Below are 112,620 nucleotides of genomic sequence, written 5' to 3' on the forward strand. Positions count from 1 at the left end.
ACCGCGGTCGAACGGGCCCTGGCCGGTGGTGGGCCCGCGGCGACGGTGGAGGGGCCCGGCGCGGGCGGTGCGCCGACGGCGGGCGGACCCGGGGGAACGCGAAGGCCCGCCGCCTCCCGGATGACAGGGAGGGGCGGGCCGGAGCGCTGGTGAGAGCGGCTACGCCTGGATCAGCGGGCGTAGTACTCGACGACGAGCTGCTCGTCGCAGATCACCGGGATCTCCTTGCGGTTCGGGTCCCGGTCCAGGCGGAAGGCCAGGGCCTTCAGGTTCACCTGGAGGTAGCGCGGGGTCTCACCGTCGGTGTCGTAACCACCCTCGCGGGCCACCTGGAAGGGGACCTTGGAGCGGCTGCGCTCGCGGACCTGGACGATGTCGTCGGGGCGCACGCGGAAGGACGGCTTGTCGACCTTGCCGCCGTTGACCTCGATGTGGCCGTGGACGACCATCTGACGGGCCTGGTAGATGGTGCGGGCGATGCCCGAACGCAGGACCAGGGCGTCGAGACGGCGCTCGAGCTCGACGACCAGCGCCTCGCCCGTCTTGCCCTCGGCCTTCTTGGCACGGTCGTAGGCGCGCGCCATCTGGCGCTCGCTGATGTCGTACTGCGCGCGCAGGCGCTGCTTCTCCAGCAGACGGACCTTGTAGTCCGAGTTCTGCTTGCGGCCACGGCCGTGCTCGCCCGGCGGGTACGGACGAGCTTCGAAGTACTTGACAGCCTTGGGCGTCAGGGCGATGCCGAGGGCACGCGACTTCTTGACCTTGGGACGCGACTGGTTAGGCACGTTCTCCAGACCTCCGTTGTAGGTTAGGTTAGGCTTACCTTACTCAAGGAGATCGCATGTCTCGCCCTGGGAACACCACTCACGTCACGGACAGCACAGACAGCGGCAGCACCTCAGAGGAGGATGCTGCTACGACGGAAGGCCGATCAGATCGTGGTCAGCCGCGTCCCAGCGGGCTAGATAACACTCGGATGCCGTCAGCAGCCGAGCGCACACGAACTCTCGTACAGAGTACCTGCTCCGCACTGCTGGTCGTACCGGGGCTCGATCTGGCCCGCGCCGAACCCCTGACCCCGGACAGCAGGAGCGTGGGACCCGAGGGCGATGTGTTCCTCGAATTCGCCGCGGATTCCCCGGCCGTCCGGGCCGCGACGCACGCGCAGGGCGACGAGCTGACCGCCGTGCTGGAGATCACGGACGTCGCTCCGGTCTCCGTACCGCACCGGATCCGCGGCCGGGCCTGGATCTCCGGCTGGCTCACCTCCGTGCCCGGCATCGCCGAGCCCGGACGGATGATGCTGCGCCTGGAGTTCGGCGAGGCCTACGTGGACGACCTCTGGGGCGCCGAGGACATCGAGCCGGAGGACTTCCGCGACGCGGCTCCCGACCCGCTGGCCTTCCACGAGGCGGAGCTGCTCCAGCACCTGGCCTCCGCCCACGACGAGCAGATGCGCACCCTGTGCGGTCTGCTGGGCGAGCGGACCGCCCGCACCTGCGCCTCCCACCAGCCCAGGGCCGTGCCGGTCGCCCTGGACCGCTTCGGGCTGCGGGTCCGCTTCGTCGAGGACCGGGGTTCCTGCTTCGACGCCCGCTTCGAGTTCCCCGAGCCGGTGCGGGATGTCACCGAGCTGCGCCGCGCCATGCACACCCTCTTCGAGGCGGCCGCGTCCTGACCCGGGGGCGTTACGCCTGCTCGCCGCCCTCGCCGCCCTCGCCGGCGCGGCCGAGGCGCTCGCGGACGCGCTCGACGACGTCCGCGTACCGCGCCTCGGCGCCGTAGCGGGTGGGTGTGTAGTACTGCCGGTCCCGGACGGCGTCCGGGGCGTACTGCTGGGCGGCGATGCCGCCCTGCACGTCGTGCGGGTAGACATATCCCTGGGCGTGGCCGAGCTTGGCCGCGCCCTTGTAGTGACCGTCGCGCAGATGGGCCGGGACGGGTCCGGCGAGCCCTCTGCGCACGTCGTCCTGCGCGGCGGAGATCGCCAGGGTCGCCGCGTTGGACTTGGGGGCGAGCGCCAGCGCGATGGTGGCGTGGCTGAGGGTGAGCGCCGCCTCCGGGAACCCGATCATGGCCACCGCCTGGGCGGCGGCCACGGCCGTCGGCAGCGCGGTGGGGTCGGCCAGGCCGATGTCCTCGCTGGCCGAGATCATCAGCCGGCGGGCGATGAACCGCGGGTCCTCCCCCGCCTCGATCATCCGGGCCAGGTAGTGCAGGGCGGCGTCCACGTCGGAGCCGCGGATCGACTTGATGAGCGCGCTGGCCACGTCGTAGTGCTGGTCGCCGTCCCTGTCGTACTTCACGGCGGCGCGGTCGACGGTCGCCTCCAGCGTCTCCAGGGTGATCTCCGCCGCCCCCGTGGCGATGGCCGCGCCCGCCGCGGCCTCCAGCGCCGTCAGCGCCCGGCGGGCGTCGCCGCCCGCGATGCGCAGCAGATGAGCCTCGGCGTCCTCGGGCAGGGCGACCGCTCCGCCGAGCCCCCGCCCGTCGGTCAGCGTCCGGCGCAGCAGAGCACGCAGGTCGTCGTCGGTCAGCGATTCCAGGGTGAGCAGCAGGGACCGCGACAGCAGCGGGGAGATGATCGAGAAGTACGGGTTCTCCGTGGTGGCGGCGATCAGGGTCACCCAGCGGTTCTCCACGGCGGGGAGCAGGGAGTCCTGCTGGGCCTTGGAGAAGCGGTGGATCTCGTCCAGGAAGAGGACGGTCTCCTTGCCGAAGCCGCCGGTGGCGCGGCGCGCGCTCTCGATGACGGCCCGGACCTCCTTGACGCCCGCGGTGATCGCGGAGAGCTCGACGAAGCGCTTGTTGGTGGCCTTGCTGACCACGTACGCCAGGGTCGTCTTGCCGGTGCCGGGCGGACCCCAGAGGATCACGGAGGACGCCCCGGCCGGACCTCCGCCGCCCTCCCCGACGAGACGGCGCAGCGGCGAGCCGGGCTTCAGCAGATGCTGCTGGCCGACGACCTCGTCGAGGACGCGGGGACGCATCCGGACAGCGAGGGGGCTGCTGGACGGGTCCTTCTCCTGGCGGTCTTCGGCGGCTGCGGTAAAGAGGTCGGGCTCCACGCCATGAAGCCTAAGCGACCCCACTGACAGCGCCGCCGTCAGCACCGGTGGGCGTCCCGGGCCGCCCACCGGGGTGGCGGGCGGTGCTCAGCTGGTCCAGAAGTCCCACCAGCGGGTCAGGATCAGCATGCCGATGATCCCGATCCACATCACCGGCAGCACCCAGGGGAACTCGGTCAGCCCGTTCCGCAGCCAGGCCGGGGCCGGGAGGATGCGGTGCTTGACGTTGTGGGTGGTCACGTAGCAGAACATGACGATGGTGGCGACCCAGGCCAGGCAGCACCACAGGCAGAGCGAGTTGATGTTGTACAGCGACTGGTACTGGAGCCAGGTGCAGAAGCCTACGCCGAACAGCGTCCCGGCGTTCAGCCCGAGCCAGAACCAGCCGCGGAAGCGCGCACCGGCGAGGAGCCCCATCCCGATCGCGATGACCATGCCGTACGTGACGAGGCCCAGCATCGGGTTGGGGAACCCGAAGACGGAGGCCTGCTCGCTCTTCATGATGTTGCCGCACGCGACGACGGGGTTGAGGCTGCACCCGGGGGTGAAGGAGGGGTCCTCCAGCAGCTTGAACTTGTCGATCGTGATGACCCAGGCGGCCAGGAGTCCGGCCGCGCCGGTGATCACCAGGAGCAGAGCGAGACCGCGTCCGGCCCCGTAGGTGCGCTTGCGGCCGCCCTCGTCCTGGTCGGAGGAGAGATCGTGGTCTACCGCTGCAGTCGTCATATCGCCGTTCCATCACCGAGTGGTCAGCCGGGCATGGTCATTGTGCCGTACCCCCGTACGGATCAACCGTTCGATGGACATAAAGGTGTGCGTCCGCGAGCGCTCCGCCCGGCCTGCTTTCCGGGGCCGCGGGGCCGGGACGACGGAAGACGGTCGTGTCCCGCGCGCCGGTCCCGTCCCGCCGGCCGCGCGGGCGGCTCCCATTCGGGGTCACCGGCCGGGATGAATCCCCTGCCGCCGGGTTGACGGCGGACGCGAGCGGACGAGAAAGGCGCGGGCGGCGGACCCGAGGTCCCGCCGCCCGCGCCCCGCTCACGACCCGGTCAGCCGAGGCGCTTCGTCAGCTCCGCCGCGACCTCCGCCAGGGCCACCGGTCCCTGCTCGCCGGACTCCATGTCCTTGAGCTGGACGACGCCCTCGGCGAGATCGCGCTCGCCCGCGACCAGGGTGTAGCGCGCGCCCGAGCGGTTGGCACTCTTCATCGCGCCCTTCAGGCCGCGGCCGCCGAACGCGAAGTCGGCGGCGACGCCAGCGCGCCGCAGTTCGGTGACGACGCCGAACAGCACCCGGCGGGCCTCCTCGCCGAGCGGGACCGCGTACACGCTGGTGGTGGAGGGCAGGTCGAGCTCGATGCCCTCGGCCTCCAGCGCGAGGACCGTGCGGTCCACGCCGAGCGCCCAGCCGACGGACGGCAGCTCGGGGCCGCCGATCATCTCGGAGAGCCCGTCGTAGCGGCCGCCGCCGCCCACCGCGGACTGGGCGCCGAGACCGTCGTGGACGAACTCGAAGGTCGTGCGGGTGTAGTAGTCGAGGCCGCGCACCAGCTTCTCGTCGTCCTCGAAGGCCACCCCGGCGGTCGTGAGGAGCGCCCGGACCTCCTCGTGGTACGCCTTGCACGCGTCGCAGAGGTAGTCGCGGAGCTTCGGGGCGTCCGTCAGCTGCTTCCGCACGTCGGCCCGCTTGTCGTCCAGCACGCGCAGCGGGTTGATCTCGATGCGGCGGCGGGTCTCCTCGTCGAGGTCCAGGTCGCGCAGGAAGGTCTGGAGCGCCTCGCGGTAGACCGGGCGGCACTCCTTGTCGCCCAGCGAGTTCAGCAGGATGCGGAACCGCCGCAGGCCGAGCGAGCGGTAGGCCTGGTCGGCGAGGATGATCAGCTCGGCGTCCAGGACCGGGTCCTCGGTGCCGATGGCCTCGGCGCCGACCTGCGAGAAGTGGCGGTAGCGGCCGGCCTGCGGGCGCTCGTAGCGGTAGTACGAGCCGGAGTACCAGAGCTTGACGGGCAGGTTGCCCGCCTTGTGGAGGTTGGCCTCCAGGGCGGCGCGGAGCACGGACGCGGTGCCCTCGGGGCGCAGAGCCAGCTGGGAGCCGCCCTTGGTGGTGAGGGTGTACATCTCCTTGGTGACGATGTCGGTGGACTCACCGACGCCGCGCGCGAACAGCTCGACGTTCTCGAAGCCGGGCGTCTCGATGTAGCCGTAGCCGGAGTCGCGCAGGGGCGCGGCGATGGCCTCGCGCACCGCCAGGAACGTCGCGGAACGGGGCGGGGTCAGGTCGTACGTGCCCTTGGGGGCCTGGAAGGTGCTCACGTGGATACGTCTCTCGTCTACAGTCCTCGGCGCGGTGCCGCGTCCAGACCGTTCAGGAACGGGTTGGAGGCGCGCTCGCGGCCGATGGTCGTCTGGGGGCCGTGGCCGGACAGCACCACGGTCGAGTCGTCGAGCGGCAGGCACACACGGGCCAGCGACTCGAGCAGCTCGGCGTGGTCGCCGCCGGGCAGGTCGGTGCGTCCGACGGAGCCGGCGAAGATCAGGTCGCCCGAGAAGAGGACCGGCGGAATGTCCGCGGCCTCGGGCATCCCGAACGTCACCGACCCCTTGGTATGGCCGGGCGCGTGCGAGACGCCGAACTCCAGACCGGCCAGGGTCAGCTTCGAGCCGTCGGCCAGCTCCTTGACGTCGTCCGGCTCCCCCACGGTCAGCTCGCCCATGAGCGGCATCCCGATCGAGCGGCCGAGCGCCTTCTCCGGGTCGCTCATCATGTAGCGGTCCTCGGGGTGGATCCACGCGGGGACGTCATGGGCGCCGCAGACGGGGACGACCGAGGCGACGTGGTCGATATGGCCGTGGGTGAGGACGACGGCCACGGGCTTGAGCCGATGTTTCTTCAGCGTTTCCTCGACGCCCTGGGCGGCCTGGTGGCCCGGGTCGATGATCACGCACTCCTCACCGGCGGCGGGGGCGACCAGATAGCAATTGGTCCCCCAGGCCCCGGCGGGGAACCCGGCAATGAGCACGATCGTCCTTAATGTTCGTCCGGAGGATGCGGCAACGGCGGAGGCTGCGGCGGATCAGAGCCTACCGGCGCTCCTCATGACACAGGTAACCCATATACGGTACGGGCAACTCAGGCCCGCATCTCACGACGTAACAAGGAGCGCAACCGGTGTCCAGCAGCGAACAGCGGCGACGGCAGCTCGCCCGGGAAAAGTTCGAGCGCCAGCAGAAGCGCCGGGAGGAGGCCCGCCGCAGGACGCGGCGCATCACCGCGATCGTCGCGGCCTCGGTGGCCGTGGTCGCCGTCGTGGGCGTGAGCGCGTTCGTCGTGGCGGGCAAGGACGACGACAAGGACAAGAAGGGCGAGGCCGCGGCGAGCCAGAGCCCCGCTCCGGAGCCCTCGGAGAGCGAGAGCAAGGCCCCCGCGCCGCCGATGAAGATCGACAAGAAGGCGACGTACACGATGTCGCTCAAGACGACCCAGGGCGACATAGCGTTCTCGATGGACGCGGCGAAGACCCCGGAGACGGTGAACTCCTTCAAGGCGCTCGCCGACAAGGGCTACTTCGACGACACCAAGTGCCACCGGCTGACCACCCAGGGCATCTTCGTGCTCCAGTGCGGCGACCCCAAGGGCGACGGCACGGGCGGTCCGGGCTACAACATCCCGGACGAGAACCTGGACGCGCTCGGCAAGGCGGGCGGGGACGGCACCGTCGTCTACCCGCCGGGCACGGTGGCCATGGCCAACACCGGCCAGCCGAACTCCGGTGGCAGCCAGTACTTCCTGGTCTACAAGGAGACGAAGCTCCCGCCCACCTACACCCCGTTCGGCACGATGGACGACGCCTCGCTGAAGGCCGTCCAGAAGGTCGGCGAGGCCGGTGTCGAGGGCGGTGCGGGCGACGGCGCCCCGAAGAAGGCCGTGACGGTCGAGAAGGCCACGGTCGAGAAGGGCTGAACCGGCGGGACGGAACCGACGGTACGGCGACCGGCCGGACGGCCACCGGCGGGGCGGAGCGCCGCCCGTGGCCGGAGCGAAGAATTTCGGCCGTGCTGAGTGCGGACAGCCGGGTGGCCGGTCGCCTAGATTGACGTTGTGCAGGGCGGGCGATGCCCGCCCCAGGAAACTGTGGACGATGCCCGGGGGGCGAACCCCCTCGCAGGCATCAGGTGGAGGAGGCGCTGTGAGCAGCGACCCGTGGGGCCGCGTCGACGAGACGGGCACCGTGTACGTGCGTACGGCCGAGGGCGAGCAGGTCGTCGGATCGTGGCAGGCCGGTTCGCCCGAAGAGGCTCTGGCCTATTTCGAGCGCAAGTACGACGGCATTGTGGTCGAGATCGGCCTCCTCGAACGGCGGGTGAAGACCACCGACCTGTCGGCGAAGGACGCGACGACGGCCATCGACCACCTGCGGCAGCAGGTCGACGAGCACCACGCGGTGGGCGACCTCGACGCGCTGCGCAAGCGGCTCGACGCGCTCGTGGCGACGGTCGAGGCGCGGCGCGAGGAGCGCAAGGTCCTCAAGGCCAAGCAGACCGACGAGGCCAAGCAGGCCAAGGTGGCGCTGGTCGCCGAGGCGGAGGAGCTGGCACAGAGCGAGCAGTGGCGTTCGGCCGGTGAGCGGCTGCGGGCGCTGGTGGACACCTGGAAGGGTCTCCCCCGCCTCGACCGCAAGTCGGACGACGAGCTGTGGCACCGCTTCTCGCACGCCCGCTCGGCGTTCTCCAAGCGGCGCAAGGCGCACTTCGCCGCGCTGGACGCCCAGCGCGAGGACGCCCGCAAGGCCAAGGAGAAGCTGGTCACCGAGGCCGAGGCGCTGTCCGGTTCCACGGACTGGGTGACCACCGCCGCGCGCTACCGCGACCTGATGACCGAGTGGAAGGCGGCGGGCCGCGCCCAGCGCGAGTCCGAGGACGACTTGTGGAACCGTTTCCGCGGCGCCCAGGACATCTTCTTCGCCGCCCGCAGCGAGGTCTTCGCGGAGCGGGACGCCGAGCAGGGCGAGAACCTCAAGCTCAAGGAGGAGCTCGCCGCCGAGGCCGAGAAGCTGGTGCCGGTGAAGGACCTGAAGGCGGCCCGGGCCGCCTTCCGGGGGATCAACGAGCGCTGGGAGGCCATCGGGCACGTACCGCGTGACGCCCGCCCGAAGGTCGAGGGCCGGATGCAGGCGGTGGAGCGGGCGCTCCAGGAGTCCGAGGAGTCGGAGTGGCGCCGGACCAACCCGGAGGCGCGGGCCCGCGCCGCGGGGCTGACCGGTCAGCTCCAGGCCGCCGTGGACAAGCTGCGCGGTCAGATCGACACCGCGCGCGCCCAGGGCAACAACGCCCGCGCGGACAAGCTGTCCAAGGAGCTGGAGGGCCGCCAGGCGCTGCTGGACCAGGCGCTCAAGGGCCTGGAGGAGTTCGGCGGCTGACGCCGTCCGCACGCGGGAGGGGCCCCGGTACGCATCGCGTACCGGGGCCCCTCCCGTAGGTGCCGCTACGGCCTGCGGGCCGAGGTGACCCGGTAGACGTCGTAGACGCCCTCCACGCCGCGTACGGCCTTCAGGACGTGGCCCAGGTGCTTGGGGTCGCCCATCTCGAAGGTGAAGCGCGAGGTGGCCACCCGGTCGCGGGACGTCTGGACGGCCGCCGACAGGATGTTGACGTGCTGGTCGGAGAGGATCCGGGTGACGTCGGAGAGCAGCCGGGAGCGGTCCAGCGCCTCGACCTGGATGGCGACCAGGAAGACGGAGGACTGGGTGGGGGCCCACTCGACCTCCAGGATCCGCTCGGGCTGCTGCGAGAGCGATTCCACGTTGACGCAGTCCGCGCGGTGCACGGAGACGCCGCTGCCCCGGGTGACGAAGCCGATGATCGGGTCGCCGGGGACGGGCGTGCAGCAGCGGGCGAGCTTGACCCAGACGTCCTCGACGCCCTTGACGACGACGCCGGGGTCCGCGTTGGCGCGGCGCTTGCTGCGGCCGCCGTGCGAGGGCGGGGTGGACTCGGCGATGTCCTCGTTGGCCTCGTCGTGGCCGCCGAGCGCCTGCACCAGCTTCTGGACGACGCCCGCCGCCGCGACATGGCCCTCGCCGATCGCCGCGTACAGCGAGGAGATGTCGGGGTAGCGCATCTCGTGGGCGAGGGTGACCAGGGAGTCGCCGGTCAGGATGCGCTGGATCGGCAGGTTCTGCTTGCGCATGGCGCGCGCGATGGCGTCCTTGCCCTGCTCGATGGCCTCGTCGCGGCGCTCCTTGGAGAACCAGGCGCGGATCTTGTTGCGGGCGCGCGGCGACTTGACGAAGCCGAGCCAGTCCCGGGAGGGTCCGGCGCCGGCCGCCTTGGAGGTGAAGACCTCGACCAGGTCGCCGTTGTCGAGCGTCGATTCGAGCGGGACGAGCCGCCCGTTGACGCGTGCTCCTATGGTCCGGTGGCCGACCTCGGTGTGGACGGCGTACGCGAAGTCGACGGGGGTCGCGCCGGCCGGCAGCGCTATGACGTCGCCCTTCGGCGTGAAGACGAAGACCTCGTTGCGCGAGAGGTCGAAGCGCAGGGACTCCAGGAACTCGCCGGGGTCCTCGGTCTCCTTCTGCCAGTCCAGGAGCTGGCGCAGCCATGCCATGTCGTTGACGGTGTCCTGGCCGCGCCCGGTGTTCTTGGGGACGTCGGTACGGACCTTGGAGGCGCCCGCGACGGCTTCCTGCTTGTACTTCCAGTGGGCGGCGATGCCGTACTCGGCGCGGCGGTGCATGTCGAAGGTGCGGATCTGGAGCTCGACGGGCTTGCCGCTGGGACCGATCACCGTGGTGTGCAGTGATTGGTACATGTTGAACTTGGGCATCGCGATGTAGTCCTTGAACCGCCCGGGCACCGGGTTCCACCGGGCGTGGACGGTGCCGAGCGCCGCGTAGCAGTCGCGGACCGTGTCGACGAGGACGCGGATGCCCACCAGGTCGTAGATCTCGGCGAAGTCGCGGCCTCGCACGATCATCTTCTGGTAGACGCTGTAGTAGTGCTTGGGGCGGCCGGTGACGGTGGCCTTGATGCGGGCGGCGCGGAGGTCCGCCTGGACCTCGTCGGTCACTATGGCGAGGTACTCGTCGCGCTTGGGGGCCCGCTCGGCGACGAGGCGGACGATCTCGTCGTACATCTTGGGGTAGAGGATCGCGAAGGCGAGGTCCTCCAGCTCCCACTTGATGGTGTTCATGCCCAGCCGGTGCGCCAGCGGGGCGTAGATCTCCAGGGTCTCGCGGGCCTTCTTCTCCTGCTTCTCCCGCTTGAGGTAGCGCATGGTGCGCATGTTGTGCAGGCGGTCGGCGAGCTTGATGACCAGGACCCTGGGGTCCTTGGCCATGGCGACGACCATCTTGCGCACGGTCTCGGCCTGGGCGGCCTCGCCGAACTTGACCTTGTCGAGCTTGGTGACGCCGTCGACGAGCAGGGCGACCTGGTCGCCGAAGTCCCGCTTGAGGGTGTCCAGGCCGTACTCGGTGTCCTCGACGGTGTCGTGCAGCAGGCCCGCCATCAGCGTCGCCGGGTCCATGCCGAGCTCGGCGAGGATCGTGGTGACGGCCAGCGGGTGGGTGATGTAGGGGTCGCCGCTCTTGCGCTTCTGGCCCCGGTGCCAGCGCTCGGCGACCTGGTAGGCCTTCTCGATCTGGCGGAGCGTGGCCGTCTCGATCTTGGGGTCGTTGCTCCGGACCGTACGCAGGAGGGGTTCCAGCACCGGGTTGTACGGGCTGGAGCGCTGTACGCCCAGGCGGGCGAGGCGGGCCCGCACGCGGTTGGAGGAGCCGCCGGTGCGGGAGGCGGATCCGGCGGTGGCCCCGGTCCTCGCGGGGGGCCCGGGGGGCGGGGGCTTCGGCGCGCCGGCGGCGGGCTTCCTGGCCGGCGGCTGTGCCGGGCCCGTCGTCCCGGCCGGTTCCGGGGGGACCTCGGGGGCCGCGGGCTTCGCGGGAGGGGCGGCCGGCCCGGCGGGCGTCGCGGTGGCCGGGGGGCGCGCGGCGTCGGCGGCGGGCGCGGGCTCCGGCGCGTTCGAGGACGCGGCCTTTTCCGGCGTGGCGGGGGCCGCCACGGGCTTGTCGGGCTGCGGGGCGGCGGCTGACTGGGCCTCGTCTGGCAAGAGCGCTCCTCGTGCGGATCCGGGGTACCCGGAGAGCCCATGGTATCGATCCCCCGCCGGGACCTCGCCCGGGGACGGTGGGAGCCCGAACAACGAGGGAGGGGCACCCGGTGTTCCCGGGTGCCCCTCCCTCGTGCTCGGTCGCCGTCGCGGAGCGGCGGCCGACGGCTCAGACCGTGATCAGGGACTCCAGCGGCGCCCCCGCGAGGCCCGGCTCCAGGCGGGCCCGGCCCGCGAGGAAGCCGAGCTCCATGAGGACCGCGACGCCCGCGACCTGGGCGCCGGCCCGCCGGATGAGCTCCAGCGAGGCCTCGGCGGTGCCGCCGGTGGCGAGGACGTCGTCGATGACCATGACCCGGTCCCCGGCGTCGAGGTCCTCCGCGTGGATCTCGATCTCCGCGCTGCCGTACTCCAGCTCGTAGGACTGGCTCAGCGTGGCGCCGGGGAGCTTTCCGGCCTTGCGGACCGGGACGAACCCGATGCCCGCCCGGACCGCCACGGGCGCGGCCAGGATGAAGCCGCGCGCCTCCAGGCCGACGATCTTCGTGGCGCCGTGCCGTACGCACAGCTCCGCGAGGGCGTCGGTGAGCGCCGTGAAGGCCGCCGGGTCCGCGAGCAGCGGGGTGATGTCCTTGAACACCACGCCCGGCTTCGGGTAGTCCGCGACATCGCGGATCCGGCTGAGCAGCAGCTCCCTGGTGGATTCGGTGGTGCTCGTCATCGTTCAGCGCTTCCCGGGGGTGCGGCCGTGCGACCGGGGACGGCCGATCACGGTGCCCGCCGTCTCGGTGTCGTCGTGGAGGTCCTCGGTGCCGTCCTCGTCGGGGGACTCGCCCTTGGCCGCGGCGGCGGCCCGCTTGGCCAGGACCCGCTTCTTCAGCGCCTTCATCTGCGGGTCGCGTTCCTTGAGGTCGGCGACGAGCGGCGTGGCGATGAAGATCGAGGAGTAGGCGCCGGCGGCGAGGCCGACGAACAGCGACAGCGAGATGTCGTTCAGCATGCCCGCGCCGAAGACGCCGCCACCGATGAACAGCAGACCGGCCACCGGCAGCAGTGCCACCACGGTGGTGTTGATGGAGCGGACCAGCGTGCTGTTGATCGACCGGTTGGCGATCTCGCTGTAGGTGAAGCGGGTCTGCTTGGTGATGTCCTTCTGGCCTTCCTTGAGGCTGTCGAAGACCACCACCGTGTCGTACAGGGAGTAACCGAGAATGGTCAGCAGACCGATCACCGTACCCGGCGTGACCTCGAAGCCGACCAGGGCGTAGACACCGACCGTGATGGTGATGTCGTGGATCAGCGCGATCAGGGCGGCGACGGCCATCCGCCACTCGAAGGCGATGGCCAGATAGATCACCACCAGGACCATGAAGACCCCGAGACCGGTCCAGGCCTTGTTCGCGATCTGCTCACCCCAGCTGGGGCCGACCAGGTCCGCGTTGATGTCGTTGGCCGGGATGCCGAGCTCGTCGGAGAGGGTCTCCTTGATCTCGTTGGCCTTGGCGGTGTCGACCTCGGTGATCTGGATGCGCAGACCGCCGTTGCCCAGCTCCTGCACGATCGCCATGTGGCCGGATGCCTCGGTCGCCACGTCCGTGGCCTGGGCGGTCGAGATCTGGGCCTTGGTGTCGGTCGTGAAGACCGCGCCGCCCTTGAACTCGATGCCCATGCGCAGTCCGCCGACCGCCACGCCGATGATGGCCGTGATGGTGATCAGGATCGAGATGCCGTACCAGATCTTGCGGTTGCGGATGAAGTCGTAGCCGACCTCGCCACGGTAGAGCCGGGCGCCGAGATTGCCGAGTCGCGACATCTCACGCCTCCTTCGGTTCGGTGGGGGCGTTGACACGGCGCGAGCGGCGCAGCGGCGGCTGGGCGCCGAGCCGCTTCGGGTCCAGCCCGGACCACGGGCCGCCCCGGGAGAAGAACTTCGTCCGTCCCATGAGCGTCATGAGCGGCTTCGTGAAGAAGAAGACCACGACGACGTCGAGGAGCGTGGTGAGGCCGAGCGTGAAGGCGAAGCCCTGCACCTTGCCGACGGTGACGATGAACAGCACCGCGGCGGCCAGGAACGACACGAAGTCGGAGACCAGGATGGTGCGCCGGGCGCGCGGCCAGGCGCGCTCGATGGCGGGACGGAGCGTGCGTCCTTCGCGGATCTCGTCTCTGACGCGTTCGAAGTAGACGATGAACGAGTCCGCTGTGATGCCGATGGCGACGATGGCTCCGCAGACCGCCGGCAGGTTCAGCGCGAAGCCGATGGCCGGGCCGAGCAGGGACATGATCGTGTAGGTCAGTACGCCGGAGACCAGGAGGCTCAGGAGCGCGATGAACGCGAGGCCCCGGTAGTAGACGACCAGGTAGACGACGACCAGTGCCAGACCGATGGCGCCGGCGATGAGACCGCCCTTGAGCTGCTCGCTGCCGAGCGCGGCGGTCACCGTGGTGACGCTGACTTCCTTGAAGGTCAGCGGCAGGGCGCCGTAGGACAGGATGTTGCCGAGGTCCTCGGCCGACTGCTGGGTGAAGCTGCCGGAGATCTGGGCGTTCTTGCTGAGCGCGGTGCGCACCGAGGGAGCGGAGACGACCTCACCGTCGAGGACGATCGCGAACTGGTTCATCGGCGGCTGCTGCTGCGCGAGCCGGCCGGTGATCGTCTGGAACTTCTTGGCGCCGGCGGAGGTGAACTCCATCGACACGATCCACTCGCCGGTCTGCTGCTCGATGGCGCCCTTGGCGTCGTCGACGTCGCTGCCGGAGACCTCTGCGGGGCCGAGGATGTACTTCTCGTAGCTGCCCGGAACGTTGGAGCCGCAGGCGACGATGGAGTCGGTGGCCTTGGCGTTCTTGCCCGCGTCGGTCCGCTGCTTGGGGTCCGTGCAGTCGAGCTTGGCGAACTCCTCCTGGAGCTTGGCCGTCGCCGGGTCTACCGGGGGCGTGGCCTCGGGGGAGTCGGACGGCGCGGGCTTGTCGGAGGCGCCCGGGGTCGGGTCGTCCTTGGTCAGGGCGCCGGTGACCGCGCGGCCCTGGGTCGTGGCGCTCGCCGAGGGGGTGGCCTCCGAACCGGTGGCCTCCTCGCCCTTGGGCTTGTCCCCGCTCTCGGCGGACTCGCCCGGCTTCGGGGTGGCGCTGCCCGAGGGAGTCGCGGAACCGGAGGGCGTGGGCTCGGGGCCGCTCGCCTGCACCGTCAGAACGGGCCGGAAGTAGAGCTGGGCGGTCGTGCCGACCTGCTCCTGGGCCTGCTTGGAGTTCGTCCCCTTGGGGATGTTGACGATGATGTTCTTCGAGCCCTGGGTCTGAACCTCAGCCTCGGAAACGCCCAGCCCGTTGACGCGCCGCTCGATGATCCCGACCGCTGTGTCCATATTGGTCTGGTTGATCGCGTTCGGCTTGCCGGGCTGGTTCTGCGCTTCCAGCGTGATCGACGTCCCGCCGGCCAGGTCGATGCCCAGCCGGGGCGTGGTGTGCCCCGAGAGGAACATCCCGCCTGCGAGAGCGACCATGGCGATGAGGATCAGAGCCAGGGCCCGCCCCGGCCTGCCATGACCGCCGGACGGCCCTCGGCCCTTCTTGGGTGCTGCCACCTTCTCGTTTCTCCCTGTCCAACCGCACCGCGCCGGGTACGTGCCCGAGCGGCCACGAAGTGTAGTGGGGACCCTGCCCCCGCAGACGACCGCACGGTCCCGGGGACGCCGCGCGCCGGTGGGCGCGCGACGTCCCCGGGATCGTGAGAACTACTTGGAGTCGGCGTCGCCGTCGGTCTTGCTCTCGTCCTTGGCCTTCTTGGCGTCCTTGGCAGCGGCGTCCTCGGGCTCGGCGTCGTCGGCCGCGTCGTCCTTGGCCAGGTCGATCCTGGCGACGTCGGCGGAGTCGGAGTCACCGGTCAGCGACGAGGCGTCGTCGGGAACGACGGTGCCTTCCGCGTCCAGCTCCGGGTCGTCACCGTGCACGATGCGGTTGTACTCCGCGTCGTCCAGAACGGCGCCGATGGAGTTCTTCGCGTAGATGGCGTGGACGCCGGGGGCGACTTCGAGGAGCACGGTGTCGTCGTGGACTTCCTTCACGGTCGCGTACATGCCCCCGATCGTGCGGACGCCGGTACCGGGCTGCATTTCGTTGCGCATCTGCGCGGCCGCCGCCTGCTTCTTCTTGGCGGAGCGGGTCATCAGGAACATGGCCCCGATGAGCACGATGAAGGGGAGGAGAGTGATGAGATCCACGGGACGGGAATTCCTTCGCACGACCGCGACTGGAATGCGGCCTCTATATACGGGGGTGGGTACACCGACCGGTTAGGGCGGCATCGGCGGAGTCTAGATGAGTCCGCATCGATGGAACAACGCCCAGCATGGCACCCAGGTTCCTGTCCGCGCGAACCTGTGACCTATCACGCCCCGAACAGGCCCTGTTGTCCCTTTGCTCCGTGCTGCGGCGGGACCAGTCCCAGATGTGCCCAGGCCGCAGGGGTGGCGACACGGCCGCGCGGGGTCCTGGCCAGCAGTCCTTCCCTGACGAGGAAGGGCTCGGCGACCTCCTCGACGGTCTCCCGCTCCTCCCCCACCGCTACCGCGAGCGTGGACAGCCCGACCGGGCCGCCGCCGAAAAGCTTCAGCAGGGCGCCGAGGACGGCGCGGTCCAGGCGATCGAGTCCGCGGGCGTCGACCTCGTACACCTTGAGGGCGGCCATCGCGATCGACCGGTCGATCGTGCCCTCCGCCTTGACCTGGGCGTAGTCGCGGACGCGGCGCAGCAGGCGGTTGGCGATACGGGGGGTGCCGCGGGAGCGTCCGGCGATCTCGGCGGCGCCCTCCCCGTCGATGCCGACGTCGAGGAGGCGGGCGGAGCGGTGGAGGACACGCTCCAGCTCGGCGGGGGCGTAGAACTCCATGTGCCCGGTGAAGCCGAAGCGGTCGCGCAGCGGGGGCGGCAGCAGACCGGCCCGGGTGGTGGCCCCGACCAGGGTGAAGGGGGGCAGTTCGAGCGGGATGGCGGTGGCGCCGGGGCCCTTGCCGACGATGACGTCGACCCGGAAGTCCTCCATCGCCATGTAGAGCATCTCCTCGGCGGGCCGGGACATGCGGTGGATCTCGTCGAGGAAGAGGACCTCGCCCTCCTGGAGGGAGGAGAGGATCGCGGCGAGGTCGCCGGCGTGCTGGATGGCGGGGCCCGAGGTGATCCTGATCGGGGCGTTCATCTCCGCCGCGATGATCATCGAAAGGGTGGTCTTGCCGAGGCCGGGGGCGCCGGAGAGCAGGACGTGGTCGGCGGTGGCGCCGCGGGCGCGGGCGGCCTTGAGGACCAGGTCGAGCTGTTCGCGGACCTTCTCCTGGCCGACGAACTCCTCCAGGTCCTTGGGGCGCAGCGCCGCCTCGACCGCGGTGTCCTCGCCGTCCGCGTCGGCGTCGACCAGCCGGTCGTCGAGGACCGGGCCGGTCGGCTCGTCGGTCTCGGGTCCGGTCTCGTCCCAGTTCATTCAAGGGCCTCTTCGGTGGTTCGGTGCCGGTCAGCGTGCGCGGTTGAGAGTCTGCAGGGCGGCCCGCAGCAGTTGGGGCACGGGGGGTGCGGTGCCCTCGGCGACGGCGGCCTCGGCCTGCGGGGCGACGGCGTTGACGGCCTCGTCGGCCTCGCGGCTCGCGTAGCCGAGGCCGATCAGGGCGGCCTGGAGCTGGTCGCGCCAGCCGGAGGTGACGGGGGTGCCGATGCCCTGCTGGCCGATGTGCGCGCCGACCGGTTCGCCGAGCCGGTCCTTGAGCTCCAGCAGCAGCTTCTGGGCGCCCTTCTTCCCGATGCCGGAGACGGCGGTCAGCGCCTTCTCGTCGCCGGTGGAGACCGCGAGGCGCAGGGCGTCGGGGCTGTGGGTGGCGAGCATGGCCTGGGCGAGGCGCGGTCCGACGCCGCTGGCGGTCTGGAGCAGCTCGAACACCTGCCGCTCGTCGTCGTTCGCGAAGCCGTACAGGGTGAGGGAGTCCTCGCGGACGACCAGCGAGGTGGCGAGCCGGGCCTCCCTGCCGACGCGCAGGTCGGCGAGGGTGTGCGGGGTGCACTGGACCGCCATGCCGATGCCGCCGACCTCGATGACGGCGGTGGTCGGGGCGAGGGCGGCCACCGGGCCGGAGACGAAAGCGATCATGCGGTGCGGCCTTTCAGCGTGCGGGAGGTGCCGGGAGCCCCGGGTGTGCGGGAGGGGCCGGGGGTGCCGGCTGCCCCGGGTGTGCGGGACGCGCCGGAGGTGCGGTGCGCGGCGACGGCCTGCTGGAGCCGGTTCTGCGCGGGGGCGCGCCAGATGTGGCAGATGGCGAGGGCCAGGGCGTCGGCGGCGTCGGCGGGCTTGGGCGGTGCGTCGAGCCGCAGCAGCCGGGTGACCATCGCGCCGACCTGGGCCTTGTCGGCGCGGCCGGATCCGGTGACCGCGGCCTTGACCTCGCTGGGAGTGTGGAGGGCGACGGGGATGCCGCGGCGGGCGGCGCAGAGCATGGCGACCGCGCTGGCCTGGGCGGTGCCCATCACGGTGCGGACGTTGTGCTGGGCGAAGACGCGCTCGACCGCGACGTAGCCCGGGGAGTGTTCGTCGAGCCACTGCTCGATGCCGCGCTCGACGGCCACGAGCCGGTCGCCGAGTTCGGCGTCGGAGGAGGTGCGCACGACGCCGACGCCGATCATGGTCAGGGGTCTTCCCGCGACTCCTTCGACCACACCGACGCCGCACCGGGTCAGCCCCGGGTCGATGCCCAGAACGCGCATGGAGCCCCCTGTCCTCAGCCCGTCGCCGGCGCGCGCCGCGCCCGCTCGATCATCTGTTCCCGCAGGCTATCGGCTCGCACTGACAATCCGTCGCAACCACAGGACGACGGGCCGACGGGGAGTGCCCCGTCGGCCCGTCGTGTGGGACCTGCCGGCCGTGCCGTCAGGCGTCGACCTTCTCCATGACCTCGTCGGACACGTCGAAGTTGGCGAAGACGTTCTGCACGTCGTCGCTGTCCTCCAGCGCGTCGATGAGCTTGAAGATCTTGCGGGCGCCCTCTTCGTCCAGCTCGACCTGCATGGTCGGGAGGAAGTTGGCCTCGGCGGAGTCGTAGTCGATGCCCGCCTCCTGGAGCGCGGTGCGCACCGCGACCATGTCGGTGGCCTCGCTGACCACCTCGAAGGTCTCGCCGAGGTCGTTGACCTCCTCGGCGCCCGCGTCGAGGACCGCGCCGAGGACGTCGTCCTCGGTCAGCTCGCCCTTGGGCAGGATCACGACGCCCTTGCGGTTGAACAGGTACGAGACGGAACCCGGGTCGGCCATGGAGCCGCCGTTGCGGGTCATCGCGACACGTACGTCGGAGGCGGCACGGTTGCGGTTGTCGGTGAGGCACTCGATGAGCACCGCGACACCGTTCGGGCCGTAGCCTTCGTACATGATCGTCTCGTAGTCGGCGCCGCCCGCTTCGAGACCGCCACCGCGCTTGACGGCGGACTCGATGTTCTTGTTCGGGACGGAACTCTTCTTCGCCTTCTGGATGGCGTCGACGAGCGTGGGGTTGCCGTCGGGGTCGACGCCGCCGGAGCGCGCCGCGACCTCGATGTTCTTGATCAGCTTCGCGAAGAGCTTGCCGCGCTTGGCGTCAATCACGGCCTTCTTGTGCTTCGTCGTAGCCCATTTAGAGTGGCCGGACATCTGCCTTCTCCTTCGCGTCACCAAAATCGAGTCGAACCCGAGAGATCCTACCGGGGTCCGCTCAGTTCACCGCGCGCACCATGTCCACGAACAGAGCGTGCACGCGATGGTCGCCGGTCAGTTCGGGATGGAACGACGTGGCGAGGGCGTTTTCCTGCCGGACGGCCACGATATGCCCGCCGTGTTCGGCGATGACCTCGGTCCGGGCCCCGACGGACTCGACCCACGGAGCGCGGATGAACACGCCGTCGACCGGACCGCCCTCCACCCCGCCGACCTCGACGGCTGCCTCGAACGACTCGTTCTGCCGGCCGAAGGCGTTGCGCCGCACGATCATGTCGATGCCGCCGACGGTCTCCTGACCCGAACGGGGGTCGAGGATCTTCTCGGCCAGCAGGATCATTCCGGCGCAGGTGCCGTAGACCGGCATCCCGGCCCGGACCCGCTCACGCAGCGGCTCCATCATGCCGAACAGCACGGCCAGCTTGGACATGGTGGTGGACTCGCCGCCCGGTATGACCAGGCCGTCGACCTCGGCGAGTTCCTCGGGGCGCCGGACCGGCCTGGCCAGGGCGTCCGCCGAGGCCAGGGCGATCAGGTGCTCCCGTACGTCGCCCTGGAGAGCCAGCACGCCGATCACAGGGGTGTCGCTCATCAGTGGTTACCAGCCGCGGTTGGCGTAGCGCTCGGACTCGGGCAGGGTGTCGCAGTTGATGCCGACCATGGCCTCGCCCAGGTTGCGGGAGGCGTCCGCGATGACCTTCGGGTCGTCGTAGAAGGTGGTGGCCTTCACGATGGCGGCGGCGCGCTTGGCCGGGTCGCCGGACTTGAAGATGCCGGAGCCGACGAAGACGCCCTCGGCGCCGAGCTGGCGCATCAGCGCGGCGTCGGCCGGGGTGGCGACGCCACCGGCGGAGAACAGCACGACGGGCAGCTTGCCGAGCTCCGCGACCTCCTTGACCAGCTCGTAGGGGGCGCGGAGGTCCTTGGCGGCGGCGTACAGCTCGTTGTTGTCGAAGCCGCGCAGCCGGGCGATCTCGTTCTTGATCTGGCGCAGGTGGCGGACGGCCTCGACGACGTTGCCGGTGCCGGCCTCGCCCTTCGAGCGGATCATGGCCGCGCCCTCGGCGATGCGGCGCAGGGCCTCGCCCAGGTTGGTGGCGCCGCAGACGAAGGGGGTGGTGAAGGCGAACTTGTCGCTGTGGTTGACCTCGTCGGCCGGGGTGAGGACCTCGGACTCGTCGATGTAGTCGACGCCGAGGGACTGGAGCACCTGGGCCTCGACGAAGTGGCCGATGCGGGACTTGGCCATGACCGGGATGGAGACGGCCCCGATGATCTCCTCGATCATGTTGGGGTCGGACATCCGGGCCACTCCGCCGTCCTTGCGGATGTCGGCCGGGACCCGCTCCAGGGCCATGACGGCGACGGCGCCCGCGTCCTCGGCGATCTTCGCCTGCTCGGCGTCGACGACGTCCATGATCACGCCGCCCTTGAGCTGCTCGGCCATGCCGCGCTTGACGCGGGCGGTGCCGGTGGCCGGGGACTCGGCGGACTGCGGGGTGCTGGGAAGCGTGGACACGGGACCTCACTCGGTGAAAAGACGCTGGATGCGGCAACGCCGAGCAAACGCCCCGGGACCAGTCCACAGCAAGGGCCAATGGGCAGGCCGTGGATCGTTTTGGCCCCGGGGCCTCTTCCGGATCGCTTCCCGGATCCCTCCGGGCCGCTTCCCGGATCGTTCGCCGGGCCGCTTCCCGGATCGTTCGCCGGGCCGGTGCCCGGATCAGGTGCCGGGCCGGTCCGCGAGGGCGACCGGCGGAGCGTCGTCCATCTCGAAGGCGAGCGGGAACGGAGCGTGCCCGGCCAGCCGGAAAAGCCGGACGGTGCGGTGCCGGCGCAGCGCGCGGGCGGCGCGTACGGCGTCGTTGTGGAAGCGCCGGGCCATGGGTACGCGGCGTACGGCGGCGGCCAGTTCGGTGGCGGCCTCCTCGCCGCCGGGGATCTCCTTCACCGCGTCGACCTGCGCCGGTTCGCCGAAGACGGCGCGCAGGGCGGTGCTCAGTTCGCTCTCGGCGACCTCGCGCTGGTCCTCCTCGGCCTGCCGGGCGGCGTGCGCGGCCTCGTACAGGACGATCGAGGCGGCCGGGTCCAGGACGCCGGAGGTGGCCAGCTCCTGGGTGACCGAGGCGCGGCGCAGCAGTTGGGCGTCGAGGGCGGCGCGGGCGGCGTCGATCCGGGAGTGCAGGCGGTCGAGCCGGCCGGCGGTCCAGCTGAGGTACACGCCGACCGCGATGAGGGCGACGACGATCCAGACGATGAGGGTTACGGTCACGGGCCCACACGCTACCGTCGCCGGGGGCCCCCGCCTCGACACCGGGGGCCCCGCTGCCGCAGGAGCCCCCGGGGCTCAGTCCCGGGCCAGCCCGAACCGGGCCCGCAGCCCGGAGCGTTCGTCCGCCGCGACCGAGGCGGCCCCGTCGGTCACCGTCTCGTACACCGCGAGGATGTCGGCCCCCACCGTCGCCCAGTCGAAGCGCCGTACGTGCGCCTCGCCGCGCTCGCGCAGGCCGGCCCGGCGCTCGGGGTCGCCCAGCAGCCGGATCGCGGCGGCGGCCAGCGCCTCGGCGTCCTCGTTGGCGAACAGGTCGCCGGCCGCGCCCCGGTCGAGCACCTGCGCGAAGGCGTCCAGGTCGCTCGCCAGCACCGGCGCCCCGGCCGACAGCGCCTCGACCAGGATGATGCCGAAGCTCTCGCCGCCGGTGTTCGGGGCCACGTACACATCGACGCTGCGCAGCAGCCGGGCCTTGTCCTCGTCGCTGACCATGCCGAGGAACTCGACGCGCTCGCGCAGTTCCTTCGGCAGGGTCTCGACCGCCTCCTCCTCGTCGCCGCGACCGGCGACCAGCAGCCGGGCCCCGGGATGGGCGGCGAGAATCGCGGGCAGCGCCTTCATCAGGACGGGCAGGCCCTTGCGGGGTTCGTCGATGCGGCCGATGAAGCCGAGGGTCTGCCCCTGCCACTCGGCCTTCGGCTCGGCCCGGGCGAAGAAGCCGACGTCGACGCCGTTGGGGATGACGACGGCGTCGCCGCCGAGGTGCTCGACCAGGGTGCGCCGGGCGTACTCGCTGACCGCGATCCGGGCGCTGATCTTCTCCAGCGCGGGCTGGAGGATCGGGTACGCGGCGATCATCGCCCGGGAGCGCGGGTTGGAGGTGTGGAAGGTGGCCACGATCGGCCCCTGCGCCGCCCAGCAGGCCAGCAGGCCCAGCGACGGGGAGGTCGGCTCGTGGATGTGGATGACGTCGAACGTGCCGTCGTGGAGCCAGCGCCGCACCCTGGCCGCCGAGAGGAAGCCGAAGTTCAGCCGGGCGACGGACCCGTTGTACGGGACGGGCACGGCCCGGCCCGCCGAGACGACGTAAGGGGGCAGCGGGGTCTCGTCGTCGGCAGGCGCCAGGACGGAGACCTCGTGGCCGAGCCGGATCAGGTGTTCGGCGAGGTCCCGGATGTGGAACTGCACACCGCCCGGTACGTCCCAGGAGTACGGGCAGACGATGCCGATCTTCACGTGGGTTCCCCCCGGGGGTCCAGGTCGTCCAGCCAGAGCCGCTGGAGCATGTGCCAGTCCTCCGGGTGTTCGGCGATGCCGCCCGCGAAGGCGTCGGCCAGCGCCTGGGTCATGACGGCGGTCCGCTCGGCCCGGGTGCCCTCCCGCGGCGCCTCGACCGCCGGGTGGACGCGCGCCTTCATCACCGGGGTGCCGTCGTACCAGAGGGTGACGGGCAGCAGCAGCGCGCCCGTCTGCTGGGCGAGCAGCGCCGGGCCCGCGGGCATCCGGGCGGTGGCGCCGAAGAACGACACCTCGACGCCGGACGCGGACAGGTCCCGGTCCGCGACCAGGCAGACCAGGCCGCCGGCGCGCAGCCGCCGGGCCAGGGTGCCGAAGGCGGCCCCGCCGCTGTGCGGCAGGACCTCCATGCCCAGTCCCTCGCGGTAGGCGACGAACCGGTCGTAGAGCGTCGCGGGCTCCAGGCGTTCGGCGACGGTGGTGAAGGGGACCTTCAGGTCGGTGGTGACCCAGGCTCCCGCGAGATCCCAGTTGCCCAGGTGCGGCAGGGCGATGATCACGCCGTTCCCGGCGTCCAGGCCCTCGGTCAGGTGGTGGGCGCCCGTGACGTCGATGCTGTCCTTGATGCGCTCCGGGCTCCAGGTCGGCAGCCGGAACGACTCCATCCAGTAGCGCATGTAGGAGCGCATTCCGGCCCGCGACAGCTCCGCCAGCCGCGCCGGGCCGGCGTCGGGGACGACCCGGGCCAGGTTCGACTCCAGGCGGAGCACGCTCTTGCCGCGCCGCTTCCACACCTGGTCGGCGATGGTGCGGAAGAGTCGGGCGGCGGCGGGCTCGGGCAGCGTCTTGACGGCGCCCCAGCCCAGTCCGTACAGCCCGTCGGTGAGCCGCCCCTTCAGGTCGGACGCGCCGGCGCTCACCGGTCGCCCTCGCTCCCCTGACCGGCCCGACCGGCGGCGGACGGGTCCGCGGCGGCCGGCCCCGCGACGGCCTCGGCGGCGTCGGCCTCGGCGGATTCACGGCGCACGGTCACCACCCGCTGGATCAGCGTCACCAGGCTGCCCGCGGCGACGATCCACAGCGCGATCGGCAGCAGGACGTCGATACCGGGGACGCCGAACTTGTGCAGCCCGGCGAGGCCGGCGGCGACCAGCGAGATCACCAGGCGCTCGGCACGCTCCACGAGGCCGTTGACCGCGACCGGCAGGCCGATCGACTCGCCGCGCGCCTTGGTGTAGGAGACCACCTGGCCGCTGGCCAGGCAGAAGATCGCGACGGCGCACAGGATGTCGTCGTCACCGCCGCCCGCGTACCAGAGGGCGAATCCGGCGAAGATCGCCCCGTCGGCGACCCGGTCCAGCGTCGAGTCGAGGAACGCCCCCCACCGGCTGGAGATCCCGGCCTGCCGCGCCATGTTGCCGTCGACGAGGTCGGAGAAGACGAAGATCGTGATGACGATCGTGCCCCAGAAGAACTCCCCCATCGGGAAAAAGACCAGCGCACCTGCCATCACTCCGGCCGTACCGATGAGAGTGACCGCGTCGGGACTGACCCCGAGGCGGAGCAGCAGAGCGGCGAACGGTGTGAGGACACGCGTGAAGAATGCACGCGCGTACTTGTTCAGCATGGCCTTCCCGAGGGTTCGGTTCGCCGAGCGGCCCCTTCGGCCACCGGCTGGCCCATCGTAGTCACGGCCGGTGCCTTCCACCGGACGGGCACCCGCCGCCGGGTGTCTCGCGCCCCACCCTCCTCCGGCCCGGCCCCGCGGGGGGCCGCGCGCGACGTATGGACGGGGCCGGGCCGCGGTGCCAAGCTCGAAGGACCGCGGGCGTCGCCGAAGCCGCCGCGGCGGCCTCCCCGTGCCCGTGACCACCGCTGCTCCGCGCGCGGTCGCCCTCCCCCGCGCCGCGCCATCGACCGGGAGGCACGCACCATGGGCGACAAGGCACACGCACACCCCGGGGCCGCCGGAGGAGTACCGGCGGCCGGCCACCCCTCCGCCGTACGCAACGTGGTGCTGGTCGGCCCCAGCGGATCGGGCAAGACCACCCTGGTCGAGGCCCTGGCCCTGACGGCGGGGGCCCTGAACCGGGCCGGGCGCGTCGAGGACGGGGCGACCGTCTCCGACCACGACGAGATCGAGCGGCGGCGGCACCGTTCCGTACAGCTCTCGCTGGTCCCGGTGGCCTGGGACGGGTGCAAGGTCAATCTGCTGGACACCCCCGGTTACGCGGATTTCGTCGGGGAGCTGCGGGCCGGGCTGCGCGCGGCGGACGCGGCCCTCTTCGTCGTCTCGGCGGCCCAGGACGCGAGCTCCGTGGCCGCGACCACCCGGGCCGCCTGGGAGGAGTGCGCGCTCGTCGGCATGCCGCGCGCGATCGTCGTCACGCACCTGGACACCGCCCGCACCTCCTTCGACGACATGACCCGGATCTGTGCCGAGGCCTTCGGCGGCGAGGACCCCGACGCCGTGCTGCCCCTGTACCTGCCGGTGCTCGGTCCCGAGGGAGCCGACGGGCACGCCCCGCTGACGGGGCTCACCGGGCTGCTGACCCGGCGGATCCTCGACCACTCCTCGGGGGAGCGCGTCGAGCGGCCCCCGGCGCCCGATCAGGAGGAGCCCCTGCGGGCGGCCCGGGACCGGCTGATCGAGGGGATCATCGCGGAGAGCGAGGACGAGTCCCTGATGGACCGCTACCTCGACGGCGAGGACATCGACGTCGCGACGCTGATCGCCGACCTCGAACGGGCCGTCGCCCGGGGCTCCTTCCATCCCGTCCTCACGGCGGCCCCGGCGGCCGAGGGCGCCCGCCGGGGCATCGGCACCGTCGAACTCCTGGAGCTGATCACCCGGGGCTTCCCCACCCCGCTGGAGCGCACGCCGCCCGTCGTCACCACCCCGTCGGGCAAGCCCCGGCCCGCGCCGGTCTGCGACCCGGACGGTCCGCTGGTCGCCGAGGTCGTCAAGACGTCCTCCGACCCGTACGTGGGCCGCGTCTCGCTGGTCCGCGTCTTCTCCGGCACCCTGCGCGCGGACGACTCCGTGCACCTCTGCGGTCACGGCCTGGACGCCACGGGGCACGCACCCCGGCCCTGTCACGAGGCGGAGATCCGCGTCGGGGCGCTCACCTCGCCGTTCGGCAGCCGGCAGCACGCCGTGGACCGGTGCGTCGCGGGCGATCTGGCGTGCGTGGCCCGGCTCGGCGGGGCGGAGACCGGCGACACGCTCTCCCCGGCCGGCGACCCGGTCCTGATCGAGCCCTGGTCGACGCCCGACCCGCTGCTCCCGCTGGCCGTGCGGGCGCACGGCAAGGCGGACGAGGACAAGCTGTCGCAGGGCCTGGCCCGGCTGGTCGCCGAGGACCCCACACTGCGCCTCGAACAGAATCCGGACACCGGTCAGGTCGTCCTGTGGTGCCTGGGCGAGGCCCACCAGGAGGTGGCCCTGGAGCGGCTGCGCAGCCGCTACGGCGTCCAGGTCGACGCGGAACCGCACCGGGTGCCGTTGCGCGAGACGTTCGCCGGGCGGGCGGCCGGACGCGGACGGCACGTCAAACAGTCGGGCGGACACGGCCAGTTCGCCGTCTGCGAGATCGAGGTGGAGCCACTGCCACCGGGCTCGGGCATCGAGTTCGTCGACAAGGTCGTCGGCGGTTCGGTGCCGCGTCAGTTCATTCCTTCGGTGGAGAAGGGCGTGCGGGCCCAGGCCGCCCGGGGGCTGGCCGCCGGGCACCCCCTGGTCGACGTGCGCGTCACGCTGCTGGACGGCAAGGCGCACTCGGTGGACTCCTCGGACGCCGCGTTCCAGACCGCCGGGGCGCTCGCGCTGCGCGAGGCCGCGTCCGACACCCGCATCCAACTCCTGGAACCGGTGTGCGAGGTGAGCGTCCTGGTCCCCGACGACTACGTGGGCCCGGTGATGAGCGACCTCTCGGGGCGGCGGGGCCGGGTCGTGGGCACCGAGCAGAGTCCGGGCGGGCGCACCGTCGTACGGGCGGAGGTGCCGGAGATCGAGGTCGGCCGGTACGCGGTGGACCTGCGCTCCCTGTCGCACGGCACCGGCCGCTTCGACCGCGCGTACGCCCGGCACGAGGCGATGCCGCCGCAGGTGGCCGACCGGGTGCGCGCGGAGCGGGCGGACGGGTCGCCCGGCGCGTGACCGGCGCACTGTCGCACACGGCGTTCGATGCACGCGGGCGTCCGGCGGTGGTGTGATCCGGACGATACGCTGTGGTCGCAGCTCAGAAGGTATGCCGCGTACGGTAGTTGGGCACACCGCAGGAGCAGACGTGCGGCGAGTGGGGGCGACAGGTGGCCAACGACGGATTCGACTTCTCACCCGGGGCCCAGATCCCGATCCAGGGCTCGGGCGGCCAGACCGTGGCGACCCATGCCCTGGCCTCGGCGGCGTACCGGGACAGTCCGGTGGAGACGATCCTCGACGCCAACAGCGAGTGGCACAAATCGGCGGTGAAGACGGGCTCCTCGAAACTCTTCAAGTCCGACTACTTCAAACCGAATCTCGGCGAGGCGTTCGCCCGTGCCGTCCAGGACCGGATGCTCGGTGGCGCGCGCGGTGCGCTCATCCAGTCCTTCGGCATGGACCCGCAGACCGTGGTGGAGCACTGTCTGTCGGCGAACAACCTGCGCAAGGCCCGGGACACCCGGCTCACCCTGGTGACCGTGGTGTTCGGCGTCCTGTTCCTGCCCGGCATGCTGGCCTGGGTGATCGCCTTCCGGGTCCGGGACGCGCTCAACAAGTCCAAGGACACGGCGTTCCGCGCGGTCGGCACGATCCTCCTGGCGGCCTTCGGGATCGGCGCGCTGGTCCTGATGGTCAAGCTCCCCCTGGACGGGGTGCTCGCGCTCTACGTCCGGGGCGCGCTCATCGCCCCGGTGATCGGCTGGCTGATCGCCAAGCGGATCGCGGAGACCTCGGCCAGGGACCTGCGGGCGCGCTGGAGCGGCCTGCTCTCCGGCACGGGGGTGATCGCGAAGATCCCCGAGGCAGTGCCGAAGAATCCCAACGAGACCGCCCGCGAGGCGCTGCGCCAGGCGCTGGAGAAGCTGTCGGCCGAGCAGCAGTCGAACTCCGTCTTCTACGCCGGCCCCAAGGGCGTCCTCGGGATGGGCACCCGCTGGGGCAGCTGGCAGCTGGCCGAGGAGCTGGTCCCCAAGGACCCGACGAAGGAGATCCACCAGTTCCGCAGCTGGGACCTGGTCCGGATCATCCACGACCAGCTGAAGATGCTGGAGCGCGGGCCGCTGAACACGGGCGGCTTCCCCAAGCCGGACGTGAAGCACTGGATCGTCTCGCCCATCGGGGAGGGCGCCGATTCCGTCACGCGCCCCGACGGGGAGGACGTCGCCACCTTCCAGGTGAAGCCCCACGAGATACAGCGGATCTGCAACCACCAGCAGTTCGGCAGCGGTGACCGGCACTACCTGGGCGTCCAGTTCACCCTGTGGGACGGCCAGCTGGTGATCACCATGATGATCACCGTCACGGTGCTCCACGAGACGCTGCGGATCGAGGTCACGGGCCACGCGCTGGGGCCGGTGCACGGCCTGTTCCTCTCCAAGCCGGCGGCGAAGACGAAGACGGTCAACAAGACCGTCCGCTTCTGGGAGACCCGGGACATCCAGCTGGCGCTGGTGGACGCCAAGGAAGTCGTCCGGCTCGCCCTGCGGGCCCCTCTCACCTGGTATCCGCCGCTGCTGGACTACCTGGGCGGCAAGATCGTGCTGCCCGAGCCGTTCGGACTGCGGCACGCGTGGGCGGCCAAGCCGTGGAACCACCGCTTCATGGCGGACGACGCGATGCGTGCCGCCACCCCGGTGCTGCGGGCCGTCCACACGGCGGCGATGCGCGTCCTCGCGGAGAACGGCGTCGACACGGAGCGCTTCGACAACCGGTCGAGCATACTGAGCGGCCTCGTCCAGGACCCGGCCCCGCGCAAGGCCGACGTCTACGACGCGTAGGAACGCGACGGCGGGGAGGCCCGGCCGGGCCTCCCCGCATCCGTCCCGTGCTCAGCGGGCCGGCAGCTCGCCCGTCGGCCAGGCGCCCGCCAGCATCGCCCGGGTGTCGCCGAGCAGCTGGGGCAGCACCTTGGTGTGACCGATGACCGGCATGAAGTTGGTGTCCCCGCCCCAGCGCGGCACCAGGTGCTGGTGCAGGTGCGCGGCGATCCCGGCTCCGGCCACGGAACCCTGGTTCATGCCGATGTTGAAACCGTGCGCCCCGGAGGCCGCCCGCAGCGCGACCATCGCCCGCTTGGTGAAGTCCGCCAGCTCCGCCGTCTCCGGGCCGTTCAGCTCGGTGTAGTCGGCCACGTGCCGGTAGGGCACGACCATGAGGTGGCCACCGTTGTACGGGTACAGGTTCAGCACCGCGTAGACGTGCTCGCCGCGTGCCACGAGGAGCCCGTCCTCGTCGGATTTGGCGGGGATCGAACAGAACGGACAACCGTCCTCGGCGCCCGGGCCGCTGGGCTTGTTCTCGCCCTGGATGTACGCCATCCGGTGGGGAGTCCACAGGCGCTGGAAGGCGTCGGGCGTCCCCACGCCGATCTGCTGCTCCGGCTCACTCGTCATGCCGATCAGCATATTGCGTCACCCCGGCTGAGCGTGTCGCCGGGGCCGCGCCGCCCTGCCGCCCGCGATGCTGAGGCGATGAGCGCCCGACCCGCCCCCGCGCCACCCGCCCGGCTGACCCGCTGGGAGCAGCGCACGGAGGTTCCGCTCTTCGCCGCGGGGCTGATCTTCCTGACCGGGTACGCGGTCCGGGTCCTGACCCCGCACGAGGCCGAGCCCTGGAACGACATCGCCCTGATCCTCGTCTGGTCGACCTGGCTGCTGTTCCTCGTGGACTACGGGGCCCGGCTGCGGCTCAGCGGACTGGGCCCGCGCTTCGTGCGCGTGCACTGGCTGGACACCCTGGTCCTGCTGCTGCCCCTGCTGCGCCCGCTGCGGATGGTCCAGGTGTACCTGGCGGTGCAGCGGCGCCGCGACCGGCCGCGGCTGAGCCTGTACGCGCGGGTGATCGCGTACGCCGGGCTGACCGCCGGGCTGCTCGGCTTCGCCGCCTCGCTCGCGGTCTACCACCTGGAGCACACGGCCCCCGACGCCTCCATCCGTACCTTCGGTGACGCGGTGTGGTGGGCGTGCGCGACGCTCACGACGGTCGGTTACGGGGACGTCGCCCCGGTCACGTTCTGGGGCCGTGCGGTCGCGGTGGGGCTGATGGCCGGCGGCCTCGCGCTGCTGGGCGCGGTCACCGGGTCGTTCTCGTCCTGGCTGATCCAGGTGTTCACCCGGGAGGACGAGAAACGGCCCCCGGAGCGCGGGTAGCGCTCCGGGGGCCGTCCCCGCGTGAGGGATCAGACCTGTACGCGGTCCTCGACGGCCTTCGCGATCTTGGCGATGGCCTCGTCGACCGGGATGCCGTTCTCCTGCGAACCGTCGCGGTAGCGGAAGGAGACGGCACCGTTGGCCATGTCCTCGTCACCAGCGATGATCATGAACGGAACCTTGTTCTTCTGCTGGTTGCGGATCTTCTTCTGCATCCGGTCCGAGGACGCGTCCACGTCCACCCGCAGCCCCTGCTTGCGCGCCTTGGCGGCGAACTCCTGGAGGTAGGGGATGTGGGCGTCGCCGATCGGGATGCCGACGGCCTGGACCGGGGCGAGCCAGACCGGGAACGCGCCCGCGTAGTGCTCCAGGAGCACGGCGAAGAAGCGCTCGATGGAGCCGAACAGAGCACGGTGGATCATGACCGGGCGCTGCTTCGAGCCGTCGGGCCCCGTGTACTCCAGGTCGAACCGCTCCGGCAGGTTGAAGTCGAGCTGCACGGTCGACATCTGCCAGGTGCGGCCGATGGCGTCCTTGCACTGCACGGAGATCTTCGGGCCGTAGAACGCGGCGCCGCCCGGGTCCGGGACCAGGGGCAGCCCCTGCTTCTCGGCGACCTGGCGCAGCGTCTCGGTGGCCTCTTCCCAGGTCTCGTCGGAGCCGACGTACTTCTCCGGGTCCTTGGTGGAGAGCTCCAGGTAGAAGTCGGTGAGCCCGTAGTCGCGGAGCAGGTTCAGCACGAAGGTGAGCGTGCGGTCCAGCTCCTCGGCCATCTGCTCCTTGGTGCAGTAGATGTGCGCGTCGTCCTGCGTGAAGCCGCGGGAGCGGGTCAGACCGTGCACGACGCCCGACTTCTCGTACCGGTACACCGTGCCGAACTCGAAGAGGCGCAGCGGCAGTTCGCGGTAGGAGCGGCCACGCGCGTCGAAGATCAGGTTGTGCATCGGGCAGTTCATCGGCTTGAGGTAGTAGTCCACCCCGTCGTCGAGCTGCATGGGCGGGTACATGCCGTCGGCGTACCAGTCCAGGTGGCCGGACTTCTCGAACAGCTTGCCCTTGGTGGCGTGCGGGCTGTAGACGAACTCGTAGCCCTCCTCCTCGTGGCGGCGGCGCGAGTAGTCCTCCATGGCCCGGCGGATGACGCCGCCCTTGGGGTGGAAGACCGCGAGGCCGGGGCCGATCTCGTCGGGGAAGGAGAAGAGGTCCAGCTCGTTGCCGAGCTTGCGGTGGTCGCGCTTGGCGGCCTCCTCCAGGAACTCCAGGTGCGCCTTCAGCTCGTCCTTGGTCGGCCACGCGGTGCCGTAGATGCGCTGGAGCATCGGGTTCTTCTCGCTGCCGCGCCAGTACGCGGCGGCGTTGCGCATCAGCTTGAACGCCGGGATGAACCGGGTGGTGGGCAGGTGCGGACCCCGGCAGAGGTCCTTCCAGCACAGGTCGCCGGTCTTGGGGTCGAGGTTGTCGTAGATGGTCAGCTCGCCGCCGCCCACCTCGACGTCCGCGCCGTCGTCCGACGAGGCGGAGCCCTTGATGCCGATGAGCTCCAGCTTGTACGGCTCGTCGGCCAGCTCCTCGCGCGCCGCCTCGTCGGAGACCACGCGGCGGGAGAACTTCTGGCCCCGCTTCTGGATCTCCTGCATCTTCTTCTCGATGGCCTTGAGGTCCTCGGGCGTGAACGGCTTCTCGACGTCGAAGTCGTAGTAGAAGCCGTCCTTGACCGGCGGGCCGATGCCGAGCTTGGCCTCGGGGAACAGCTCCTGCACGGCCTGGGCCATGACGTGCGCGGTGGAGTGGCGCAGGATGTTCAGGCCGTCCTCGGAGGAGATCTCCACCGGCTCGACGCTCTCGCCGTCCCGGAGCTCGTAGGAGAGGTCCTTCAGCTCGCCGCCGATGCGCGCGGCGACGACGGTGCGCTGACCGGGAAAGAGCTCGCCGGCCGTCGTGCCCGTCGTCACCACGTGCTCTTCCCGCTCGGAATCGCGTTGGATGATCACACGGACGTCTGACACCGGTCTCTCCTGACTGAGGGGGATGCCTGCCTTCGTACGGCCAAGCTCTGCGAATCGTACCGAGCCGTACGCCCCCGACGCGAACGCCTTCCTGCTCGCTACGACGGCTCCTCCCCCGCGCACGCCTCCTCGAAGAAGTCCACGTTCTCCTGGAGCGACTTCATCAGCCGGTCCCGCTCCGCCTCGTCGACCTGCACGGGCGCCACCTGCGACGCCCCGGTCAGCAGCCGGAACCCGCCCCGCCGCTCCAGCCGCCCCTCCACCCGGAGCGGCAGTCCGACCAGGTGGGCGTGGCCCGCGATGCGGTACGCCTCCTCGTCCAGCTCCACCCGGACATGCGCGACCTCGGCCCCGGCCAGCACCCGCAGCCGTACGATCCCGGCGCCGCGCGGCCCCGACCGGCGCAGCCGGACCACCGCGCCGGTCAGCCGCACCCGCACGGCTGGTTCGTCCCGGAGGTAGCGCGCTCCGGCGGCGCGCAGGGCGGGGAGGTCGCCCGGGGAGAACTCGACGGGCGCCGGCCGGGCCGGGCAGCCGTCCGGGACGCCGGCGGCGGGCGCCCACCTGAGGTCGATCCCGGCCCCCTCCGAGCCGCGCACCAGGGCGATCAGCGCCTCGGTCAGCTCCCGGCCGGCGCCCGCCGCGACCGCGCTGTCAAAGGCCTCCATGCCGCCGGTGGCGCGCTGGTAGTCCACCGCCTCACGGGTGGCGTGCAGGGCGTGGCAGAGGCGTACGGCGACGGCGCGGCCGGAGGCGACGGGGAGGTGTGCGGTGAGGCTCCGGCCGTCGGCTCCGGGCCCGATCAGGGCGTCGTCCAGGGCGGCGCGTGCCTTCCGGCGGTGCCGGGCCCCGTGGTAGCCGGCCCGGCCGCGTGCCGCGAGGGCGCCGGCCATGAGGACCTGCCGGGCGGCCGAGCGCAGCTCATCCGCCTCGGTCCAGCCGGCGGCGCCCGCGGCTCCGGCCGCCGATTCGGGGACCTCGCGCCACCAGCGGATCTCGTCGCTGGGCAGGGTGAGGGAGACCAGGATGTCGCGTGCGGAGGGGGCGGAGCTGCGGCCGAGGGCGTCGAGGGCCTCCTCGATCAGCTCCCCGCTGTCGGGGAAGGCCGCGCTCTCGGGCACCAGCAGGCTCGTCGTCCCGGCGGCGGATCCGGGCGGGGTCCAGCGGCCGTATCGTCCCGGCGCTCCTCCGCGCCGCTGCCAGCCGTGCCGGCGCAGGAGGGCCCCGAGAACGGCGGGGTCGAGCGGTTCCCCGCCGGCCCCGGCGAGGGGCGGGGGCCCGGGGCGGGCGGTGGGATGCGAGCGGGCTCCGGGAAGTCCGGCTCCGCCCGTGGGCTCGTCCATCGACCGGTGCATCAGGGTCTCCCTCCGGCCCCGACCCGGGCCATGATGTCGCAGAGTGCGCGGTCGTCGAAGATCCGCGAGGTCGGGATGCGCACAGTGGTCCGGTACCGGCCCGTCACCGCGTGGCCGGCCAGGTTGGTCCAGTAGCAGCAGTGGCGCAGGTCGAGGCCTCCGGGCCCGGCGCGCAGCCAGTCGTCCTGGCTGCGCGGGACGATCATCACGACCAGGATCCTGTGCACCGACACCGGGGAGCGGGCGAGCTTGACGAGGTGGGCGTTGTCGAGCGTGAAGGAGAACGCCCCGCCCGCCGGGTGCGGCGGTATCTGGTAGGTGCACTTGAGCTGCACCTTGATGGTCACCTCGTCGTCGACGGTGTGCGCCGGGGCGCCGTGGCTGACGTGCCAGTCGATGCCGTTGTCGGGGAAGGGCTGGGACAGCGAGCATCCGGCCGCCGCCGCGACGGCGTGCAGATAGCCCACCTGAAGGGTCTCCATGCAGGCGGTGGTGGCGAGGGAACCGCGCAGGGGCGCGCCCGGCTGCGGCGGCCGGGGCCCGAAGGCTTCGGCGCGGGCGGTGCCCCCGGGGTCGGGCTGCGCGAGCGCCATGGCTCCGTGTGCCTTCCGGGCGTGCCGATCGACGGCAGGCGGTCTGCCGACGGGTTTCGCGGGCTGGACGGATCGACGGACGCCGGGTGCAACTTCCGCGCGTCCCACCTGTGTTGTCACCGCATCGGACCGCCCGCAAACGGCTTATCAGGCAAACAGCCCGGGTATCACCGATATCGGGCAGGGGAATCATTCCATCTGCCGTGCGGGTGCGAGGAGTTCGGGGATGATGCACTGGTTCGAGGGGCCACTGGCCGCTTTTGACACGGAGACAACAGGCGTGGACGTCGAGCAGGACCGGATCGTTTCGGCCGCTCTCGTCGCGCAGGACACCGCCGGCGGTCGCGTCCGCGTCACGCGCTGGCTGGTCAATCCGGGGGTTCCGGTCCCGCCGGGGGCGACGGAGGTCCACGGTCTGACCGACGATCACCTTCAGCGCAACGGCCGTTGGCCCGCCCCGGTGATGGACGAGATAGCCCGGGCCCTGGCGGAGAGCTGCGCGACCGGCCGGCCGCTGGTCGTGATGAACGCCCCCTTCGACCTGACGCTGCTGGACCGGGAGCTGAAACGGCACCGGGCGTCGTCGCTGGCCCGCTATCTGGACGGGGTGCCGATGCGCGTGGTGGATCCGCGGGTGCTGGACAAGCACCTGGACCGCTACCGCAAGGGCCGTCGTACGCTCACCGATCTGTGCGCGAGTTACGAGGTGGTGCTCGACGGGGCCCATGACGCGGCGGCCGACGCCACGGCTTCGCTGGAGCTGGTGCGGGCGGTGTGCCGGCGCTTCTCCACCCGGCTGGAGCGGCTGTCGCCGGCGGAGCTGCACGCCCTCCAGGCGACCTGGCACGCGGCCCAGGCGCGTGGTCTGGAGGCGTGGTTCGCCAAGAGCGGGACGCCGGAGACGGTGGACCCGGCGTGGCCGCTGCGCCCGGAACTGCCCGCGGCGGCGTGAGGGTCCGAGGCTCGGGACATGCGAAAGCCGGTCCGCGTGATGCTGGCGGACCGGCCTTCCCCGGTGGGCGATACTGGGTTCGAACCAGTGACCTCTTCGGTGTGAACGAAGCGCTCTCCCACTGAGCTAATCGCCCGGGAACGGGTTGAACCATACAGGGCTCCGAGGGCTTCGTTCAAACTCCTTCCGGTCGGGCTCTACTCAGGGAGCCGCGGCCGGGAAGTGAGTATCCGAGCGCATGTACGGGCCCGGGGGCCGGGGCCACACTCCCGTACATGGAACACGTGCCCCCGCCCGCCGAGGAACTGGCCCGCCTCGACCGAGAACTGGCCGAGCTGGACGCCCGCCGGGCCCAGCTGCTGACCCGGCGCGCCTGGCTGCTCGCCGCGCTGCGGCCGACCGTGCCGACGGCCGCCCCGGGCTGGAACCCGTCCGGCTGGGGAGCGCCTCCCGGCACCCCGGCGCAGCCGTGGGGCCAGGTGCCGAAGCGGCCCTCCGCCCCGCGCGGCGCGCAGAACGTCCTGCTGACGCTGGGCGGCCTGCTGCTGACGGTCGCGGCCATCGCGTTCACCCTGGTCAGCTGGGGTTCGATGGGGATCGGCGGCCGGTCGGCGGTGCTGGCCGCGGTGACCCTGGGGGCGCTGGCCGCTCCGGCGGTGCTGCTGCGCCGGGGGCTGGCGGCCACCGCGGAGGCGCTGGCGGCGCTGGCCCTGGTGCTGACGCTGCTGGACGTGTACGCGGTCCACGCGGTGGCCGCGCCGGACACCGACGGACTCGGCTTCACGGCCCTCGCGTCGGCGGTGCTCGCGGCGCTGTGGACGGCGTACGGGCTGGCGCTGGGCAAGCTGCGCCTGCCGTTGCCGGCCGCCGTGGTGCTGGCCCAGTGGCCGCTGCTGTTCTGGGCCTGGGCCGTGGGCGCACCGGCGCCGGTGGTCGGGTGGGCGCTGCTGGCCACCGCGGTGCTGGACGGGGCGATCGCCCTGTGGGGCAAGGGCGCCGGGGTGCGGGTCACGGCGTGCGTCGGTGGAGCGGTGATGGGCTTCTCGGCCCTGATGGTGGGCCTGGCGCTGTCCCTGACGGCCCCGGGGCCGCTCGGGGCGGTGGCTCCGGGCGTGCTGCTGCTGACGGCCTCGGCGGCGGCCGTGGCCGGGGCGTGGCGCGCGCCGAAGGGTTTCGCGCGGACGGGTGGTGCGGTGGCGGGGCTCGCGGCGGTGGCGGCCGTCGGCGGCGTACCGGCGGCGGCGCTCCCGGCGGGCTGGCGGGTGCTCGCGTACCTGCTGTGCGGTCTCGCGTTGACGGCGGTCGTCCGTTCCCGGCTGCCGGGCCACGCCGCGCGCGGGGTACTGGCGGCGTCGGGGGCGGTGGTGGCCGGCGCGCTGGTGTGGGCGCTGCCGCCGCTCGCGGCGGTGCTGCTGGGGCCGGTGACGGTGCTGTCGGACGTGTGGGCGGGGACGCCGGACGGCTTCCGGTCCGCGCTGGGGTCGACGCTGCCCTGGTCGGAGCTGGCCGCGGCCCCGGTGGTGCTCGCGCTGGTGGCCGGGCTGCTGGGGGCGGCGTACCGGTGGTGGCCGTCGGTCGTCCGGCTCGCGGCGCCGTTGGCCGGGCCGACGACGGCGGACGCCGGCCCCCCGGCAGCACCGGCAGCGGGAGCCCCGGGCACGGATGCGCCGGGCGCGGCCGGGGGCGCTGCGCCGTGGCCCGGCTGGTCCGGCTGGTCCGGCCGGCCCGGTGCGGGGGCCGGTGGTCGCGGGCGGCCTTCCGCGGCGACGCTGCGCGGGGTCGTCGGCGCGGGCGCGGTGGCGCTCGGCTGGGGGGCCCTCCTGCTGGCCGGCGCGCTGCTGGACGTGCCCCACGCGCTCGCGCTGGCCGGGGAGACGGCTCTGGTGGGCGTCCTGCTCGCCCTGGCGGTCCGGGGTGGCGGCGCCGAGCGGGGCGCGACGGCGATGCCGGTGACCGCTCTGGTGGCTTCGGTGGCCGGGGCGGTGAGCGCCGGGCTGCTGTCGCTGGCGTCCGAGGGGGCCTCGTACGCGGTGTTCGGCGCGCTGGCGGCGCTGTTCGCCGGGGCCGCTCTGCGGGCGGGCGCCGGGGTGCCGCGTGCGGTGTTCGCGGTCGCCGCGGTGGTCTGGGGCACCGTGATCACGGGGTTGGCGGGCCGGTCCCTGGGGCTCGCCCCGCACGAGGCCGCCCCGCTGATGCTGCTGGTGCCGGCGCTGACGGTGCTGCTCGGGGCACGACTGCGGCGGAACCCGGTGGCCTTGCCCGTGGAGCTGACGGGAGCGCTGGGCGCGCTCGTCGCCGTGGGGCTCGCGGTGTCCGACGCGCCGTTCCTGGCCCTGGTGCTGGCGCTGTGCGGGGTGCTGGCGGCGGGGACGGCGGTGCGGCCGGAGCGGCGGCCGGTGGCGGGCTACCTGGCGGCGACGCTGTTCGTGCTGGCCACGTGGGTGCGGCTGGCGGCCTCGGAGGTGTCGTTCCCGGAGGCGTACACGCTGCCGGTGACGGTGCCCGCGCTGCTGGTCGGTGCGGCGCGGCGGCGCCGGGACCCGGAGGCCTCGTCGTGGACGGCGTACGGGCCGGGGCTCGCGGCGACGCTGCTGCCCAGCCTGGCGGTCGCCTGGACCGACCCGGACTGGCTCAGGCCGTTGCTGCTGGGGACGGCGGCGCTGGTGATCACCCTGCTCGGCGCGCGCCACCGGCTCCAGGCGCTGCTGCTGCTCGGCGGGACGGTGCTGGCACTGGTCGGCCTGCACGAGCTGGCGCCGTACGTGGTGCAGGTCGCGGGTGCGCTCCCCCGCTGGCTCCCGCCCGCCCTGGCCGGGCTGTTGTTGCTGGTGGTCGGAGCGACGTACGAGCAGCGGCTGCGGGACGCCCGCCGTCTGAAGGACGCGCTGGGGCGGATGCGGTGAGCCGTGCCCGGTCCGGGGGCGCGCAGGTCACGGCGTCCCCGGGCCGGGCGCCAGTGGCGTGGGCAACGCAGAGGGCCCGGGAGACGGAATCCGTCTCCCGGGCCCTCTGTCCGGGTGGGCGATACTGGGTTCGAACCAGTGACCTCTTCGGTGTGAACGAAGCGCTCTCCCACTGAGCTAATCGCCCGGGCGCACCGCAAACATTACCCCATGTCAGCGGTGCTCCCGGACCGTCCCCGGGCTACTCGCTGATCTTCCACGGCATGGTGAGCCCGAACTTCCAGACGTAGATCCCGGCCAGCACCGCCATGATCACGAGCCCGAGCGTGGTGAGGATGATGTTGCGCCGCCGGACCTTGGGATCGAGGGCCCGCTGCGCCGCCTCGGTGACCTTGCGCTTGGTCCAGCGCAGCACCAGCTGGGCCCAGACGAACTCGGTCGCCCAGATCGCCATGCCGCCGAAGATCACCAGCCAGCCGGGGCCCGGCAGCACCAGCATGAGCACACCCGCGATCACCACGCCGAGACCGACGATGAAGACACCGACCTGCCAGCTCAGGTGGAGCGCCTTGGACGCCTTGATGAAACCCGGCGCCCGCGAGCCCAGCGCGCGTTCCTCCCGGTCCGATTCCCCCGTGGCGGATACCGGGGACGCCTGCTCGGCGACCTTGCTCCGCTCGTCACTCTCCGCGTTCATGAAGCTCAACTTACCCGACCTGTCTCCGTCACTGGAATGGGCGCATAACTCAAAGTTACACGCCGCTGAGCGGGGGACCCGAAGCGTCACAAATGGGTCAGAGGGGTTTACAACGCCACCGTAGGTGGCATGTCGATTTCGCCGACGTGCGAATCCCCGAGCGCACACTGAGCGAAAGGCCCTGGCGCTTATGAACACCACGGTCAGCTGCGAGCTGCACCTGCGCCTCGTTGTGTCGAGCGAGTCCTCACTGCCTGTACCCGCGGGCCTGCGGTATGACACGGCCGATCCCTATGCCGTGCACGCCACCTTCCACACCGGAGCGGAGGAGACGGTCGAATGGGTATTCGCCCGCGACCTCCTTGCCGAGGGGCTGCACCGGCCCACCGGCACCGGAGACGTCCGCGTCTGGCCATCTCGTAGTCACGGTCAAGGCGTCGTATGCATCGCCCTGAGCTCCCCAGAGGGAGAAGCCCTGCTCGAAGCCCCGGCGCGGGCCCTGGAGTCGTTCCTGAAGAGGACCGACGCCGCGGTTCCGCCCGGCACCGAGCATCGTCACTTCGATCTCGACACGGAGCTCTCCCACATCCTGGCCGAGAGCTGAGCCAGGCAGAGAGCCGCTCTACGCCGTCCGACTCGGGGCGACGGCGTCGTGCTGACAACCGCATAGGGCAGACACCGGCGCCGTCGTCGCGGAATCCACCGCGACGACGGCGCCGGCGCGTTCCCCGCCGCGCCGCCGGAGGGGTCCGTTCCGCTCTCCGCCGGGCCCGCACCGGGCCCGGCACCGGCCGGCCGAGCCAGTAGAGTCAGCCGCCATCGGCAGGCGCCCGCCCGCCGGAAGGCCAGGGAGCGAAGCGTGCTGATCCCTCACGACACCCGGATCGCCCTCGACGCGGTGGTCGATCTGGTGAACACCGCACCGGAGAGCGAGCCGCCGGGGGACGACCCCGGCGACAGACACGCGGGCGGGCCCGAGGACGGTCTCCCCGACATCGCCGCGCTGTACGCCTTCGCGGAGCGCCATCTCATCAGCGGGGTCGGCACCCTCGGCGAGAAGGACCTCGGCGCCGTGCGCGACGTCCGGGCCCGCTTCGCCGAGGTCTTCGCGGCGCCCGACGCCCGCGTCGCCGCCGACCTGGTCAACCGGCTCGTCGCGGCGGCCGGGACCACCCCGCAGCTCACGGACCACGACGGCTACGACTGGCACGTGCACTACTTCGCCCCGGACGCCTCGATCGCCGACCATCTCGCGGCCGACTGCGGCATGGCGCTGGCCTTCATCATCGTGGCGGGCGAGCAGGAGCGGCTGCGGCGCTGCGAGGCCCCGGACTGCGGGCACGCGTTCGTCGACCTGTCGCGCAACCGCTCCCGCCGCTACTGCTCCAGCCGTACGTGCGGGAACCGGCTCCACGTCGCGGCGTACCGGGCCCGGCGCAAGGAAGCCGCGGGCTGACGCCCGGCACGGTGGCGCGAGGCGTCACAGCACGAAGAGATCGTGCAGCGCGGCCATCAGCAGCAGGCCCCCGATCACCGTCAGGAAGATCATCAGGGGCGGCTGGGAGAGCGCGAAAAGACAGCCGCGGGCCTCTTCGGCGGGGGGTGCGGGGGCATCGCCCCGGGAAGTGTCCACCATCTCGGGGTGATCATGACGCACCGGCGGCGGTGTTGGCGATCAACCGGCTTCATTCTCCCGGGAGTTCACCGTCCCGTGGCCATCGATATTCGCTCCGGCGTACGGGGAGCCGTCAGACATTCGGACCGCCGCCCGGAACGCACGCCGGCGGGGCCGGCCGACGCCTCGGACGCCGCGCTTCTCAGATGCCGTGCTTCTTGAGGATCGCCTCGATGTCGCTGAAGTCGTCGCCGGGGGCGGCGGCCTCCTGCTTCTTCCCGGAACGCGCCTTCGGCTTCGCGGCCGCCGCGGGTCCCGCCGCACCGCCCGCCCCCAGCGAGGGGGCGGATGCCGCGGGGGCCACCGCCTCGTTCCGTCCGGCGGCCCGCGCGGCCTTGCGCTCCGCGCGGGTGGTGCCGCTGCGGCGCTCGATGGCGCGGGTGGTCATGAACAGCAGCCAGGAGAGGCCGAGCACCCCGAAGCCGAGCCAGACGCTCGGCTTGAAGGCGATCCCGGCGACCCACTCGACGACCCCGGTCAGCACGAGCCCGACCGGGACCAGGGAATAGGCGGCGATCCTCGTCGCGGTGAGGAACCGCTTGCGGTAGGCGGTCACCGCGGCGATGCCGAGGCCGGCCGCCGACACCGCGGAACAGATGGTCTCGGCAAGCATCAGGGCCTCCAGGCGCAGGGGTACACGTCCCTTCCATCCTGCACCGGCGACCGCCGTCGGGGCCACGGCGGTCGTCCACCTCAGGGACATTTCAGGGCCGGGCTCCTCCCCAGGGGGTGGCCGGGTGCCGGTTGGGACGCGCCCGCCCGGCCTGGAAGACTGGGCACATGAGCGATTCCTCCCCCGCGGCGCCGGTCGTCCTCGACCTCTGGTGCGATCTCGAATGCCCCGACTGCCACCGAGCCCTCGACGACGTGCGTGCCCTGCGCGCCCGCTACGGGGACGGCGTCGAGATCCGGCTGCGGCACTTCCCGCTGGACAAGCACAAGCACGCCTACGCCGCGGCCCAGGCGGCGGAGGAGGCGACGGACCAGGGCAAGGGCTGGCCGTACATCGAGGCCCTGCTGTCCCGCACCGCCGATCTCGGGCGCACGGGTGAGCCGGTGCTCCTCGCCGTGGCACGCGAACTGGGCCTGGACGCCGAGGAGTTCGACACCGCGCTGATCGACGGGCGGCACCTGCTGATCGTCGACGCCGACCACGCGGAGGGCAAGGCGATCGGTGTCACCGGTACGCCCACCTATGTGATCGGCGACGAGCGGCTGGACGGCGGCAAGAGCCAGGACGGGCTGCGCGAGCGGATCGAGGAGATCGTCGACGGCGTCCTGGCCGCACGGGACAGGTAGCGGTCGGCAGCGGCTAGAGCGCCTTGGCCAGGTTGTAGCGCGTCGTCGTGTAGCCGAGGGACTCGTACAGCCGCAGGGCGGGGGTGTTGGTGGCGAAGACGTGCAGGCCGAGCCGGTCCGCGCCCCAGCCGCGGGTGATGCCCTCGGCGAGCAGCATCAGGGTCCGGCCGTGGCCACGGCCCCGGTGCTCCTCGCGCACCTCGACGTCGAAGACGAACCCGGCGTCGCCACCGGGCGGCAGCTCCCGGCGTGCCACCCACACGTGGCCGACGACCCGGCTCGCCCGCACCAGCACCTCGAAGTGGGTGCCCTCGGTCGCCAGTCCGTCCGGCAGGAGGCCGGCGTGGTCGGCCTCGGACTTGAGCCGGGCCTGCTCGGGCGGCACCCCTCGGTCGATCCAGTTCCGCGCGTAGGCGCGCACCGCCTCCCGCCGCCACGCGGCGAACTCCTCGTCGCCCATCGCGCGCGAGGTGAGGCCCTCGGGGAGCGCGGCGGTGTCCGCGCCGAGCTCCTTGACCATGTTGCGGCTGCGCTCGGTGTAGCCGAGGGAGGCCGCGAGACGGCGGGCGGGGTCGTTGTCGGCGGGGACCTCCACCCGCACCCGGGTGCAGCCCCACCCCCGCAGCACCTCCTCGGCGGCGAGCGCGGCGATGGTGCCCCGGCCGCGTCTGCGCCGGGGCTCCTCGACGCTGAGCGAGCGCAGCACCCCGGCGGTCGCGCCGAACGCGTCGTCGGTGCTGATCGCGACGGCGCCGACGGGCCGCCCGTTGTCGCACACGTCGTAGTGGCGGGCCCGCGCGCCGTCGGCGCCCTGCTGAAGCGGCCCGGACGGCCGGAGTGTCGTGGTCATCAAGGGGTTGTATCCCCTGGGCGACGCCCCGTCACGCGCTTTTCTGGCCGCCGGGGCCCGGTTACGGGTCGAGGTCGTCGCCGGCCCGCTCGGCGAAGATCCGCATGGCCTTCGCCGTCACCGGCCCGATCTCCGGGGTCAGCTCGCGGCCGTCCACCCGGTGGACGGCCTGGATGTCCCGGAGCGTCGAGGTCAGGAACACCTCGTCGGCCTCGGCGAGGACGTCCATCGGCAGGTCGGTCTCCTCGGCCCCGGTCCACTCCACGGCCAGCGCGCGGGTGATCCCGGCGAGGCAGCCGGAGGTCACCGGCGGGGTGTGGACGCGACCGTCGAGGACGACGAACACGTTGGATCCGGTGCCTTCGCAGAGGCGGTCCGCGGTGTTGGGGAACAGCGCCTCGGAGGCGCCCCTCTCCCGTGCCCGGGCCAGCGCGACGACGTTCTCGGCGTACGAGGTGGTCTTCAGGCCGACGAGCGCGCCGCGTTCGTTGCGCGTCCAGGGAACGGTGATCACCGCCGTGCTGTCCGGGCGCCGGTTCACCCCGTCGAGGGCGACGACGAGGCTCGGCCCGTCGGTCCCCCGGTCCGAGCCGAGCGGGGACAGCCCGCCGGTGCAGGTGATCCGCAGGCGCCCCAGGGCGACGGGGTTGGCCTCGACGACCGCGGCGACGGCGCGGCGCACCTCGTCGTGGTCCGGATCGGGCAGTCCCAGACCCCGGGCGGACCGGGTGAGGCGGGCGAGGTGCCGGGTCAGCGCGAAGGGGCGTCCCTCGCTGGTCCGCACCGTCTCGAAGATGCCGTCGCCCACGGTCAGCCCGTGGTCGAGCACCGACAGCCGGGCGTCGTCGGCGTCCCGCAGTCCGCCGTTGACCCAGATCCTCATCACGCGGTCCCTTCCGTCTCCAGATGCGCCCCCGACGCTACAGCGAGCAGCCGGGAGGCCTTGAGCTCGGTCTCGTCCCATTCGCGTTCCGGGTCGGATCCCCAGGTGATCCCGGCCCCGGTCCCGAACCGCAGCAGGGGCGCGGGCCCGGTCCGGTCGATCCAGAAGGTCCGTATCCCGACGGCGAGCGAGGCCGTGCCCCGGTCGGCGTCGACCCAGCCGATGGCCCCGCAGTACGGTCCGCGCGGGGCCCGCTCCAGCTCGGCGATGATCCGCAGTGCGCTGGACTTCGGCGCCCCGGTGACCGAGCCGGGCGGGAAGGCCGCCGAGAACAGCTCGGGCCAGCCCGCCCCGTCGGCCAGCCGGCCCCGGACGGTGGAGACCAGGTGGACGAGGCCCGGGTGTTTCTCGACGACGCAGAGGTCGGGGACGCTCACGCTTCCGGTGGCGCAGACCCGGCCGAGGTCGTTGCGGACCAGGTCCACGATCATCACGTTCTCCGCGTGGTCCTTGGCCAGCAGGTCGTTCTCGGTGCGGCCGGTGCCCTTGATCGGCCCGGACTCCACGGTCCGTCCGTCGCGCCGGAGGAAGAGTTCCGGGGAGGCGGTGGCGACCTCGACGCCGTGGCCCGGCAGCCGGATCGTTCCCGCGTACGGGGCGGGGTTGCCGCGCGCGAGCAGCGAGGTCAGGGCGTCGACATCCGCCCCGGCCCCGCCGCCGGGGAGCGGTGCGGACAGCACCCGGCAGAGGTTGGCCTGGTAGACGTCGCCCGCCGCGATGTGTTCACGGATCCGCCGGACGCCCGCCGTGTAGGCGTCACGGTCCAGCGAGGAGGTCCAGTCGCCGGTGGCGGGCCCGCGCCACGCTCCGGGCACGGGAGGGGGCACCGCCTCCTGGCGCACATCGGAGAAGCGGGCGCAGACGGGACGCCCTTCGAAATCGGCACATACCGCCCAGAAACCGGATGAGTCGAGAGCCGCGGGATCGTGGGTCACATCCTGCAGACCGGAGGCGATGAGGCCGTCGAAACGGGCCAAGGGGGCGAGGTCGGACACGCGAATGAGTCTAGGACGGTGCGCGGTGACCTGCGTCGGGGCGAGGTCACCGCAGCACGCTGCACAAACGCGTTTTTGTACTGGCCCAGGAATCCGCTAGAGTTCAACACGTCGCCGGGACGCGCAAGCGAACCGGGAAAGACAAGCGGACGTAGCTCAGTTGGTAGAGCGCAACCTTGCCAAGGTTGAGGTCGCCAGTTCGAACCTGGTCGTCCGCTCGCAGAAGGTGGGGGATTCTTCCCGAGCCCCCATCCCTGGTGGAGTGGCCGAGAGGCGAGGCAACGGCCTGCAAAGCCGTCTACACGGGTTCAAATCCCGTCTCCACCTCCAAGGACGATTAGCTCAGCGGGAGAGCGCTTCCCTGACACGGAAGAGGTCACTGGTTCAATCCCAGTATCGTCCACTGATCCGCAAGGATCACCGGTCCGCAAGGATCCCCGCGCGATTAGCTCAGCGGGAGAGCGCTTCCCTGACACGGAAGAGGTCACTGGTTCAATCCCAGTATCGCGCACGCAGTACACGCAGGTCCGCCCCGCGCGATTAGCTCAGCGGGAGAGCGCTTCCCTGACACGGAAGAGGTCACTGGTTCAATCCCAGTATCGCGCACCACACGAGAACCCCCGGTCGTCTCCACGACCGGGGGTTCTTTCGTCGCACGGCCCGTCACCTCGGTGTCCCGGCGGCACAGTGGCCGCCGGGACACCGAGCGAACGAACACCGGAAACGATCAGGACGAGAACAGCATCCGGCCGAAGCCCTTCTGGCGGTGGTGGCCGTAGTGCCCACCGTGACCGCCGTGCTGCGGCGCGCCCCAGGCGGGGGCGTGGGCGGCGGGAGGAGCGGCCGGGTAGGCCTGCGGGGCGGGGGGCGCGGGCGGGGCCTGCTGGGACCACTGGGACTCCAGGCGGGTGAGCGACTCCAGCTCGCCGTAGTCGAGGAATATCCCCCGGCAGCCGCTGCACTGCTCGATCTGGACGCCGTTGCGGTTGTACGTGTTCATCGGTGCGTGACACTTCGGACACTGCATCATCGGCTCGGCTCCTCGCCCTCGTTGTGCCGTCGCCGGAATGTCTGCCCGGCCACGGTCCGTTCACCCTACGACGCGGGATCGGTGGCCAACTGGGGCGGCAACGTAGCGATTCGGGCACAGGATTCGATCATCAGCTGTTCGAGCTCGTCCGGATCCCGTTGCTCCGCGGCGCACTTGGCGAGGGCGAGCGCCGCCGTCTGCACCGTCAGCGCGCGGGCCGGAACGTCCAGTGCGGGCCAGGGGTCCCCGTCGGCGGGCACCGCGGGTCCCCCGGCGGACCGGTAGGCGTCCAGGAAGGCGGACCAGTCCTCGGCGGCCAGGAGTCCGGCGGCGTACCAGGCGGCGGGCCGGCCGAGGTCCCAGGCCGGATCGCCCACCCCCGCGTCGTCCACGTCGATGAGCAGCCAGGGCCCGTCGGGGGCGGGGTGGCGGACGAGCTGGCCGAGATGCAGGTCCCCGTGGCACAGGAAACCGTCCCTCCGGGCGGGCGCCGGGGTCTCGCCCCGGGCCCAGGGCGGCAGGGCCCGCCAGCCGGCCAGCACGGGCAGGACGGCCGGGTCGCCGGGAAGGGCGGCGGACATCCGGGCGACGGCCCGCGCGGCCTTGGCCGGGCCACGCGTCGGCGGAAGCCGCGGCGGCGGCTCCGTCCGGTGCAGACGGGCGAGCAGCACCGCGGCCTCGGCCCAGGGAGCCGCCCCGGGGTCGTCGGGATCGACGGGCGTGCCGAGCGGCCAGAGGGTGACCGGACGGGCACCGGGACCGGCGGGCGGCGGGAGGGTGAGCGGCGGGAGCAGGATGCCGGTGAGCCGCGGGTCGGCGGCCAGGGCGAGCCGGGCGGCCAGCGCCTCGCGGTCGGTGTCGGCCGCGTGCGCCTTCGCGACGATCGCGCCGCTGCGGACCACCGTGCCGTCGGGCCGGTCGGCGAGGATCTGCGGCGGCTCGCACCCGCAGCGCGCCGCGGCGGGATGGGAGAGGCGGTGCGCGAGGGCGCCCAGGTCACGGACGACTGAGCTCTGGGTGGTGGTCAACGGTTCCCCCGGGGGCGGTCGGCCCGGCGTGGCACCGGTCCCGCCGTGAGCGTAACGCGCCGGGCCGTCCGCGCCGGCAGCCGCCGACCGGGCCGGATCGTCGAAGAAGCGCCTCCGGGGCCGCTTCCTTCGGAGGCCGGAGCACCCGACGGAACAGCGAAGGGGCCCGGACAGCGCGATGCCCGGTCAGCTCCCCAGCTGACCGGACAAACGCTGCCGTCCGCCGCACCCCCGTCCCCACGGGGCTGTTGGCCGGATGTGCGGGTCCGGACCGCTCTTCCGGACCTCGGGCGCCGCTCAGCGCCCCAGCATCACCGCCACGGACGACGCCTGTGTGACCACCGCTTCCCAGCCGCCGAAGACGACCGCCAGCAGGGCCGCCAGGGGAAGGACCATCGCCGTCGCCACCAAGGGGTGGCGGGTGCCGGACGAACGCGTGCCGAACGCGGCGTACGCCCTGCGTCCCCGCGTGCGGACCATGGTCCGCGCTGCCGTGTCCGACATGGTTCCTCTCCTGACCTGATGGGGAGCGGCGGGCGTGTGACCTCGGGGGACGAGTGCTGCGCCCGCCGCTTGACCTCAACATTAGGTAACCGGCGAGCACGGGGCGTCATGCCCGCGTACCTAATCCCGGGCCTCCCGGAGGATGAGCCGTCGTCGGTCCGCGTACTCCCCTGGGTGGAGACGGACCACCGGAGGTTGGGGTCATCCCGGAGGGGACGCCCGGGACCGTTCGTCACGGTTCGTGGCGTCGGCCGGTCCCCGGGGCGCGTGTGCCGGGTGACTTCACTCACGCCGACCGCCCGGCGGACCGTCGCCCGGCGCCCGGGGGCCCTCCGGGACACCACCCGGCCATGGGCCCGGGCGGTGGTCGCGGGCTCCGTGACGGTCGCGTCCCGCGGCTGCGGCGGTGATCCAATCGCCCCTGCTCGACGGCCCCTTGGGCGGGCCGGGCGGCCCGGGGGCCCCGATCCGCCGTGCCCTGACCCCTCTTCACCTCTCCCGCCCGGCACGGACAATCGAATCCCCCGCGAGGGCGCGGCCTCTGAGCGCGCCGGGCGCGGGGTACGTAAGCTGTGCCTCGTCAGGCGGACCAGGCAGCGGGGATGGGCAGACGATGGCGATGATGCGGCTCCGGCGCGAGGACCCGCGTCTCGTCGGCTCGTTCCGGCTGCACCGGCGGCTCGGCGCGGGCGGCATGGGCGTCGTCTACCTCGGCTCCGACCGGCGCGGCCAGCGGGTGGCGCTCAAGGTGATCCGGCCCGACCTGGCGGAGGATCAGGAGTTCCGCTCGCGGTTCGCGCGCGAGGTGTCGGCGGCCCGGCGGATCCGCGGCGGCTGCACGGCCCGGCTGGTCGCCGCCGATCTGGAGGCGGACCGCCCCTGGTTCGCGACGCAGTACGTGCCCGGCCCCTCCCTGCACGACAAGGTCGCCGAGGAGGGCCCGCTGGCCGCCGCCGAGGTCGCCTCGATCGGGGCGGCGCTCTCCGAGGGTCTCGTGGCGGTGCACGAGGCGGGGGTGGTCCACCGCGACCTGAAGCCCTCGAACATCCTCCTCTCCCCCAAGGGCCCGCGCATCATCGACTTCGGCATCGCCTGGGCGACCGGGGCGAGCACGCTCACCCATGTCGGTACGGCGGTGGGGTCGCCGGGGTTCCTCGCGCCCGAGCAGGTCCGGGGCGCGGCCGTGACGCCCGCGACGGACGTCTTCTCGCTCGGCGCGACCCTGGCGTACGCGGCGATGGCCGACTCCCCCTTCGGGCACGGCAGTTCCGAGGTGATGCTGTACCGCGTGGTGCACGAGGAGGCGCAGCTGCGCGGGGTGCACGACGCGTTGGCCCCGCTGATCAGCGCCTGTCTGGCGAAGGATCCGGAGGAGCGGCCGAGCACGCTGCAACTGTCCATGCGGCTCAAGGAGATCGCGGCGCGCGAAGCGCAGGGGCTGCACGAGAGCCGGCCGCCCGTCCAGCGCTCCGCCCAGGACGCCGACCGGCCGACCGGCCGGATGGCCGACCCGTACGCCGATCAGCACACCCGCCGCTCGGAAGGCCCGTCCGGCTCCCGGCCCCAGCCGGGCAGGCGCGGCGCGTCCGGGCGTTCGGGGCCGCCGCGCACCGGTGGCTCGCGCCCGCAGCAGGCTTCGCGTGACACGACGCGGTCCGGGAGGCGGCAGGGGCCCCCGCCCGGGACGAACGGCCGGCCGGGAACCCGCTCCGGGGGGCGTACGACCTCCGCGGGGCGGCGTCCGGCCAATCCGCGGCTGCTGCGCCAGCGGCTGGTGGTGTTCGTCGTGGTGACGCTGCTGGTGGCGCTGGGCATCGCGACGGCACAGGGCTGCCAGGGGCCGGCGCGCGGGCTGGGCGGCGGGGCCGGGGTGGAGCAGCAGCATCGGGCGCCGCAGGCGCAGGCCGCGCAGGAGCCGCCGCGGCCGTCCTGACGCCGGGACCCGGCCGGGCCCGGCCGTGCTCAGCTCTCCGGGCGTCCCGTGGCCACCGCGTAGAAGGCGACCGCCGCCGCGGCGCCCACGTTCAGTGAGTCGACACCGTGCGCCATCGGGATGCGGACCCAGGCGTCGGCGGCCATCAGGGCCTGCGTGGACAGTCCGTCGCCCTCCGCGCCGAGCATCAGCGCCACCCGCTCCAGCCGGTGCGGGGCCGCCTCGTCGATGCTGGTGGCCTTGGCGTCCGGGGTGAGGGCGAGGAGCCGGAAGCCGGCCTCCCGTACCCCTTCCAGTGCCTTGGGCCAGGCTTCGAGCCGGGCGTAGGGGACGGAGAAGACGGCGCCCATGGAGACCTTGACGGAGCGCCGGTAGAGCGGGTCGGCGCAGTCCGGGGAGAGCAGGACCGCGTCCATGCCCAGGGCCGCCGCGCTGCGGAAGATGGCGCCGATGTTGGTGTGGTCGTTCACCGATTCCATGATCACCACCCGGCGCGCGGTGGCGAGCAGTTCCTCGGACGCGGGCAGCGGCTTGCGCTGCATGGAGGCGAGCGCGCCGCGGTGGACGTGGTAGCCGGTGACCCGTTCGGCCAGCTCGGGGGCGACGGCGTACACCGGGGCCGGGACCTCGTCGATGACGTCGCGCATGACGTCGACCCACTTGGCCGAGAGCAGCATCGACCGCATCTCGTAGCCGGTCTGCCGGGCTCGGCGGATCACCTTCTCGCCCTCGGCGATGAAGAGGCCTTCGGCGGGTTCGCGCCGTCGCCGCAACTCCACGTCGGTCAGGCCGATGTAGTCGCTCAGCCGGGGGTCGTCGGGGTCGTCGACGGTGATGAGTTCTGCCACAGGGTGATACTGCCTTGTCCGGTGAGTGGTGCCAACGCCTGGGAGGGAGATGGGTAACCGCGGGTTACTTCATTCCTGGTCGCCCGGCCGGTCCTGACCGGTTGCCGGTGCGGAGTCCGGGCCGACCGCGACGACCTCGCCGATGACGATCACGGCGGGCGGGCGCACGTCCTCGGCCACGGCGCGCTCACCGACGTCCGCGAGGGTCGCGTCGACGCGGCGCTGGGCGGCGGTGGTGCCCTCCTGGACGAGGGCGACCGGGGTGGCCGGGTCCTTGCCGTGGGCGACGAGGGCGGCGGCGATGGCGCCGATCTTGTCGACGGCCATCAGCAGGACGAGGGTGCCGCGCAGCCGGGCTATGGCCTCCCAGTCGACCAGGGAGCGCGGGTCCTCGGGGGCGACATGGCCGCTGACCACGGTGAACTCATGGGCGACGCCCCGGTGGGTGACCGGGATGCCGGCCGCGCCGGGGACGGAGATGGTGCTGGAGATCCCGGGGACGACCGTGCAGGGGATGCCCTCGGCGGCCAGCGCCTGGGCCTCCTCCATGCCGCGGCCGAAGACGAACGGGTCGCCGCCCTTGAGCCGGACGACGGACTTGCCCGCCTTGGCGTGCTCGATGAGCGCCTGGTTGATCGCCTCCTGGGCCATGAACCGGCCGTACGGGATCTTGGCGGCGTCGATCACCTCGACGTGCGGCGGGAGTTCGTCGAGCAGGTCACGGGGGCCGAGGCGGTCGGCGATGACCACGTCGGCCTCGGCGAGGAGGCGCCGGCCGCGCACCGTGATCAGGTCCGGGTCGCCGGGGCCGCCGCCGACGAGCGCGACGCCGGGGGTGCGGGTGCGGTGGTGCGGGGCGGCGAGGGTGCCGTCGCGCAGGCCTTCGACGATGGCGTCGCGAAGGGCGGCGGAGTGCCGGGGGTCGCGGCCCCGGGGAGTGGTGTTGAGGACGGCGACGGTGATGTTGTCGATGCGGCCGGTCGCGGGGGTCCAGGCGGTGGCGGCCTCGGCGTCGTCGGCCCGGACACACCAGGTGCGGGTGCGCTCGGCCTCGGCGGAGGCGGCGTCGTTGGCCGCGGTGTCGGAGGAGGCGATCAGGGCGTACCAGGTGTCGGCGAGGTCGCCGTCCTCGTAGCGGCGGCGCTCCCAGCGGATCTCCCCGGCGTCCGCCATGGCCTCGACGGAGGGCGTCGCGGACGGGGAGACCAGGGTGATGACGGCCCCGGTGGCGATGAGCTGCGGCAGCCTGCGCTGGGCGACCTGGCCGCCGCCGACCACGACGACGCGGCGGCCGTACAGGCGCAGGCCTACGGGGTACGCGGGGTGGTCGGCGTGGTCGGCGTGCTCGGCCATGGCGGTACGGCTCCTCGTGCGGGTGCTGCGTTGCGTGCCGCTGCGGCGGTGGAGCGGCTGTGACGTGCGGAAAGCGGGGGTGCGGGTGGGAACACGATACGGGGTGGGGGTGGGTGGGGGCCCGGGGCGGGGGCGCCCGCGGCGGGCCTCCCCCTGCCCCGTCCCCTCCCGGAACCGCGCGGCCGCCCCGGGCCCTCTTGTCCTCGAACGCCCGACGGGCCGGGCCCCGGGGCCGCGTCCCGGACCCCGTTCCTCCGCCGGAAGGCCGGGAGGGGGACGCCGGACCGGGCGGTGGGCGTCCTACTTCTCCGTTACGCCTGCCGAGTCGAACGTCGCCACCTCGTGCATCGCCCGGGCCGCGCTCTGCACGATCGGGAGTGCCAGCAGCGCACCGGTGCCCTCGCCCAGCCGCAGGTCGAGGTCGACCAGCGGGCGCAGGCCCAGCTTGTTGAGCGCGGCCACGTGGCCGGGCTCGGCGCTGCGGTGGCCGGCGATGCAGGCGGCCAGCGCCTCGGGGGCGATGGCACGGGCGACCAGGGCGGCTGCCCCCGCGCTCACGCCGTCCAGGACCACCGGCGTACGCAGGGAGGCGCCGCCGAGGAGGAAGCCGGCCATCGCCGCGTGCTCCAGACCACCGACCGCCGCGAGTACGCCGATCGGGTCGGCCGGGTCCGGCTGGTGGAGGTCGAGGGCGCGGCGGACGACGTCGACCTTGCGGGCGTGCATCTCGTCGTTGATGCCGGTCCCCCGGCCGGTCACCTCGGAGGCGTCGATCCCCGTGTACACGCAGATCAGGGCGGCCGACGCGGTGGTGTTGGCGATCCCCATCTCGCCGGTGAGCAGGGCCTTGTTGCCCGCTGCCACCAGGTCCCGGGCGGTCTCGATGCCCACCTCGATCGCCGCGAGGACCTCTTCCCGGGAGAGGGCGGGGCCCGTCGTGAAGTCGGCCGTTCCCGCGCGTACCTTGCGGGGCAGCAGCCCCGGGGTCGCGGGCAGGTCCGTCGCCACGCCCACGTCCACGACACAGACCTCGGCGCCGACCTGCGCCGCGAAGGCGTTGCACACGGCTCCGCCTCCCAGGAAGTTCGCCACCATCTGCGCGGTGACCTCCTGCGGCCACGCCGTGACGCCCTGGGCGTGCACCCCGTGGTCACCGGCGAAGATCGCGACGGCCGCGGGCTCCGGGATCGGCGGCGGGCACATCCGGGAGAGCCCGGACAGCTGCGCGGAGATGATCTCCAGCATGCCGAGCGCACCGGCGGGCTTCGTCATCCGCTTCTGGCGCTCCCACGCCTCGCCGAGCGCCTTCGCGTCCAGCGGGCGGATCGCGGAGATCGTCTCCTGGAGCAGGTCGTGCGGCTCGGCGCCGGGCAGCGCGCGACGGCCGTACGTCTCCTCGTGGACGACCCAGGACAGCGGGCGGCGCTTGGACCAGCCCGCCTGCATCAGCTCGGGCTCCTCGGGGAACTCGTCGACGTAGCCGACGCAGAGGTAGGCCACGACCTCCAGGTGCTCGGGGAGGCCGAGCGCCCGGACCATCTCCCGCTCGTCGAAGAAGCTGACCCAGCCGACGCCGAGGCCCTCGGCGCGCGCGGCGAGCCACAGGTTCTCCACGGCGAGGGCGGAGGAGTACGGCGCCATCTGGGGCTGGGTGTGCCGGCCGAGGGTGTGCCGGCCGCCGCGGGTGGGATCGGCGGTCACGACGATGTTGACCGGGGTGTCGAGGATCGCCTCGATCTTCAGTTCCTTGAACTGCTTCGCCCGGCCCTTGGGCAGCGACTTGGCATAGGCGTCGCGCTGCCTCTGGGCCAGTTCGTGCATGGAGCGGCGGGTCTCCGCCGAGCGGATGACGACGAAGTCCCACGGCTGCGAGTGGCCGACGCTCGGCGCGGTGTGCGCGGCCTCCAGCACCCGGAGCAGGACCTCGTGCGGGATCGGGTCGCCGCGGAAGCCGTTGCGGATGTCCCGGCGCTCGCGCATGACCCGCAGGACCGCTTCCCGTTCGGCGTCGTCGTAGCCGGGGGCGGGCGGGGTGAACGGCTCGGACTCCTCGGCGGATTCGGCGGGCTCCGCGGGACCTTCCGGCTGCTGTGCGGCCTCGGGGTGCTGCGGCGCCTCGGCCCGTGCCGGTCGGTCGGCGGCCTGTTCCTGCTGGGCGGGATCCGGGATCTCGGGAGTCTCGATGACCTCGGGGCCGGTGCCGTCCTCGGCATCGGGCGGGAGCACGTCGGCTGCGCCGGACTCCGTCGCTCCACCGTGCTCGGCGACGGGTGCGGGGGCCTGGGAGGCTTCGTGGTCCGCAACAGGGAGCTGCCCGGCCGTCGGCTCCGGCACAGCCGCCTCTTCCGCTCCCTCCTCTGCCTCCGTCACGGGCTCGGCGGACGCCACGTGGGCCACGGGCTCCGCGACGACGGGCTCGGGCTGGGGCTGCACGGGCTCGGCCGACGGCTCGGCCACCGGCTCCGCCACGACCGTCTGCGGAGTCGCGACGGCTTCCGGAGCCGCGGCGGCCTCCGGGCCCTCGGCCGCCGCTGCGGCCGGGACCGGCTCGGGGGACGGTGCGACAAGCTGCTCCTGCTCGGGCCGCACCGCCGCTTCGGGCTGTACGGGCTCGGGCTGCGCCACCGGCTCGACGACCTGCGTGTCCTGTGCCGGGGCCGAGGATGCGGGGGCCGCGGCCTCCACCGGGACGGCGCGGGCCTCGGGCTCCGGGGCCACGGCGGCAGCGGCCTGCCCCTCCACCTGCTCCGGCGTCCCGGGGGCGGCCGTCTCTTCGGCCGGGGCCTGTCCGGGCGCCTCCGGCGGGGCCGCCCCGGGCTCCGGGACGACGACGGGGCCGGCGGCGGCCGGCATCTCGACGGCGACCGGCCCCGGAACCGTTTCTGCCGGAACGGCCTGCGACGTCTCGACCGTCTGCGGAGTCTCGACGGCCTGGGGGGCCTCGACGGCCTGCGGGGCCGGCTCCGGCTGCGCCTCGGCGGCGGGCTGCACCGGCTGCTCGACCGGGGCGGCCGAAAGATCCGCCGGGGCGGACACGGCCACCGGCTCGGCCGACCGGGCCTCCTGGACCGGCGGAGCCGGCTGAACCTGCTCCGCGGCCTGGACCTCGGCCTGTGCGTCCACCGCGGCCTCCTCGGCCACCGGCTGCGCGACCGCCGCGGGATCGGCCGCGACCTCCTCGGTCACCGGCTGCTCGGCCGCGACCGGCGCGGCCTCGACCACCGGCTCAGGCTGCTGGGCCGTCGCGGCGGCGGCCTGCTCGGCGGGCACCTGGTCCACGACGGGCTGCTCGGCGGGAACCTCGCCCGCGGCGGCCTGCCCGGCGGGCACCTGGTCCACGACGGGCTGCTCGGCGGGAACCTCGGCCACGACGGCCTGCCCGGCGGGCGTCTGCTCCGGCGGCTGGGCCCCCCACGGGGCGCCGGCCTGCGGCGGGATCTCGCCCAGCTGCGGGCCGGGCAGGGTAGCGGGGTCCTGGGCCGGCGGCACGTCGACGGTCTCGGGGCCGGCCGTCGGCGGCCCCGCGTGGCGTGCGGGAGCGGCGGTCCGGGTGGCTCCGGCGGGGCCCCGGTCGGCCAGCGAGCGCACGACGCCGCCCTGGGTGCCGCCGTACGCCGGGGCGTCGGCGGAGGGGCCCCGGTGCAACGGGCGACGGGCTGCGGCGGGGGCCGGGGCGGGGGCCGGGTGCGCGCCGACCGGTGCGGGCCCGGGCGCGGTAACGCGTACGCCGTTGAGGTCCACGGAGCCGGAGTCGCGGCCACCGGACTCATGGGTGCTGTGCGTCTCCGCGGGGGCGGCGGCGGGAGCGGCCTGGCCCTGCTGGGCGGGGACCTGGGGCTGGGGCTGGGGCGCGGCGTGCTCGGGAGCGGCGGGCTGCGCCACCGCGGTCTGCGTGGCGGGCCTGCCCTGCGCTGGGGCCGGGGCGGCCTGTGATTCGCTCCAGGCGCCCTGGGAGGTGGGCATCAGAAGAAGGTCGTCGTCCTCGGGAGTGTGCTCGGAGGGGTCGAGGAAGGTGTACGCGTCCGGGGCGGGGATGCCCGGCTGCTCCACCATGCCTGCGTTCTCCGGCAGTCCCTCGCCCGGGATCTGGCCGGTGTCAGTCATGCGTACCCCTCGCCCATCGTCAGTGCTCCTTCGGCCCTTCGCCCGGGACGCCGAACCACGGCACGCCGGTGCTCGTCATCAAGAACGAGCGGGCTCGCCGCGCGGCACGAAACGCCCGCGGGGCTTCCTATTCTCGCGGCCGTTCGCCGCCGCGACAGGCTGTTCTGCCACGGCTCACTGTGGACTGCGCCACGTTGCGCGTCCCCCGGGGTTGTGCCGTACCACAATGCGGACCAAAACAGTCCACTTTTCCGGATATTGACGAACGAAACGACGAACGGCCGGGTGCGGTACAACAATCCGCCAGCCTACCTTCCGCGCCGGGCCGAACGGGTCAGGGGGCGAGGTCGGAACGCCCCGCGGAGAGCAGGAACACGACGGCCCTCTCGCGCTCGGTCCACACCTCGGTGTCCAGGTCGACGGATTGGAGCAGCGAGCACTCGACGGTGTAGCCGTTGCCGGTGAGGGCCGCGCCGAGCGCCTCGGCCTCGTCCCGGTTGGAGGCGTGCGTGACGATGCGTTCCGGTCGCCGGTCGATGACGGCCCGGGCCACCGGGACTCCCCCGCCGCCGATCCGTACGACGTCCGGTTCGGGCAGCCGTTCCAGGACGTGCGGGGCGCGGCCCCGGACGACCTGGACGGGGACTCCGAAGGCGCGGGCGGCGGCCTCGGTGCGGGCGCAGGCGGCCGGGTCGTCGTCCACGGCCAGGACCGCCGCGCCGAAGCGGGCCGCCTCGACGGCGAAGGCGCCGCCGGCGGAGCCGATGTCCCAGACCAGGTCGCCGGTGCGGGGGCCGAGGCGGGCCAGCTGGGCGGCGCGCAGGCCGGGGAACTCGCCCTCGCCGGACTCCTGCATCCGCTCGGCCCCGGCGGCCCGGTAGGCCTCGGCGGGCAGGGCCCAGCCCCGTATCCCCTGGGGGTGGGCGGGCGGCCGGCCGGCGATCCAGGCGCCGGCGGTGGTGGTCTCGGGTCCGCCGCCGACGACGATGACGACGTTGGGGTCGCGCCAGGCGTGGTCGGCCGCCTTGTCGGAGGTGAGCACGGTGACGCGCTCGCGGTCGGTGCCGAGCTCCTCGCAGATGACGAAGGTGCGGTGGATGCCGTCGAGGAGGAGGGCCAGCTCGGCGGGGCCGGCGCCCGGTGAGGTGAGGACGGCGACCTTGTGGTGGGCCCGGCAGACGTTGACCGCGCGGCGCAGGGTGCGGGGGTGGGCGACGACGATCTGGGCGTCGTCCCAGGGCATGCCGGCCCGGGCGAAGGCGGTGGCCACGGAGGAGACGGCGGGAACGACCTCGACCTCCAGGCCGTGTTCACGGGCGCGCAGGGTGCGGACGACGCCGAAGAATCCGGGGTCCCCGTCGGCGAGGACCACGGCACTGCCGCGGTGTCCGGCGATCCTGCGGGCGGCGAGGTCGACGCTGCCGAGGCGGACGCGTTCGGCGTGCGGGGGGACCTCCGGCAGGGCGAGGTGGTGCGCGGCGCCGGCGACGAGCGTGGCGGCCGAGAGCGCGGAAGTGGCCGCTCCGGGCAGTGGCGAGCCGTCCCAGCCGATCACCGTGACCCGGTCGGCCATCGTCGTCTGTCTCCTGGGGTGTCGGAGGGTGCGGGGCGTTGCCCGTGCGTGCCGGGCAGGGGTGAGAGTACCTGGTCCCCACCTCGGTCTTCCGGGGGGCCTCGGGCGCTACTTCCAGGTGTTGTACGTGCCGTAGTCGCCGGCGTCGGCGAGCTGTTCCGCCACCCCTTCGAGATCTTCGGGGAGGAGGCCCCAGACGATCAGGTCGGTGCGGATGTCGGTCCAGCCGCCGTCGGTGCCGTTCTCGGTCCGGGTCCGGGCGATGCGGGCGTTGCGCAGGACGCCCTCGCTGATGCAGCCGAGCTTCTGGGCGACCTGCTGGGAGGCGGTGTTGTCCGCGGGGGTGCGCAGCTCGATGCGTTCGAAGCCCTGGTCGCGAAAGAGCCACTGGGCTATGGCGAGCACGGATTCGGTGGCGTACCCCTCGCCCCTGGCCCAGGGGGCGGTGATGTAGCGGACCTCGGTGGAGCGGGTGCGCCAGTCGGTGTTGAGGAGGCGGACGCTGCCGACGAGCCGCTGGGTGAGGAACTCGGTGACGGCGAGGGCGATGCCGTGGCCCGCGGTGCGCTCCGCGGGAGCGATTCTGCGCACCCACCGTTCGGCGTCGACCTGGGTGTACGGGTTCGGCCCGTCCATCCACGCGGTGACCGCCTCGTCGTTCATCATCTCGATGTACGCGGGGATGTCGGCCATCTCGAAGGGGCGCATCACCAACCTGTCCGTGCTGATGGAGATGGACGGAAAGGTGATAGTCATGCGCAGCTCCATGCCGAAGACCGGGTAAAAGCACAGCATGCAGCATCGGGGCGGCCTTGTGCATGGGCGGGTCGGCACGACGGAGCCCCGCGCCTCCGGGAGGGAGGGGCGGGGCTCGGCCGGCAAGTGCCGGGTGGGCGTCAGGACTTGGCGGGGGTGCCGAAGGCCGGGGTGATCGAGCCCTGGTAGGTGTCCTCGATGAACTTCTTGACCTCGTCGGAGTTGAGGAGCTTCGCGAGCTTCTCGACGCGCGGGTCCTTCTCGTTGCCGTCCTTGACCGCCAGGAAGTTGGCGTACGGGTTGCCCTCGGCCTTCTCCAGGGCGAGGGAGTCCTTGCCGGGCTTCAGGCCGGCCTCGATGGCGTAGTTGCCGTTGATGACGGCGGCGTCCACGTCGCTCAGGGCGCGGGGCACGGTGGCGGCCTCCAGCTCCTTGAACTCCAGGCCCTTCTTGTCGGTGATGTCGCTCAGCTTGGCGCTGGTGCCGACGCCGTCCTTGAGGGTGATCAGGCCGTTCTCGGCGAGCAGCTGGAGGGCGCGGCCCCCGTTGGTGGTGTCGTTGGGGACGGCGACGGTCTGGCCGGCCTTGATGTCCTTGAGGTCCTTGACCGTCTTGGAGTAGAGGCCGAGCGGCTCCAGGTGGACGTTGACCACGGGCACGATGGTGGTCTTCTGCTTCGCGTTGAAGTCGTCCAGGTAGGGCTTGTGCTGGAAGAAGTTGGCGTCGACCTGGCCGTTCTGGGTGGCGGTGTTCGGCAGGACGTAGTCCGTGAACTCCTTGACCTCCAGGTTGAGGCCCTCCTTCTTCGCCAGGTTCTTCTTGACGAAGTTCAGGATGTCGGCGTGCGGCGTCGGGGACGCGGCGACGACGAGGGCCTTGGAGGTGTCGGCGTTCGCGCCGGTCTCGCTCTTGGACGCCGGGTCGGAGGACGTACCGCAGGCGCTGAGGCCGATCGCGAGGGCGGCGGTGGCGGCGGCGGCTGCGGTGATCTTGATGTTCTTGCGCACGAAAAGTGCCTCTTTCTTGTGGTGGTGCGCCCGGACAAGGAGTTCGGGCTCGGTGGGACGGAAAGTTCAGGGGGACGGACCTAGGCGGTGCGACCGCGGCGGGCGAGGAGCCGGACGGCGAGGTCGCCGATCAGCTGGATCACCGTGACGATGACGACCAGCAGCGCGACGGTGACCAGCATGAACCGGTTGTCGAAACGCTGGAATCCGTTGGTGATGGCCTGGGAGCCGAGTCCTTCGCCGCCGACCGCTCCGGCCATCGCGGAGTAGCCGATGAGCACGATGAGGGTGGTGGTGACGCCGGAGACGAGCGAGGGCAGGGCCTGCGGGAGGAGCACCTTGCGGACGATCGTGGGGATGGAGCCGCCCATCGACTGCACCGCCTCGACGAGTCCGTGGTCGACCTCGCGGATCGCCGTCTCGACGAGCCGGGCGAAGAACGGGATGGCTCCGACGGCGAGCGGCACGATCATCGCGGTGGGACCGATGAAGGTGCCGACGACCCAGGTGGTGAACGGGATCAGGGCGATCAGCAGGATGATGAACGGCAGGGAGCGGCCGATGTTCACGATCACGCCGACGACCTTGTTGACCGCGGTGTTCTGGAGCAGTCCGCCCTGGTCGGTGAGGACCAGCAGAACGCCGAGCGGCAGTCCGCCCACGACGGTGACCAGCGCGGACCACAGCACCATGTAGAGGGTGTCGACGGTGCCCTGGGTGAGCAGGGGCTGCATTTCGGACCAGGTCACTTGACGACCTCCTTGGTGAGCGCGGCGGGCGTCTGCTCCGGTACGACGGTGGCGGCCTGCGGGCCGGTCTCGTCCTCGACGACCTCGGCCTGGAGGCCCTGCTCGCGCAGGAAGCCGATGGGGACGACGTTCTCCTCGAAGCGGCCGGGCAGCTCGATGCGCATCCGGCCGATCTGCCTGCCGCCGACGGTGTCCATCGCGGCGCCGAGGATCGAGATGTCGATGTTGTAGGTGCGGGAGAGCTGGGAGATGACCGGCCGGGAGGCCGACTCCCCCTGGAAGGTGACGTCGACGACCGTACGGTCGGGGCCGGAGGCGGTCCCGCCGACCGGGAACAGCTCGTGGGCCAGTTCGGAGCCGGGGGTGGCGAGGAGTTCCGCGACGGTCCCGGACTCGACGATCCGGCCGCGCCGCATGAGGGCCGCGGAGTCGCAGACGGTCTTGACGACGTCCATCTCGTGGGTGATGAGCAGGACGGTCAGGCCGAGCTGCTGGTTGAGGTCGCGCAGCAGTTGGAGGATGGAGCGGGTGGTCTCGGGGTCGAGTGCGGAGGTCGCCTCGTCGGACAGCAGCACCTGGGGGTCGCCGGCGAGGGCGCGCGCGATGCCCACGCGCTGCTTCTGGCCGCCGGAGAGCTGTCCGGGGTAGGCCTTCGCCTTGTCGGCGAGGCCGACCAGGTCGAGGAGTTCCCCGGCCTTGCGGGTGCGGTCCCGGCCGGAGACGCCGAGGATCTCCAGCGGCAGCTCCACGTTGTCCAGCACGGTGCGGGAGCCCAGCAGGTTGAAGTGCTGGAAGACCATGCCGATGCGGGTGCGGGCCCGGCGCAGTTCGGCGCTCGCCCGCCGACCGCGGCCGGCGAGGGCGGTGAGGTCCTGGCCGGCCACCGTCACGGTGCCGGAGGTGGGGCGTTCCAGGAGGTTGACGCAGCGGATCAGGGAGGACTTGCCGGCGCCGCTCTGTCCGATGACGCCGTACACCTCGCCTTCGCGGACGTGCAGGTCGACGCCGTCGAGTGCGGTGACCTCACGGTCGCGCGACTGGTAGACCTTCGTGAGGCCCGTCGTGGTGATCACAGGGGTTTCCGTCACTGTCGAGTGCGCGGCGCGGTGTCCGCCGGGCACGGGGCATTCGTCTGAAGAGACTTTTCGGGCTGGTCGGCCGGGTGTCTCGGCATGGCTGTGGGCGGCGGTCGGCCGGGGGGCAGCGCATGCGCGGGCGCGCTCGTTCCGCGGGGTGCGGACGGCGCAGGCTCGGTCTCGCTTCGGGGCGCGAGGCTCAGGCGGGGGCCCTCAGAAGGCGCGCATTCGACACATACAACGAGCACCGGGCGTGCTGATCGCCTCGGTCGCAAGGGTGCGGCTGCTCGTCGTGGTCATGGGCCAAGTAAAACAGACGTGCGGTCTCCGCGATCCCGGTTGTCCGCATAGCGGACAGTGCTGGATGGCCGGATGGCGACGTTCCGGTTGTCGCGAAGGGTCCCCGGTGCACGGCTTTGACCTGCGATGACACGGCGATCTCGGGGGTGGGCCCGGAGGGAGGCGGGCGCCCGGGGAGCGGAACCTCGTCCGCCGGTTGTGGCCAAGGCCACGGTGCGGGCCCCGGTGCGGTGGCCGCCCGGGTGGTGGCCGGGGCCGCACGCGGGCGGGCGTTCCGTCCGTAATACCCTCGACTCATGCTTGACGCCCTGACGGTCGCGGTCGCCGTGACCGCGCTCGCCCTCGCCGCCTGGTGCGGACATGCCGCCTACCGGGACCAGCCGACGAAGGACTGGCACTTCATCGGGATGGCGGTCGTCTCCGTGCTGGCGCTGGCCCAGCTGGTCGTGGGTGTCGTGCAGCTGGCGCGCGGGGAGCGGCCGGAGCAGGGCATGGCGGTGTTCATCGCCTACCTGATCGGTTCGTTCGCCGCCGTGCCCGCGGCCGGTTTCCTGTCGTTGACCGAGCGGACCCGCTGGGGTTCGGTCACGGTCGCGGCGGGCGCGGTCGTGCTGGCGGTTCTGGAGGTCCGGCTCTATGACATCTGGGGAAACTGACGTGAGCGACACCGACCGCCCCGAGGTGGCCGCGGCCCCGAAGCCGTCCTTCGAACTGGGCACCGGGCCCGGCCGGGTCCTGGTCTGGTTCTACGGGGTGTTCACGGTCGCGGCGGCCTCGCGGACGATCGTCGAGATGGCCCGGGGCTTCGACCGGGCGCCGCTCGCGTACACCTTGTCTGCCGTCGCCGCTCTGGTGTACGGCTTCATCACGTACTCGCTGGTGCGCGGCGGGGAGAAGGCCCGCCGGGCGGCGCTGGTGTGCTGCGCGGCGGAGCTGCTCGGTGTGCTGGTCGTCGGCGCGTGGACGCTGGCGGAGCCGACCGCCTTCCCGGACTCGACGGTGTGGTCGGACTTCGGGATGGGTTACCTCTTCATCCCGGTGATCCTGCCGGTCACCGGGATGATCTGGCTGCGCCGCGCGAAGACGGTCGCGGTGTAGCGACGCCGTTCCGGCCCCGCCGCGCGCGGCGCACGGTCAGGCGCTGGCCACGAAGTCCCGGTCTGCCGCGTCCTTCTCCAGCAGGACCATCCGGACGCCGTCGGCTCCGGTGACCGCCCCGACCTGGGCGTATCCGGCCCGCCGGTAGAGCCGCAGATTGCCCTCGCTGCGGTGTCCGCTGTGCAGCCGGAAGCGGGTCGCCGCCCGCTCGGCGGCGAGCGCGGACTCGGCGGCGAGCAGCAGCCTGGCCCCGAGGCCGTGGCCCTGGAGCCGGGGGTGGACGCAGAGCTTGCCGATGAGGCCCGTGCCGTCCGGGTCGGTGACGCCTCTCACCGAGCCGACGACCTCGTCCCCGAGCCGGGCCACGAACACCAGGTCGTCGGCGACCTCGGCGCGCAGGGATTCGAGGGTCTGGACGAGCGGGTCGATCCGGTAGTTGTCGTACAGCTCCGCCTCGCGCTGGAAGCAGAGGTACTGGAGTCTGAAGATCTGCTCGACGTCCTGTGCCGTCGCAGCCGAGATGGTCACGCTCATGCCCATGTGTGCACGCCTCCCGCTCACCTGTTCGCCGGTTGCCTACCGCTCCTTTCCCGCACGGAAGGAGCGACAACCTCCGCAGCCAGCATTCTGCGCAGACATCCAAGGCAACGGGAACGGATCGGGCCCAAGCTCCCCTGTGACATACCCAACTCCCCTGCGATTTCCCGGTAGGTCGGGTCGGTGGGGGCGAGCATCGCCTCCAGCAGCCGGGGGCAGCGGCCGGGCAGTCGGGCCAGCGCGGAGCGCAGCGCTCGGCGTTCGGCGGCCCCGAGGGCGGCGCGTTCCGGGCAGTCGGCCGGTCCGGCGGCGGGTTCCGTTCCGGCGTACGGGCGTTCCCGGCGGGCCGTGCGGCGTCCGCGGCGGGCCTCTCCCCGTACGGTGTCGCGCACCCAGCGGGCCGCGTCGGCGGGTGGTCCGGCGGCGGCCGGGCGTTCCAGCAGCCGCACCCAGACGCTCTGTTCGAGGTCGGCGGGGTCGAGCCCGGCGGCCGGGGCCTCGGCCCTCGCCTCCGCGCGCACCAGGGGTTGTAAGGCGCGGACGACGAGGGCGGTGGAGGCGGCCGGGCCGGGGTCGTGGTCGAGAGGCGTCATGCCCCGGCGGACGTGCCGGCGGCAGCCGGCGGTTGCCCCGGCGGCGCGGCGCCACCCGACCGGGGCACACCGGGGGCGGGCGGCTGACGGCGCACCCCGGGTACGCGGGGTGCGCCGTGTCCGCGTACGCGCGTGGTCCCGCGCCCGCCTCCGTACCGGGTCAGCGCCCGGCGTGGTCGGCCGCCGCGAGCAGCGCCGTGTCCGGCTGGTCGGCGAAGATGCCGTCGATGCCGGTGGCGAGGTAGGCGGCGCAGGCGCCGAACACGTCCCCGTAGGCGTTGGGGTCGGTGCCGCGCCGGAAGTCGGCGGGCAGGAAGCTGTTCTCGTTGCGCAGCGTGTACGGGTGCAGCCGCAGGCCCTTGGCGTGCGCGTCCCGGACCAGCGTGGTCGGGGTGGTGAGCCGGCCCGAGGCGTCCTTGGGGATGACGAGGTCGAGGGTGGGGCCGATGCCCTGCGCGAAGGAGGCCATCCACGCCAGCCCGGCGGGCTTCACCAGGTCGGCGACGGTGCGCGGGTCGCCCGACTCGACGAAGTCCCAGGGGCGCTCCTTCGGGCCGGAGAGCAGGACGATGCGCGGGGTGTCGACGAGGCGCGCGAGGCGCTGGACCGAGCCGGGCTCGAAGGACTGGAGGATGAGCGCGGAGTTCCCGCGGTCCCGGCCGTAGCGGCGCAGCAGCCGGGCGAGCGGCTCCTCCAGGCCGAGGCCCAGCTTGCGGAAGTAGGTGGGGTGCTTGGTCTCCACGTACAGCCAGACCGGCTTGGAGCGCCTGCGGCCCTCCTTCTCCGCCCAGCGCAGCACCTCCTCGAAGGTGGGGACCGTCCAGCGGCCGTTGTAGAGGGTGTTGTCCGGCCGGGTGCCCGGGATGCGCTCCTTGGCCCGCAGGGTCTTCAGTTCGGCGAGGGTGAAGTCCTCGGTGAACCAGCCGGTGTAGGAGATGCCGTCGATGCTCTTGGTGGCCTTGCGGCCGGCGAACTCGGGGTGGTCGGCGACGTCGGTGGTGGCGGTGATGTCGCTCTCGTGGCGGCAGACGAGGTGGCCGTCCTTGGTCGGCACGAGGTCCTGCTCGATGATGTGCGCGCCCATGTCGAGGGCCAGCTGGTAGGAGCCGAGGGTGTGCTCGGGGCGGTAGCCGCTCGCCCCGCGGTGGCCGACCACCGTCGGCACGGGCAGATCGCGCAGCGATCCGTGGCCGCCGCCGTGGCCTCGGCCCGGCTCGGCGGCCCGGGCGGCGGTGGCGGGCAGGCCCAGGGCCGCGGTACCGAGGACCGCGGCGCCCAGGAGGCTCCGCCGGCCAGGGGTCTTCCGCGCACGCTCCGTCATGAATGCTCCTCGCTTGGTGATGTCCGGGACCGGTCGAGCGAGGCCCGATCGTAGGCTGGGAGGCGTACGAGAGGACGGCTCCTCGGCCAACATGGCGGAAACACACGTCAACACCGTGTATCCGCTCCGTGAACCCGATGTGCGATCAGGGCATACCCGCGAGTATCGTCCTCACCTGCACCGACCATCACCCGTCGGCACCGGCCACCGCCCGTACGACCCGTTCCATCGCGGCCGGCCAGGCCACGACACCGGAGGAACCGTTGTCCCGTCTCACGGTCATCAAGGCAGTGCTCGGACCGATTCTGCGCCTGATGTTCCGCCCACAGGTGGAAGGCATCGAGAACATTCCCGGGACCGGGCCGGTGATCCTCGCGGGCAACCACCTGACGTTCATCGACTCGATGATCATGCCGATCTGCTGCGACCGGCCGGTGTTCTACATCGGCAAGGACGAGTACGTCACGGGCAAGGGTCTCAAGGGCAGGCTGATGGCCTGGTTCTTCACCGGCTGCGGCATGATCCCGGTGGACCGGGACGGCGGCCGGGGCGGGGTCGCGGCGCTGATGACGGGACGCCGGGTGCTGGAGGAGGGACAGGCCTTCGCCATCTACCCGGAGGGCACCCGCTCTCCCGACGGCCGGCTCTACCGGGGCCGTACGGGCATCGCGCGGCTGACCCTGATGACGGGCGCCCCGGTGGTCCCGTTCGCGATGATCGGGACCGACAAGCTGCAGCCGGGCGGCGCGGGCCTGCCCCGGCCGGGCAAGGTCACGGTGCGCTTCGGTGAGCCGATGGAGTTCTCGCGGTACGAGGGCATGGACCGCGACCGCTATGTGCTGCGGGCGGTGACCGACTCGGTGATGGCCGAGGTGATGCGGCTGTCCGGCCAGGAGTACGTGGACATGTACGCGACGAAGGCGAAGGCCGCCTGACCGGTGCGGCGGTGACGCCGGAGGGCGCCCGCCGCACCTGACGGCCACGCGAAGGGCCCGCGCCCCCCTGGGGGGTGCGGGCCCTTCGCCGTACCCGGCCCGACGGCCCGGGGCGGGTCCGTCGTGGGCCGGTCATGATCCGCGGGGCACCCGTTACGGGTGCTCGACGCCGTCCTCCAGCTTCTGGCCCCGCAGCAGGAACCAGGCGGCGACCGCCGCCGCCAGCAGCACCGCCGCGCCGACGCCCGCGGCCGACCGGAGTCCGTCGACGAACGCCTCCTGGGCCGCCGAGACCAGCGGCCCGGCCTGTGCGGCGGGCAGCGCCCCGGCGGCCTCGACCGCGCCGCCCAGTGACTCGTGGGCGGCCGACTCGACGTCCGCGGGGATGCCGGACGGGGTGGGGAAGCCCCGGTAGACGCCCGTGACGATCGAGCCGAGCAGGGCGATACCGAGGGCCGCGCCCAGTTCGTACGCGGTCTCGGAGACGGCGGACGCGGAGCCCGCCTGCTCCTTCGGGACGCTGGAGAGGATCACGTCGGCGGTGACGGTGAAGGCGAAGCCCGCCCCGACGCCGACGACCAGCAGCATGGAGCCGAGCAGCGGATACCCGGTGTTCTGGTCGAGCAGGGTCACACTGCCCAGGGCCAGCCCGACCGCGGCCAGGCCGCCCGAGACGACGGAGCGGACCGAGAAGCGGCGGGCGGCGAACCCGGCCAGCAGACCCGCGGTCACCGCGCCGATGGCGGCGGGCAGTTCGGCGAGCCCCGCCTCCAGCGGTCCGCGGCCCTGCACCAGTTGCAGGAACTGGGAGAGGAAGAAGACCAGACCCGACAGGCCGAGGATGGTCAGCAGGTCGGCGAGGACCGCGCCGGAGAAGCCGCGGTGGTGAAAGAGCCGCATGTCCAGCAGCGGCGCGGGCAGCCGCAGTTGCCTGCGGACGAACCAGACGAGCGCGCCGACGCCGGCGACGGCCGCCGCGCCGGTCTCCCAGCTCATCCCGTGCGCTGCCGCCTCCTTGATGGCGTACACGACACCGATCATGCCGACCAGGGAGAGCCCGACGCTGAGCATGTCCCACGGGCCGGGGGCCGGGTTCCTGGACTCGGGGATCAGCTTCACGCCCACGACGACGAGGACGGCCATCACGGGCAGGTTGATGAGGAAGACCGAACCCCACCAGAAGTGTTCGAGCAGGAACCCGCCGACGACCGGGCCCACGGCCGCGCCCGCCGAGGCCATCGCGCCCCAGATGCCGATGGCCAGGCTGCGCTCGCGCGGGTCGTGGAAGAGATTGCGGATCAGGGCCAGGGTGGACGGCATCAGGGTGGCGCCCGCGACACCGAGCAGGGCCCGGGCCACGATCATCATCTCGGGCGTGGTCGCGTACGCGTTGAGCACGGAGACCGCGCCGAACGCGACGGCGCCGATCAGCAGCAGCTTCTTGCGGCCGATCCGGTCGCCGAGGCTGCCCATGGAGACGAGCAGGCCGGCGATGACGAAGGAGTAGACGTCACCGATCCAGAGCAACTGGGTGCCGGTCGGTTCGAGGTCCTCGCTGAGGAACGGGGTGGCGAGGCCGAGGACCGTCGCGTCCACGGCCACCAGCAGCACGGCGAGGACGAGGACGGCGAGCGCGATCCACCGCCCCGGGCGGCGTACCGCGTCCGTGGTGTCCGGGTTCTTCTCGGTGCTGATCATTGCTCGACGCTCCGGCGTGCTCCGCCGAGCAGCAGCTCGACGATCATGTACGGGAAATCCTGTGCGGCGACCCGGCCCGCCTGGACGGCCCAGGCTCCGGTGCCGACGAGCCCGTAGAGGGCCTCCGTCAGCCAGGCGGGGGTGAGGTCGATGCGGAACTCGCCGCGCTCCTGGCCGCGGCGGAAGAAGGCGGCGACCCGGGCGTCGGCCCGGTTCCAGCCCTCGTTGACCTCGTCCCCCTCGAACAGCTGGTTCTCGTTGACGAGGAAGGACAGCAGTCCGGCGCTGGGCTCGACGGCCGCGATGAGGCGGCGCAGCCCCTCCTCGGAGGTGTCCTCGTCGAGCCGGGCGGCGTCCAGGGCCGCCTCGAACTCCTGGATGCCGAGCTCCTCCAACGCCCTCACCAGGGCGTCGCGCCCGGCGAAGTGGCGGTGGAGGGTGGCCCGGCCGATACCCGCCGCCCTGGCGACCTCGTCCATGGTGGCGGTCGATTTGCGGGTCAGCAGGGCGGCGGCGCTGCGCAGCACCTGCTCACGATCGAGAGTCATGAGACGACCATAACCCACTTGAGACAAAATCGTCTCATCGCCAGGCGTGCGTGCTCATGCCCGCGACAGGAGAGCGGAGGACGAGGGGGCGGCGGCCGGGGCCGGAGAGGAGGCGCCGGGGCGCGCCGGCGGACGCGGGGTCCCGAGGGGGCCAGCCGGGGAGCCGGGGAGCCGGGCGGGGCGGGGCGGGAAACAAAAAAAGTGGCCGGAGGTGAAGGCACTCCTTGCCACTCTCAACTTATAGCGCACGGGGGGCCTTGCGGCAAGGCCCCCCGTCTGCCGCAGAATCGTCCGCCGTAGCCGGGACGGTACGCCGCCGCCCGTACGCACCGCAGATCGGAACCGATGCCGTGACACCCCTGACCGCCAGCGCGTTCGACCTCCCCGACCGCCTCTCCCCCAAGGCCGACCCGGCGCTGATCGCCGACGACGAGCAGCACTTCGCGGCCGTCGCCCACTGCCTGGAACAGACGATCGCCGAGCTGACCGACCGGCTCGCGGCCGAGCGCAGGGCGCCCGGCGGAGCGAGCCGGCAGGCGATGGACCGGGACGTGGAGATCCACCGGCTGACCGGCCGGCTGCGTGCCCTGCGCCGGTTCGGCCTGAACCTGTGCCTGGGCCACATGGTCCCGGCGGACGGCTCGGGCCCGCTGTACGTGGGGCGGCTCGGGCTGACCGACAGCACGGGCCGCCGACTGCTGCTCGACTGGCGGTCCCCCGCCGCCGAACCGTTCTTCGGGGCCACCCACGCCGATCCGATGGGGCTGGTCAGCCGGCGCCGCTACCGCTGGACCGGCGGCCGGATCAGCGACTACTGGGACGAGGTGTTCGCCCCGGACGGCTTCGCCGGTCATGCGGCGCTCGACGACCAGTCCGCGTTCATCGCCAGTCTGGGCGGCGACCGGTCGGCCCGGATGCGCGACGTCCTGGGCACCATCCAGGCCGACCAGGACGCCGTCATCCGGGCGGGCTCCCGGGGCGCGCTCGTCGTCGACGGCGGGCCCGGGACCGGGAAGACCGTGGTCGCGCTGCACCGCTCCGCCTATCTCCTCCACTCCGACCCGCGCCTGGCCCACCGCCGCGGCGGCGTGCTGTTCGTCGGGCCGCACGAGCCGTATCTCGGTTACGTCGCCGACGTCCTGCCCAGCCTCGGCGAGGAGGGCGTGCAGACGTGCACCCTGCGGGACCTGGTCGCCGAGGGGGCGTCGGCGGGCGTCGAGACCGACCCGGAGGTGGCGCGGCTGAAGGCGTCGGCGGAGCTGGTGAAGGCGGTCGAGCCGGCCGTCCGGTTCTACGAGGAGCCGCCCGCCTCGGGCGTACGGGTTCAGACGCACTGGTCCGACATCTGGCTGAGCCCCGCCGACTGGGCCTCGGCGTTCGGGGCGGCGGACCCGGGCACCCCGCACAACGAGGCACGGGACCAGATCTGGGAGGAACTCCTGACGATCCTCGTGGACAAGCACGACGGCGACGCCCCCGAGGAGCGACTGCGCGCCTCGCTGGGGCGCGACCGGGAGCTGTTCGCCCTCTTCGACCGCGCCTGGCCGCTGATCGAGGCGGCCGACCTGGTCGGCGACCTCTGGTCGGTACCCGCCTATCTGCGCAGGTGCGCCCCCTGGCTGACGCCGGAGGAGGTCGCGCTGTTGCGGCGCGCGGACCCCCGTGCGTGGACCGTCTCCGACCTGCCTCTGCTGGACGCGGCGCGGCAGCGGCTCGGCGACCCGGAGGCGTCCCGGCGCAGGCGTCGCCACGAGGCCGCGGCCGCCGCCGAACGGGAGCAGATGGACCGGGTGGTCGAGAGCCTGCTCGCCGACGAGACCCTGGCCGACGCGGACGCGGACGGAGAGGGGGCGCTGGTGATGCTGCGCGGGGCGGATCTGCGGGAGTCCCTGGCCACCGCCGACCGGCCGAGCGGCGCCGAACCCGACCTGCTGGCCGGGCCGTTCGCGCACATCGTGGTGGACGAGGCGCAGGAGTTGACCGACGCCCAGTGGCAGATGCTGATCCAGCGCTGCCCGTCCCGGAGCTTCACCGTCGTCGGGGACCGGGCGCAGGCCCGGCACGGGTTCACCGAGTCGTGGCGCGAGCGGCTGGAGCGCGTCGGCCTCGACCGGATCACCCTGGCCTCCCTGACGATCAACTACCGGACGCCGGAGGAGATCATGGCGGAGGCGGAACCGGTGATCCGGGCCGTGCTCCCCGACGCCAACGTGCCGGTCTCCGTCCGCGGCGGCGGCATCCCCGTCACGTACGGCTCCGCCCGGGACCTGGACACCGTCCTCGCCGACTGGCTCGCCGCGCACGACGACGGGATCGCCTGTGTCATCGGCGCCCCCGCCTTCCGGGCGACGCCCCGCGTGCGGTCGCTGAGCCCGGAGCTGTCGAAGGGCCTGGAGTTCGACCTGGTCGTCCTCGTCGACCCGGAGGAGTTCGGCACGGGCGTCGAGGGGGCGGTGGACCGCTATGTCGCGATGACCCGGGCGACCCGGGAACTCGTCGTCCTGACGAGTTCCTGAGGCCGTCGGTCCGGGCCCGCGGGCCTGCCTGCGCGACGCCGGGGCCGCGAAGCCGGTCTCAGTGCCAGGGCAGCCCGGCCCGGTGCCGCCAGTAGGCCTCCGGCTCCTCGACCAGGGCGTCGAGCCCGGCCCGCTGCTCGTCGTCCAGATCGACGACCGCGGCGTGCAGATTGCCGGAGAGCTGGGCAGCCGTGGCGGCGCCGGAGAGCACGACGCCCGCCCAGGGCTGGTGCAGGACCAGCGCGAGGGCCACCGCGTCGCCGCCCACCCCCGCCGCGGCGGCGATCTCCTGGAACACGGCGGGGGCCTCGTCCCCGGCGAGGCGGCCGTTGGCCATGCCCTCCTTGACGATCACGGTGAGCCCGGCGTCGTGGGCCTCGGCGAGGGCGGGCGCGGCCGAGGTCTCCAGGGCGTTGTAGGTGGCCTGGACCGTGCGGAAGAGGGGTTCGCCGTCGACCGTGACGGCGAGGGCGGCCCGGATCGCGTCGGCCTGGGCGGGCCCGCTCGTGGAGAGGCCGACGGTGACGCCGTCGGCGGCCAGGGCGGCGAGCCTGTCGAGCAGTTCCTTGTCGGTGAGGGCGGGGCTGTCCGGGGTGACCGAGTGGACCTGGTAGAGGCTGAGCCGGTCGCCGAGGAGGGCCCGGGTCTCGGCGTACTGGCGCTCGAAGGTGGCCAGGCTGTGGTCCTTGACCTCGTGCTCCTCGGCCTCGACGTCCCAGTCGGCGGTGTAGGTGTACCCCCACTTGCTGCCGACGACGAGGTCGGTGAACGAGGGCCGGGCGTCCAGCCACTCCCCCAGGAACTCCTCGGCCCGGCCGTAGGAGCGGGCCGTGTCGACGTACCGGACGCCCTGGGCGTAGGCGGCGTCCAGCAGTTCGTGGGTGCGGGCGCGCAGGGCGTCGGGGTCGCGGTCGGCGGGCAGGTCCCGGTCTCGGTGGAGATTGATGTAGCCGGGCCTTCCGACGGCGGCCAGGCCCAGCCCGATGTGGGCGGTCGGGGTCGTCGCGGCGGCCAGGGCGGCGAAGGGCATCGCGGGCTCCTCGGGTCGGGTTTCGGTTACTCCTACCCCGGTGAGCGCGCGATGCCCTTCGTCCATCCGGTGCGGCACGGCTCCGCGCGCACCCGGCCGGCGTTCCTACGGGCGGGCGGTGGCCCAGGCGTGCTGGGCCGCCAGGTCCTCCTTCACCTCGGCGAGCTGTACGGCGACGGCGGAGGGGGCCGTCCCGCCCCGGCCGTCGCGGGAGGCGAGGGCGCCCCGCACGTTGAGGACCGTGCGGACCTCGGGGGTGAGGTGCTCGGAGATCTCGGCGAACTGCTCGTCGGTGAGCTGGTCGAGCTCGATGCCGGCCCGCTCGCACTCCTTGACGCAGGCGCCGGCGACCTCGTGCGCGACCCGGAAGGGGACGCCCTGCTTGACCAGCCACTCCGCGATGTCGGTCGCGAGCGAGAAGCCGGCCGGGGCCAGCTCCTCCATGCGCTCGCGGTTGACGGTGAGGGTGGCCATCATCCCGGTGAAGGCGGGGAGCAGGACCTCCAGCTGGTCGCAGGAGTCGAAGACGGGCTCCTTGTCCTCCTGGAGGTCCCGGTTGTAGGCGAGCGGGAGCGCCTTGAGCGTGGCGAGGAGGCCGGTCAGGTTGCCGATGAGGCGGCCGGACTTGCCCCGGGCCAGCTCCGCGATGTCCGGGTTCTTCTTCTGCGGCATGATCGAGGAGCCGGTGGAGAAGGCGTCGTGGAGGGTGACGAAGGAGAACTCCTTCGTGTTCCAGATGATGACCTCCTCCGCGATCCGGGAGAGGTTGACGCCGATCATCGCGGTGATGAAGGCGAACTCGGCGACGAAGTCCCGCGAGGCGGTGCCGTCGATGGAGTTGGCGACCGAACCGCGTTCGAAGCCGAGGTCGGCGGCGACCGCCTGCGGGTCGAGGCCGAGCGAGGATCCGGCGAGCGCTCCGGAGCCGTACGGGGAGACGGCGGTGCGCTCGTCCCACTGGCGCAGCCGCTCGGCGTCCCGGGAGAGGGACTGGACGTGGGCGAGCACGTGGTGGGCGAAGAGGACGGGCTGGGCGTGCTGGAGGTGGGTGCGGCCCGGCATCGCCACGTCCGCGTGGGCCTCGGCGAGGCCGACCAGGGCGCTCTGGAGGTCGGCGATCAGGCCGCCGATGGTCCGGGCGTGGTCGCGCAGGTACATCCGGAAGAGGGTGGCGATCTGGTCGTTCCGCGACCGCCCGGCCCGCAGTTTGCCGCCGAGGTCGGCGCCGAGGCGCTCCAGGAGTCCGCGCTCCAGCGCGGTGTGGACGTCCTCGTCGGCGATGGTGCCGGTGAAGGAGCCGTCCGCGACGTCCGCTTCGAGCTGGTCGAGTCCGGCGAGCATCCGGGTCAGCTCGTCCTCGCTGAGCAGACCCGCCTTGCTGAGGACGCGTGCGTGGGCTCGGGAGCCGGCGATGTCGTACGGCGCGAGCCGCCAGTCGAAGTGGACGGAGGCCGACAGCTTGGCCAGCGCCTCGGCCGGTCCGTCGGCGAAACGCGCGCCCCAGAGCCGGACGTCACCGTTGTTGCTGCTCACTGCGTGCTCCTCAAGAAAGCGAAAGGCAAAGGCCAGGACCTAGGCCAAGGTACGGATACGCGGCCGCCTCCCTGCCGCGTGACGACGGGGAGGCGGCTGTACAACGAAGGGGGGTCAGGCGAGGTCGCGCCTGGCGGCGATCTTGGCGGAGAGACCGAAGATCTCGATGAAGCCCTGCGCCTTGGACTGGTCGAAGGTGTCGCCCGAGTCGTAGGTCGCGAGGTTGAAGTCGTACAGCGACTCCTCGGACTTCCGGCCGGTGACGACGGCTCGGCCGGCGTGCAGGGTCATCCGGATGTCGCCGGTGACGTGCTGGTTGGCCTCGTTGATGAAGCCGTCCAGGGCGCGCTTCAGCGGGGAGAACCACAGGCCGTCGTAGACCATCTCGCCCCACCGCTGCTCGACCTGCCGCTTGTAGCGGGCCAGTTCGCGCTCGACGGTGACGTTCTCCAGCTCCTGGTGGGCGGTGATCAGTGCGATGGCGCCGGGCGCCTCGTACACCTCGCGGGACTTGATGCCCACGAGCCGGTCCTCGACCATGTCGATCCGGCCGACGCCCTGGGCGCCGGCCCGCTCGTTGAGCTGCTGGATCGCCTGGAGGACGGTGACGGGACGGCCGTCGACGGCCACGGGCACGCCCTCCTTGAAGGAGATGACCACCTCGTCGGCCTCGCGCGGGACGGCGGGGTCGGCGGTGTACTCGTAGATGTCCTCGATCGGGGCGTTCCAGATGTCCTCCAGGAAGCCCGTCTCGACGGCGCGCCCGAAGACGTTCTGGTCGATGGAGTACGGGGACTTCCTGGTGGTCGCGATCGGGAGGTTCTTCTCCTCGCAGAAGGCGATCGCCCGGTCCCGGGTCATCGCGTAGTCGCGGACCGGGGCGATGCACTTCAGGTCGGGACCGAGCGCGGAGATGCCGGCCTCGAAACGGACCTGGTCGTTGCCCTTGCCGGTGCAGCCGTGGGCGACGGTCCCGGCGCCGTGCTTGCGGGCGGCGGCGACGAGGTGCTTGACGATCGTCGGCCGGGAGAGGGCCGAGACCAGCGGATAGCGGTCCATGTAGAGGGCGTTGGCCTTGATCGCCGGGAGGCAGTACTCCTCGGCGAACTCGTCCCTCGCGTCCGCGACCTCGGCCTCGACGGCACCGCAGGCGAGCGCGCGCTTGCGGATGACGTCCAGGTCCTCGCCGCCCTGGCCGACGTCCACGGCGACGGCGATGACCTCGGCACCCGTCTCCTCGGCGATCCAGCCGATGGCGACGGAGGTGTCCAGGCCGCCCGAGTAAGCGAGAACGACGCGCTCGGTCACGGGTTTCTCCTTACGGTGCATTCACTGATGGGTATAACTATGCAGTCCACCGTATTGTTTGTCAAAATTGCAGGTCAGAGTGGTACCTCCGGCCGCCTCAGCCGAGGTGTGGTGTATTCCGGGGCAGCCGGGCCGGTCCGGCTGCCCCGTCGCGGCGAGCCGGTGGACCGCTGGGCCGTACGGAGCAGGTCCGGTGGGGCGTGCGGGCCGGCCGCCGTACGGTCCGGAGCATGCGCAGACCACTGGTGACCGCCGCCGTACTCCTCGCCCTGGCCGGCTCCCTCGGGGCCGGGCCCGGCCGGACCGATGCCCCTCCCCTGCCCTACCGGATGGCGGACACGGGCGGCGGCTCCCAGCTGATCACCGCCGAGGCCCCCGACACCGGCTCCACGACGGGGACCGTCACCTGGTGGGAGCGGCGCGGGGGCGGCTGGGCGGAGGCCGGGTCGGCGCCCGCGCGGTTCGGGGCGAACGGGCTGGCCGAGGGAGCGACCCGGGAGCAGGGCACCAGCACCACGCCCACCGGCCTGTACGACCTGCCGTACGCCTTCGGCGTCGAGGACGCCCCGGCCGGCACGACGTACCCCTACCGCCGTGTCACCGAGGACTCCTGGTGGTGCCAGGACAACGACTCCCGTGCGTACAACCGCTGGGTGGAACCGCGGCCCTCGCACTGCCGGGCGGCGGAGGCCGAGCAGCTGCTCTCCTACGGCACGCAGTACGCCCGCGCCCTGGTGGTCGGCTTCAACTACGACCGTCCGGTACGGGGCAGAGGCGCGGGAATCTTCCTGCATGTGAACGGGCGGGGGGCGACGGCCGGGTGCGTCTCGGTCCCGGCCGACGCCATGGCGGAGATCCTCGCCTGGGCGGACCCGGAGCGCGGACCGCACATCGCGGTCGGCACCTCGTCGGGGCCGACCGCGATCACGCGCTACTGAGACAGGGCTCCTCAGCGGTCGTTCTGAGCGAGCCTCAGCAGGTGGTCGGCGAGCGCCTGGCCACCGCTCGGGTCGCGGCTGATGAGCATCAGCGTGTCGTCGCCCGCGATGGTGCCGAGGATGTCGTGGAGTTCGGCCTGGTCGATGGCCGAGGCGAGGAACTGGGCCGCGCCGGGCGGGGTGCGCAGCACCACGAGGTTGGCCGAGGCCTCCGCCGAGATGAGCAGTTCGGCCGAGAGCCGACGCATCCGCTCCTCCTTGGCCGAGCCGCCCAACGGGGCCTGCGGGGTGCGGAATCCGCCCTCGCTCGGCACCGCGTAGATCAGCTCGCCGCCGGTGTTGCGGATCTTCACCGCGCCCAGCTCGTCGAGGTCCCGGGAGAGCGTCGCCTGGGTGACGCTCAGCCCGTCGTCGGCCAGCAGCTTGGCCAGCTGGCTCTGCGAGCGGACCGGCTGCCGGTTCAGGATGTCCACGATCCGGCGGTGGCGGGCGGTGCGGGTCTGCGGCACGGACGGCCCGCCGTACTCGGGTTCCTGCGCCTCGGTCATCGTCGTCGCCTCATTCTCCGGAGGGTCATGCTCCGGATCGTCCGTCCCCGTGTGCCGCGTCGAGAGCGCTCGGCAGAATCTCCAGGAACGCGTCCACCTCCGCGTCACCGATGATCAGCGGCGGCATGAGCCGTACGACATCGGGGGCGGGCGCGTTCACCAGGAGGCCGGCTCCCTGGGCCGCCTGCTGCACCTGCGGTGCGAGGGGTCCGGTGAGCACGATACCCAGCAGCAGGCCCGCGCCGCGGACGTGGGAGACCAGTGGGTGTCCCAGCGCCTCGACGCCGTCGCGGATCCTCTCCCCGAGGCGCTTGACGTCGGCGAGCACACCGTCGGCCGCGAGGGTGTCGATGACGGCGAGTCCGGCGGCGCAGGCGACCGGGTTGCCGCCGAACGTCGTGCCGTGGTGCCCCGGCTTCAGCAGGTCGGCCGCCGGTCCGAAAGCGACCGTCGCACCGATCGGCAGTCCGCCGCCGAGCCCCTTGGCGAGGGTGACGATGTCGGGCTCGACGCCCTGGTGGGCCTGGTGCTCGAACCACTGGCCGCAGCGGCCGATGCCGGTCTGGACCTCGTCCAGGACGAGCAGGGTGCCGGTGGCCCGGGTGATCTCCCGGGCCGCCTCCAGATAGCCCTTGGGCGGGACGACGACACCGTTCTCGCCCTGCGTCGGCTCGATGATCACCAGCGCGGTGTCGGTGGTGACGGCTGCACGCAGGGCATCCGCGTCCCCGTACGGGACGTGGGTGACGTCGCCGGGCAGCGGGCGGAACGGCTCCTGCTTGCCCGGCTGGCCGGTCAGCGCGAGGGCCCCCATCGTCCGGCCGTGGAAGCCGCCGTCGGTGGCGACCATGTGGGGGCGCCCGGTGAGCCGGCCGATCTTGAAGGCGGCCTCGTTGGCCTCCGCGCCGGAGTTGGCGAAGAAGACCCGCCCCGCCCGGCCGAACAGCTGGAGCAGTCGCTCGGCGAGCGCGACGGGCGGTTCGGCGATGAACAGGTTCGACACGTGCCCGAGGGAGGCGATCTGGGTGGAGACGGCCTCGACGACGGCGGGGTGGGCGTGGCCGAGGGCGTTGACCGCGATACCGCCGACGAAGTCGAGGTAGCGGGTGCCCTCCTCGTCCCAGACGTGGGCGCCCTCGCCCCGGACGAGCGGCAGGCGGGGCGTGCCGTAGTTGTCCATCAGCGCGCCCTGCCAGCGCGAGGTGAGTCCGGTCCCGGTGCCGGTCATGACGCCCCCTGTTCGTGTGCCGTCCGTGCTGCGTGTACGTCGATGGGGGCGTCCGGCACGACCATCGTGCCGATGCCCTCGTCGGTGAAGATCTCCAGGAGGATCGAGTGCTGGACCCGGCCGTCGATGACGCGGGCGGTCTCGACTCCGTTGCGCACCGCGTGCAGGCAGCCCTGCATCTTGGGCACCATGCCGCTGGACAGCTCGGGCAGCAGCTTCTCCAGCTGGCTCGCGGTGAGCCGGCTGATGACGTCGTCGCTGTTGGGCCAGTCCTCGTACAGGCCCTCGACGTCGGTGAGGACCATCAGCGTCTCGGCGTTCAGGGCGGCGGCGAGCGCGGCGGCCGCGGTGTCGGCGTTGACGTTGTAGACGTGGTGGTCGTCGGCGGAGCGGGCGATGGAGGAGACGACCGGGATGCGGCCGTCGTCCAGCAGCGCCTGGATGGCCCCGGTGTCGATGGCGGTGATCTCGCCGACCCGGCCGATGTCGACGAGCTCGCCGTCGATGGTGGGCCGGTGCTGGACGGCGGTGATGGTGTGGGCGTCCTCGCCGGTCAGGCCGACGGCGAGCGGGCCGTGCTGGTTGAGGAGGCCGACCAGCTCACGCTGGACCTGTCCGGCGAGCACCATGCGGACGACGTCCATCGCCTCGGGGGTGGTGACCCGCAGCCCGGCCTTGAACTCGCTGACCAGGCCCTGCTTGTCGAGCTGGGCGCTGATCTGCGGGCCGCCGCCGTGCACGACGACGGGCTTGAGGCCGGCGTGCCGGAGGAAGACGACGTCCTGGGCGAAGGCGGCCTTCAGCTCCTCGTCGATCATGGCGTTGCCGCCGAACTTGATGACGACGGTCCTGCCGTGGTGCCGGGTCAGCCAGGGCAGCGCCTCGATGAGGATCTGCGCCTTCGGGAGTGCGGTGTGCTTCCGCGCGGTGCTCATGAGCTGTACGCGCTGTTCTCGTGGACGTAGTCCGCGGTGAGGTCGTTGGCCCAGATGACGGCCGACTCCGTGCCCGCGGCGAGATCGGCCGTGATCTTGACCTCCCGGTAGCGCATGTCGACGAGTTCGCGGTCCTCGCCCACACCGCCGCTCTTGCAGACCCAGACGTCGTTGATGGCGACGTTGAGCCGGTCCGGCTCGAAGGCGGCCTTCGTGGTGCCGATGGCGGAGAGGACCCGGCCCCAGTTGGGGTCCTCGCCGTGGATGGCGCACTTGAGGAGGTTGTTGCGGGCGATGGACCGGCCGACCTCGACGGCGTCGTCCTCGGTGGCCGCGTTGATCACCTCGATCCGGATGTCCTTGGACGCGCCCTCGGCGTCGCCGATGAGCTGCCGGGCGAGGTCCGCGCAGACGACCCGTACGGCTTCGGCGAACTCCCCCTGCTCCGGGGTGATGCCGCTGGCGCCGGAGGCGAGCAGCAGCACGGTGTCGTTGGTGGACATGCAGCCGTCGGAGTCGACCCGGTCGAAGGTGGTCCGGGTGGCCTCGCGCAGGGCGGCGTCCAACTGCTCCGCGGGCACGTCGGCGTCGGTGGTGAGGACGACGAGCATGGTGGCCAGGCCCGGGGCGAGCATGCCCGCGCCCTTGGCCATGCCGCCGACGGTCCACCCCTCGCCGCCCGCGACGGCGGTCTTGTGCACGGTGTCGGTGGTCTTGATGGCGATGGCGGCCTTCTCGCCGCCGTGCTCGCTGAGGGCGGCGGCGGCCTGCTCGATACCGGGGAGCAGCTTGTCCATGGGGAGCAGGATGCCGATGAGACCGGTGGAGGCCACGGCGATCTCGCCCGCGCTGTGGCCCTCCAGCACCTCGGCCGCCTTCTCGGCGGTGGCGTGGGTGTCCTGGAAGCCCTGGGGCCCCGTGCAGGCGTTGGCCCCACCGGAGTTGAGGACGACGGCGGTGACCTCGCCGCCCCTGAGGACCTGCTCCGACCAGAGCACCGGGGCGGCCTTGACGCGGTTGGAGGTGAAGACGCCCGCGGCGGCGCGACGCGGCCCGTTGTTGACCACGAGGGCCAGGTCCGGGTTGCCGCTCTCCTTGATCCCCGCGGCGATGCCCGCCGCCGAGAATCCCTGTGCTGCCGTGACGCTCACGGTGCGACTCCGATCGTCGAAAGTCCGGTGTCCTCGGGGAGTCCGAGGGCGATGTTCATGCTCTGGAGGGCGCCGCCCGCGGTGCCCTTGGCGAGGTTGTCGATGGCGCTGATCACAATGATCCGCCCGGCCGCCGCGTCGTACGCGACCTGGAGCTGTACGGCGTTGGAGCCGTACACCGCGGCGGTGGCGGGCCACTGCCCCTCGGGCAGCAGCTCGACGAACGGCTCGTCCGCGAACGCCTTCTCGTACACCGCGCGCAGGCTCTCCGCGCTCACGCCGGGCTTCGCCTTCGCGCTGCACGTGGCGAGGATGCCCCGGGGCATGGGGGCGAGGGTGGGCGTGAAGGAGACGGTGACCGGCTCGCCGGCGGCTCCGCTGAGGTTCTGGATCATCTCCGGCGTGTGGCGGTGCCCGCCGCCGACACCGTACGGGGTCATGTTGCCCATCACCTCGGAGCCGAGCAGGTGGGGCTTGGCCGCCTTGCCCGCGCCGGAGGTGCCGGACGCGGCGACGATCACGGCCTCCGGCTCGGCGAGGCCGGCCCCGTACGCCGGAAAGAGCGCGAGGGACACGGCGGTCGGGTAGCACCCCGGCACGGCGATCCGCTTCGATCCGGCGAGCGCGGCCCGCCCGCCCGGCAGCTCGGGCAGCCCGTAGGGCCAGGTCCCGGCGTGCGGGGAACCGTAGAACGCCTCCCAGTCCCCCGCGTCCTTCAGCCGGAAGTCGGCCCCCATGTCGACGACGAGGACCTCGTCCCCGAGCTGCTCGGCGACGGCGGCGGACTGCCCGTGCGGCAGCGCCAGGAAGACCACGTCGTGCCCGGCGAGCACCTCGGCGGTGGTGGGCTCCAGCACCCGGCCGGCCAGGGGCCGCAGATGCGGCTGGAGCGACCCGAGCGCCTGCCCGGCGTTGGAGTGCCCGGTGAGGGCGCCGATCTCGACGTCCGGGTGCGCCAGCAGAAGACGGAGCAGTTCCCCGCCGGCGTAGCCGCTCGCCCCTGCCACTGCTGCTCGTACCACCATCGGTAACCCTCCTGATCGATGGCATGACTATACGCAGCGGCGCACTTTTATGCAAAGGTGGTCCGGGGCAGGCAGCGGCGGGGCACGGCGTCCACCCTCGGACCGACCGTCGACCGACCCCCTCCATGCTCACGCCCGTGGCACTCGACCGGGAACAGGCCATCGTCGACTCCGCCGGCCCCGAACGCCGGGCGGCCGACCCGGGCCCGGCCCGCACAGGAGACCCCCGGGCCCGACCGGCCGCCCGTGGCTCAGCAGGAGCCACGGGCGGCGATGCGATCAGGAACCGGGGGCAGGGGGACGGCTCGGCGCGCGGCAGCGCGTCAGTGGAAGACGACCGAACGCACCTTCAGCCGCTCCGAGGCCCCGCCGGTGTGCGGGCGGAGGGGGAACGAAGCGCCCTCGCAGTCGGCATCCGTGAAGACCTCCGCCCAGGCGTCCGTGCGGTTCTTCGGGGAGTGCCCGGACTCCGGGTTCTCCGGGCCGACGCCCGGAAGGTTGACGCACTCGCCGCTGGGCGGGCTGTTCAGGAAGCCGGTCGCCGCGTACCCCTCGACGGTCACGTAGTCGTAGCGGAACTGCCCCTCGGCCGCCGAGGCCGAGGCGGGGAGGGCGACGAGCAGCAGAGCGGCGCCGAGAGCGGCGGCGAAGGCGGAGCGGAGGCGCATGGGGGAAATCCTTCTGGTGACGGTGGTGTCGCCTCGACCCCCTCCCGGCGGACAGAGCCGGTCGCGGGCGGGGCCACGCGGGAGACGTGTTCTCCGCGGGCGCACCGACGCACGGGGGTGCCGGGGCGACAGTTTCGTGACACTGCGTACACATGGTGGCACACAAAGCGACGATTCATGATCAAGAGCCGGCCCGGTCCGACGAGCGGTGGCACGACAGGTGCGGCTACGTCCGGCGGAGAACCGCACCCGGCCGGACCGGCGTCCCTCCCCGGAGCATCACGCAGGTCCTTCCCCGGAACATCACGCAGCCGTGCGGAGCGGACCGCGGAAGGCGAGGACGGGTCCGTCGGTGTCCTGGCCCGGGCGGCCGTGACGAGCACGGTCTTCGCGGTCCTCCACGACCGGCTGCGGGGCCCCGCGCCTCGCCGCAGGGCCCCGGAGACGCCGCCGCCCGGCCGGCCGCGTCCGGAGCCGCGGCCGTCACGCCCTACGGCACGTTGAACCGGACGAGCGCCGTGGCGACCGGTGTACCGCTGCGCCGCGCGTACGTCAGCCGCTCGCGCACCTCACGCGGGGTCTTCGGACGGAATCCGGGCCCGCCGCAACAGCTCTTGTGGAACCCCACGCCCGCGTTCAGCAGCACGGCGAGGGCCCGCCACGCCGCGACGTCCCGGCGCCTCGGCGCGGCGAACGCCGAGCCGGCGTGGATCATCGGCGCCGCGCAGCGCGGACAGTTCCGCTGCCTGGCCCGGTCGTGGGGCTGCTTGAAGGAGGCCCGGCAGGGCAGGCAGACGTACGAGGTTTTCCCATGGCTCACCGGCTCAGCCTAGGGATCGCACCGGGAGACGGCCATCGACTTGTTCGGCGCCGGCCCGGTCCGGCACCCGGTCCGGGCCGGACGGCACGGGTGAAGGCGATACTGGTCGTAGCAGTCGCCCCGCCGCCGAACCGGCTCCTGGCCGGGGCGGCCGGTGGGGCCCTCCTTGCCGATGCCTCTGAGGGGAGCCGTTCATGACCACGGCGAAAGACCTGTTCATCATCGCCATGGATCCGGTGCCGGAGCACACCGTGGGGCAGGGCGACCTGTCGCTCGCCCTCGCGGGAGCCGAACTGCTCGATCTCATCGGCGCCGGAGCCGTCACCGTGGAGGGCGACCTCATCGTGCCGGGCGGGGCGTCGGCGCCGGACGACCGGCTTCTCGGCGAGGCCGCCGCGCAGATCACCCGGCAGCCGCCCCACGAGCGGATCGAGGACTGGCTGTGGCGGCGCGGCCGGGATCTCGCGGCCACCTACCAGGATGCTCTGGAGAAGGACGGCGAGCTCACACAGCGGAGAAGCGGCCTCCTGCCCTTCGGCCCCCGGCGCGTGGAGCTGGTCGACACCCCCGGCCGGCGACGGGCCATCGGCCGCCGGGAGGAGGGCGAGCCCGTCCTGGCCGCCCTCGCGTCGGCCGTGGGGCTCGACGGCGAGCGGTCCGGCGACGACGAGCCCGGCCTCGACGACGAGACGGTGACGACCGTGGTCGCCACCGTCAACGAAGCGGTGATGGAGCTGGAGGCCGTACGCCAGCGGCGGACCATCGAGAACACGGCCTTCGCCAACGTCTGGCGCGGCCCCTGAGCCGGGCCCCGGCCGGAGACGGCCCGGGACGCACGGCCGAGTTGACCTTGACACGGTGACAAGCACTTCACTGCTCGCCGAGGAGGTGGTCTCGATGACGGTCACGGGACACGGCACGGACACGGCACGAGCGCTGCGGGGGCTGGAGGACGACCGTGCGTCGGTGCGGCTGCGCGCCGCTCTGGCGATCGGCTCGACGCCGGACCCGCGCTTCGTCGGCAAGCTCGTCGAGCGGTGCGCGGTCGAGCCGGAGTTCTTCGTGCGCGACATGCTGACCTGGGCGCTCACCCGTCACCCGGTGGCCCTCACCCTCCCCCCGCTGCTCCGCGAACTCCGCTCCGAGCGGGCGCGGGCGCGGAGCCAGGCGCTGCACACGCTGTCCAAGGTCGGGGACCGGCGGGCCTGGCCGGCGATCACCCGGGCGCTGGTGACCGACGCCGACGACGAGGTGGCGCGGAGTGCCTGGCGGGCGGCGGTCGTGCTCGTACCCGACGGGGAGGAGTCCGCGTTGGCGGTACTGCTGGCGACGCAGCTCGGGCGCGGCGGCCGGGAGACCCGGCTGAGTCTCAGCCAGGCACTGGTCGCCCTGGGGGACGCGACGGCGCCGGCTCTGGCCGCCGCGACGAGGAGTCCCGACCCGCTCGTCCGCGCGCACGCGCTCGCCACCCAACGGCTGCGGACCGACCCGGACGCCGGTTTCACCCTCGCCGTGGAGGAGGCGAAGCGCGTCGTGGCCCTCGGCGGCCGGGGCGCCTCCGGCGACGGTTCCGACGACGCCGGTGGTTCGGGGGGTTCCGACAGCACCGCTCATTCGGGGGGTTCCGGTGGTTCTGATGGCCTCAGGGGGTCCGGCGGCCCCCACGGCTCCGACGAGGAAGGTCCCTAGGGCGTGCTGATCGGCGAAGTCGCGCGCCGGTCCGGAGTCAGCGCCCGCATGCTCCGGCACTACGAGTCGCTCGGCCTGGTGCGGCCTTCGGGCCGCACCGGGTCCGGCTACCGGGAGTACTCGGCGGAGGACGTGCGGCGGATCTTCCATGTCGAGAGCCTGCGGGCGGTGGGCCTGTCATTGCGCGAGATCGGGCGCGCGCTCGACGATCCCGGCTTCACACCCTCGGCACTCGTCGACGAACTGATCCGTCGGACGCGCGAACGCATCGCGGTGGAGACCGAGTTGCTCACCCGGCTGCACCGGGTCCACGCCACGGATCCGGCCGGCTGGGAGGACGTCCTCCAGGTCGTGGCGCTCCTGGGGGCGTTGGGGTCCGAGAGCGCCGACGCCCGCCAGCGCGCCGCCCTCGCCTCGGGCGACGAGGTTCCGGTGGAGGCCCTGGTCGAGGCGGCGCTCGGCGAGGGCGACCCGCATGTGGCAGGAGCCCTTCGCTGGGCCCTGGCCCGAGCGGGCGGCAGCGGCCCGGCGCTGCTGGCGGAGGGGCTCGGCTCACCGGAGGCCGCGGTACGGGAACGCGCCGTCCGGTCCCTCGCCGAGATGCCCGGCGACGAGGCCACCGCACTGCTGGGGAACGCCCTGGCGAGCCCCGATGACGTGGTCCGCGGCCGTGCCGCCCTGGCGCTCGGGGCGCGCGGCGTGGCCGATGCGGTCCCGGCGCTCGTCGACCTGGTCGTCGCGGGGACGAACGACACCGACGCGGCCGACGCGCTGGCCCTGCTGGCCCGCGACGCCACCGCGGCGGACCGGATCACGGCCGCGCTCGCCGACCGCCTCTCCCGCGACACCACCGGCGCCCCGGCGCGCGGACGGCTGACCCAGGCGCTGGCGGGCATCGCGGGGCCGGCCTCCTCACGTGCCCTCCGGGGACTGCTGGACGACGAGGACCGCGCCGTCGCGCTGACCGCGGCGTACCTTCTTCAGCTGCGCGATGCGGGGTGACGGACCCCGCCCGGGGCGCCTCCCACGGGGGCGGGTACGGAGTGATCCTCCGTACCGCCGCGGGACGGGGAGAGGTGCCCGGTGCCGGTCCGGGGCCGGTCGAGGAGCAGCGGGATCGCCAGGGCGGGCAGCAGCCAGAGGAACACGATGAGGCGGTAGCCGTACAGCTGGCCCAGATTGGGGTGGCCCGCCTGGTTGAGGAGGCCCGCCGCGCCCGCCGCCAGGGCGATCGGCAGCACGGCGGAGCGCCGCCTCAGCAGCGCCCAGGCCGAGAGCGCGAGCAGGACGGGGAGGATCGGTTGGGCGGCCTGGCGGCGCAGCCACGCCGACCAGAAGACCCGCTCCCGCACGAAGAACTCGGGCCAGGGGTTGGGCAGATCGGGGCGCTGGTAGTGGTGGGTCAGCAGGTCCTGGGCGCTGTCCTGGCCCATGGGCCACCCCAGCAGATGCGCCCCGGCGTAGACGCCCGCCGCCAGCGCACCGCACAGGGCTCCCGCCCGGAGTACGGGGCCGGGTGGCCGCCGCCTCAGGCGGAGCCGGCCGGACCAGGCCAGGAGGACCGCCGCGAGGGCCACCGCCAGCAGCAGTGCCTGGGAATAGCGGACGAGGAACATCAGGGCGAGGCCGCCCGCGACGAGGACCGCGCCGGCGCGGGGCCCCGCGGCGCCCGCCCGGGCCGCCGGACCCGTGGTCGTACCGGTGTCCGCGTCCGTACGGGGCCGGTCGCGCAGCAACAGGACACAGCCGAGGACGACCACCGTGCCGAGTGCCAGGGCGAGTCCGTCGCTCAGCGGGTTCATGGCGACGGTGCCGGTGGGCAGGGCGAGGTACAGGGCCTGCCCGGCCAGACCCGCGCGCCGGGAGGCGCCCGCGGCGCGGAGGGCCAACAGGACGCAGACGCTGCCGGCCAGGGCGATGACGAGTCCGGCCAGCCAGAGGCCCCAGGTGGCGCCGAAGGCGGTCACGAAGGGCACCAGGAACAGCGGATAGCCGGGCCTGGCCTCGAAGATGGCCATGAACCGCTGGTTGGCGAACGGGGCGGTCATCCCCTCCGTGTTGCCGTGGTGGAGCCAGTACGCGACCGAGTCGTTCAGCCGGCGCACGCACTGCTCCTCCGACTCCCCCACGTCCTTCCGGTTGGTCCAGGGGACGGGGCTCAGGGAAGCGTGCTGCCCGCTGGCGCAGGAGTGAGCGATGGCCCGGCGGCCCGCCTCCTCGCGGCTCTCGCCGCTGAGACTCAGGGCGTAGGAGAGGTAGTTCTTCGTGTCGGGCGAGGCCCGTCCGGTGACCGCCGTCACCTGGAGTGCGGCGAAGGCCACGGCGATGAGCAGCATCCCGATGAGGCCCAGGTGCTGTTTTCTGCGGATGTTCGGCATCGGACGGGCGCTCCCCTGCGTACGGCGGTTGCCTCATCAACGAGAGAACCCCCTGGGGGTGGCGTTCCCGGGCGGTTCCGGGACCCGGCGTGTGCCGGAACCGGGCTGCTCGCGCCCGGGATCCCGGCGTAACGGAACCAAGCTGCCCGCGCCGGGATCCCGGCGTACCGGATCCGGGCCGCACGTGCCGGGAACCGGGCTCGTGCCGGGATCCGGTGGGGGCCGGGCGTCCGCTATCGGCCGCGCGGCTTTCCGCGCTTGCCGCCCTGGCCTCCGGTCCGACCGCCCGACTGCGGCTTCCGGCCCGCCGCCGACTTGCTCCGGGCGCCGCCCGCCCCGCCGCCGGCCCCGGTCCGCTTCGCCTTGTCCTTGGTCCTGTCCTTCGACCTGTCCTTGGCCTGGGCCGGACGCGGTGGGGTGGCGGCCCGGCCACGGGTGCTGTTGACGGTGCGCCCCCGGACGATCCCGATGAACTCCTCCACCAGGTCGGGGGCTTCCTCCGCCTGGGGCCAGGACAGCGCGACGCGTGACTCGGGGGCTTCCGGGACCGGACGGTAGGTGAGGTCCTTGCGGTGGTGGAGGCGGGCCAGGGACTGCGGGACGAGGAGGACGCCCACGCCCGCCGCCACCAGCTCGATGGCGTCCGCAGTGGTGGCCGGGCGCTCGACGGCGGGGCGGCCGGGCAGGGTCTCCCAGTCGAGGACGTCGTCCAGCGGGTGCAGCACGATCTCGTCGGCCAGCTCGGCGAGCGACACCTCTTCGGCGGCGGTCGCCACGTGGTCCTTGGGGATCACCACGACGGTGGTCTCGGTGTAGAGGGGGATCGCGGCCAGGACGTCCCGGTCGACCGGCAGCCGTACGAGACCGGCGTCGGCGCCGTGGCCCGCCAGCAGTCCGGGGGCGTCGGCGGCGGTGGCCTGGACGAGCTCCAGGGGGGTGTCGGGCAGCCGCTCGTGCCAGACCCTCACCCACTTGGTGGGCGTCACGCCGGGGACGTAGGCGAGCCGGAAGGATGAGGGGATGTCCGAGCCTGTCACGGAACCAGGCTACCGGTCGGTGGTCGGAGGTATGTCCCATGGTCGATACCCTGGACCCATGACGTCGCACAAGACCGCCCAGACCATGAAGCCCGCCACGGCGGCGAAGAAGCTGGGTGTGTACCTCCTGGCCACGCCCGCCGAGTTCCAGGAGGGCGCCGTCTCCCGCACCGAGCTCAACGCCCTCCAGACCGACCCGCCCGCCTGGCTCGTGGAGCTGCGCCGCACCGGTCCGCACCCCCGCCCGGTCGTCGCCGCGAAGCTCGGCGTCTCCATCGCGGGGCTCGCTCGCGGCGGGGTCACCGAGCCGCTCACCACCGAGCAGATCGATGCGCTGAAGGACGAGATGCCCGAGTGGCTCCGGAAGGAGCGCGCCACGCAGGCCGAGGTGCGCAAGGAGACCGCCCGGATCAAGGAGCGCAACGCCGAGCGGGCCGCGCAGTCCGGCCGGCAGTAGTCCGTCCGGCCGTCGGCGGACCGGCGGCGGAAGCGCCCGGTGTCAGTCAGGGCCGACGGCCTCGCCCCTGAGGGAACTGCCCCAGGCTCACCGCGCGGTGGATCGTCTCGGCCAGTTCCCGCGCGTCCTCGGTGAACGTGTCCACCCGGATCTTCCGCGCGTCGCGCAGTTCGATGGCGAAGCCGAAGCCCGCCCCCCGGGCCTCGGCCAGCGGGCGTCCGTCCTCGGCCGAGGCGGAGCCGATCCGCTCGATGTCCGCCCACGGGATGAGCGTGGCGTTGCCCGCGACCCGGTGGGTCAGCCCCCGCTCGTGGACGTCGAAGCACTGCTCCCGGGTGCGGCGGGCCTGTATCAGGCGCCACACCCCGAGGCCCAGCCCGACCAGCCCCACGCCGAGCAGCAGGCCCGCCAGCTCGGGTGCGCCGTCGGTGGTGCCGACGGAGGCGATGGCCACGGGCACCCCCAGGGCGGTGCCGACGGCGCCGACGACCAGCAGGATTCCTGCTAGGCGCAAGCGTCTGCTGCCGTCCGTGCGGTGCTCGCGGACGAATCCGCCCAGCTCTCGCGCGGCATCGGTACGTCGCATCACGCCTCCCCCGTCGTGTACACATCAGATTCTGCCCGAGTGCGGGGGCGTGTGTCAGGGAAACCGGCGGGCGCACGCCACGGGCCCGCGGCCGGGTCCCGCCCCTTCGACGCGTACGTCGGTGGAGCGGCCCGGCCACGGGCCCGTCGGGTTGCCGGAGCCGCTCAGAGAACGCCGGACGCGGCGATGGTGACCTTGGCGCGGGTCTTGCCGCTGGGGGAGCCGAGCGCCTCGATCTTGCGGACGAGCTTCATGCTGTCCTCGTCGGCGACCTCGCCGAAGACCACGTGCTTGCCGTCGAGCCACGGGGTGAGCACCGTGGTGACGAAGAACTGCGAACCGTTGGTGTTCGGTCCGGCGTTGGCCATCGAGAGCAGGCCCACGCGGTCGTGCTTGAGCTTGAAGTTCTCGTCGGCGAACTTCTCGCCGTAGATGCTCTTGCCGCCGGTGCCGTCACCGCGGGTGAAGTCGCCGCCCTGAAGCATGAAGTCGGTGATGACACGGTGGAAGGACGAGCCGGCGTAGCCGAAGCCCTTCTCGCCGGTGGCGAGCGCGCGGAAGTTCTCCGTCGTCTTGGGGACGACGTCGTCGAACAGGTTGAACGTGATACGCCCTGCGGGCGCGTCGTCGATGGTGATGTCGAAGTAGACCTTGGTTGTCATGGTGACATCCTCACATTCCTGGCAACCGCAGGTGAAACCCGGGTTGGGTCGACAGGTCGGAGGAACTGGTTCCGCTCACCTCCCGACGACCTCCCCCGGGCCGCGCGCACGGCGTTCACCAGGGCCGTCGTGCGCGCATCGCCGACGAGGCGGGAGCCATCCGGTTCCCGGCGCGCCGAGGGCGATTCCGGCATCCGGGTCGGCCGGGCCCCGGGAGCCGCCCACCCCCGGTGCGATCGGGCGCGGCGCGCCCCCGCGCGGCCCCGGTCAGCGGATGCCCGCCTCCAGGCTCAGGCTCCAGCGTCCCGGGAGGCCGGTCAGCGTGATGGTGGACAGCGGGCGGACGTCGACGTTCCAGTACGCGGAGGGCGGGGCGTTCAGGGCGTAGACGAGGGCGGCCCGGATCACGGCGGGTTCGGCGACCGCGACGACGAGGCCCTCGGCGGCGGGGCGGGTGTCCAGCCAGCCGCCGACCCGCCCGATGAAGCCGAGCATCGACTCGCCGCCGTGCGGGGCGCTGCGCGGGTCCGCGAGCCAGTGGTCCACGGCCGCGGGCTCCCGGGCCGTGACCTCCCCCAGCGTCAGCCCCCGCCAACGGCCCATGTCCCAGTCGCGCAGGGCGGGTTGCGCCATCGGGGCGAAGCCGAGGGCGTTCCCGGTCGCGCGGCTGCGCGGGGTGGGCGAGCAGTAGCGCAGCTCGGCGGCGCCGAGCGGGACGAGCGTGTGGGCGACGAGCTGCACCTCGTGCCAGCCCGCCTGGTCGAGCGGCCGGTCGTCGTCGAAGCGTTCGGCCAGCCGGGAGGAACTGCGCGCCGCTGCGACCAGGGAGACCCGAAGCGTCATGGCGGGATCGTGGGGGCGAACGCCTGTTTGGTCAAGGGGGTGTGCGGGGTCCGGCGTCACACGTACCGCACCGTCAGCGGCGCTGCCGTCCGACTCCCCCGCACCGCGGAAGACCGTGACCACCGCGGACGAGCACGGGCCGGGAGCATGCGCCGAAGGTCGCAGACAGACCTCGTTCCCCTTGATGACGTAAAGGCCGGTTTTGGCTGTCAATGTGGTGATGTAAGCAGTTGAGGAAGCTCGAAGGAGAGGGACAGCAATGACGAGCGATCCGTACGACCTCGACGTCCGAGTCGGCGCTTCCGCGGATCCCGGCAGCCGGGACGAGCACTCCGGGAGCCGGGCGGGGCAGGGGCTCCCTCCGGCAGCGGAGCAGGCCGGATGGCCGATGACCAGCGGCACACTGCATCCGCTGGCCGGGGCACAGTCCGCGGCAGCCGAGCAGGGCGGCTGGCCGATGACCAGCACCACGCTGCATCCGCTGGCCGGGGCGCGGTCCGCGGCCGTACAGGCCGGCTGGCCGATGACCAGCCACACGATGCATCCGCTGGCCGGGGCACAGTCCGCGGCCGTACAGGCCGGCTGGCCGATGACCAGCCACACGATGCACCCGCTGGCCGGGGCTTAGGCGAACCACGGCCCGCACAGCGGATCCCGGTCCCGCCACCGCCTCGCCGGTGGCGGGACCGGCGCCGCGCTCGCGGAGCGAGACACTCCCGGAGGACACCATGACCACCCCTGTCGCCGCCGGTGCGCTGTACGCCCCCGTGGGCATGGCGCTCATGCGTTCCCCGGTGCTCCCGGTCGATGATCCCGCGCTCCGGGCGCTGCTCCCGGACGATGCGCCGGGCCCGGCCCCCGGCACCGTCGGCGACGGGACGGCCGACGGGTCCGGCACTGCCGGAGCGACCGACCGGGCTGCCGGAGAGGCCGACCGGCTGAGGCGGGCGATCCTTCAGCTGGCCGCCGAACCCCTGGTCGCCGAAGCCCTGGCCCTGGCGAGCCCTTCCCTGGCCGACCGGGTGGACGGTCTGCTGGACGGCCGACCCGCCACGCTGCCCCAGCTGCGCCGTTGCTTCCGGTCGGTGCTGCGCTACCGGATCCGGATGGGAGGCCGCTCGACCCCGTTCGGGCTGATGGCAGGGGTGACGCCCGTGCGGTTCACGGACACCCTCTCCCTGCGGTTCGCCGCCGCGCACCGCAAAGCCGTGCAGCCCGACGCGGCCTGGGTGGCGGAGGTGACCTCGCGGTGGGAGCGCCGGCCCGCGATCCTGGCGCACCTGCGGCTCTCGGCCAACGGCCTGTGCGTGCGGCGCGGTGAGCGTCTGGTGCTGCCGTACGCCGCCGCCGAGACCGGCACGGCGGACGGACGGCCCGGCGACGAGGTGTCCGTGCGGTGCACCGAAGCGGTCCGTGCGGCGCTGGCCTTCGCTCGTACACCCGTCACCCACGCGGAGTTGACGGCCCGGATGCGCGACAGCCTGCCCGAGCCGCCGGCCGGAGCGGTCGAGGGCGTCATCGCCGAGCTGGTCGCCCATTCCTTCCTGCTCACGGACCTGCCGCCCGCCCCGGACGCACCGGACCCGCTGCGCCACCTGACCGACCGGCTGGCCACCGTCCCCGCCGCCGCCGAGGAGACCGCGCGGCTGCGCGAGGTGGCCGCCGATCTCGCCGACTGGGGCGCCCGGCCTCCGGGGCAGGGGCTGACCGAGCTCCGCCGGGCGGTGCGCCGGATGCGCGGCCTGCAACCGTGCGAGCGCCCGGTCACGGCCGACCTCGCTCTGGACGCGGACGTCGAGCTGCCCCGCGCGGTGGAGCAGGAGGCCGCCCGGGCCGCCGACCTGCTGTGGCGGACCGGCCCGCCCGTGCGGTGGCGGCGCCCGCTGAGCGCCTACCACGAGGCGTTCCTCCACCGGTACGGAACCGAGCGGGCGGTCCCCCTGGACGAACTCCTCGATCCGGTGGACGGATTGGGGCACCCGCCGCCCTTCGCTCCGCGCACCGGCGGGGGCGCGGACGACGGGCGGCGGGAGAGGGTCCTGCTCGCCCTCGCCGAGGAGGCGGTCCTCTCGGGCCGCCACGAGATCGACCTCAGCGACCGGGACATCGCCGCGCTGGAGGACGACGCCGGGGTACCGCCGCCGTCGGCCGAGGCGGTCTTCCACCTGCTGGCTCCCTCGCCGGACGCCTTGGAGCGCGGCGATTTCACCCTGGTCATGGCGCCGCTGACCGGGTCCTGGCCGGCCGGTGCGCTGTGGGGCCGCTTCGCCCCGCTGCTGCCCGGGGCGGCACAGGGCCTCGGCGATCTGGCGGCCACCGCCCTCACCGGCGGCTCCGACGGCGCCCCGGACACCCCCCTCCCCGTGCAGCTCGTCTTCCGCCCCGGGGACGCCCGCTGCGGCAACGTCATCAGAACGCCGCGGTGGACCGGTCACACCCTCGCCGCCGGCACCTTCGGCGAACGGTCGGCCCCCGGCGCCCTGGGCCTGGAGGATCTCGCCGTCATCGCCGCCCGGGACCGCCTGCGCCTCGTCTCGCCGGTCCACGGCGGGCGTGAGGTGGCGGCGGGGACCTTCCACATGCTGAACACCGGCACGCACGCCCCCGCACACGTACGGCTGCTGCAACTGCTGACCGCGGACGGGGTGCGCCCGTTGTACGGCTGGGACTGGGGGGCGGCGCGGGACTGGCCGTACCTGCCGGGCGTACGCCACGGGCAGACCGTACTGACCCGTGCCCGCTGGCTCGTGCGGGACCCGGACGTCCTCGACAGCACCGCGGACACTCCCCGGTGGCTTCCCGCCCTGCGCGCCTGGCAGCGGCGGTGGCGGGTGCCCGACCGCGTCGAGGCGGGCACGTTCGACCAGCGCCTCCCCCTCGACCTGACCCGCCCCGCCGACCTCGCGCTGCTGCGCCAGGAGCTGAGGCACCGTCCGGACACGGAGATCCACGCGTCGATCGACCCGGACGGCTCGGGCAGCGGCTGGCTGACCGGCCCCACCGGCGGCCGGCACACCGCGGAGATCTGCGTACCGCTGCTCCGCCGCACCGCCCCCGCGGGCGCATCCGGCCCGACTCGGCCGCGCGCCACCGCGTCCAACGGCCGTCCGCCACGGCATCTCCCGGGCGGCGACTGGGTCTTCGCCAAGCTGTACTGCCCCGGCTGGGCCCAGAACACCGTGCTGGTCCACCACCTGCCCACGCTGCTGGACGGCCTGGCGGACGACGTCGACCGCTGGTTCTTCGTCCGCTACGCCGACCCCGACCCGCATCTGCGGCTGCGGCTGCACGGCGGGTCCCGGACGCTGACCGCCCGGGTGCTCCCCCGCCTGCACGACCTCGCCGAGGAGCTGCGGCGGCGGGGGCTGGCCGGGCGGCTGGTCCTGGACACGTACGAACCCGAGACGGCTCGGTACGGCGGCACGGCCGACGCCATGGCCGCCGCCGAGCGCGTCTTCCACGCCGACAGCGCCGCCGCGCTGGAACACCTCCGCCTCCTCGACGCCCCGTCCGCCCCGCACGGGCCCGCCGGCGCGTCCGCGCCGCCGGACCCGCTGCTGCTCGCCGCCGCCGGCCAGGCCCACCTGGCCTTCCACTTCCCCGTACCGGACGACACCTCCGCGGAGCGGGCCCGCGCACGGCTGCTGCTCTCGATCGCGCCGCGCGGAGAGCACCACAGCACCTTCCGCGCACACCGCCGGGAGGCCCTGCGCATCGTCGATCCGTTCGACGGCTTCGCCGCGCTGCGGGCCCTGCCCGAAACGGCGCCCCTGATGAAGGCCTGGGACGCCACCGCCGCGTCCCTGCGCTCCTACGGACACCACCTGAGCGGCACCGACGCGCAGGCGGTCCCGCTCCTGGCGTCACTGCTGCACCTGCACCACAACCGCGTCAGCGCCGGCCTCTCCCGGTCCGCCGAGAGCGCGGTGTACGCCACCGCCCGCGGGGCCGTCGAGGCACACCTCGCCCGTCACGCGGCGACGACGACGGTGTGACGACCGGCCCTAGCCGCCGGGGAACCCGTCGAAGGCGGTACGGAGGCGGCGGACGCCCTCCGCGATCTCGGCCGCTCCGGAGACCCCCGCGAAGCTCAGGCGGACGTGGCCGCCCGGGGGCTCGGCGCAGAAGTAGGGGCGTCCGGGGGCGACGGCGACGGAGGCGCGCAGGGCGGCCGAGACGACGGCCGGCTCGTCGGCGGCCGTTCCGCCGCCGCCCGGGAGCCGGAGCCAGAGGCTGCCGCCGCCTGCCGGGAGACGCGGCAGCGCGAGTTCCGGCAGCTCGTCGGCGAGAGCCGCCGCCATCGTCGTACGCCGGTGCCTCAGCTCGGTGGCGACCGCGGCGAGGTGGCGGCCCCAGGACGGGGAGCCGACGAGTTCCAGCGCGGCTTCCTGGAGCGGCCGGGGCACGAAGAAGCTGTCGACGACCTGGATGGCCCGCAGGCGCTCCAGCACCGGCCCCCGGGCGGCCAGGGCCCCGACCCGCAGGCTGGGCGAGGTGACCTTGGTCAGCGAGCAGACGTGGACGACGACGCCGTCGGGATCGTCGGCGGCCAGCGGCTCCGGCAGCGGTCCGGCGTCGTCGTGGGCGAGCCGGCGGGCGAAGTCGTCCTCGACCACGAACGCCCCGGCCGCGCGGGCGATGGCCAGGATCTCGGGGCGGCGGGCCGGTGCGAGGGTGGCTCCGGTCGGATTGTGGAAGAGGGGCTGGGTGACGAAGACCCGGGCGCCGGTGGCCCGGAAGGCGTCGGCGAGCAGTTCGGGCCGCACCCCGTCGGCGTCCATCGGGACGGGCACGGGACGGAGCCCGGTGGCACGGGCGGCGGCGAGCATACCGGGGTAGGTGGGCGACTCCACGAGGACCGGGGCCCCGGGCGGGGCGAGCGCGCGCAGGGCGGTGGCCAGGGCGCTCTGGCCGCCCGCGGTGATCAGGACGTCGGCGCCGGAGACGGCGGGGCCGATCTCGCGGGCGAACCAGGAACGCAGTTCGGGCAGCCCGTCCGTCGGGGGGCGGCCCCAGGCGCCGGGCCTGCGGCCCGCTCGGGCCAGGGCCGCGGAGAGGGCCCGCTCGGGCTGGAGGGAGGCGTGGAGGTAGCCGCCGTTGAACTCGATGACGCCGGACGGCGGTGCGGCGAGGGTGACCAGCACGCCGGAGGCGTCGACGGTGCGCGGCACCACCTCGGCCCCGCCGTCGCCGCTCAGCGACACCTCCTGCCAGGACGTGTCGCCCGGTGCGGGCAGCGCGGCGCGGGGATGCGCCCGGAAGGCGCCGGAGCCGGGGCGGGTGACGACGAGCCCCTCCGCCGCGAGCTGGGCGATGGCGCGGGAGACGGTGACGGGGCTGACCCGGAACCGCTCGACGAGCGCACGACTGGACGGCAGCTTTCCACCAGGAGAGTAGCGGTTGAGTTCGGATCGCAGGGAAGTGACCAGTTCGGCGACGCTGCTACGCTCTTGCATGAGAGCAGACAATAGCGCTACACACCCTTCATCGATAGCGGTCGCCGAGCCGGCCGGTCCACTGCGGACCACCCCGGCGATCAGGCCGGAAGCGGCGGAGGCCGCGACCGCCGGGCGCGGGCCCGGAAGCGGGCCCGCGCGGCAGCCCTCGGCCGGGCGGAGCGGCACCGTGCTCGCGGGGCTCGGCGTGGTGGCGTTCTCGCTCACCTTCCCGGCCACGGTGTGGGGCCTGGAGAGTTTCGGCCCCTGGTCCCTGGTCGCCCTGCGCAGCGTCCTCGCCGCTCTGATCGCGGGCGGGGTGCTGCTGGCGGCGCGGGTGCCCCTGCCCGCACGCCGGCACTGGGCCGGGCTCGCGGTCGTCGGAGGCGGGGTGGTGGTGGGCTTCCCGCTGCTGACGACGCTGGCCCTGCGGACCTCGACCACCTCGCACGCGGCGGTGGTCGTGGGCCTGCTGCCGCTGACCACGGCGGTGCTGGGATCGCTGCGCACCGGCGAGCGGCCGTCGCGCGCCTTCTGGGCCGCGGCACTCGCCGGGGCCGGCGTGGTGATCGCCTTCACCGTGTGGCAGAGCGGCGGGGCCCTGGCCCCCGGCGACCTGTATCTGTTCGGCGCGCTGCTCGTGTGCGCGGCCGGGTACACCGAGGGCGGCCGGCTGGCCCGGCTGATGCCGGGCTGGCACGTGATCGGCTGGGCCCTGGTCCTGTGCCTGCCGCTCGCGGTGGCGGGCAGCCTGGTGGCCCTGCCCCTCGAACCCGTGCACCTGAACGCCCACGGCGTCCTCGGCCTGGTGTGGGTCGCCGCCGGGTCGACCTTCCTCGGCCTGTACGTCTGGTACCGGGGCATGGCGGCGATCGGTGTCGCCCGGGCCAGTCAGCTTCAGCTCGCCCAGCCGCTGCTGACGCTTCTGTGGTCCTTTCTCCTGCTCGGCGAGGAGATGACGGCCGCGGCGCCGGTCGCCGCGGTGGCCGTGCTCGTCTGCATCGCCGCCACCCAGCGGGCCGGCCGCGGCGCAGCGCGGGAATCCCGGCGCGCACGGTCATAGACTTGTCGACACGGACACCGTCTCCCCCTGTGAGGAGGTCGCTCCCGATGGAGGCACACCCGGGCGACCGGCTGCTGATGCACGGCAGGACCGTGGGACAGCACGACCGGGTCGCCGAGATCATCGAGGTACTCGGTGACGGGGGCGCTCCCCCGTACCGGCTCCGCTTCGAGGACGGCCACGAACACCTGATGTCCCCCGGCCCGGACAGCGTCGTCCAGCACGCGCGGACGCCGACGGAGGAGCAGCCGTTGTGGCCGAGGGACCAGCGGCGGCGCTAGGTGACGGGGCCGGACCCCGACCCCCGACCCTCCCGGACCGGGCTGCTCACTCCGGAATCCGGGCCCGACGCGCGTGGGCGCGGCCCCGGTCCGGGTAGAGGCGGGCCCGGTCCGTGTAGTGGTCGGCCACCACGCGTCGCATCGCGCCGATCCGGTCCGCCATGACGCTCTTCCCGGAGAAGAAGACGTGACCGCCCACCTCCGCGTGGTCCCGGGCGAGGGTGAGGTGGCGGGAGAGCTCCGCCGGGTCCTGCCAGGGCTCCGCCTGGGCGGGGTCGCCCGCCTTGTACAGCGCCTCGCCCACGTACAGCTCGACGCCCGTGCCCCGGACCGTCCGGCTCCACCAGGCGAGGACCTTCGTGTAGTCGGCGGCGCTCTGGCCGATGTACCAGTAGATCTGCGGGCAGATGTAGTCGATCCAGCCCTTCTTGACCCACGTGCGGGTGTCGGCGTACAGGTCGTCGTACGTCTGCACGCCCGCCCGGGTGTCCGAGCCCCGCGGGTCGGTCGCGGCGTTGCGCCAGACCGCGAAGGGGCTGATGCCGAAGCGGACGTGGGGCTTGATCTGCCGGACGCGCTCCGCCGTCTCGCGCACGAGCCGGTCGATGTTGTCGCGCCGCCAGGCCGCCCGGTCGGCGAAGCCGCCGCCGTACCGCTCGAACTCCGCGTCGTCGTCGAAGGTCTGGCCGGCCACCGGATACGGGTAGAAGTAGTCGTCCCAGTGCACCGCGTCGATGTCGTAGCGCCGCACGGCGTCCAGCATCGCGTCCTGGACGAAGCGCCGGACCTCCGGCAGCCCCGGGTTGTAGTAGAGCTTCCCGCCGTACGGCACGACCCAGTCCGGGTGCTTCCGGGCCGGGTGGGAGGCGACGAGGCGGGTGGGGTCGGTGTGGTTCGCCACCCGGTAGGGGTTGAACCAGGCGTGCAGCTCCAGGCTCCGGTCGTGCGCCGCGCGCACCGCCGTGCCGAGCGGGTCCCAGCCCGGGTCCTTCCCCTGGGTCCCGGTGAGACAGGCGGCCCACGGCTCGTGCGGCGAGGGCCACAGGGCGTCGGCGGTCGGCCGGACCTGGAGGACCACCGTGTTGAGCCGCAGCTCGACCGCCCGGTCCAGATACGCGGACAGCTCGGCCTCCTGACGTGCCGCCGTGAGTCCCGGCTTCGACGGCCAGTCGATGTTGGCGACGGTGGCGATCCACATGCCCCGCACCTGCCCCGCCGCCGCCCTCGGCCGCCCGCCGCCCCCCGATCTCCCCGCCGGGGAGGCGACCGCGTCACCGGCCGACGTCATCGCCGCCAGCAGTCCGGCCGCGCCCAGCACGAACGCCCTCCTCGCCATCCCCGTTCGCCGCATCCTGGCCCACCTCTCTCCGCCACGTCCCGCTCCGACTCCGATAGCTCTACGTAACCGCATCCTTCCCATCCGTGGCCGTCATGACCCGCGGGACGTCCGGGTCGGCATTCGGAGTAACGTCGTGGGGTCGAGGCGGGCACCGGAATCACACGGGACCCTGCGATACGGAGAACAGCGAAAGGCACGAGGTGACGGACCTTATGGCCGACATTGCACGCGTCGGAGTGGTGGGCTGTGGCCAGATGGGCGCAGGTATCGCGGAGGTGTGCGCGCGCAGCGGCCTCGAAGTGAAGGTCGCCGAGACCACCGGCGAAGCGCTGGAGATCGGCCGCACCCGTCTGCACAACTCCCTCTCGAAGGCCGCCGAACGCGGCAAGATCAGTGCGGCGGAGCGGGACGAGACCCTCGGCCGGCTGAGCTTCACGACCGATCTCGGGGAGTTCGCCGACCGCGATCTCGTCATCGAGGCCGTCGTGGAGAACGAGCAGGTCAAGACCGAGATCTTCCAGGTGCTCGACCAGGTGGTGACCCGGCAGGACGCGATCCTGGCCTCCAACACCTCCTCCATCCCGCTGGTGAAGCTGGCCGTCGCCACCTCGCGCCCGGACCAGGTCATCGGCATCCACTTCTTCAACCCGGCCCCGGTGCAGAAGCTCGTCGAGCTGATCCCCGCGCTGACCACCTCGGACGAGACGATCGCCCGCGCCGAGGCCGTCGTCCAGGACGTGCTCGGCAAGCACCCGATCCGCGCCCAGGACCGGTCCGGCTTCGTCGTGAACGCGCTGCTGATCCCGTACCTCCTCTCCGCGATCCGGATGTTCGAGTCGGGCATCGCCAGCCGCGAGGACATCGACAACGGCATGGAGATGGGCTGCGCCCACCCGATGGGCCCGCTCAAGCTGGCCGATCTGATCGGCCTGGACACCGTGGCCTCGGTCGCGGACTCGATGTACGCCGAGTACAAGGAGCCGCTGTACGCCGCGCCCCCGCTGCTCCAGCGGATGGTCGACGCGGGGCGCCTCGGCCGGAAGACCGGGTCGGGGTTCTACGCCTACTGACCGTCCTACCGGCGGGTTCGGCGCCGACGACGCCGGCCTGCCGGGAACGGTGCCCCGAGGCTGGAGCGGAAGGGTCCCGGGGAGTCCCAGGCGGCTCGGGCCCGGGACCTACACCTGCCGCGATGCCGAGCGGTCGTACGGGGGGACGCCCGGCGCCGCCGTCCTCGCGCCCTTCTCCCGAGGTTCGCAAGGGGCACGTCCGGCACGGAAGTCCAGGGCGGCGGCGGCCAGGGTGGTCAGGAAGATGATCACGTACAGGTTGGCCAGCACGAACGCGAGCGGTCCGTCCGCCACCGCGGGCACCGCGCCGTCCTCCATCGGGTCGGCCAGGGACAGCAGCGCCGGGACGCTGCTCACGACGAGCACCGTCGTCGGCAGCCACAGCAGACGACGGCGGGGCTGACCGGCCACCCAGAGCAGGAACACCCCGAACGGCACCAGCCAGACCCAGTGGTGCCCCCACGACCAGGGGGACACCGCCGCCGCGCAGAGGCCGCACAGCGCGACACCCAGCAGGGGTTCGCCCCGCCGCGCGGCCCGCGCGGCGAGCGTCAGGGTCACGATCACGACCGCGGCCGCGAGCACCGGCCACAGCCACAGGGTGACGTCCTGCGGTACGCCGTTCTTCAGCAGCAGCCCGCGCAGCGACTGGTTGTGGCGGGACGCCGGATCGGCGAAGATCCGGTCGAGGTCGGCGAAGACCCCGCGCAGCCAGTAGTCGGCCGCGGCGGTGGGCGCCAGCAGGAAGCTGACGACCACCGTTCCGCCGGCGCACGCGGACGCCACGGCGGCCTGCCGGTACCGCCGGGTGACGATCAGATAGGCCACGAAGACGAGCGGGGTCAGCTTCAGCCCCGCCGCGATCCCGACCCCGACCCCCAGGGCCGGATGGTCCCTGCGTGCCGTCAGATCGGCCAGCACCAAGGCGACCAGCAGCAGGTTGATCTGACCGTCGGTGAAGTTGCTGTGGACCGATTCCAGACCCATCGCCGCGCCGGAGACCGTGATCACCACGAGGGTGAACAGGCGGGTCTCCATGGTGCCGAGGGTCCGGCAGGTCCGCGCCACGATGAACACCACCAACGCGGTGTTGGCCAGCACCACGAGAATCCTGGCGGTCTCCGCGCTCAGCAGGGAGAGCGGGGTGAAGACCAGGGCCGCGAAGGGCGGATAGGTGAAGTGGAAGTCCTGCCGGACGGGCAGGTCGTAGAGGTCCCGGCCTTCCAGCAGCGCTTTCCCGCCCGCCCGGTAGACCTGCAGGTCCACCGCCTCCGCGCCGCCCGCGAGCACCGCGCCGACCAGCCCGAGGACGCCGAATCCGCCGACCAGGACGGAAGTGCCGACCGCTCGGGCGCTCGGCCGACTGCGTTGCGACTTCACAGGGACTCCTTGGCGTGACGGCCGGAAGGGGAGAGGGCAGCGGGAGACGACGGGCTTCTTCTGCCGGCCGGAGGGACCGGACGCCCCCGGTCGTCGCCGTCGCGTCGGCCGGGGACGGCGCGGAACACCGCTGTCCGGAACGCGACCCGCGTCGCCACGGTCTCCCCGGGCCGGGGTGCCGGCCGCGCGGCGCCCGCCCGCGGGAGGGGCGCCGGGCGCCGCGCGGCGGATGCGTCACGTCAACTGCCGCGGAGGAACGAGGGCCTCGGCCTCAGCGGAGGGCCTCGGCCTCAGCGGGGCGGCAGCTCTCCCTCCCCGGTCTCCAGCCAGTCGCGTTCGGCGTCGGTGAGCCGGTGCGCGGCGGCCGCCAGCGAGTCGCGGACCTCCTCGGGCAGCCGGGGGCCGATGAGCGCGACGACCGGGAAGGGCTGGGACAGGGTCCAGGCCAGGGCGATGCCGGTGGCGGAGAGGCCCGTGCGCTCCGCCAGCAGACGGGTGCGGTGCAGCCGGGCGGCGTTGGCCTCGCTGTACCAGCTCTCCGCGAGCGGACCGGTACGCAGCTCGTCGGGGTCGGCCAAGGCGTGTGCGCCGCGGCCCTGGCTCGCCCAGGGGTACAGCCTGACGTTCCCCTCGGACAGCCACGCCCGCCAGGCCGGGGTGCGGGAGGTCTCGGTGCCCGGGTAGATGGGGTGGACCATGTCGATGAGGCTGTACTGGTTGCTGATGCCGGTGGGCAGCGGCAGTCCGTGCTCGCGGGCGTAGGCGGCGGCCTCGGTGACGCGCTCCAGGGTCCAGTTGGACATCCCGTACCCCTGGATGAGGCCGCGGTTCATGAGGTCGGTGAGGACGGTGACGAACTCTCCGACGGGGACGTCGGTGTTGTCGCGGTGCAGCATGTAGAGCGCGGCGCTGTCGCGGCCCATGCGCTCGAAGCTCTCGCCGAGCTGGCCCTCGACACGGTCGGGGAGGCACTCGGGGGTGTGCGCGCCCTTGGCCAGCACCCAGACGTCCTTCTCGACGCCGCGCGACTGGGCCCAGGCCCCGAAGGTGCGTTCGCAGCAGCCGGGTCCGTAGGCGTGGCCGTAGAGCCAGGCGGTGTCGAAGGCCCGTCCACCGCCCTCCCAGTAGGCGTCGAAGACGGGGAACCCGCGTTCGTTCTGGCCGAAGGCGGAGGTACCGAGGAGCAGCGGGGGCCCGTCGGGGCCGGGCGGCGGTGCGGGGCTGGGCTGGGGTACGGGGGGCATGTCGGCTCTCCTGGTCGGTGTCGGGAACGGGAGGGACGGGCCCCGCCCGCCGGCGGTACGCGGCCGGCGTGCGGGGCCCTGGTGCCGGGCGGTGCTCCGGGGCGCGTCAGCTCGCGACGGCCTTGCGGACCTCTTCGGCGACGTGGTCCAGGTGGCCCTCCACCAGTCCCGGGTGCGAGGGCAGGGCCAGCAGTTCCTGCGACAGCCGCTCGGCGACCGGCAGGGACACCCCGTGGTACTCGGCGAACGCGGGCTGCTTGTGCAGCGGGTACGGGTAGCGCAGCAGCACCGGGACGCCCCGCGAGCGCAGGTGGGCCGCGATGTCCGCAGCGCTGCGGCGTCCGTCCCCCGGAACCACGCGCACCGCGTACTTCCAGTACGCGTGAGTGGTGCCGGGCGGCTCCACCGGCAGCTCCAAGCCCTCGACGCCGGCCAGCCGCTCGGAGAGGTACGCCGCGTTGCGACGGCGGGCTTCGACCAGGTCGCCGAGGCGCTTGTGCTGGGCGAGGCCGACGGCCGCCTGGACGGACGTGAGGCGGTAGTTGTAGCCGACCTCGTGCGCCCAGATCATCCCCGGGCTGCCGGAGACGGGCCCCTCACCGTGGCTCCGCAGCCGGCGCACTCGCTCCGCGTAGACCGGGTTGTCGGTGAGCACGGCGCCTCCCTCGCCGCCCGAGGTGATCACCTTCTGTTCGAAGAGGCTGACGCAGGCGAGATCCCCGAAGCCGCCGATGGGCCGGCCGCCGATCTCGGTGCCGAGCGCCTGCGCGGCGTCCTCGATGACCGGCACGCCCGCCTCGGCGGCCACAGCGGTCAGAGCGGCCATGTCGGCGGCTATGCCGTTGATGTGGACCACGACGATGGCTTTGGTGCGCTCCCCGATCAGGGACTTCACCGAGTCCGGGTCCAGGCAGTGGGTGTCCGGCGTGACGTCGGCGAAAACCGGGCGGGCGCCGAGGTACGTCACCGGGCTGGCGGAGCCGATGAAGGTGTGGGTGGGCACGATGACCTCGTCGCCCGGGCCGACGTCGAGGGCGTGCAGCGCCAGGTGCACGGCCGCCGTGCCGGTGGACACCGCGACCGCGTGCTCGACTCCCTGGCCGGCCGCCAGCGCCGCCTCGAACTCCTCGACCGTGCTGTTCCCCTGCCCCACCAGGCGGTTGGAGCGCAGCGCCGCCACCGCCGCCTCGATGTCGTCGTCCGTCAGCTGGGGCCACCGCGGCAATTCCTGGAAAGAGCTCAACAGTTCGTACCTTTCGACTCGATGGTGTGTTCGTGGACTCTTCGGCGCACGTCTCCGCTCCCGGGAGCGGAGACGTGCGGTCCGGGCCCCGGCGTGCGCACGTGTCCGGGGTTCAGCGCAGTCCGAGCGCCGCTGTCACGGTGCCGAACAGCGAGGTGTTGTCCTGGACTCCGCGCACCCGGTCCGCGAGCGGCCCGCGGGCGGCGACCGGGACCGGAACCCCGGTGTGCTCCTGCGTCTCTCCGGGCAGGGCGGTGCCGTAGCCGAGCTGCATCACGCCGCCCTCGTCGGTGACGAGCGTGGCGGACAGCCCCGCCGGGCGGGCGTCGTGGGGCAGTATCTGGGTCGCGTGGCCGTGGTCGGCGGTCACGATCACGAGGGTGCGGGGGTGCCGTTCGGCGTGGTCGAGGGCGGCCGCGACGGCCCGGTCGAACGCCAGGGTCTCCCCGAGCTGGCCGCACGGGTCGGCCTCGTGCGCCCTGTCGTCGATCGACGCGCCCTCGACCTGGAGGAAGAAGCCCCTGCCCGGGGCTCCCCGGTGGTGGGCACGGGCCGTCAGCAGGTCCAGCGCGGCCCGGGTGGACTCGGCCAGGTCGGGCGTTCCCGCAGGCCGGCCGGGGTTGCGGGTGGCGCACCGCTGGGGCGCGGTCCCGCCGGGCGCGGCCGGGGGGCCGGTCCACTCCACGGGCACGTACTCGGGTGCGAACAGCCCGAGCACCGGTCGGCCGGGGCGGGCCGCCGCCAGCTGGGTGCGGTCGCGCACCACCTGGTAGCCGGCGGCGCGGGCCTGCTGCGTGACCGTACGGCCGCGGAACGGGCCGTCCGTGACGGTCTGCGCGAAGTGGTCGGCCCCGCCGCCGAGCAGGACATCGGGCCGGGCGGCGACCGTCTGCTCCGCGATGGAGCCCTCACCGCCTCCGGCCCGGGTGTCCGCCGGGCAGGCGGCCATGTCCGCCGGTCCCTTGCAGGACCGGTCCGTGACGTGCGCCGTCAGCGCGGCGGGCGTGGCGTCGGCGACCGATGCCGTGGTGACGCTGCCCGTCGCATAGCCCCGGTCGCGGGCCAGTTCCAGCAGGGTGGGCATCGGGCGGTCGGTGTCATGGGACTTCGAGACCCGTCCGTTCACCGTGCGCCGGCCCGTCGCCCAGGCCGTGGCGCCCGCCGCGGAGTCGGTGACGTAGACCGGCCTGCCCCGCTCGTCGACCGCGTACGTGGTGCGCCTGCCGGACGCGTCCAGGGTGTCCATGGCCAGTCTGCCGGCCGCCCCGACGGAGTAGTTGCGTGCGGCGGTGATCTCCGCGTCGCCCATGCCGTCACCGATCAGCAGGATGACGCTCCGCGCCGGGGCCGGCCCGGACCTCTCGGTCGCGGTGGAGGCGGCGGGTGCGGTGACCAGGACCAGCAGGGCGGAGCCCAGGACGGCGCCGCGGCGCCAGGGCAGCCGTCCGTACGCGAACCTCATCGGGCCGCTCCCGCGACCAGTGCGGCGGGGGCGCCGTGCGGTGCCGGGTCCAGCTCGACGCGGGTGCCGGTTCGGGCGGCGCGGCCCGCCGCCGCCGCCACGCGCTGGGCCCGCAGGGCCTCCTGTCCGGTGCAGGGACTGGGCGCCCCCTCGGTCACCGTACGGACGAAGGCGAGGACTTCCCGCCGGTAGGCGGCCTCGAAGCGGTCGGTGAAGTCCTGGTACGCGGGCTGCGCCCCGGGACCGGGCGGGCAGCCCGTGCCGTCCTGGCCGAGCAGTCGCAGCGGCGTCCGCGCGTCGAGCCCGACGGAGAGGGAGCCCTTGGTCCCCAAGACCTCGACCCGGTGGTCGTATCCGTGCGGATCGAGCCGGGAGGCGGACAGGACGGCGCGGGCGCCGTCGGCCAGGGTGAGCACCGCGGTCGCCACGTCGTACCCGGAGCCGGCGAGCAGGCGTGCCCCGTCGGCCTGCACGGCGACCGTGGGCTGCCCGGTCAGCCAGTGCACGGCGTCGATGTCGTGGATGAGGCAGTCCGTGAAGATGTCGCCCGCCGTCTCCTCGTAGGCGTCGGCCGGCGGACGGTGGTCGAAGGCCGTGCAGCGCACCAGCAGGACGCGGCCCAGCTCGCCCGCGGCGATCAGCTCGCGCAGCCGCTGGTACTCGGGGTCGCAGCGGCGCTGGAACCCGACGTGCAGCCGTGTGTGCGCGAGTGCCTCGACCAGTTCGGCGGCCTCGGTCTCGTCGGCGGTCAGAGGTTTCTCGCAGAACACCGGGAGTCCGGCCCGCGCCGCCGCCAGCAGCGGGGCCCGGCGCTGGGTCGCCGGGGTGGCCACGACGATCGCGTCCGCCTTCGTGACGGTGTCGGCGAGTTCCCGCTCCACGGTCACCTGGGCCTTCGTGCCGGCCGCAAGCTCCTGGGCCAGCCGGTGCGCCCCGTCGGGGTCGACGTCGTGCACCACCAGATCGGGTGGGTCGGGCAGTTCGAGCAGTGTGCGCGCGTGCAGTCGGCCCATACGGCCGGCTCCAACGATTCCCACTCTCATCGAGGGTCTCCGTAGTGTTGTGCGCGGTGAGGCGCGCGGGGCCTTCAACCGAGGACGACGGCCCATCGGGGGTCGGTCACGTCCACCCCGGACGAGTCGAGCTTGGCGCGCAGTTCGTCGCGGAGCCCGGCCATGTCGACCATGGACCGGCGCAGGTTCGCGGCGAGGCGGGTGCCGCGGGTCCGGTAGCTCGCGGGGACGTCCGCCCTCCTGTTGAACTCCTCCAGCAGCAGCGCGTCGACGTGCGCGGCCCAGGGCAGTTCGTTGATGCCGGCCGCGATCTCGCTGGGCCGCAGCCGGTGCCAGTACGAGATGCCGCCCGCGTGGACCAGTTGGGGGGCGAAGACCTTGGTGCCGGGGAAGCTGTGGAAGTGGGCGATGCGCAGCCCCGCCGCCAACGCCATCAGCTGGTAGAACATCAGGCCGTCGAAGACGACGCGGATCACTTCGTTGCCGTTCTGGAGGTGGTGGTAGCGCTCGTGGCTGCGCACTTCCCGGCCGTCGTCGAGCACGTCGACCAGGCCGCCCTGCGGAAACGGCAGGCGCGGTCCCTCCAGGGCCACCACCCGGGCCAGGGCCCTCTCGTGATGCGGTTCGATGAGCCGCACCATCGCGCCGTCGATCTCCTTCTCCGGGCCGGGAGCGGTGTAGGAGTACGCGGCGGGTGTGACGGTGCCGCCGATGGCGCGCTCGATGTCGGGGCGCACCCGCGGGTCGAGGGCCAGGAACGGGGGCGCGGCCAACGGGATCGGACCGTAGCTGAGCGGACCGCTGACGGCGACGCCCGGCTCCAACCCGTCCATGCAGCGCTCGAACCAGTCGGTTTCCGTGACGAAGCAGTCGACGTCGACGATGCCGAACGGCCGGTCCAGGTTGCGCACCAGGAGCTCGAAGATCTCGTGGCTGCCGACCTGCTCCGTCATGTCGAAGACGGGCCTGCCACCGCTCATCCGGTCGCGGAGCTCGGCCTCCTCCTTGCTCAGTCCGGAGCAGATGAACACGCAGTTCAACCGCTCGGGGGTGAAGCGCAGGAAGTGGTGGAGGACGTGCAGCAGCCCGGACGAGAAGAAGCAGAACCACGGGGGGCGGTCCGCCGGAAGTCCGTCGAGGAACTCCCGGAACGGCTGGTCCAGGTGGTGCAGGGGTTCGTCGGGGCGTACGTCGCCCGAAGGTTTCCGGGTCGGGGAGGTCATCACCATGCTGGGGCCACTTCCTTGCTAGCCGCGATGTCTCGGTGGTCGTCGGCGCGCCGTCGGGCAGGCCGCGATGCGCGTCCCGCGGGGGCGGGCGCCGGCACGCGGGCGGCGCGGCGGGGCACGCCGCACCGCCCTTCGCCGTACGGGGGGAAGCCGGCCCGGGTTCAGACGGTGTCCCAGTACTCCCCGAGCCGGAAGGGCAGGCCGTAGGAGATCGACTTCCTGTCGTTGGGTTCGTAGGAGGACCGGGGCAGCGTGCGGAAATCCATGCTGACCCGGCTGGTCTCGGTGTCGTTGACGACGTTCCCGTGCCAGGAGTTCGCGCCGTCGAACACGATGACCTCGCCGTACTCGGCGTGCACCGGCTCCTCGTCGATCCACAGGGTGTTGTTGCCGTACGCCCTGGTCAGCGGCACCCAGTAGTTGACCTCGCTGGGGTCGTGCCCGAAGTCCCGGTCGCGGTGCCAGGACCCCACGGCGACGGAGTTGCGCAGGTGGACCCGGAAGGTGGGTATCCGCTGGATGTAGACGGCGTCGACCTCGTCACCGAGCAGCCGGTGCACCAGCGTGCGGTAGACGGGCGAGATGACGTCGACGTTGTCGTAGAAGCGCCGGTGGTACGGCGTGCTCTGGTCGGTTTCCCGGGTGGCGACCCGGTCGCTGGCCGCCAGGCCCTCCAGGTCTTCCTCGCCCATCACTTCCCGGACGAGGTCGGCGAGCGGAACCTCGGTCACGTCGTAACGCAGTCGTGTGTACTTCGCCATGGGCTCTCCTCACACCAGCATGCGGCCGCGCAGCCGAGTGCACTGCCGGTACCATCCGCCGACCAGTCGGTCGATGACCGGGTCGCCCGTCTCCCCGTCGCTGACCTCGTGGGACCGCCCGCCCACCCGCATCGCCAGCCGACGTGCGGCGAGCCGCAGCGGTACGGCGGGGATGGTGAGGCGTTCGAGGTGGTTGCCCAGCCGCTCGGCCGGGCTGAGGTCGAAGAACTCGCGGTGCCAGCGCAGTTCGTTGTGCCGCCAGTCCTTGAGGCCGTTGAAGCCGCGGCCGTCGTTGTGGTGCATGACGTCCTGGAGGTCCTGGACCATCACGCGCTTGCCCGCGGCGCGCACCAGGGTGGCGAGGATGACGCCGAGGCCCTCGAAGCCGCGGTAGTGCCCCTCGGGGAAGCGGATGTTCTCGATGGTCCAGCGGTTCACGCACAGGATGACGTCGTCCACGGCCTCGACCTCGTAGCGGTCGGAGCCGTAGTCGTGCACCTTGTCGTAGTCGGTGACCCGGCCGCGCCTGGTCTCCCTCTCGTTCCACCAGGCCAGCGAGACGGTGTCGGATCCGCCGACCGAGCCGAGCATGCCCACGGAGTCGTCCTCGAAGACGGACTGCGCCACCTCGGCGGGGTTCTTCCGCAACTCGACGTCGTCGTGGAGCATCACCAGGCCGGTGATGTCCGAGTTCGCGGCCGCCTGGTCGAACATGGCGTTGTAGGCGGAGAACAGCGAACGCTGGTTGCGCATGGTGAACACCGGGCTGCCCGGTGCCCGGACGCGCTCGATGCCCGGCAGACACGTGCGCTCGAACAGGGTGCCGGGGCCGACGCAGACGCCGTAGCCAATCACGTGTGACAACCTCCCTAGCCGTAACGGAGTTGAGTGGTCGCTCTCAGAACTGGTACGTCTCCAGGGCGCCGGTGCGCCGCACGTCGAGGGTCGCGCAGTGGAAGCCGCCCCCGAGGGTGCGCGAGTGGGTCAGCTGGAGGGGCAGCACGTTCATGCCGTGCTTCTCCAGAAGCCGGATCAGCGCGGTCTGCCGGCGGTCGACCACGGCCAGGTCGGGCCGCACCACCAGCAGGTTCATCCCGATCCACACCGAGCAGTGCGGCTTGTCGCCGGTGAAGCCGATGTCCACGAGCTCGGGGCAGGTGATGTTCTCCCAGGACCGCAGGAAGTCGGGCATGTTCTCGTCGTTCACCCGTGAGGGGTTGGTCAGGACGAGGCCGGGCCGCAGGGGCACGATGGTGGAGTCGACGTGGGTGGAGGCGTACAGCTTGCGGCAGGGGTGGACGGTGTAGGTGTCGCCGACCGCCGACTGGAGCCACTTGGCGCCCAGTTCGTTGCCGCTGTCCGACACCAGGTAGAGCAGGTCGGTGCCGAAGCGCAGCACGTTGGCGGCGTCGAACACCGGCTCCTCGTCGGTGAGGCGCTCGCCGGCCGGGGCCTGCGGGGCGTAGGAGTCGTCGGTCAGCCGCGGCTTGGGCGCGGACAGCCAGCGGGATCCGCTGGCGAAGTACTCCAGCAGGAGGTCCTTGTAGGCGAGCGACTCCAGGAAGCGGGACCGGAGGGCCATCGGTGTCTCGATGATGGTCTGCCCCACCGACAGCAGGCCGTCGCGCGGGCAGTAGTCGTGGAACCCGTCCGTCTCCCAGTCGGGGGTCTTGATCAGGGCTGAGTGGTCGCGAGGGCCGGGGCGCCGGACGGTGACTCCGAGCTTGGTCAACTCCGCCGCGAGTACGTGGAGTTCCTCTTCGGTCTCCTTGAGCACACGGTCCGGGTAGGCACCCGAGGGGATCTGCTCCTGGCTCTCGTAGTCCCCCGCGTACTCCACCGCGAAGACGCTTCGGTCCGCGGTGGGAACCCGGGCGCCCACCGCCGTGCCGACGATGACCTCCTCCAGCGGGTCCCATTCGTTGTGGACGCTTACAAGGCTCATGACTCTCCTCCATCAGGTGGGGCATGACGACGGCCGGGACGGTGGGGACCACGGCGGCGGCCCCGTCCTTCGCCGGGCGGGCACGGACGGAAGCGCGGACCGGAGCCGGTGCGGTCCGCCGCGAAGGCTCGACTCGGCAGTGCTCGGCGTACAGGGGCGGGTGCGGACACACGCGTGCACCGGACTGAGCCGGGCGGGTACTCGAGGGGGTGCTGCGGATCCGCTGGACGCGGGGGATCACGACGGGCGGGAGGCGAAGGGTGAACCCGGTGGTCCACCGGTCGCCTGCTCTCCCGTACTCATCGCAGGCTAGCAGCGCCGCTTCGCTCGGGCATATGTCCACCGCGGCGGCCCACGGCCGCCGGCGGACGCCGGATGCGTTCGACTGCGTGTGATCGGCAGTCGAACGCATCGGAGGTGCGGCGGGGGGCGGGCCGCTCGGCGGCCCGCCCCCCGCTTCCGTGCTTCAGGGCTTCAGTGCTTCAGGAGTTCAGGGCTTCGCCAGCGCTTCGGCCACGGCGATCTGGGAGGGGGCGATCGCCGTCAGCCCGTCCTCGATGTCCCACAGGGTGTTCTGCAGGAGCCGGGCCAGGGTCCACCCGGCCGCCCTCCCGCGGTCCAGCTCCAGCGCTTCCGTCAGCAGGTCGAAGCGCCGCCGGACCACCCGCCGCGCGTCACCGGTGGCCTCGATCCGCTCCCAACCGGTGTCCAGGGCCGGCCACAGGTCGAACCCCGGGTCGCCGACCAGCGGCTCGGGGTCGATGGCCAGCCACGGTTCGCGCTCGGCGGCCAGCACGTTCTCGTAGTGCAGGTCCCAGTGCAGGACGCGGTCACCGGGCTCGCCCACCAGCTCGGCCACGGCCGACGCCCAGCCGCGCAACCGGCTACGGTCCTCCGGATCCGCCAACGAGTCGACAGCGGAGGGAACTTCCTCCACCATGGCGCCGGCGATCTCTCCCAGACCCCGCAGCCCCGGAGGTGCCGGAACGGAGTGCAGCCGGTTCAGCAGCCCGGCGAGGACGCCCATGGCCTCGTCGTCGTCCTCGACCGACGCCAGCGTCCGCGAACCGTCCAGGCGTTCCAGCAGCATCGTGCTGCTCTCCTCGTCGTGGTCGAGCAGCCGCACCATGCCGTCCCCGCCCCAGGCTCGCAGGCCGATCAGCGCGGCCGTCGTCTCTTCCCGGGGCATCTGGAGTTTGAGCGCCGCCCGGGTGCCGTCAGCACGCAGCACCGGCACCACGAGGGAGGCCTCACCGGAGCGGACGCCGCCGTCCCTCTTCAGCTCCCAGCGGTCGACGCATCGCGCGACGAGAGCGGGAAGTCCGGCGATCCAGGCGCGCCCTTCCTCGCCACCGCTTCTGCTGTACGACTCGGCCAGGCCGTCCGGGACGTGGATGTGGTCCGACGAACTCATGGGAAATTTCCTTACACATGGGATGGGTCTGCCGCCGCGGCTGCGCCGACGCGCCCCTCGGAGCCCGTCGGCGAAGCCGCGGCGGCCTTGCGTGATGCAGTGGTTCACGTGCTTCGGGCACGGCGGCTTCGGGCGGCCTGAAGTGCCCGGCGGCTGCGCCGGGACGGCACCGCTCCCCCGTCGGGTGCACGGCCGACGCTCCTCAACTCCGTCGCGGGCGGGCGGCTCCCGCCGTCATCCGACATCGCTCAAGGACCGGCCCGCCGCCTCGTCGATGCCGGCCTGGTCCAGTTCCTCCGCCACCCGATGCCAGATGTCGGCACAGCCACGGGCCAGCTCGGCTATGACCTTGACGCAGTGCGGAGGGACGTTGCCCAGGAGGCGGTCCCAGTCCTGGTTGCGCACGGCCACCACGTTCAGCCAACGTAGCAGCGCCCGACCGTCCTCGGTGAGCCGCACGGACGGGTCCCGGCTGAGGTGGCGCAGCGCCACGGTGTGCGGCGCCCAACTCCCGTCGGCCCGGGAGACACGGGCCGGAGTCCGGGCGACGGCCGGCACTTCCTGTTGACGATCGCGTTCGGGCAGCGGGCTCTCACCACGGCTCAGCCGCTTGCGGACGTCGGAGGCGGTGCTCGGGGAGACGCCGGCCTGTGCGGCGATCTGACGCAGCGACGCCGAGGGGTTCTCCTGGAGCAGCCGGCTCGCCAGCTTCCGCCCCTCGGTGGGGTCCAGCGGCCGGGCCCGCCCGTCCCTCCCGATCCTCACGTTCGACTGCGGAACCCCGGCAGTCGAACAGGACCTGAGGGTCCCCACCGTCTTCGCCGACAGTCCGGTCGCCAGGCCGATGGCCCGGTCGGACCAGGACGGATGGGTCTCCAGGACACGGGTCGCCGCGGCCTTGCGGTCGTCGAGGGAGAGCGGCAGTCCGTGGGTGACGTTGGACTTCACCGCGAAGATGAACGCCTCTTCCTCTCCGCCTTCGAAATACCGCACGGCGATCTCGGTGGCTCCGCGCATTTTGGTGGCGCGCAGTCGGTGCATGCCGTCGATGACGCGCTTCGTGGTGGGCATGACCACGATAGCGGGCAATTCCGCTCCGGATGCGGCGAGCGTGCGGATGTGCTCGACATCCTCGCCGGCACTGCGCGGGGAATCGGAGGGAAGCAATGATTCGACCGGGACCATTGTCACGGCGGATAATTTGAGTTCACTTTCCTCGACCGCACCCGTCACCGCCGCCGACCTCTCACGGACTTGCTCGGGGCTGTTCCCTGAAATATGCTCCATTACACACCCTTCAATCACGGGCTTTCACGGCGATAAAGAGCAATGCTTTCGCACTTCGCGAATAGTAGCACCCGGACATCCGGGCAACGGCCAAGTAAAGCTGTCCGCATGACCGAAAAGCGACCTCGAAATAGGAGGGCCACCCCGCCCGGCCCATCCTCCAGGGCGGAGAGGACCGGAACGGCCCCCTCCAGCCAGCGCCTGCGCCCGATCACGCACCGCCTGTCAGCGATTTCATTCTGGCCATCAAAATAAACCGCAGTTTGATTGCCGAATACATGCAACTTGCAGCGCCCCTTACACGGATGCACAGGATCGCGCCACGGCGGCTGATTCTCTTCGATAACTGTTCGGAAGAACCACTCGCCCACGGCGGCCCGGCCCAAGACCACGCGAGGAGCACCACATGAAAGCGCTCGTACTGGCAGGCGGCACAGGAACCCGCCTCAGGCCCATCACCCACACGTCTGCGAAACAATTGGTTCCGGTCGCCAATAAACCTGTCCTTTTCTATGGGCTGGAGGCCATAGCTGCCGCCGGGATCATCGACGTCGGCATCGTCGTGGGCGACACCGCCGACGAAATCGTCGCCGCGGTGGGAGATGGTTCGAGATTCGGACTGAAAGTGAGCTACATTCCGCAGTCGAAACCTCTGGGGCTCGCGCACTGCGTACTGATTTCTCGCGATTTCCTGGGCGAGGACGACTTCATCATGTATCTCGGCGACAATTTTGTGGTGGGCGGCGTCGAGGACTCGGTGAGGGAATTCCGGGCCGCCCGGCCGGACGCGCACCTGATGCTCACCCGGGTGCCCGAGCCCCGGTCCTTCGGCGTGGCCGAGCTGAGCGACTCGGGGCAGGTGCTCGGCCTGGAGGAGAAGCCGGCCCACCCCAAGAGCGACCTCGCTCTGGTCGGCGTCTACCTCTTCTCACCCGCGATCCACGAGGCCGTGGCGGCGATCACGCCCTCGTGGCGCGGGGAACTGGAGATCACCGACGCCGTCCAGTGGCTGATCGACGCCGGCCGGGACGTGCGCTCCACCGTGATCTCCGGCTACTGGAAGGACACCGGCAATGTGACCGACATGCTGGAGGTGAACCGCCTCGTGCTGGAGACGACCGAGCCGCGCTGTGACGGCCTGGTGGACGAACGGAGCGATCTCATCGGCCGGGTCCTGGTCGAGGAGGGCGCCGAGGTGCGCAACTCCCGGGTGATGGGCCCGACCGTGATCGGCGCCGGCACCCGCGTCACCAACTCCTATGTGGGACCTTTCACTTCCCTCGCCGAGGACTGTGTCGTCGAGGACAGCGAGGTCGAGTTCTCCATCGTGCTGCGCGGTGCGTCGATCTCCGGGGTGCGTCGCATCGAGGCCTCACTCATCGGCAGGCACGTCCAGGTGACCTCCGCGCCCGAGGTGCCTCACGCACACCGGCTCGTGCTCGGCGACCACAGCAGGGCGCAGATCTCCTCCTGACACCGCCGAACCCCCACCTGACACCACCGGTCCCCCTCCCGTCGAACCGATCCGATCCCTCCCGACAAGAAGCGGAGCCTGTTGCCTTGACCACCCATCTGCTCGTCACCGGCGCGGCCGGTTTCATCGGTTCCCAGTACGTCCGCACCCTGCTCGGCCCCGGCGGGCCGCCCGACGTGGTGGTGACCGCACTGGACGCCCTCACCTACGCGGGCAACCCGGACAACCTGGCCGCCGTCCGCGGACATCCCCGGTACCGCTTCGAGCGGGGCGACATCTGCGACGCCGCCCTGGTCGACCGGGTGATGGCGGGACAGGACCAGGTCGTCCACCTCGCCGCCGAATCCCATGTGGACCGCTCCCTGCTCGACGCGTCGGTCTTCGTGCGGACCAATGTGCACGGCACCCAGACCCTGTTGGACGCGGCGACCCGGCACGGGGTCGCGTCCTTCGTACAGGTGTCGACCGACGAGGTCTACGGCTCCCTGGAGCACGGGTCCTGGACCGAGGACGAGCCCCTGCGGCCCAACAGCCCCTACTCCGCGTCCAAGGCCTCCGGCGACCTGCTCGCCCTGGCCCATCATGTCAGCCACGGTCTGGACGTACGGGTGACC

The 112,620-nt window shown here is 72.7% G+C and carries 102 protein-coding genes and 7 tRNA genes (1 of these 109 only partly in view); 33 read left to right on the forward strand and 76 right to left on the reverse strand.

Annotated elements, in window-relative coordinates:
• Window positions 1-170: 170 nt before the first annotated feature.
• Window positions 171-785, reverse strand: coding sequence for a 30S ribosomal protein S4 (gene rpsD, locus DTB53_RS05485; protein WP_003970343.1), 615 nt, complete (start codon window positions 783-785; stop codon window positions 171-173).
• Between the two features lie 191 nt (window positions 786-976).
• On the opposite strand from rpsD, the gene DTB53_RS05490 reads away from it, so the two are divergent.
• Window positions 977-1,678: a DUF2470 domain-containing protein gene (locus DTB53_RS05490; RefSeq protein WP_012381675.1), complete on the forward strand. Its 702-nt coding sequence runs from the start codon at window positions 977-979 to the stop codon at window positions 1,676-1,678.
• Window positions 1,679-1,688: 10 nt separating this feature from the next.
• Here the strand turns inward: DTB53_RS05490 and DTB53_RS05495 are convergent, their stop codons facing one another.
• From DTB53_RS05495 to DTB53_RS05510, 4 genes are all read right to left on the reverse strand, one after another.
• Window positions 1,689-3,068, reverse strand: coding sequence for a replication-associated recombination protein A (locus tag DTB53_RS05495; RefSeq protein WP_012381674.1), 1,380 nt, complete (start codon window positions 3,066-3,068; stop codon window positions 1,689-1,691).
• A gap of 87 nt (window positions 3,069-3,155) precedes the next feature.
• Window positions 3,156-3,794, reverse strand: coding sequence for a vitamin K epoxide reductase family protein (locus DTB53_RS05500; RefSeq protein WP_003970340.1), 639 nt, complete (start codon window positions 3,792-3,794; stop codon window positions 3,156-3,158).
• Window positions 3,795-4,117: 323 nt separating this feature from the next.
• Window positions 4,118-5,380 carry a histidine--tRNA ligase gene (hisS, locus tag DTB53_RS05505; protein ID WP_003970339.1) on the reverse strand — a complete coding sequence of 421 codons (1,263 nt, stop codon included), beginning with the start codon at window positions 5,378-5,380 and terminating at the stop codon, window positions 4,118-4,120.
• Between the two features lie 17 nt (window positions 5,381-5,397).
• Window positions 5,398-6,087: an MBL fold metallo-hydrolase gene (locus tag DTB53_RS05510; RefSeq protein ID WP_003970338.1), complete on the reverse strand. Its 690-nt coding sequence runs from the start codon at window positions 6,085-6,087 to the stop codon at window positions 5,398-5,400.
• 149 nt (window positions 6,088-6,236) lie between these two features.
• On the opposite strand from DTB53_RS05510, the gene DTB53_RS05515 reads away from it, so the two are divergent.
• Together DTB53_RS05515 and DTB53_RS05520 are read left to right on the forward strand one after the other, a co-directional pair.
• The gene (locus tag DTB53_RS05515; protein WP_003970337.1) at window positions 6,237-7,028 is read left to right on the forward strand and encodes a peptidylprolyl isomerase; all 792 of its coding nucleotides are present in this window, start codon (window positions 6,237-6,239) and stop codon (window positions 7,026-7,028) included.
• Window positions 7,029-7,254: 226 nt separating this feature from the next.
• Entirely contained in the window at window positions 7,255-8,484 is a 1,230-nt protein-coding gene (locus DTB53_RS05520; RefSeq protein WP_003970336.1) for a DUF349 domain-containing protein, read from the forward strand.
• Window positions 8,485-8,549: 65 nt separating this feature from the next.
• Here the strand turns inward: DTB53_RS05520 and DTB53_RS05525 are convergent, their stop codons facing one another.
• The 15 genes from DTB53_RS05525 to pgsA form a co-directional block, all read right to left on the reverse strand.
• The gene (locus DTB53_RS05525; RefSeq protein WP_003970335.1) at window positions 8,550-11,174 is read right to left on the reverse strand and encodes a RelA/SpoT family protein; all 2,625 of its coding nucleotides are present in this window, start codon (window positions 11,172-11,174) and stop codon (window positions 8,550-8,552) included.
• Window positions 11,175-11,343: 169 nt separating this feature from the next.
• Window positions 11,344-11,895, reverse strand: a complete 552-nt coding sequence (locus tag DTB53_RS05530) for an adenine phosphoribosyltransferase (protein ID WP_003970334.1) — start codon at window positions 11,893-11,895, stop codon at window positions 11,344-11,346.
• A 3-nt stretch (window positions 11,896-11,898) separates the two neighbouring features.
• Window positions 11,899-12,987: a protein translocase subunit SecF gene (secF, locus tag DTB53_RS05535; RefSeq protein ID WP_003970333.1), complete on the reverse strand. Its 1,089-nt coding sequence runs from the start codon at window positions 12,985-12,987 to the stop codon at window positions 11,899-11,901.
• 1 nt (window position 12,988) lies between these two features.
• Window positions 12,989-14,758 carry a protein translocase subunit SecD gene (gene secD, locus DTB53_RS05540; protein ID WP_003970332.1) on the reverse strand — a complete coding sequence of 590 codons (1,770 nt, stop codon included), beginning with the start codon at window positions 14,756-14,758 and terminating at the stop codon, window positions 12,989-12,991.
• Window positions 14,759-14,908: 150 nt separating this feature from the next.
• Window positions 14,909-15,394 carry a preprotein translocase subunit YajC gene (yajC, locus tag DTB53_RS05545; protein WP_003970331.1) on the reverse strand — a complete coding sequence of 162 codons (486 nt, stop codon included), beginning with the start codon at window positions 15,392-15,394 and terminating at the stop codon, window positions 14,909-14,911.
• Between the two features lie 167 nt (window positions 15,395-15,561).
• A complete protein-coding gene (gene ruvB, locus DTB53_RS05550) occupies window positions 15,562-16,647 on the reverse strand; it encodes a Holliday junction branch migration DNA helicase RuvB (protein WP_003970330.1) in 1,086 nt (361 codons plus the stop codon).
• 30 nt (window positions 16,648-16,677) lie between these two features.
• On the reverse strand, window positions 16,678-17,304 hold the full coding sequence (ruvA, locus tag DTB53_RS05555; protein WP_003970329.1) for a Holliday junction branch migration protein RuvA: 627 nt from the start codon (window positions 17,302-17,304) through the stop codon (window positions 16,678-16,680).
• On the reverse strand, window positions 17,301-17,915 hold the full coding sequence (gene ruvC, locus DTB53_RS05560; protein WP_012381671.1) for a crossover junction endodeoxyribonuclease RuvC: 615 nt from the start codon (window positions 17,913-17,915) through the stop codon (window positions 17,301-17,303). The genes ruvA and ruvC overlap by 4 nt, the downstream gene beginning before the upstream one ends.
• A gap of 163 nt (window positions 17,916-18,078) precedes the next feature.
• Entirely contained in the window at window positions 18,079-18,831 is a 753-nt protein-coding gene (locus tag DTB53_RS05565; protein ID WP_003970327.1) for a YebC/PmpR family DNA-binding transcriptional regulator, read from the reverse strand.
• A 61-nt stretch (window positions 18,832-18,892) separates the two neighbouring features.
• Window positions 18,893-19,486 carry a pyridoxal 5'-phosphate synthase glutaminase subunit PdxT gene (gene pdxT, locus DTB53_RS05570; protein WP_012381670.1) on the reverse strand — a complete coding sequence of 198 codons (594 nt, stop codon included), beginning with the start codon at window positions 19,484-19,486 and terminating at the stop codon, window positions 18,893-18,895.
• 6 nt (window positions 19,487-19,492) lie between these two features.
• On the reverse strand, window positions 19,493-20,413 hold the full coding sequence (pdxS, locus tag DTB53_RS05575) for a pyridoxal 5'-phosphate synthase lyase subunit PdxS (protein WP_003970325.1): 921 nt from the start codon (window positions 20,411-20,413) through the stop codon (window positions 19,493-19,495).
• A gap of 204 nt (window positions 20,414-20,617) precedes the next feature.
• A complete protein-coding gene (locus tag DTB53_RS05580) occupies window positions 20,618-21,166 on the reverse strand; it encodes a hypothetical protein (protein WP_003970324.1) in 549 nt (182 codons plus the stop codon).
• 75 nt (window positions 21,167-21,241) lie between these two features.
• Complete coding sequence (locus DTB53_RS05585; RefSeq protein WP_003970323.1) at window positions 21,242-22,402, reverse strand: glycosyltransferase family 4 protein; 1,161 nt, start codon at window positions 22,400-22,402, stop codon at window positions 21,242-21,244.
• On the reverse strand, window positions 22,399-23,322 hold the full coding sequence (locus tag DTB53_RS05590) for a phosphatidylinositol mannoside acyltransferase (RefSeq protein ID WP_012381668.1): 924 nt from the start codon (window positions 23,320-23,322) through the stop codon (window positions 22,399-22,401). The genes DTB53_RS05585 and DTB53_RS05590 overlap by 4 nt, the downstream gene beginning before the upstream one ends.
• Window positions 23,319-24,029, reverse strand: a complete 711-nt coding sequence (gene pgsA / locus DTB53_RS05595; protein WP_012381667.1) for a phosphatidylinositol phosphate synthase — start codon at window positions 24,027-24,029, stop codon at window positions 23,319-23,321. The genes DTB53_RS05590 and pgsA overlap by 4 nt, the downstream gene beginning before the upstream one ends.
• 306 nt (window positions 24,030-24,335) lie before the next feature.
• Between pgsA and DTB53_RS05600 the strand changes: the two genes are divergently transcribed.
• On the forward strand, window positions 24,336-26,561 hold the full coding sequence (locus DTB53_RS05600) for an elongation factor G-like protein EF-G2 (protein ID WP_003970320.1): 2,226 nt from the start codon (window positions 24,336-24,338) through the stop codon (window positions 26,559-26,561).
• 152 nt (window positions 26,562-26,713) lie between these two features.
• Window positions 26,714-28,384, forward strand: coding sequence for an AbeC-like domain-containing protein (locus DTB53_RS05605; protein ID WP_012381666.1), 1,671 nt, complete (start codon window positions 26,714-26,716; stop codon window positions 28,382-28,384).
• Between the two features lie 51 nt (window positions 28,385-28,435).
• On the opposite strand, the gene DTB53_RS05610 is transcribed toward DTB53_RS05605, so the two are convergent.
• Window positions 28,436-29,011 carry an HIT family protein gene (locus DTB53_RS05610; RefSeq protein WP_003970318.1) on the reverse strand — a complete coding sequence of 192 codons (576 nt, stop codon included), beginning with the start codon at window positions 29,009-29,011 and terminating at the stop codon, window positions 28,436-28,438.
• Between the two features lie 66 nt (window positions 29,012-29,077).
• On the opposite strand from DTB53_RS05610, the gene DTB53_RS05615 reads away from it, so the two are divergent.
• Window positions 29,078-29,755, forward strand: coding sequence for a potassium channel family protein (locus DTB53_RS05615; RefSeq protein WP_003970317.1), 678 nt, complete (start codon window positions 29,078-29,080; stop codon window positions 29,753-29,755).
• Between the two features lie 29 nt (window positions 29,756-29,784).
• Here DTB53_RS05615 and thrS read toward each other — a convergent pair whose 3' ends face one another.
• The 3 genes from thrS to DTB53_RS05630 form a co-directional block, all read right to left on the reverse strand.
• Window positions 29,785-31,761 carry a threonine--tRNA ligase gene (gene thrS / locus DTB53_RS05620; RefSeq protein ID WP_012381665.1) on the reverse strand — a complete coding sequence of 659 codons (1,977 nt, stop codon included), beginning with the start codon at window positions 31,759-31,761 and terminating at the stop codon, window positions 29,785-29,787.
• Window positions 31,762-31,859: 98 nt separating this feature from the next.
• Window positions 31,860-33,116 carry a hypothetical protein gene (locus DTB53_RS05625; RefSeq protein WP_012381664.1) on the reverse strand — a complete coding sequence of 419 codons (1,257 nt, stop codon included), beginning with the start codon at window positions 33,114-33,116 and terminating at the stop codon, window positions 31,860-31,862.
• Window positions 33,116-33,709, reverse strand: a complete 594-nt coding sequence (locus tag DTB53_RS05630; RefSeq protein WP_003970314.1) for a DUF4365 domain-containing protein — start codon at window positions 33,707-33,709, stop codon at window positions 33,116-33,118. Before DTB53_RS05630 ends, DTB53_RS05625 begins: the two co-directional genes overlap by 1 nt.
• A gap of 226 nt (window positions 33,710-33,935) precedes the next feature.
• On the opposite strand from DTB53_RS05630, the gene DTB53_RS05635 reads away from it, so the two are divergent.
• Complete coding sequence (locus DTB53_RS05635; protein ID WP_003970313.1) at window positions 33,936-34,661, forward strand: 3'-5' exonuclease; 726 nt, start codon at window positions 33,936-33,938, stop codon at window positions 34,659-34,661.
• A 64-nt stretch (window positions 34,662-34,725) separates the two neighbouring features.
• Here the strand turns inward: DTB53_RS05635 and DTB53_RS05640 are convergent.
• Window positions 34,726-34,797, reverse strand: a tRNA-Val gene (locus DTB53_RS05640).
• Window positions 34,798-34,936: 139 nt separating this feature from the next.
• On the opposite strand from DTB53_RS05640, the gene DTB53_RS05645 reads away from it, so the two are divergent.
• Entirely contained in the window at window positions 34,937-37,564 is a 2,628-nt protein-coding gene (locus DTB53_RS05645) for an SCO7613 C-terminal domain-containing membrane protein (RefSeq protein WP_012381663.1), read from the forward strand.
• A gap of 115 nt (window positions 37,565-37,679) precedes the next feature.
• On the opposite strand, the gene DTB53_RS05650 is transcribed toward DTB53_RS05645, so the two are convergent.
• A tRNA-Val gene (locus tag DTB53_RS05650) sits at window positions 37,680-37,751 on the reverse strand.
• Window positions 37,752-37,805: 54 nt separating this feature from the next.
• On the reverse strand, window positions 37,806-38,261 hold the full coding sequence (locus DTB53_RS05655) for a TIGR02611 family protein (protein WP_003970311.1): 456 nt from the start codon (window positions 38,259-38,261) through the stop codon (window positions 37,806-37,808).
• A 190-nt stretch (window positions 38,262-38,451) separates the two neighbouring features.
• Between DTB53_RS05655 and DTB53_RS05660 the strand changes: the two genes are divergently transcribed.
• Window positions 38,452-38,865: an SsgA family sporulation/cell division regulator gene (locus tag DTB53_RS05660; RefSeq protein ID WP_003959770.1), complete on the forward strand. Its 414-nt coding sequence runs from the start codon at window positions 38,452-38,454 to the stop codon at window positions 38,863-38,865.
• Between the two features lie 255 nt (window positions 38,866-39,120).
• On the forward strand, window positions 39,121-39,717 hold the full coding sequence (locus DTB53_RS05665; RefSeq protein ID WP_012381662.1) for a CGNR zinc finger domain-containing protein: 597 nt from the start codon (window positions 39,121-39,123) through the stop codon (window positions 39,715-39,717).
• Between the two features lie 24 nt (window positions 39,718-39,741).
• On the opposite strand, the gene DTB53_RS36795 is transcribed toward DTB53_RS05665, so the two are convergent.
• Complete coding sequence (locus DTB53_RS36795; protein ID WP_003970309.1) at window positions 39,742-39,897, reverse strand: hypothetical protein; 156 nt, start codon at window positions 39,895-39,897, stop codon at window positions 39,742-39,744.
• 181 nt (window positions 39,898-40,078) lie between these two features.
• On the reverse strand, window positions 40,079-40,549 hold the full coding sequence (locus DTB53_RS05670) for a hypothetical protein (protein ID WP_012381661.1): 471 nt from the start codon (window positions 40,547-40,549) through the stop codon (window positions 40,079-40,081).
• Window positions 40,550-40,716: 167 nt separating this feature from the next.
• Between DTB53_RS05670 and DTB53_RS05675 the strand changes: the two genes are divergently transcribed.
• Window positions 40,717-41,235: a DsbA family protein gene (locus tag DTB53_RS05675; RefSeq protein WP_003970307.1), complete on the forward strand. Its 519-nt coding sequence runs from the start codon at window positions 40,717-40,719 to the stop codon at window positions 41,233-41,235.
• A 13-nt stretch (window positions 41,236-41,248) separates the two neighbouring features.
• On the opposite strand, the gene DTB53_RS05680 is transcribed toward DTB53_RS05675, so the two are convergent.
• The 3 genes from DTB53_RS05680 to DTB53_RS05690 form a co-directional block, all read right to left on the reverse strand.
• Complete coding sequence (locus tag DTB53_RS05680) at window positions 41,249-42,085, reverse strand: GNAT family N-acetyltransferase (protein WP_003970306.1); 837 nt, start codon at window positions 42,083-42,085, stop codon at window positions 41,249-41,251.
• 61 nt (window positions 42,086-42,146) lie between these two features.
• Window positions 42,147-42,968 carry an aminotransferase class IV gene (locus DTB53_RS05685; RefSeq protein ID WP_012381659.1) on the reverse strand — a complete coding sequence of 274 codons (822 nt, stop codon included), beginning with the start codon at window positions 42,966-42,968 and terminating at the stop codon, window positions 42,147-42,149.
• Window positions 42,968-44,023: a chorismate-binding protein gene (locus DTB53_RS05690; protein WP_012381658.1), complete on the reverse strand. Its 1,056-nt coding sequence runs from the start codon at window positions 44,021-44,023 to the stop codon at window positions 42,968-42,970. Before DTB53_RS05690 ends, DTB53_RS05685 begins: the two co-directional genes overlap by 1 nt.
• A gap of 145 nt (window positions 44,024-44,168) precedes the next feature.
• Here DTB53_RS05690 and DTB53_RS05695 point away from each other — a divergent pair.
• From DTB53_RS05695 to DTB53_RS05715, 5 genes are all read left to right on the forward strand, one after another.
• Window positions 44,169-44,241: transfer RNA gene (locus tag DTB53_RS05695), tRNA-Gly, on the forward strand.
• Window positions 44,242-44,279: 38 nt separating this feature from the next.
• Window positions 44,280-44,353, forward strand: a tRNA-Cys gene (locus DTB53_RS05700).
• Window position 44,354: 1 nt separating this feature from the next.
• Window positions 44,355-44,426: transfer RNA gene (locus DTB53_RS05705), tRNA-Val, on the forward strand.
• 36 nt (window positions 44,427-44,462) lie between these two features.
• A tRNA-Val gene (locus DTB53_RS05710) sits at window positions 44,463-44,534 on the forward strand.
• A 23-nt stretch (window positions 44,535-44,557) separates the two neighbouring features.
• Window positions 44,558-44,632, forward strand: a tRNA-Val gene (locus DTB53_RS05715).
• A gap of 118 nt (window positions 44,633-44,750) precedes the next feature.
• Here DTB53_RS05715 and DTB53_RS05720 read toward each other — a convergent pair.
• From DTB53_RS05720 to DTB53_RS05730, 3 genes are all read right to left on the reverse strand, one after another.
• Window positions 44,751-45,053, reverse strand: coding sequence for a TFIIB-type zinc ribbon-containing protein (locus DTB53_RS05720; protein ID WP_003970303.1), 303 nt, complete (start codon window positions 45,051-45,053; stop codon window positions 44,751-44,753).
• Window positions 45,054-45,118: 65 nt separating this feature from the next.
• Window positions 45,119-46,081 (reverse strand): phosphotransferase family protein, encoded by a 963-nt coding sequence (locus DTB53_RS05725; protein WP_012381657.1) that lies wholly within the window; start codon window positions 46,079-46,081, stop codon window positions 45,119-45,121.
• A 297-nt stretch (window positions 46,082-46,378) separates the two neighbouring features.
• Complete coding sequence (locus tag DTB53_RS05730) at window positions 46,379-46,585, reverse strand: hypothetical protein (protein WP_012381656.1); 207 nt, start codon at window positions 46,583-46,585, stop codon at window positions 46,379-46,381.
• Window positions 46,586-47,198: 613 nt separating this feature from the next.
• Between DTB53_RS05730 and DTB53_RS05735 the strand changes: the two genes are divergently transcribed.
• Window positions 47,199-48,518 (forward strand): serine/threonine protein kinase, encoded by a 1,320-nt coding sequence (locus DTB53_RS05735; protein WP_012381655.1) that lies wholly within the window; start codon window positions 47,199-47,201, stop codon window positions 48,516-48,518.
• Between the two features lie 29 nt (window positions 48,519-48,547).
• Here the strand turns inward: DTB53_RS05735 and DTB53_RS05740 are convergent, their stop codons facing one another.
• From DTB53_RS05740 to DTB53_RS05775, 8 genes are all read right to left on the reverse strand, one after another.
• Window positions 48,548-49,366: a TrmH family RNA methyltransferase gene (locus DTB53_RS05740; protein WP_003970298.1), complete on the reverse strand. Its 819-nt coding sequence runs from the start codon at window positions 49,364-49,366 to the stop codon at window positions 48,548-48,550.
• Window positions 49,367-49,435: 69 nt separating this feature from the next.
• Window positions 49,436-50,719 carry a uroporphyrinogen-III C-methyltransferase gene (gene cobA, locus DTB53_RS05745; protein WP_012381654.1) on the reverse strand — a complete coding sequence of 428 codons (1,284 nt, stop codon included), beginning with the start codon at window positions 50,717-50,719 and terminating at the stop codon, window positions 49,436-49,438.
• Window positions 50,720-51,019: 300 nt separating this feature from the next.
• Window positions 51,020-54,823, reverse strand: coding sequence for a nicotinate-nucleotide--dimethylbenzimidazole phosphoribosyltransferase (gene cobT / locus DTB53_RS05750; protein ID WP_012381653.1), 3,804 nt, complete (start codon window positions 54,821-54,823; stop codon window positions 51,020-51,022).
• 334 nt (window positions 54,824-55,157) lie between these two features.
• Window positions 55,158-56,396 (reverse strand): precorrin-6y C5,15-methyltransferase (decarboxylating) subunit CbiE, encoded by a 1,239-nt coding sequence (cbiE, locus tag DTB53_RS05755; RefSeq protein ID WP_003970295.1) that lies wholly within the window; start codon window positions 56,394-56,396, stop codon window positions 55,158-55,160.
• A gap of 108 nt (window positions 56,397-56,504) precedes the next feature.
• A complete protein-coding gene (locus tag DTB53_RS05760; protein ID WP_030704483.1) occupies window positions 56,505-57,191 on the reverse strand; it encodes a GNAT family N-acetyltransferase in 687 nt (228 codons plus the stop codon).
• Window positions 57,192-57,292: 101 nt separating this feature from the next.
• A complete protein-coding gene (locus tag DTB53_RS05765; RefSeq protein WP_012381651.1) occupies window positions 57,293-58,159 on the reverse strand; it encodes a MetQ/NlpA family ABC transporter substrate-binding protein in 867 nt (288 codons plus the stop codon).
• 80 nt (window positions 58,160-58,239) lie between these two features.
• Complete coding sequence (locus DTB53_RS05770; RefSeq protein WP_003970290.1) at window positions 58,240-58,908, reverse strand: methionine ABC transporter permease; 669 nt, start codon at window positions 58,906-58,908, stop codon at window positions 58,240-58,242.
• The gene (locus DTB53_RS05775) at window positions 58,905-59,981 is read right to left on the reverse strand and encodes a methionine ABC transporter ATP-binding protein (RefSeq protein ID WP_003970289.1); all 1,077 of its coding nucleotides are present in this window, start codon (window positions 59,979-59,981) and stop codon (window positions 58,905-58,907) included. Before DTB53_RS05775 ends, DTB53_RS05770 begins: the two co-directional genes overlap by 4 nt.
• 599 nt (window positions 59,982-60,580) lie before the next feature.
• On the opposite strand from DTB53_RS05775, the gene DTB53_RS05780 reads away from it, so the two are divergent.
• Together DTB53_RS05780 and DTB53_RS05785 are read left to right on the forward strand one after the other, a co-directional pair.
• Window positions 60,581-60,940, forward strand: coding sequence for a hypothetical protein (locus tag DTB53_RS05780; RefSeq protein ID WP_003970287.1), 360 nt, complete (start codon window positions 60,581-60,583; stop codon window positions 60,938-60,940).
• 1 nt (window position 60,941) lies between these two features.
• Complete coding sequence (locus tag DTB53_RS05785) at window positions 60,942-61,382, forward strand: hypothetical protein (protein WP_012381649.1); 441 nt, start codon at window positions 60,942-60,944, stop codon at window positions 61,380-61,382.
• 36 nt (window positions 61,383-61,418) lie between these two features.
• On the opposite strand, the gene DTB53_RS05790 is transcribed toward DTB53_RS05785, so the two are convergent.
• The 3 genes from DTB53_RS05790 to DTB53_RS05800 all read right to left on the reverse strand — a co-directional run bounded on the left by DTB53_RS05790 (window position 61,419) and on the right by DTB53_RS05800 (window position 63,833).
• Complete coding sequence (locus DTB53_RS05790; protein WP_030704485.1) at window positions 61,419-61,922, reverse strand: GNAT family N-acetyltransferase; 504 nt, start codon at window positions 61,920-61,922, stop codon at window positions 61,419-61,421.
• A 17-nt stretch (window positions 61,923-61,939) separates the two neighbouring features.
• Complete coding sequence (locus DTB53_RS05795) at window positions 61,940-62,512, reverse strand: sigma-70 family RNA polymerase sigma factor (protein ID WP_012381647.1); 573 nt, start codon at window positions 62,510-62,512, stop codon at window positions 61,940-61,942.
• 160 nt (window positions 62,513-62,672) lie between these two features.
• On the reverse strand, window positions 62,673-63,833 hold the full coding sequence (locus DTB53_RS05800) for a glycerophosphodiester phosphodiesterase (protein WP_012381646.1): 1,161 nt from the start codon (window positions 63,831-63,833) through the stop codon (window positions 62,673-62,675).
• A 263-nt stretch (window positions 63,834-64,096) separates the two neighbouring features.
• Between DTB53_RS05800 and DTB53_RS05805 the strand changes: the two genes are divergently transcribed.
• Entirely contained in the window at window positions 64,097-64,768 is a 672-nt protein-coding gene (locus DTB53_RS05805) for a lysophospholipid acyltransferase family protein (RefSeq protein ID WP_012381645.1), read from the forward strand.
• 153 nt (window positions 64,769-64,921) lie between these two features.
• On the opposite strand, the gene DTB53_RS05810 is transcribed toward DTB53_RS05805, so the two are convergent.
• Window positions 64,922-66,466 carry an MFS transporter gene (locus tag DTB53_RS05810; RefSeq protein ID WP_003970279.1) on the reverse strand — a complete coding sequence of 515 codons (1,545 nt, stop codon included), beginning with the start codon at window positions 66,464-66,466 and terminating at the stop codon, window positions 64,922-64,924.
• Complete coding sequence (locus DTB53_RS05815; RefSeq protein WP_003970278.1) at window positions 66,463-67,014, reverse strand: TetR/AcrR family transcriptional regulator; 552 nt, start codon at window positions 67,012-67,014, stop codon at window positions 66,463-66,465. Before DTB53_RS05815 ends, DTB53_RS05810 begins: the two co-directional genes overlap by 4 nt.
• Window positions 67,015-67,364: 350 nt before the next feature.
• Here DTB53_RS05815 and helR point away from each other — a divergent pair, with 350 nt between their 5' ends.
• Entirely contained in the window at window positions 67,365-69,530 is a 2,166-nt protein-coding gene (gene helR / locus DTB53_RS05820) for an RNA polymerase recycling motor ATPase HelR (protein ID WP_012381643.1), read from the forward strand.
• 58 nt (window positions 69,531-69,588) lie between these two features.
• On the opposite strand, the gene DTB53_RS05825 is transcribed toward helR, so the two are convergent.
• The 3 genes from DTB53_RS05825 to DTB53_RS05835 form a co-directional block, all read right to left on the reverse strand.
• On the reverse strand, window positions 69,589-70,560 hold the full coding sequence (locus tag DTB53_RS05825; RefSeq protein WP_030704492.1) for an aldo/keto reductase: 972 nt from the start codon (window positions 70,558-70,560) through the stop codon (window positions 69,589-69,591).
• 105 nt (window positions 70,561-70,665) lie between these two features.
• A complete protein-coding gene (gene argH, locus DTB53_RS05830; RefSeq protein ID WP_003970275.1) occupies window positions 70,666-72,093 on the reverse strand; it encodes an argininosuccinate lyase in 1,428 nt (475 codons plus the stop codon).
• Window positions 72,094-72,207: 114 nt separating this feature from the next.
• Window positions 72,208-73,401, reverse strand: coding sequence for an argininosuccinate synthase (locus tag DTB53_RS05835; protein WP_003970274.1), 1,194 nt, complete (start codon window positions 73,399-73,401; stop codon window positions 72,208-72,210).
• 230 nt (window positions 73,402-73,631) lie between these two features.
• Between DTB53_RS05835 and DTB53_RS05840 the strand changes: the two genes are divergently transcribed.
• Window positions 73,632-74,339, forward strand: coding sequence for a L,D-transpeptidase family protein (locus DTB53_RS05840; RefSeq protein ID WP_012381641.1), 708 nt, complete (start codon window positions 73,632-73,634; stop codon window positions 74,337-74,339).
• 11 nt (window positions 74,340-74,350) lie between these two features.
• On the opposite strand, the gene DTB53_RS05845 is transcribed toward DTB53_RS05840, so the two are convergent.
• The 7 genes from DTB53_RS05845 to DTB53_RS05875 form a co-directional block, all read right to left on the reverse strand.
• Entirely contained in the window at window positions 74,351-74,887 is a 537-nt protein-coding gene (locus DTB53_RS05845; RefSeq protein WP_003970272.1) for an arginine repressor, read from the reverse strand.
• 25 nt (window positions 74,888-74,912) lie between these two features.
• Window positions 74,913-76,115, reverse strand: a complete 1,203-nt coding sequence (locus DTB53_RS05850; RefSeq protein WP_003970271.1) for an acetylornithine transaminase — start codon at window positions 76,113-76,115, stop codon at window positions 74,913-74,915.
• The gene (argB, locus tag DTB53_RS05855) at window positions 76,112-77,050 is read right to left on the reverse strand and encodes an acetylglutamate kinase (protein ID WP_003970269.1); all 939 of its coding nucleotides are present in this window, start codon (window positions 77,048-77,050) and stop codon (window positions 76,112-76,114) included. The genes DTB53_RS05850 and argB overlap by 4 nt, the downstream gene beginning before the upstream one ends.
• Window positions 77,047-78,201 (reverse strand): bifunctional glutamate N-acetyltransferase/amino-acid acetyltransferase ArgJ, encoded by a 1,155-nt coding sequence (gene argJ, locus DTB53_RS05860; RefSeq protein ID WP_003970268.1) that lies wholly within the window; start codon window positions 78,199-78,201, stop codon window positions 77,047-77,049. The genes argB and argJ overlap by 4 nt, the downstream gene beginning before the upstream one ends.
• Complete coding sequence (argC, locus tag DTB53_RS05865) at window positions 78,198-79,226, reverse strand: N-acetyl-gamma-glutamyl-phosphate reductase (protein ID WP_012381640.1); 1,029 nt, start codon at window positions 79,224-79,226, stop codon at window positions 78,198-78,200. The genes argJ and argC overlap by 4 nt, the downstream gene beginning before the upstream one ends.
• A 323-nt stretch (window positions 79,227-79,549) precedes the next feature.
• Window positions 79,550-79,894, reverse strand: a complete 345-nt coding sequence (locus DTB53_RS05870) for a hypothetical protein (protein WP_012381639.1) — start codon at window positions 79,892-79,894, stop codon at window positions 79,550-79,552.
• 490 nt (window positions 79,895-80,384) lie between these two features.
• The gene (locus tag DTB53_RS05875; protein WP_012381638.1) at window positions 80,385-80,714 is read right to left on the reverse strand and encodes a hypothetical protein; all 330 of its coding nucleotides are present in this window, start codon (window positions 80,712-80,714) and stop codon (window positions 80,385-80,387) included.
• 194 nt (window positions 80,715-80,908) lie between these two features.
• On the opposite strand from DTB53_RS05875, the gene DTB53_RS05880 reads away from it, so the two are divergent.
• From DTB53_RS05880 to DTB53_RS05890, 3 genes are all read left to right on the forward strand, one after another.
• Window positions 80,909-81,517 carry a GOLPH3/VPS74 family protein gene (locus DTB53_RS05880; RefSeq protein ID WP_003970264.1) on the forward strand — a complete coding sequence of 203 codons (609 nt, stop codon included), beginning with the start codon at window positions 80,909-80,911 and terminating at the stop codon, window positions 81,515-81,517.
• A gap of 94 nt (window positions 81,518-81,611) precedes the next feature.
• Entirely contained in the window at window positions 81,612-82,403 is a 792-nt protein-coding gene (locus DTB53_RS05885; protein WP_042497520.1) for a HEAT repeat domain-containing protein, read from the forward strand.
• A gap of 3 nt (window positions 82,404-82,406) precedes the next feature.
• Window positions 82,407-83,405 carry a MerR family transcriptional regulator gene (locus DTB53_RS05890; RefSeq protein WP_003970262.1) on the forward strand — a complete coding sequence of 333 codons (999 nt, stop codon included), beginning with the start codon at window positions 82,407-82,409 and terminating at the stop codon, window positions 83,403-83,405.
• Here the strand turns inward: DTB53_RS05890 and DTB53_RS05895 are convergent.
• Window positions 83,384-84,781: a hypothetical protein gene (locus tag DTB53_RS05895; protein WP_012381636.1), complete on the reverse strand. Its 1,398-nt coding sequence runs from the start codon at window positions 84,779-84,781 to the stop codon at window positions 83,384-83,386. The two genes, DTB53_RS05890 and DTB53_RS05895, sit on opposite strands and share 22 nt — an antisense overlap.
• 233 nt (window positions 84,782-85,014) lie before the next feature.
• Window positions 85,015-85,818 carry a LysR family substrate-binding domain-containing protein gene (locus DTB53_RS05900; RefSeq protein WP_012381635.1) on the reverse strand — a complete coding sequence of 268 codons (804 nt, stop codon included), beginning with the start codon at window positions 85,816-85,818 and terminating at the stop codon, window positions 85,015-85,017.
• 58 nt (window positions 85,819-85,876) lie between these two features.
• On the opposite strand from DTB53_RS05900, the gene DTB53_RS05905 reads away from it, so the two are divergent.
• Window positions 85,877-86,275, forward strand: coding sequence for a DUF5997 family protein (locus DTB53_RS05905; protein ID WP_012381634.1), 399 nt, complete (start codon window positions 85,877-85,879; stop codon window positions 86,273-86,275).
• 46 nt (window positions 86,276-86,321) lie between these two features.
• Here DTB53_RS05905 and DTB53_RS05910 read toward each other — a convergent pair whose 3' ends face one another.
• The 3 genes from DTB53_RS05910 to DTB53_RS05920 all read right to left on the reverse strand — a co-directional run bounded on the left by DTB53_RS05910 (window position 86,322) and on the right by DTB53_RS05920 (window position 88,366).
• The gene (locus tag DTB53_RS05910; RefSeq protein ID WP_003970258.1) at window positions 86,322-86,861 is read right to left on the reverse strand and encodes a hypothetical protein; all 540 of its coding nucleotides are present in this window, start codon (window positions 86,859-86,861) and stop codon (window positions 86,322-86,324) included.
• Window positions 86,862-87,025: 164 nt separating this feature from the next.
• Window positions 87,026-87,523, reverse strand: a complete 498-nt coding sequence (locus DTB53_RS05915; RefSeq protein WP_003970257.1) for a peptidylprolyl isomerase — start codon at window positions 87,521-87,523, stop codon at window positions 87,026-87,028.
• A gap of 267 nt (window positions 87,524-87,790) precedes the next feature.
• Complete coding sequence (locus DTB53_RS05920; protein WP_003970256.1) at window positions 87,791-88,366, reverse strand: histidine phosphatase family protein; 576 nt, start codon at window positions 88,364-88,366, stop codon at window positions 87,791-87,793.
• A 259-nt stretch (window positions 88,367-88,625) separates the two neighbouring features.
• Between DTB53_RS05920 and DTB53_RS05925 the strand changes: the two genes are divergently transcribed.
• On the forward strand, window positions 88,626-88,994 hold the full coding sequence (locus DTB53_RS05925; RefSeq protein WP_012381632.1) for a hypothetical protein: 369 nt from the start codon (window positions 88,626-88,628) through the stop codon (window positions 88,992-88,994).
• 100 nt (window positions 88,995-89,094) lie between these two features.
• The gene (locus DTB53_RS05930) at window positions 89,095-92,361 is read left to right on the forward strand and encodes a lantibiotic dehydratase (protein WP_012381631.1); all 3,267 of its coding nucleotides are present in this window, start codon (window positions 89,095-89,097) and stop codon (window positions 92,359-92,361) included.
• 9 nt (window positions 92,362-92,370) lie between these two features.
• On the opposite strand, the gene DTB53_RS05935 is transcribed toward DTB53_RS05930, so the two are convergent.
• Window positions 92,371-93,822, reverse strand: coding sequence for an aminotransferase-like domain-containing protein (locus DTB53_RS05935; protein WP_012381630.1), 1,452 nt, complete (start codon window positions 93,820-93,822; stop codon window positions 92,371-92,373).
• On the opposite strand from DTB53_RS05935, the gene DTB53_RS05940 reads away from it, so the two are divergent.
• On the forward strand, window positions 93,821-94,864 hold the full coding sequence (locus tag DTB53_RS05940) for a DMT family transporter (protein ID WP_012381629.1): 1,044 nt from the start codon (window positions 93,821-93,823) through the stop codon (window positions 94,862-94,864). The genes DTB53_RS05935 and DTB53_RS05940 overlap by 2 nt on opposite strands.
• Window positions 94,865-94,911: 47 nt before the next feature.
• Window positions 94,912-95,145 carry a DUF1918 domain-containing protein gene (locus DTB53_RS05945; protein WP_012381628.1) on the forward strand — a complete coding sequence of 78 codons (234 nt, stop codon included), beginning with the start codon at window positions 94,912-94,914 and terminating at the stop codon, window positions 95,143-95,145.
• Window positions 95,146-95,191: 46 nt separating this feature from the next.
• On the opposite strand, the gene DTB53_RS05950 is transcribed toward DTB53_RS05945, so the two are convergent.
• Window positions 95,192-96,496, reverse strand: a complete 1,305-nt coding sequence (locus tag DTB53_RS05950) for a glycoside hydrolase family 10-like protein (RefSeq protein WP_012381627.1) — start codon at window positions 96,494-96,496, stop codon at window positions 95,192-95,194.
• A gap of 200 nt (window positions 96,497-96,696) precedes the next feature.
• On the opposite strand from DTB53_RS05950, the gene DTB53_RS05955 reads away from it, so the two are divergent.
• The gene (locus DTB53_RS05955; protein WP_003970249.1) at window positions 96,697-97,554 is read left to right on the forward strand and encodes a 3-hydroxybutyryl-CoA dehydrogenase; all 858 of its coding nucleotides are present in this window, start codon (window positions 96,697-96,699) and stop codon (window positions 97,552-97,554) included.
• 108 nt (window positions 97,555-97,662) lie between these two features.
• Here the strand turns inward: DTB53_RS05955 and DTB53_RS05960 are convergent, their stop codons facing one another.
• The 11 genes from DTB53_RS05960 to DTB53_RS06010 all read right to left on the reverse strand — a co-directional run bounded on the left by DTB53_RS05960 (window position 97,663) and on the right by DTB53_RS06010 (window position 110,316).
• Window positions 97,663-98,934, reverse strand: a complete 1,272-nt coding sequence (locus tag DTB53_RS05960) for a glycosyltransferase 87 family protein (RefSeq protein WP_012381625.1) — start codon at window positions 98,932-98,934, stop codon at window positions 97,663-97,665.
• A 290-nt stretch (window positions 98,935-99,224) separates the two neighbouring features.
• Window positions 99,225-100,178, reverse strand: coding sequence for an aldo/keto reductase (locus tag DTB53_RS05965; RefSeq protein ID WP_012381624.1), 954 nt, complete (start codon window positions 100,176-100,178; stop codon window positions 99,225-99,227).
• A 106-nt stretch (window positions 100,179-100,284) separates the two neighbouring features.
• Window positions 100,285-101,421, reverse strand: a complete 1,137-nt coding sequence (locus DTB53_RS05970) for a DegT/DnrJ/EryC1/StrS family aminotransferase (protein ID WP_012381623.1) — start codon at window positions 101,419-101,421, stop codon at window positions 100,285-100,287.
• Window positions 101,422-101,533: 112 nt separating this feature from the next.
• On the reverse strand, window positions 101,534-102,883 hold the full coding sequence (locus tag DTB53_RS05975) for an alkaline phosphatase family protein (RefSeq protein WP_003970245.1): 1,350 nt from the start codon (window positions 102,881-102,883) through the stop codon (window positions 101,534-101,536).
• On the reverse strand, window positions 102,880-103,926 hold the full coding sequence (locus DTB53_RS05980) for a Gfo/Idh/MocA family protein (RefSeq protein WP_012381622.1): 1,047 nt from the start codon (window positions 103,924-103,926) through the stop codon (window positions 102,880-102,882). Before DTB53_RS05980 ends, DTB53_RS05975 begins: the two co-directional genes overlap by 4 nt.
• A gap of 44 nt (window positions 103,927-103,970) precedes the next feature.
• Window positions 103,971-105,125, reverse strand: coding sequence for a dTDP-dihydrostreptose--streptidine-6-phosphate dihydrostreptosyltransferase (strH, locus tag DTB53_RS05985; protein ID WP_012381621.1), 1,155 nt, complete (start codon window positions 105,123-105,125; stop codon window positions 103,971-103,973).
• Window positions 105,126-105,286: 161 nt separating this feature from the next.
• Window positions 105,287-105,886 (reverse strand): streptomycin biosynthesis protein StrG, encoded by a 600-nt coding sequence (locus DTB53_RS05990; RefSeq protein WP_003970242.1) that lies wholly within the window; start codon window positions 105,884-105,886, stop codon window positions 105,287-105,289.
• A gap of 9 nt (window positions 105,887-105,895) precedes the next feature.
• Window positions 105,896-106,741 (reverse strand): glycosyltransferase, encoded by an 846-nt coding sequence (locus tag DTB53_RS05995; RefSeq protein ID WP_003970241.1) that lies wholly within the window; start codon window positions 106,739-106,741, stop codon window positions 105,896-105,898.
• A gap of 43 nt (window positions 106,742-106,784) precedes the next feature.
• Window positions 106,785-107,831: an inosamine-phosphate amidinotransferase gene (locus DTB53_RS06000; RefSeq protein WP_012381620.1), complete on the reverse strand. Its 1,047-nt coding sequence runs from the start codon at window positions 107,829-107,831 to the stop codon at window positions 106,785-106,787.
• 490 nt (window positions 107,832-108,321) lie between these two features.
• Window positions 108,322-109,245: an aminoglycoside O-phosphotransferase APH(6)-Ia gene (locus DTB53_RS06005; RefSeq protein ID WP_003970239.1), complete on the reverse strand. Its 924-nt coding sequence runs from the start codon at window positions 109,243-109,245 to the stop codon at window positions 108,322-108,324.
• Between the two features lie 234 nt (window positions 109,246-109,479).
• Window positions 109,480-110,316 (reverse strand): ParB/RepB/Spo0J family partition protein, encoded by an 837-nt coding sequence (locus tag DTB53_RS06010; RefSeq protein WP_443732284.1) that lies wholly within the window; start codon window positions 110,314-110,316, stop codon window positions 109,480-109,482.
• A 622-nt stretch (window positions 110,317-110,938) separates the two neighbouring features.
• Between DTB53_RS06010 and DTB53_RS06015 the strand changes: the two genes are divergently transcribed.
• Both DTB53_RS06015 and rfbB read left to right on the forward strand, forming a co-directional pair.
• Window positions 110,939-112,006 (forward strand): glucose-1-phosphate thymidylyltransferase, encoded by a 1,068-nt coding sequence (locus DTB53_RS06015; RefSeq protein ID WP_012381618.1) that lies wholly within the window; start codon window positions 110,939-110,941, stop codon window positions 112,004-112,006.
• Window positions 112,007-112,092: 86 nt separating this feature from the next.
• Window positions 112,093-112,620: the 5' portion of a dTDP-glucose 4,6-dehydratase gene (rfbB, locus tag DTB53_RS06020; protein ID WP_003970236.1), read on the forward strand. It continues 462 nt past the right edge of the window; 528 of the gene's 990 nt are visible here — the first part of the coding sequence; its start codon is at window positions 112,093-112,095; the stop codon falls past the right edge of the window.

Source organism: Streptomyces griseus, assembly GCF_900460065.1.
Lineage (GTDB): Bacteria > Actinomycetota > Actinomycetes > Streptomycetales > Streptomycetaceae > Streptomyces > Streptomyces griseus.

Coding starts and splice junctions, on each gene's coding strand:
- DTB53_RS05895 (WP_012381636.1), bottom strand. CDS start 84,781: ATGCCGAACATCCGCAGAAAACAGCACCTGGGCCTCATCGGGATGCTG.
- cobA (WP_012381654.1), bottom strand. CDS start 50,719: ATGGCCGAGCACGCCGACCACGCCGACCACCCCGCGTACCCCGTAGGC.
- DTB53_RS05490 (WP_012381675.1), top strand. CDS start 977: ATGCCGTCAGCAGCCGAGCGCACACGAACTCTCGTACAGAGTACCTGC.
- DTB53_RS05885 (WP_042497520.1), top strand. CDS start 81,612: ATGACGGTCACGGGACACGGCACGGACACGGCACGAGCGCTGCGGGGG.
- DTB53_RS05600 (WP_003970320.1), top strand. CDS start 24,336: ATGGGCGACAAGGCACACGCACACCCCGGGGCCGCCGGAGGAGTACCG.
- cbiE (WP_003970295.1), bottom strand. CDS start 56,396: ATGGCCGACCGGGTCACGGTGATCGGCTGGGACGGCTCGCCACTGCCC.
- DTB53_RS06010 (WP_443732284.1), bottom strand. CDS start 110,316: ATGCCCACCACGAAGCGCGTCATCGACGGCATGCACCGACTGCGCGCC.
- strH (WP_012381621.1), bottom strand. CDS start 105,125: ATGGTGATGACCTCCCCGACCCGGAAACCTTCGGGCGACGTACGCCCC.
- DTB53_RS05790 (WP_030704485.1), bottom strand. CDS start 61,922: ATGGGCATGAGCGTGACCATCTCGGCTGCGACGGCACAGGACGTCGAG.
- pgsA (WP_012381667.1), bottom strand. CDS start 24,029: ATGCTGAACAAGTACGCGCGTGCATTCTTCACGCGTGTCCTCACACCG.
- ruvC (WP_012381671.1), bottom strand. CDS start 17,915: ATGCGCGTTCTGGGCATCGACCCGGGGCTGACCCGGTGCGGCGTCGGT.
- DTB53_RS05930 (WP_012381631.1), top strand. CDS start 89,095: ATGACCACCCCTGTCGCCGCCGGTGCGCTGTACGCCCCCGTGGGCATG.
- DTB53_RS05720 (WP_003970303.1), bottom strand. CDS start 45,053: ATGATGCAGTGTCCGAAGTGTCACGCACCGATGAACACGTACAACCGC.
- DTB53_RS05965 (WP_012381624.1), bottom strand. CDS start 100,178: ATGCCCCCCGTACCCCAGCCCAGCCCCGCACCGCCGCCCGGCCCCGAC.
- DTB53_RS06000 (WP_012381620.1), bottom strand. CDS start 107,831: ATGAGCCTTGTAAGCGTCCACAACGAATGGGACCCGCTGGAGGAGGTC.
- DTB53_RS05615 (WP_003970317.1), top strand. CDS start 29,078: ATGAGCGCCCGACCCGCCCCCGCGCCACCCGCCCGGCTGACCCGCTGG.
- DTB53_RS05910 (WP_003970258.1), bottom strand. CDS start 86,861: ATGCGACGTACCGATGCCGCGCGAGAGCTGGGCGGATTCGTCCGCGAG.
- DTB53_RS05955 (WP_003970249.1), top strand. CDS start 96,697: ATGGCCGACATTGCACGCGTCGGAGTGGTGGGCTGTGGCCAGATGGGC.
- secF (WP_003970333.1), bottom strand. CDS start 12,987: ATGTCGCGACTCGGCAATCTCGGCGCCCGGCTCTACCGTGGCGAGGTC.
- DTB53_RS05845 (WP_003970272.1), bottom strand. CDS start 74,887: ATGACCGAGGCGCAGGAACCCGAGTACGGCGGGCCGTCCGTGCCGCAG.
- DTB53_RS05940 (WP_012381629.1), top strand. CDS start 93,821: ATGAGAGCAGACAATAGCGCTACACACCCTTCATCGATAGCGGTCGCC.
- DTB53_RS05915 (WP_003970257.1), bottom strand. CDS start 87,523: ATGACAACCAAGGTCTACTTCGACATCACCATCGACGACGCGCCCGCA.
- DTB53_RS05635 (WP_003970313.1), top strand. CDS start 33,936: ATGATGCACTGGTTCGAGGGGCCACTGGCCGCTTTTGACACGGAGACA.
- DTB53_RS05840 (WP_012381641.1), top strand. CDS start 73,632: ATGCGCAGACCACTGGTGACCGCCGCCGTACTCCTCGCCCTGGCCGGC.
- DTB53_RS05975 (WP_003970245.1), bottom strand. CDS start 102,883: ATGAGGTTCGCGTACGGACGGCTGCCCTGGCGCCGCGGCGCCGTCCTG.
- DTB53_RS05925 (WP_012381632.1), top strand. CDS start 88,626: ATGACGAGCGATCCGTACGACCTCGACGTCCGAGTCGGCGCTTCCGCG.
- DTB53_RS06005 (WP_003970239.1), bottom strand. CDS start 109,245: ATGAGTTCGTCGGACCACATCCACGTCCCGGACGGCCTGGCCGAGTCG.
- DTB53_RS05530 (WP_003970334.1), bottom strand. CDS start 11,895: ATGACGAGCACCACCGAATCCACCAGGGAGCTGCTGCTCAGCCGGATC.
- DTB53_RS36795 (WP_003970309.1), bottom strand. CDS start 39,897: ATGGTGGACACTTCCCGGGGCGATGCCCCCGCACCCCCCGCCGAAGAG.
- DTB53_RS05980 (WP_012381622.1), bottom strand. CDS start 103,926: ATGAGAGTGGGAATCGTTGGAGCCGGCCGTATGGGCCGACTGCACGCG.
- ruvB (WP_003970330.1), bottom strand. CDS start 16,647: ATGAACTGGGACGAGACCGGACCCGAGACCGACGAGCCGACCGGCCCG.
- argB (WP_003970269.1), bottom strand. CDS start 77,050: ATGAGCACCGCGCGGAAGCACACCGCACTCCCGAAGGCGCAGATCCTC.
- DTB53_RS05675 (WP_003970307.1), top strand. CDS start 40,717: ATGAGCGATTCCTCCCCCGCGGCGCCGGTCGTCCTCGACCTCTGGTGC.
- DTB53_RS05500 (WP_003970340.1), bottom strand. CDS start 3,794: ATGACGACTGCAGCGGTAGACCACGATCTCTCCTCCGACCAGGACGAG.
- pdxT (WP_012381670.1), bottom strand. CDS start 19,486: ATGAGCGACACCCCTGTGATCGGCGTGCTGGCTCTCCAGGGCGACGTA.
- DTB53_RS05625 (WP_012381664.1), bottom strand. CDS start 33,116: ATGCACCGGTCGATGGACGAGCCCACGGGCGGAGCCGGACTTCCCGGA.
- DTB53_RS05670 (WP_012381661.1), bottom strand. CDS start 40,549: ATGCTTGCCGAGACCATCTGTTCCGCGGTGTCGGCGGCCGGCCTCGGC.
- DTB53_RS06015 (WP_012381618.1), top strand. CDS start 110,939: ATGAAAGCGCTCGTACTGGCAGGCGGCACAGGAACCCGCCTCAGGCCC.
- DTB53_RS05810 (WP_003970279.1), bottom strand. CDS start 66,466: ATGATCAGCACCGAGAAGAACCCGGACACCACGGACGCGGTACGCCGC.
- DTB53_RS05655 (WP_003970311.1), bottom strand. CDS start 38,261: ATGAACGCGGAGAGTGACGAGCGGAGCAAGGTCGCCGAGCAGGCGTCC.
- DTB53_RS05850 (WP_003970271.1), bottom strand. CDS start 76,115: ATGACCGGCACCGGGACCGGACTCACCTCGCGCTGGCAGGGCGCGCTG.
- DTB53_RS05795 (WP_012381647.1), bottom strand. CDS start 62,512: ATGACGCCTCTCGACCACGACCCCGGCCCGGCCGCCTCCACCGCCCTC.
- DTB53_RS05645 (WP_012381663.1), top strand. CDS start 34,937: ATGGAACACGTGCCCCCGCCCGCCGAGGAACTGGCCCGCCTCGACCGA.
- DTB53_RS05800 (WP_012381646.1), bottom strand. CDS start 63,833: ATGACGGAGCGTGCGCGGAAGACCCCTGGCCGGCGGAGCCTCCTGGGC.
- DTB53_RS05990 (WP_003970242.1), bottom strand. CDS start 105,886: ATGGCGAAGTACACACGACTGCGTTACGACGTGACCGAGGTTCCGCTC.
- DTB53_RS05630 (WP_003970314.1), bottom strand. CDS start 33,709: ATGGCGCTCGCGCAGCCCGACCCCGGGGGCACCGCCCGCGCCGAAGCC.
- ruvA (WP_003970329.1), bottom strand. CDS start 17,304: ATGATCGCTTTCGTCTCCGGCCCGGTGGCCGCCCTCGCCCCGACCACC.
- DTB53_RS05685 (WP_012381659.1), bottom strand. CDS start 42,968: ATGAGGATCTGGGTCAACGGCGGACTGCGGGACGCCGACGACGCCCGG.
- DTB53_RS05945 (WP_012381628.1), top strand. CDS start 94,912: ATGGAGGCACACCCGGGCGACCGGCTGCTGATGCACGGCAGGACCGTG.
- DTB53_RS05825 (WP_030704492.1), bottom strand. CDS start 70,560: ATGCCCTTCGCCGCCCTGGCCGCCGCGACGACCCCGACCGCCCACATC.
- DTB53_RS05870 (WP_012381639.1), bottom strand. CDS start 79,894: ATGCGCCTCCGCTCCGCCTTCGCCGCCGCTCTCGGCGCCGCTCTGCTG.
- DTB53_RS05920 (WP_003970256.1), bottom strand. CDS start 88,366: ATGACGCTTCGGGTCTCCCTGGTCGCAGCGGCGCGCAGTTCCTCCCGG.
- cobT (WP_012381653.1), bottom strand. CDS start 54,823: ATGACTGACACCGGCCAGATCCCGGGCGAGGGACTGCCGGAGAACGCA.
- DTB53_RS05815 (WP_003970278.1), bottom strand. CDS start 67,014: ATGACTCTCGATCGTGAGCAGGTGCTGCGCAGCGCCGCCGCCCTGCTG.
- DTB53_RS05565 (WP_003970327.1), bottom strand. CDS start 18,831: ATGTCCGGCCACTCTAAATGGGCTACGACGAAGCACAAGAAGGCCGTG.
- DTB53_RS05905 (WP_012381634.1), top strand. CDS start 85,877: ATGACGTCGCACAAGACCGCCCAGACCATGAAGCCCGCCACGGCGGCG.
- DTB53_RS05610 (WP_003970318.1), bottom strand. CDS start 29,011: ATGCTGATCGGCATGACGAGTGAGCCGGAGCAGCAGATCGGCGTGGGG.
- argC (WP_012381640.1), bottom strand. CDS start 79,226: ATGGTGGTACGAGCAGCAGTGGCAGGGGCGAGCGGCTACGCCGGCGGG.
- DTB53_RS05680 (WP_003970306.1), bottom strand. CDS start 42,085: ATGACCACGACACTCCGGCCGTCCGGGCCGCTTCAGCAGGGCGCCGAC.
- DTB53_RS05880 (WP_003970264.1), top strand. CDS start 80,909: ATGACCACGGCGAAAGACCTGTTCATCATCGCCATGGATCCGGTGCCG.
- DTB53_RS05760 (WP_030704483.1), bottom strand. CDS start 57,191: ATGCTGTGCTTTTACCCGGTCTTCGGCATGGAGCTGCGCATGACTATC.
- DTB53_RS05950 (WP_012381627.1), bottom strand. CDS start 96,496: ATGCGGCGAACGGGGATGGCGAGGAGGGCGTTCGTGCTGGGCGCGGCC.
- DTB53_RS05730 (WP_012381656.1), bottom strand. CDS start 46,585: ATGTCGGACACGGCAGCGCGGACCATGGTCCGCACGCGGGGACGCAGG.
- DTB53_RS05660 (WP_003959770.1), top strand. CDS start 38,452: ATGAACACCACGGTCAGCTGCGAGCTGCACCTGCGCCTCGTTGTGTCG.
- DTB53_RS05780 (WP_003970287.1), top strand. CDS start 60,581: ATGCTTGACGCCCTGACGGTCGCGGTCGCCGTGACCGCGCTCGCCCTC.
- DTB53_RS05935 (WP_012381630.1), bottom strand. CDS start 93,822: ATGCAAGAGCGTAGCAGCGTCGCCGAACTGGTCACTTCCCTGCGATCC.
- DTB53_RS05735 (WP_012381655.1), top strand. CDS start 47,199: ATGGCGATGATGCGGCTCCGGCGCGAGGACCCGCGTCTCGTCGGCTCG.